Source organism: Acinetobacter sp. YH12108 (genome assembly GCF_013419055.1).
Taxonomy (GTDB): domain Bacteria; phylum Pseudomonadota; class Gammaproteobacteria; order Pseudomonadales; family Moraxellaceae; genus Acinetobacter.
In genome coordinates this window covers 1-110901 of the sequence record NZ_VPAW01000010.1, presented here as the reverse complement: position 1 = coordinate 110901, position 110901 = coordinate 1, and the positions used below count along the sequence as shown (strand labels likewise).

The window sequence follows — 110901 nt, the reverse complement described above, 5'->3', positions numbered from 1 at the left end:
GCAAGAGTGAACCACCTGATCCCTTCCCGAACTCAGAAGTGAAACCTCTTAGCGCTGATGGTAGTGTGGGGTCTCCCATGTGAGAGTAAGTCATCGCCAGCTCATTATTCCAAAAGCCCTCTGCTCATGCAGGGGGCTTTTTTTATGCGTGGGTTTTTAGGAAAAGAAGTAAATAACCTCCTAATCATGCCTAAATAATAATGTTATACTACTCGTGTAAATATTTTTTATTCTCTGAGTCATATGCAGCAGATTCTCATAAACACATTTGTGTTGATATGGCTCAGTTTGATTTCTCCACAGCTATACGCTGTAACAGAATTAAATTTTGATCATCATCAGTATGTCAAACTCGATGGAGAATGGGATTTCTACCCCAATCAGCTGATTGATCCCACTTCTGGGCAGTGACCATCTCAGTTAACTTCCTCTAATCAGACTCTTGCTGTTGAAAAAGTTCATTTACCTAATTCTTTCCTGACCTTAACAGGTCATAAAGACCATATTGGAACTTTTCAAAAAGCCTTCAGGCTGCCTGAATCAGTCATCAATCATGCGGTTTATATTTATGTGCCTTATCAGTATGGGGCTTATCGCATGTATGTCGATGATCATCTCCTGATAGAAGTAGGGCAGGTAGGCATACATGGTCAGCATCAGACCATGATGGCGCCAAAGTTGGCTTCTTTCTTTCCCTCACAGCGGGAAGTGACGATTACCATTCAGGCTTCAAGTTATCACCATATCCGTGGCGGGCTGGAAAACAGCATGTTTATTGGCTTTAACCAGCCTATTCTGGATAAGTTTTATGATCAGGTGATTCCTTTAAGTGTGATCAGTGGCGTTCTGCTGATGATTGGCTGCTTTATGGTGTTCTTTGCAGTATTTCGCAGCCTTAAAACGCAAGCAGGTAATTTGCTGCTGTTTCTAGGGTTATTTATTCTGTGCTTGAGCCTGCGTAGCTTCTTTGCAGTTCCATTTATTTATACTTTATTCACGAATATTTCCTGGGTATGGGGCACACGATTTGAGTATTTACTGACTGAATTAGCGACTCTGTTCTTCCTGATTTATATCTATTTATTACCTTATCGACTGTTAAATCCTTATTTATTAAAAGTCACAGCTTTGTTAATTAGTATCAATGTGGCTGTGACTCTGTTTACGCTGCCTTATATCTTCCAGAGCTTCTTTTTCCAGAGCTTTAGTATTGCAGTACTGGTCTTTATTAATCTGCTTTATGGCGCTTACCGCATGCACAAATCGCATGTGCGTTATTCCAAGATCAATTCTATTGCGGTGGTGCTGATCTGCCTGACCTTCCTGCATGACTATTTACTTGCTTTAAAGGTGATAGATTCAGTTGAAATTGCATTTTATACCTCCTGTGCCTATTTTATTTTAATTACCTTTCAGCTCAGCCGTGATTATGCGGTGCAAAGTATTAATACCGAGTTGTTAAATAAGCAGCTTTTGCGCCTGAATAAAGAACTTGATCAGAAGGTTCAGGACCGTACGCGTGATATCACCTTGCTCAATGAGAAACTCGCGCAGCAGGTGAGGCTGGATTCGTTGACAGGTGCCTATAATCGCTTTGCCTTAAATGAACAGCTTTAGCAGCAATATGAATATGCAATCGTAAATCAGACTTCGCTGGCTGTTTATATGATCGATGTAGATTATTTTAAAAACTATAATGACTATTATGGCCATCTCAAAGGTGACTATATTTTAAAAACACTGGTTCAAACTATTCAGCAAATATTGCCTGAAAATGGCTTTCTGGCACGTTATGGTGGTGAGGAATTTGCCGTTTTACTGGCAGATATTTCCTGGCAGGAAGCCAAAGCTTTTGCCGAGCAACTTTGTGAGGTCATTCGTCAGCTCAATTTGGAACATGCCAATCGTAGGGATGACAAGACCTGGATCAGTATCAGTGTTGGGGCAGCGATTATGGATGCTGAACATATCTATAGAAATGTTGCCCGTTTACTGAAAACAGCCGATCAGCAGTTGTATCAGGCGAAAATTCTTCGCGATTCAGCCTGTATTAAATAATAAAAAACTCAATCAATGCATCAGCTATCTTATTGAGATTATGTTATATCCGCTTACGATTCCTTTACTTTTTTATTATTTTAGCCGCTGTCTGGAATGCTAAATTGGTACTTATCTGAATGAAATTAGCATGAAGAATAACAATGAAACAGACTAAAATAGCAGCGATTTTATTATTAGGCTTGGGTTTCTATAGCCTGACTGCCTGTGCCCAAGACAAGACTTCATCACCGGCAGCTGGACAATCCGCTGCCAAAACCACACAGCAAGCCTATAAAGTTGAAGAATTTGCACAGTTGAATGAGCCATGGGCACTGACTGAGTTACCAGATCAGCGTTTACTGATTACCGAAAGATCAGGAAAATTGAAATTATTTAATCCAGCCAATCGCAGCACCCAAACTGTTCAGGGTATTCCTCAAGTGGCCTATGGCGGACAAGGTGGCTTAGGCGATATCGCACTCCATCCTGACTTTGCCAAGAATCAGTGGGTTTATCTCAGTTATGCCGAACAGGGACAGGGTGGTTATGGTGCAGTCGTGGTTCGTGGCAAGCTCGATCTCACCAAGAGCACGCCACAGCTTACTCAGATCAAAAAAATCTGGACTCAGGTACCGAAATTTTCTTCAGGACAGGGCCATTATGGGCACCGGATTATCTTTGGCTCGGATAACAAACTCTGGATCAGTTCGGGTGAACGTCAGCAATTCAATCCAGCTCAAGACATGAAATCCAATGCCGGCAAGATTATTCGTCTGAATGACGATGGTTCAATTCCTTCCGACAATCCATTCATGAACCAAGGTGAAATTGCTAAACAGGTCTGGAGTCTGGGACACCGTAATCCTCTCGGTTTGGCATTTGATCCACAAGGGCAACTTTGGGTGATTGAAATGGGTCCTAAAGGCGGTGATGAGCTGAATAAAGTGATGAAAGGCAAAAATTATGGCTATCCGATCGTCTCCAATGGGGATCATTATGATGGCAAGCCGATTCCGGATCACAGCACCCGACCAGAGTTCAAAGCACCAGCACTAGATTGGACTCCAGTAATTTCTCCTTCAGACTTGCTGTTCTATACTGGCAATAGCTTTCCTCAATGGAAAAATAAAGCTATAGCTACAGGTCTTTCTTCTCAGGCAATGATTGTAATTGATACTACTCAAAGCCCTGTTAAAGAAATACAGCGACTGGATATGAAAGAGCGGATTCGTGGTGCGATTCAGGCCAAAGATGGCTCACTCTGGGTGATTGAAGATGGTCCAAAAGCCAAGTTGCTTAATATGATCGCATCTCAGTAAAAAGCTAAATAGTTAATATCAGAATGAAAGAAAAAGGCCCCAACTCCTGTGAGGGCCTTTTCAAATTTAGCTCAGATACCTTTCCTCCGGTATCAATCAGCATCCTGCCGATGTTTTATTCTTGTTTTTGCAAGACTTCCTGTCTTGGTATGTACTCAATATAGCCTGAGTCAGAAAGACCGAGTAGAGGCATTGACCGCATCTGCTGTAGGCCAGAGGCGACAAGGTCACTTGAAAATATTTATCCGATTAAATCCTAAGTTATCAGGATAACTTTGCGATATGGTAGAGATAGAAGACCTTATTGAAGCTCATCTCTCTATTTAATAAAAAAATATTTAAAAGAATTCAATAAAATAATAAAAAGGAGAAGCACATGCCTACCGTTCAAATTGAAGTCCGGCAACAGTATTCTCAGGCTGATGAAAAGCAGTTACTCGACAGCGTATTTCAAGGTGTGAAAAATGCCTTTCAACTGCCTGACCATGACCGTAATATCCGGCTGGTGGTACATGAAGCCCATCGTTTTCAGTATATGACTCATCTGGCCCAGCCTGAATATTTTACCTAGATCAGTATTGACTGCTTCGCTGGCCGAAGTCTGGAGACCAAGCGCAAACTGTATCAACACAGTGTAGAAAGCTTGGGAAAACTGGGCATTCCGTCTGACCATATCCTGATTCATCTGCAGGAAAGTCCATTGGAAAACTGGGGAATCCGAGGCGGACAAGCAGCCTGTGATGTCAATTTAGGCTTTAATGTAGAGATCTGACCTTTTTAGAAAAATACCAGATTTTAAATACAAAAAAGCCCCAACATCCTGTTGAGGCTTTTCTGGATTTGCTTTTCAGATCTGACTCCTGTCTGACCTGTCAACGTCCTGTTACTCTGCGCTTTTTATTGTTGTTGTATCGCTTTGCAGACTTCCTGTCTGTCTATGAATGAAACTATAGCCTTGAACTGAAAGTGAGAATAGCCGACAAATTCTGCGCTGCCTGTAGGCTAAAGCGCACATCGCTGTCGTCCTCAGGCACTGACATACTGGATCAGCTTATCCACGACATCTCTGAGTGTTTTATTGTCGAATTCATTCCCTTCAAAGCTGTAGTCTTTATTGCGACTAAAAATGTCCCGCAGCTCTACAATCGCATTGGTATCCACCATACCGAGCTGAGTGCCGACCTGGCGGATCTGGTCAATGGAACGTGAGCCGTTGGTGACACCATAACCGATATAAGCTGCCGGTTTGCCTTGCCATTCCTTGGCCAGATAATCCAGGGCATTCTTTAATGCTGGGCTATAGCCATGGTTATATTCAGGACTGATAAAAATAAATGCATCCGCAAGAGCAATAAAGTCGGCCCATTCCTGCTGTTTCGGCTGATCATAAATACCGGTCAATGGGGGATGAGAACCAGCAAAAAGCGGAAGGTCCCATTCTTTTAAGTCGACAAGTTCGGTTTCAAGCGTGCTAAAACCATATTTTTTAATTTCCTGTAGTACCCAATGTGCGACCTTAATTGCTGTACGTCCTTCACGCACACTGCCAACCACAATATAAATTTTCATATCTTTCCCTTTCTTATCGTATTCTCATCAAATTAAATTAATCAGATTTATTAATAGAGACTAGAGAGGATTTGTATCCAGAAACTAAAAAAGCTCCCGAAGGAGCTCTTTTAAATCATGTGATTAGCCGATATTACATCAGCCTCACGCCTTGCTGGCCAGCCGGAGTGACTTTGAAGATTTCGACTTCAAAGGTGATATTTTTACCTGCAAGCGGATGATTAAAGTCCACTTCGGTAATATCATCATTTACGGATCTTACTACGCCATACAAAGTCGATTTGGCCTTGTCTTCAAACTCGATCATGTGACCTTCGATCGGACGTTCGCCAAATTTCACCGTATCAAATTTTTGAACATTTTCAGGATTCCACGGACCAAAAGCTTCTTCGGGTGGAAGGCTGACAGTACGACGGTCACCAGCACGCAAGCCCATTAAGGCTTTTTCAAAACCTGGTAATAGGTTGCCATCACCAATGGTCAGGCTTACCGGTTCTTCACGGCTACGGGTATTGTCAATTTCTACGCCACTTTCGATCGCGACAGAAAAATGAAGCTCGACTTTAGAGCCGTCTTCAACACGAGTTTCCTCGTTAGGATTAATAAAATCAGTCATGTTGCGCCTGTGCACGTTGAATTCGGTGTTTTTCCAGGAAAAACGTATCAATCAGCAGCAGAATCGTACCTAAAGTAATGGCACTATCCGCAATATTAAAAGCAGGGAAGTGGCTGTTCTGATAATAGACATGAATAAAGTCAACCACATAACCCAAAGAAATGCGATCAATCAGGTTACCAATAGCACCACCCAGAATCAGGGCAACCGCTAATGGTAATACTTTCATGCTCTTTGGCATACGCATCAGCCAGAACACGAAAACCACAGACACTAAGCCTGCAAGAGAGGTAAAGAAATAACGTTGCCAGCCACCGGCATCGGACAAGAAACTAAAGGCAGCGCCATAGTTATGTAACAGTGTCCAATTTAAAAAGGGCAGGACGGGCACCGGATCTGCATATTCCAGATGTGTTACCGCAATCCATTTGGTCCATTGATCTAGAATGATCGCCAGAATAGCCAGTCCGATCCACCACAAATTGTGAGGATAGAACTGGAACAGACCCTTTTTCTGCTGTGGGTTAGGCATATTTTCTCTCTTCACCTTGGCCGCTCGGGAGGTTAATAATACAACGACCGCATAGTCCTGGATGTGAGGCATGTGTATTCACATCAGGAAGTACATGCCAGCAGCGTACACATTTCTCGCCATCTGCCGCAGATACTTTCACGTGTAGGCCTTCAAGTTCAGCGTCATTGCCTTGAGCAGCATCAAATGGATTCACGATTACCTGAGAAGTGATCAAAACGAAACGCAGCTCATCACCCAGACGGTCTAGAACAGCTTTCAGTTCATCATTGGCCCACAGCTCAACTTTGGCAGACAGGTTTGAACCCACCAGTTTCTCGTTACGCGCATTTTCAATGTGCTTGTTCACCGCAGATTTCACTGTAATCAGGGTTTGCCAGTCTGCTTCAGACAACAGGTTTGCCTGTGCTGAAACTGGAATATCGTACCATTCAGCAGTGAACACATATTTCTCGCTTTGACCTGGAATTAGTGGCCATGCTTCTTGAGCGGTGAAGCTCAGGATTGGTGCCATCCAGCGAACAAAGGCTTGTACCAGATGATACAGCGCAGTTTGCGCAGAATGACGTGCCTGCGAGTCTGCTTTAGTGGTGTACTGACGGTCTTTGATGATGTCTAAGTAGAAACCACCGAGGTCGTTAATACAGAAATTGGTCAAGGCATTGGTCACGATATGGAAGTTCATATCTTCATATGCTTTCTTGATGGTTTCCTGTACATCATTGGCGCGTTGCAGGATGTATTGATCCAGTGCAATCAGTTGATCTACAGGTAGGGCATCAGTTGCCGGATTGAAGCCATTCAGGTTTGCCAGCAAGAAACGCAAAGTATTACGGATACGACGGTAACCATCTGATGCACGGTTAAAGATTTCTTTACCTGCGGTCATTTCATAACGGTAATCTGCTGAGGCGATCCAGAAACGCAGGCCGTCTGCACCCATGTTCTTGATAATGTCTTGCGGAGTAATAATATTACCCAGCGATTTCGACATCTTGCGACCTTTCTCATCAACCACGAAACCGTGAGTCAGCAGACCTTTATATGGCGCACGTTGATTGATTGCCATAGAGGTCAATAATGAAGACTGGAACCAGCCACGGTGTTGGTCAGAGCCTTCAAGATACAGATCAGCCGGATCGGTCAATTCTTCACGGTCACGCAGCACTGCATAGTGGGTTGTACCAGAGTCAAACCATACGTCTAAGGTATCGCGAACCGCGTTGTAATGCTCAGCATCATCACCAATGAAGTCTTTCGCTTCACGGTTATACCAGGCATCAATACCTTCCTGTTCGATCAGTTTAGCCACTTCTTCGATCAGTTCAGGTGTACGAGGATGCAGTTCATTGGTGTCTTTATGCACGAAGAATGGGATTGGCACACCCCAGGTACGTTGACGTGAGATACACCAGTCCGGACGGCCTTCAATCATCGCCTGAATACGGTTTTTACCCCAATCCGGTACGAAGCTGATGTCATTTTCAATGGCATTCAATGCGCCTTGACGCAGACCTTTTTCATCCATGCTGATGAACCATTGTGGGGTCGCACGGAAGATGATTGGAGTTTTATGACGCCAGCAGTGCGGGTAGCTATGCTTGATAGGCTTATGTGCCCATAGCTTGTTAGCTTCGCCAAGTGCCGCAATAATTTGGGGATTGGCCTTGTAGATGTGCTCGCCTGCAAATAGTGGTGAAGTCGGTAAATACACACCATTACCACCTACAGGATTATCTACTTTCAGGTTATACAGCAGACCAACTTTATAATCGTCCACACCGTGGCCAGGTGCAGTATGTACAGCACCAGTACCGCTGGTTGCAATAACGTGTTCACCCAGAATCACTGGCACTTGACGCTCAGCGATTAAAGGATGTTGTAGTACCAGATTCTCAAGTTTCGCACCGGCAAAATCGGCAATCACTTCAACCGCGTTAAAGCCATAACGTTCAGTCGCAGATTCAACCAGATCTTTGGCCAGGATAAAGTTTTGCGCCGCTTTATCTTCACCACGTGCAACAACCAATTGGTATTCAATTTCAGCGTGCAGAGCAACCGCCTGATTCGCAGGCAGGGTCCAAGGCGTAGTCGTCCAGATCACGATATCGGTTGAGTCTTTAACTTCAACACCTAAACGTGCAGACAGATCCGCCAGATCCACCACGGTGAAACCCACGTCAATCGCGTCTGACTTTTTATCTTCATATTCAACTTCAGCTTCAGCCAGTGCTGAACCACAGTCCAGACACCAGTTCACCGGTTTAAGACCTGGCTGGATATGGCCATTTTTCGCGATTTCACCGAGTGAACGCACGATGTTGGCTTCCTGCTTGAAGTTCATGGTGAGGTAAGGATTGCTCCAGTCACCAAACACGCCCATACGGATGAAGTCTTTTTTCTGTAGCTCCACCTGACTCAATGCATATTCGCGGCAAGCTTTACGGAAAGTAGGCGCATCCACTTTAACGCCGACCTTACCGACTTTTTCTTCAACTTTCAGTTCAATTGGAAGACCGTGACAATCCCAGCCTGGCACATAAGGCGCATCAAAGCCGTCCATGATGCGGCTTTTAATGATGATGTCTTTAAGTACCTTGTTGACTGCATGACCTAAGTGAATCTGGCCATTGGCATATGGAGGGCCATCATGAAGCACGTATTTTTTCTTGCCAATTCGCGATGCACGAATCTGCTGATAAATGTCATCGGCATACCACTCTTCTAACCATTTCGCTTCACGTACTGCCAGATTTGCTTTCATTGCAAAGTCAGTACCTGGGAGGTTCAGCGTGGCTTTATAATCCACTGCATTTTCAGGAGTTTGCTTATCGCTCATGCAAGTTGTCTTCCAATTTAATCAGTCATTAGACTGACACGTTTTACAATAAAAATACGGGACATTAAAAGGGAAATGTGGGGTGTTTTCGACGAAACTCAAGCAGTTTCTCAACATCATCATCAATTCCGGCCTTTAACGCTTCAAGCGAAGGATAATCTTTTTCGCCATGCAGATAATTCAAGAAGGTTACCCGCATTAACAGGCCATACAGATTAGCAGAAACATCAGGAAAATGTACTTCTAATCGCCATTCCGGATGAGTCTGTTTGATCGCAGGGCGGGTACCTACATGACCGGCACCAAACAGGCTGCCCTGATCATAGCCGGCAATACCCGGCTGTTCAGGATTTTCTTGCTGAACCTTGGCGCTGAGTGATCCGGTTTCACAGACGACTTCAACCCCATAAATACCCTGCAGACAGGGTCTATGCCGGTTTAACCGGACATTAATGGTCGGGAAATCAATGGTACGACCAATCTGGTCGCCGTATTGCACCCGGCCGGTAATACTATAAGGACGTCCCAGTAATTTGGCTGCCAGAGCCAGGTCACCCGCTTGCAGAGTCTGACGGATGCGGGTAGAACTGACCCGTTCACCATCCAAGGCAATGGTATGCAGGTTGGTAACCTTAAATCCGTAGTCTCGCAGGAATTCACTATTACCTTGACGGTTTTTACCAAAGTGAAAATCATCCCCCAAGACCAGATGCGCTGCATTCAGTTTATCTTTCAGAATGTCGGCAAAGGCTTCGGCACTCAGGCTACGAAAATGATGATCAAACTTGGCGACCGCAATATAGTCCACACCCAGTTCGCTTAAATATTCCACTTTTTCACGCAAAGAGGAAATACGCGGCGGTGCTTCATAACCTTTAAAAAATTCAAGCGGTTGTGGCTCGAAAATCATCACAACAGTTTTTAGTTGCTCAGCTTCTGCAACAGCTTTTAACTGTTTGATCATGGCCTGATGACCCAGATGCACGCCGTCAAAATTACCAATCGTAACGGCGGTTTTTGGCAATTCAGAATGTGACGCTAAAGCATTGAGACGGAGCAGCTGCATAGGCGAAATCAGGGAATTGAAAAATAGGAAAGGCTATATATTGCCATAATCTCAACGATTCGTCTTGTTGTTGTGTTTTTATGCAAAAAAATTATTGAAAAATCACGAAACCCATCAAGAAGAAAGTGTGCCATCCAAGAATCTTCTGCGGTTATTTAAGTGAAAGATCTGCAAAACAGAAATCTAAAAACCCGCTTTTCATTGCCTGGATTTTGCTTTCTAATGTCACGGTTTTCTCAGTATCGAGTAGTTTGCATGTCAGATTCGGCACTCATTATGGCATTGGCCAGTGAATCCAAAGGTTTGTTCGAAGCAGAAGGTGTAGAAGTCCACTATAGTGGCATCGGCAAGGTGAATGCTGCTTTTAAGGCTTTTGAAGTGATTCAGAAAACTCGCTGTAAGACCCTGATTAATCTGGGCACCGCAGGCAGTTCCCATTTCAAGGCGCATGAACTGGTCGAAGTTAAGCGTTTTGTGCAACGTGATATGGATGTTTCACCCTTGGGGTTTGACGTCGGCATTACCCCGATGGATAATCATTTGCCGGGTGCAATTGATCTGGAACCGTTCTTTGCCCATTTACCGAAAGGGGTTTGTGGAACAGGGGACAGCTTTGAAATAGACTTACCAAAAGTGGCTTGTCAGCTGGTGGATATGGAAGGCTATGCGCTGGCCAAGGTATGCAGAAAATTGGATGTGCGCCTGATTTCAGTCAAATATATTACTGACGGTGCAGATGATAGCGCTCACTTGGACTGGGAAGAGAATCTGCTGCTGGGTGCGCAGAAATTATTGAATTTATATCGAACGTTAAAATAATAATAAAGGGTGAGAGAAGGGGTCGGCGACCATAAAATTTATGGTCGTATGCCAAATAATTTTTGCGTTGACCTATTTTTCTTGTGTACGCGGAAGTACGCCGTACAGCATCATATGTACAGTATGCTGGATAATCCGTTGTTGCATGCTGCGGTTACGTAAGGTCTTGCCTGTTACCATTTCCATCTGAGTCGCGAAATCTGCATAGTTCTGGGTTACCGCCCAGATATTCAGAATCAGCAGTTCAGGATCGATATCTTTAGAAATCTTGCCTTGTTCCTGCCAGTTTGAAATCACTTTGGCTTTACGCTTGACCAGTTTTTTCAATGGACCTTTTAAGATTTCTAAAATGTGCGGCGCACCCTGAATCACTTCCAGAGCGAACAGGCGTGAAGCTTTAGGCTGGGTACGCGATACTTCAATTTTTTGCATCAAATAATTGGTAATCGCTTCTTCAGGCTCAAGATCAGCTTCTAGCATTTGTAAAGGTGCCAGCCATTTTTGTAGAACGGTCGTTAAAACCTCTACATAGAGCGCCTCTTTATTTTCGTAATAATAGAAAATATTCGACTTATGCATTTCTGCAATTTGCGCGATCTCATCTAAACTCGCCCCATTAAAACCGTATAGGGAAAAAACATCGAGTGCAGCATTCAGCAGCTGGTTGCGTTTTTGAGTACTCTTTTTTTGTTCCATCAGCAAATATTAAAAACAATTAAAAAGGGAATTTTTAATTGTACGTCAAATCATCAGATTTGTGCATCAAGTCAGGTGCTAATTTTATGAATAATGATGATTTATTCTTTAGATTAAAGATATAATTAGTATCGGTTTAAGGCGCAGGAATTAAAAACCAAGCTTTTGAAAAGGTTGATGATTTTTTAAGTACTAATTATTACCTTGAAGCATCATAAAGTTAAAATAAAATTAATGAATGAAGTTGAAATTTTGCCAATTGCTGAATAAATAATCAGTGAGACAGATATTCTCTTGATTCGAAATAAGGAATCCAGAATAAACAGTTATTCCAGATTCCCTCACATTTTAGGTTGCCAGAACGGCATTCAGAACCTGCTGTTCAAGTTCGGCGAATTTCACATTCTTTTGTCGTGGACGTGGAAGATCAACTTTGAACTCTTTGGCAATATGGCCTTTATCCAACAGGATAATCCGGTCTGCCAGTTGTACGGCTTCACTCACGTCGTGGGTGACCAGAATCGCGGTAAAGCCCTGTTCAGTCCATAATTTTTCAATTAGGTTCTGCATATCCAGACGGGTCAGGGCATCCAGCGCACCAAGTGGTTCATCTAGCAATAAAATACGTGGCTTATGTGACAAGGCACGTGCCAGAGCTGTACGCTGACGCTGACCACCAGATAATTGTGAAGGCCAAAGCCCAGCTTTTTCTTTTAAGCCGACTTTCTCCAGCATTTGTGAAGCATTGCCATGCTGATCTTTTGGTAAGCCAAGTTGTACGTTCTGTTCGATGCTGCGCCATGGCAATAGACGCGGATCCTGGAACATCACGCGGATATCATCAGCGGTAATACCTTCACGAATATGACGCGCAGACTTGAATTTAATTTCACCGTAACTCTGTTTTTCAAGATCGGCAATCAGACGGAGCAGGGTACTTTTACCACAGCCACTACGTCCAACAATCGCCAGAAATTCACCCGGCTGAATATGCAGGTCCAGATCTTCCAGTACCTTCACCGAACCATAGAACTTGTGCAGCTGTTCAATAATGATTTCGGCACCCGCAACGGCATTGGGATTGATGTCGGTTGCAGCAGGCTCCTGCACTGCAGTCGGATCATTGGCAAGACGCCCTAAGCTGAGATCAGTCATCACATGCTCCTCAATATTTTTTCAATTATTTTTGATAGCCAGCATGCCAGCGCAGCAGGAATCGTTCTAAGGCCACGGCTAGGACATCTGCCAGTTTACCGAGCAGGGCATACAGTAAAATACCCACCAGTACGACATCAGTTTGCAGGAATTCACGCGCGTTCATGGTCATATAACCGATACCGGACTGGGCAGAAATCGTTTCAGCCACAATCAGCAGTACCCAGACCAGACCAAGTGAAAAACGTAGGCCGACCAGAATTGAAGGCATTGCCCCTGGCAGGATGATTTCTTTATAAAGCTGCCAGCGAGTCAGGCCATAGCTTTTACCCATTTCAATCAGCTGGGGATCGACTGAACGAATCCCATGATAGGTATTGATGTAGATTGGGAAAAACACACCAATCGCGACCAGGAACAGCTTGGCTGATTCATCAATCCCGAACCATAAGATGACTAGGGGAATGAGTGCCAGTGCAGGAATATTGCGGATCATCTGCAAGGTGGTGTCGAGCAGGGTAGAGGCAGTTTTGGATGAACCATTTAACAGACCCAGCAATAGACCCAAACCACCACCTACCAATAATCCGCTGATGGCACGTCCTGCACTGACTTGCACATGCGTCCACAGTTCACCGCTGAGCAATAAATTCCAGAAGGCTAAAACCACGGCACTCGGTGCAGGCAGAATCCGGCTTTCCAGCAAACCGGTACTCGACGCGATTTGCCAGAGTAGAATTAATCCGACAGGAACTAACCAGGGCAGCAAACGCTGCCCAAGCTGTGTTCCACGTGAAACCTTCTTTTCTGCGAGGGTTTCAACTGAAACGACTTTCGACATTAAGCTGGCTCCTTAATACTCTCAGCCTTCTTGTTCTCATCTGGAGTGTAGTTATTTGCCACAATCTCACCGAATGGACCAGTCAGGTTTGGCTGAGCCAGTTTTTGCTGAGTTTCAAGCGGAAGTAATGGGAATACCAGTTCCGCAAAACGGATCGATTCTTCCAGATGTGGGTAGCCTGAGAAAATGAAGGTATCGATACCTAGATCAGCATATTCCTGAATACGTGCTGCGACAGTTTCTGGATCTCCTACAAGCGCTGTACCTGCACCGCCACGTACCAGACCTACACCTGCCCACAGGTTTGGAGACACTTCGAGTTTGCTACGGTCGCCATTGTGCAGCTCAGCCATACGACGTTGGCCGACAGAGTCCATTTGCTTGAATTTCGCTTGTGCAGCAGCAATGGTGGCATCATCCACATACTGGATGAGCTCGTCTGCTGCTCTCCATGCTTCTTCATTGGTTTCACGCACGATCACATGCAGACGGATACCGTAGCTCAGCTTGCGACCTTTCGCTTCCGCTTTGGCACGCACATTTTCAATTTTTTCTTTCACTGCTGCAGGTGGCTCACCCCAAGTCAGGTAAGTGTCAACCTGATCAGTGGCCAGTTCAACGGCTGCATCTGAAGAACCACCGAACCAGAGTGGTGGATATGGTTTTTGAACTGGTGGATAAAGCAGTTTGGCATCATCTACACTGAGACGTTCGCCATGGAAAGTGAAGCTTTCGCCGGTATGTGAACGGGTCAGAATTTCACGCCAGATTGTCGTATATTCAGCTGCAGTCTTGTAGCGTGTTGCATGATCTTCATAAACGCCGTCACCTTTTAGTTCTTGCTCATCACCACCCGTCACCAGGTTCAGCAATACACGGCCACCAGACAGACGGTCAAAGGTTGCAGCCATACGTGCAGTCAGAGCAGGCGTGGTAACACCTGGACGCAGCGCGACGAGGAATTTCAGTTTTTTAGTCGCATCAATCAGGCTGGCTGCGGTTAACCACGGATCTTCACATGAACGGCCAGTCGGGATTAACACGCCTTCATAACCAAGATTATCGACCGCAACCGCAATCTGCTTCATGTAGGCATGATCAACCTGGCGTGCACCTTTGCTGGTACCTAAGTAGCGGCTGTCGCCATGTGTCGGGATAAACCAGAAAATTTTCATGTCTTTGATCCTTAGATTATTTGCCTGCCCAAACGGCTTGCTGAATATTGATAGATTTCGGAATGATCTTGAGTTCGCTAAAACGGTTTGCGAGTTCCTGCTGATCGGCAATCACTTTCTTGGTAAGCGGTGCAGCACCAGACGGATTCGGACGACGCTGGATAAAGGTCTGGCTGACAATCGGTTTTAGACCGGTACTTTGTGCAAAGATGCTTGCAGTTTCAGCCTTATGGCTTTGTACCCATTTATCCGCAACATTGATCTGCTTGATAATGCCTTTTAAGGCTTGTGGATGATTTTTGATTAAATTTTCTGAAGCGAGGTAAAAGGTGTAATTGGGACTTAAGCCCTTACCTGAAGATAAGACTCTGGCTTTATCTTCTACTTGAGCCGCAGCATAGTACGGATCCCAAATCGCCCAGGCATCAATCGCACCTTTCTGAAAAGCTGCACGCGCATCAGCAGGGCTTAGCCAGACCGGTTGGATATCGGTCCATTGCAGACCCGCTTTGCGTACTGCCTGCACCAGTAAATAATGTGAGCTTGAACCGCGGTGTACGCCGACACGTTTACCTTTGAGCTGGCTCAGCTTGGTAATTTTGGAATTATGCTGGACCAGAATGGCAGAAGATAAAGGTTTTGCAGTTTCATAAGCAAAATAGTGCAATGGCTTATTGCCTGCCTGCGCATAGACAGGAGGAGTATCTCCAGTTGCACCTACATCAATAGAACCTACCGCCAATGCTTCTAAAATTTGCGGTCCGCCTGGGAATTCATTCCAGCTGATTTTTGCATTTGGAAATTCCTTTTCAAACAGCTTTTGCTGCTGTGCAATCACCAGGTTTACAGAGGCTTTTTGATAGCCCACACGAAGCTGTTTAACAAAAGGATCCACTGCCCAAGCGGCACTTGAACCCAACATCGCGCAAGCAACTAATGCAGCGTTCATCCCATGACTGGAGGTCTTGAACCATGTGATTGCTTTGTTGTGTAGCTGATGTTGAGTCATGATTAAATCCCCTAAATTGTTCTTTGGTTTACTTCGCGATAATTGCAGATTGAATATTCAGTTTGGCTGGAATCAGTTGCTGGCCATAAAAGGCATCAGCCACCTGTTGTTGTTTTTGCGCCACTTCGGGAGTGAGTGGTTTTACTCCAAAACCCATGCGTGAAATAGACGTTTTCAATACATCAAATGCCAGACCTGTTGGTTTTTCCAGAAGTTTGGCGGCTTCATCCTGATGAGCAGAGACCCACTCAGTGGTCAGATTGAGTTCATTCACGACAGTTTCAATAATCTGTGGGTTGGCTTCAGCAAACTTGCGATCTGCCAGATAGAACTGATGGTTACTGATGATGTTCTCACCCGTTGCGATGACACGGGCACCAATCTGATGTTCTGCTGCAGCGAAGAACGGGTCCCAGATCACCCAGGCATCGACAGCACCGCGTTCAAAAGCGGCACGGGCATCAGAAGGTGGCAGGTAAACCACTTCGATATCACTGAGTTTCAGATTGTTGGCTTCAAGGACTTTAAGTAGTAAGTAATGAACATTTGAGCCTTTATTTAAGGCAACACGTTTGCCTTTCAGATCCTGAACTGACTGGATATTCGAATCTTTTTGTACGATTAGCGCTTCAGCTTTCGGTGCTTCAGGCTGATTGGCCACATAGACCAGATTTGAATTCGCTGCTTGAGCAAAAATCGGTAGCGCTTCACCGGCTTCACCAAAAGATACGCTGCCGACATTCAAGCCTTCAAGCAACTGAGGACCAGCCGGGAATTCAACCCATTTCACATTCACGCCTTGTTCTTTTAATGACGTTTCTAAGGTGCCACGTTCTTTTAAGATCGGCAGTACGCCATATTTCTGGAAACCAATATTCAGGGTCACGGCTTCCTGTTTTTTGCCACAGCCAGAAAGCATCATCACGCCAGCCACCGCAGCACTAAGGACCGCAGTTTTTGTGAATAATTGAATGTGTGATTGGCGCATGAATCAGAACTCCTGAAAATTTAGAAATGTGAAATGAAGAACTTAGGCATACGCTAAAGCTTTTTACTTTTCTAAAAAAATAACTATTCAGGAATTTCTAATGAAGAAAAAAGATAAATAAAAAAGTGCAAAACTTATGCAGGAAAGTGATTTACACATTAATTTAGGAAGAAAGAATTATTTATATAAGGCAATGAAATATAAAATTATTTATTCTAAATAAAGTGGCCAGATATGCTTATTAGAAAATCAGCAATAAGATTTTTATGCTGAATGCAGGTTTTATGAATATCGTTATCTAAAATAAAGATATGAGAGCGCATAAAAAAGTCACTTTAAAGTGACTTTTTACAGACAATTGAATTGCGCTGATAATTATAAAAAGCCTGTCGGGCATCAGGCAAATCATCTACTGATGCCGGTTCAAAACCCTGTTCCAGAAACCAGTGTGCAGTACGGGTCGTTAAAATAAACAGTTGCTGAATACCCAGACTTTTGGCCTTATCTTCCAGATAATGCAGAATCTGGCTACCGCGGTTGGATTGACGGTAACTTGGATCTACTGCAACGCAGGCGATTTCTGCGGAACGCAGTTCATTGCCCGTAGTCGGAATCGGATACAGGGCAGCACAGGCCAGAATCATGCCGTCACGCTCAATTACCGCGAACTGGTCAATTTCATTTTCCAGACGTTCCCGCGAACGGTAAACCAGAATGCCTTCTTCTTCCAAGGGGCGAAGCAAGCGGATCAGGCCACCAACATCCTGAATGTCGGCCATACGCACTTCTTCATAATGCGCATCGGTGATCATGGTGCCGGAACCATCCCGGGTGAACAGTTCTTCCAGCAGGGCGCCGTCATAGGTATATGAAATCAGATGAACACGATTGACGCCATTTCGGGAAGCTTCCTGAGCGGCCTTGAGCTGGAGCCGAATTTCAATATCCTGTTCATCAGAAAGAATATAGTCATCCAGTTGCTGTGGGGTTACTTCCCGTTTTAACTGGCCCTTACTGTCGAGCAGACCATGCTGTCGACCCAAGATAATCAGTTTATCTGCTTTGAGGCGGGTCGCAGTTTTGGTGGCAACTTCCTCAGCTAGAAGGTTAAAAACTTCGCCTGTCGTTGAATAGCCGGTCGGACCGAGAATCACAATATTATGATTGTCCAGATGACGTTGAATCGCATCAGTATCAATCGCCCGAACTTCACCAGTTAACTGAAAATCGACCCCGTCACGGATGCCATAAGGTTTAGCTGTCACAAAATTTCCTGAAACGGCATCAATGCGCGCACCATACATGGGTGAATTGGCCAGCCCCATCGACAATAGCGCCTCAATCTGTAAACGGATCGATCCTACTGCATTCAGTACACAGCTTAAGGATTCACGAGTTGTGACCCGACGCTGCTGGTGGAAGGGGGTCTCGAAGCCACTCGCAGCCAGATTCTGGTTAATTTGCGGACGCGCGCCATGTACCAGAATCAGCCGGATTCCTAAAGAATTGAGCAGGGCAATATCATGAATGATGTGCTGAAAGTTGCCATGCAATACCGCTTCACCATCAAACATGATCACAAAGGTTTTATTGCGATGAGCATTGATATAAGGCGCAGAATGGCGAAACCAGTGCACATATTGCAAGGTGTTGCTCGGTGAGGTTTCTGCTGCAGTCATAGCTGTGCCTATTTCAATATTTAAAGATCTAGCTTTGATTCTAATGAAAAAATACTGAAGTGGAAGTACAGATATAAAAAAACACCTGAAGCGAGCTTCAGGTGTCTGCTAGAAGGGCAGAAAAGAGAATGATTAGTTGATGATTCGAACAATCTTGTCATTACGATCGTTGACTAGTACATAGTCACCATTGATTTTATACCATTGCTGGTTTTTACCTGCTTTCGGCAAACGGCGTGCTTCATAGCCACTGACTTCAAAGCGACGGTTGTCATACTGGTTTGGCAGTTTTTGACCTACACGCCAGTCACGGCTTGGGTTAACCCCACGGTTGTTGTAACGACGGTCATCCCATTTTTTCGCATCTTTATGATTCCAGTGCGGTGCTGGTTTATGCGGTGCATAACGTGGATCATGATGCTGCGGTGCTGCCATTGCAGAAGTAGCAACCAGCGCACTAAGAGATAAGGCAATTGTAGTTAAAACTTTTTTCATGGCTCTCACCTAAAAATCTGTACATGTTTTCGATGAGATTAAATTAGCGAATAAGTAGATAGAAAGCGTGAGGCCAGTTTAGTGGAATTGTTAAATTCATGAAGGAATTTAGGAGATTAGCCACGATTAAAAGGAAAGCTCTAAAATAAGAAAAAGCCTAAAAAGGCTCATCCGAAAAATCAAAAAGCCCAAACGAGGTTGGGCTTTGCATCAGGTTCTAAATCAGTCTCCGATAATCCGGACAATACTGTTATTTTCAGAGTTCACCAGAATGTAGTCATTGTTGACTTTGTACCATTGCTGCTTACGGTCTGGTTTAGGCAGTTTATGGTCCTTATATTCGACCTTGTAGCCATTACTGCGATAATGCTGCGGCATGACATAGCCAGGCTGCCAGCGTAACTGTTGCAGACGTTTAACACCACGTTCTTCACGCATACGACGTTTATCATACTGGTCTTGGTGATCGTCATGGAACTCACGCGATTTCTTGGCCTGATGATGACCCGGACCCCGTTCCATACGCTGTTCATCATTGAAATGAGGGGCAGCGTTTGCAACATTTGCCAGCATGAATGCACTGCAGGACATCGCCAATGCTACCAGAACCTTTTTCATGTTGAACCCTCATTCAATTGTTCATTTTCTACAGTAACTAATGTACGGAAAAATTGCAGAGAAACTGTGAAGAACTGGCTGAAGTTTTATATCAATTACAGAGAAATTATGATTATGCCATGATTTTACATAAGCTTAGGATGCACTTCAGTCAGTTGACCAGTTATGCCTAGCCCCATTGGCATTTCAGCAAAACCGGGATCAAGATGCAAGCGCAATGTCCTGAATTGTGTATCAAAACCGTCTCAAATTAGTGGAAAAATATTCTTTTTAAGCACCAGATCTTGATTCGGTCATTGCAATTTTTCAATTCCACTGTTCCGTTAAACCCTGTAAGGACTGAATGGCTTCAGCCACAGACTCTGCCTCGACTGCATCTTCTAAAGCCAAAATCAGGGCAGTTGATAACTGCAAGTTTTCAATACGACGAATAGTTTCAGTTTTACGTTTTTGGTCTGCCATTAAATTTTCCTTCGCTTTGATTTAACTTGAAAAGCATTATAAAAATTTTATATTAATTTGAGAAACCGAATAATTTTATATTATTGATTCGTTAAAACGATTTATGTCTGTTTTTTAAAGAATTTAAGGATAAAAAAAGAGCATCATCCGTAAATGTGCTCTTTCGGGATCTAATGAACGATCTTAATAGGCATAGTTCAGATCAGTATAGTCACTTAGGGATTTCTGTACATGTGCCTGAATAAAAGTACGCACATCTTCTGCTGTCATTGCTTTGCCCTGATTGCTGATCACATGTTCAATTTCAGGCTGACCTTCGATCTTGATGCGATAGACAAAGTGTTTCGCTACCTGATAACGATCGCCCAGCTTTTCGATACCCGTCACATAATGATAGGAATGTTCAAAATTCAGATCGGTATGGGAAAAGACAAACTGGTCAAACAGTTTCAGTTTTTGACCATTTTCGAGTGCCTGAATGTCATCGACAATGCTGGCATCAAACTTCATGCCGTATTTTTCAGAGATCGGCTGCTGATCGACCAGCAGAGAGACCATGCCATCTTCCAAAGTCGTCACGGTGATGTTGTTTAAGTCAGTCATGTTGCACTCAAATAAAAATCTGTTGGCGCTAGTATAGGGGAATTTGCAGCGAACTGAATAAAGACAGTATTGTAGAAATAAGAAAGGTCTGGCTGATTCAGTCTGAAATCTGGATGAATTGGGCAGAAGAATAAGCCAACTTTCAAATGGGTCTTATCTTTATAGAGTTTAAAAAAAACAAAAAGCCAATGCGGACATTGGCTTTTAAATAGGTGTCAATTAAAGATTAGTCCTGCGCATCAATACTTTGACCGTTCATATGCAAGCTATCTTCACCCATCAGGTACAGATAGGCTGGCATGATGGAATCCGGTGTCGGTAAGGTTTTCGGATCTTCATTCGGATAAGCCTTGGCACGCATTGCCGTACGTGTAGCGCCTGGATTGATACAGTTAAAACGGATATTCGAATTGACCCGTTCTTTGGCAAATAACTGGCTCACTGCTTCAATGGCAATTTTTGAAACTGAATAAGCGCCCCAGCATTCCCGGGCTTCACGACCTACGCCGGAACTGGCAAAGACCACAGAAGCATGTTTGGATTTTTCCAGCAGGGGTAACAGGGCTTGGGTAATCACAAAAGGCGCACGAAGGTTAACCGCCATGACATCATCCCAGACATTAACCGGATAATCTGCCAGTGGCACTCGCTCGCCTAAAATACCGGCATTATGCAAAATCCCGTCCAGACGGCCAAACTGACGATCGAGCGTGTCGAGCAATAATTCATAATCACGTTCAGAGGCGCTAGATAACTGCAATGGGAGAATGGCAGGTTGCGGCGCACCTAAGCTTTCAATCTCGTCATAAATGACTTCAAGCTTGTTTAAGGTACGCCCGTGCAGAACTACAGTTGCCCCATGCAGGGCATAGCTGATTGCTGCTGCACGACCAATGCCATCGCCCGCACCCGTGATCAGGATGATACGATCTTTTAACAGATCGGGGCGAGGTTGATATTCTGAATACTTCATTATCTACCTCCTCATTATTATTGTTAAGTGTCTTCAGTAGTTTCAGGAATCAAGACAGGACACTTGGCTCGCTCAAGACCAGTTTTTGAATGTGCTGGTGTAACTCGTTCACTGTATTCACTATATAGTCGGCTTGCCAGGCTGTTAAGTCATCTTTGTATTGCAGTGGTAAATAACCGTATGCTGCCAGTATGGTATACATTTTGGCATTGCGGCCAGCATCAATATCCCGTGGATGGTCACCGACATAGATACAGTCTTCTCCAGCCAGCTGTAACTGCTGGGCAGCCAGATACATTGGCTCCGGATCTGGCTTGGTTCGAGTTACATCTTCCGGACAGACCAGTACGGCACAGCGCTCGGTCAGGTTTAAAGCTTTGAGTAAAGCTTCGCTCAACCAGCGCGGTTTATTGGTCACAATTCCCCAAGGGATATCATTTTCCTCTAATTCTTTAAGTAGAGGATACATTCCGCTGAACAGGTCTGTATCCACAGCAATATCTGCACCATACATATCCAGAAAACGCTGGCGATGATCCAAGAAAACCGGGTCTTCCAGTTGCAGTTCCGGATAGACCAATTTGACCATAGCACGTGCACCTTCTGAAACCTGGGTACGGATCAGATCAGCTTCCACCACGTCACGGCCGGCTTCACGGCACATATGCTGGATAATCCGGATAAAGTCAGCTGCGGTATCAATTAAAGTACCATCGAGGTCGAATAGAACCGCCTTCATTGGGCAGCCTCTTGCGCACTTTCTTTAACGGTATACACCATATAGTTCACGTCAACATTCGGTGCCAGCCAGTAACGCTTGGTCAGCGGGTTATAATGCAGGCCAGTCATATCTTTCAGTTTTAAACCGGCATTACGGATGTCGTGCGCCAACTCAGAAGGCTTGATGAATTTGCTGTAATCATGTGTACCTTTGGCCAGCATACGCAGGATATATTCTGCACCAATGATCGCGAACAGATAAGATTTTGGATTACGGTTAATGGTCGAGAAGAAGACATGACCACCCGGTTTGGCCAGTTTATAACAGGCCTGAATAATAGAGGCTGGATCAGGTACATGTTCCAGCATTTCCATACAGGTAACCACATCGTATTGACCGGCTTGCTCTTCTGCCAGCTGTTCTACCGGAATCTGACGGTATTCAATATTGCTAACATCTTCCTGCTCAGCATGGATGCGTGCCACATTCAGTGGCGCTTCGCCCATATCAATGCCCAGCACCTGAGCGCCACGGCGCGCCATGCTTTCTGACAGGATGCCCCCGCCACAGCCCACATCCAGCACTTTCTTGCCGCTCAAGCCACCAGCATGTTCATCAATCCAGTTGAGACGTAGCGGATTGATCATATGCAATGGGCGGAACTCGGAATGCTGATCCCACCATATAGCTGCAAATGCTTCAAACTTGGCAATTTCTTGTGGATCAACATTCAATTGCGACATCGGTGTCACCTCAATCAGTCGTGATTATTTAAAATTTAAGTTCGCCCAGAGGCGGTATAAACAGATTTAACTTCTTGTAAATCAGTACACTTGTTTAGTGTAGCGATTCTGGAAAAAAAAGCGATAAAAGCTGTAAAAAAGTTCACAGAATAAAAACGAAACCGGCATAATTACTTTATAGTGAAGCCATAAATTAGACATAATGATTTAGAGGACGATAATCCCAATGAAAAAATTTATTTTAGGCACTGTAGCCGCATCTGTTTTGGCATTTTCTGGCAGTGCAATGGCCGCCAACTTTGTAGCAGGTCAAGACTATCAAGTCTTGGCGAATCCAGTAAAAGTTGAAAAGCCGGGGAAAATTGAAGTCCGTGAATTCTTCTGGTATGGCTGTGGTCACTGCTATTCACTTGAACCACACATGCAGAGCTGGTTAAAAAAATTGCCTAAAGATGTACGTTTCGTGCGTACCCCAGCCGCGATGAATCCGCTATGGGAACAGGCAGCACGCGCATACTATGTGTCTGAAGCTCTAGGTGTTCGTCAAAAAGCACATTTGCAGCTATTCCATGATATTCATGCGAAGAAACAGCCAATTCTGGAACAGGCTCAATTAGCCAAGTTCTATACCCGTTATGGTATTTCTGAAGCGAAATTTAATACCACTTATAAATCATTCCCGATTTCTTCAAAAATCGCACAGGCCAAAAATCTGGCTGCGACTTATCAGTTGAGCGGTGTACCAGCGGTAACCGTAAATGGTAAGTATGTGGTTCAGGGCGATGATGCCAAAGTGGTTCAAGTGGTAAATTATCTGGTTGAAAAAGAGCGTAAAGCTAAATAACACCAGATCTGCATGAATCTAAAAACCCGCTGCTATATGCGGGTTTTTTATGTCAGGATAAAATTGAATTGTAAAATAGATTTCACTCAGATGAGATCTCAGGCTTGAGATCAAATTCCACGAAATAACAGTTCTAACTGCTTTAGGCTTTGCGCTTTGAAGTCATTTATCTGAGTTTGTCGCAGTTCAGGATCAGGCTGTGCCTGAAGCTGAATCCAGCCCATAGCCCAGTTTAATGCGAGAGGAACCAGAATCTGTGCCAGTGCGGTTAATTCGGCTGGATAAGGAGATTGCTGGGCGGCTGGAATCTGTTCCAGAGTATGCCGCAAGTCTTGGGTCAGATAATGAATTTCCCGCTCAATCCCTTGTCTGAGAATGTTGGAACCGCCCCAACGTTCGGCACTGACAAATGTCCAGGCTTCGGGGTGGGCATCGACTGCCTGAAAAAACAGTTCGATTTTGGCTGAAAGCTCATCCAGAGAAAAATCTGCAGGTCCCAACTGACTCAGCACACCTTTGAGATGAATTGACACCTGATCCAGAAGTTCCAGCCCCAACTGATCCATATTCTGAAAGTGTCGATAAAACGCAGCAGGCACCAGCCCGACTTCATGAGTGATTTCGCGCAGGCTGATGCTGCTAAAGGCATGGCCACGGCTGCTCAATGCCAAGGTAGCATCGAGGAGGGCCTGGCGGCTTTGGTGCTTGCGTTCTTCACGTAAAGACATAGGGATCTTCCTTCGGCAGATTTGCAGTTTAGCAAAAAACATCTGTCCATCGCAGTAGCGCAGATGGACTGAAAAATCTATACAAGCAAAGCGTGTCCAGTGATTTTGTAAATGATCTGTCCTCTGTTCCAATCTTGGCGGAGGCTTCTGTTATACTGAGCCGCAATTATTTTTAGTCAACAGCAGGACCTATTATGCGTATCGACCAACGAGCATTAGATCAATTACGTGAAGTGAAAATTACCCGTAACTATACACGTTATGCGGAAGGTTCCGTATTGGTTGAATTTGGTCATACCAAAGTGCTGTGTACTGCCAGTGTGGACAGCTCTGTACCACGTTTCCTGAAAGGTCAGGGTCAAGGCTGGGTAACAGCAGAATACGGCATGCTGCCACGTTCAACACATACCCGTAGTGATCGTGAAGCTGCTCGCGGCAAACAAAGTGGCCGTACTCAGGAAATCCAGCGTCTGATCGGTCGTAGCCTACGTTCAATGGTCGACCTGAAAAAACTTGGTGAAAATACCATTACCATTGACTGTGACGTGATCCAGGCAGATGGTGGTACCCGTACTGCATCAATTACGGGTGCAGCCGTAGCATTGATTGATGCCATGAACGTATTGCTTGAGAAAAAGAAAATTAAACAGGACCCACTTAAAGGTCTGGTAGCAGCCATTTCTGTAGGTATTTTTAAAGATGAAGTCTTGCTGGATCTTTGCTATGAAGAAGATTCAAACTGTCAGACTGACTTGAATGTCGTGATGACTCAGGCAGGTGAATTTATTGAAATCCAAGGTACTGCTGAAGATAAGCCATTTACCCGTGAGCAATGCAATGACATGCTGGCCATGGCTGAAAAAGGGATTCAGGAACTGATCAAGAAACAGCAAGAAGCTTTGGGCTGGTAAGCTTTTCAAGTTGTAAAAAACGCATCTTCGGATGCGTTTTTTATTGTACCTACACATTGCCTGACAAAAAATGAACAGGATCTGTCTACTGTGTAACCTCTGTTTTAAGCGATGATCTTTTAACCAAATCTCATTCAGAGGGGTATAACATGAAAATATGGTTAATGGCATTTTCAGTATTTGCTGTGCTGGGTTTAACTGCCTGCGATTCGAATTCTCGTGATGAAAACCGCGATGGTGCAAATATGGAACGAGGAAGTGATACCAATTAACAGAGTAGAGGCCATTCAACCTCTATGATTTATATCCTTGAGAATAAGAAAAAGGGTGCTATGGCACCCTTTTTTAATAATAAGACTTTAACCATTAAAACGCATCGACAGGTCAATGGCTTTGACATCTTTGGTTAGTACGCCCATCGAAATATAATCTACGCCTGTACTCGCCACTTCACGTAAGTTATCAATGGTGATATTGCCTGAGGCTTCCAGTTTACAGCGACCAGCCACATGTTTGACCGCATCAATCATTTGCTGCTGACTGAAATTATCCAGCATCACGATATCAGCCTCGGCTTCTAGGGCCTGATTCAGTTCATCCCAGGTTTCAACTTCCACTTCAACTGGTTTACCCGGTGCAATCTGGTGGGCCATGGCAATCGCCTGGCGAATGCCGCCGGCTGCCATAATATGATTTTCTTTAATCAAAAAGGCATCGAATAGGCCCAGACGGTGATTCTGACCACCACCGACAGCAACAGCATATTTTTGGGCAATACGTAAGCCTGGCAGCGTTTTACGGGTATCTAAGAGCTTGGTATGCAGACCGTCCAACTCTTTGACATAGGTTGCTGTTTTGGTCGCAACTGCAGACAGCGTCTGTACAAAGTTCAGGGCAGGGCGTTCTACAGTCAGTAGGCTACGTGCAGAACCGGCCAGTTTTAGAAAAGCTTCATTGGCAGCGACATGATCGCCGTCATTTTTTAGCCAGATCACTTCTACACTCGGATCATAGGCCTGAATCAGGGCATTGACCCAAGGCTGACCAGCAAGAACCATTGCTTCACGGCTAATAATCGTGGCAGTCGCCTGTTCATCTTCAGGAGTCAGCAGGGCAGTAATGTCACCATCGCCAATATCTTCGGAGAGTGCCTGTTGAATATTGATCTGAATCGACTGTTCTAGCAAAGCCTGAGATATGCTCATGAGTATTTCCGTATCTTTTTTAGCCGTGAAAAATTGTGCGTTATCTTAACACCGTTACATTAAAATGAGCGATTTTTCATACAGCCTGCCGGGATGAATTGAGATTTGCCTATGAAAGTTTTAGCATTAAGCCGGCTGCAATCCTGATATTGCAGATTTTATTTTTGTACAGGACAGTTTTATGCAACAGGCAGCTGAGTTTCAAATCCGGGACGGGCAATTGCTCGGGGCGCGCCAGATCCCTTCTCCAAATTTTAATCAGCGGCCTGAACATACCGACATCCAGTTACTGGTGATCCATAACATCAGTCTGCCGCCGTCACAGTTTGGTGGTGGCTATATTGAACAGTTTTTTCAGAATCAGCTGGACTGGTCAGTGCATCCGTATTTTCGGACTATTGAAGGCATGCAGGTGTCGGCGCATCTGCTGATTTTGCGTTCTGGTGAAGTGCTGCAGTTTGTGAATTTCAATGACCGAGCCTGGCATGCAGGTCGTTCTAACTATCTGGCCAAAAGAGAATGTAATGATTATTCCATCGGGATTGAACTGGAAGGCAGTGATGACCTGCCGTTTGAACAGGCACAATATGATGCCTTGGTCAAAGTCACCGCCTGTTTACAAGACTATTATCCAAAAATGCAACAGCATATTGCCGGACATTCGGACATTGCACCGGGACGTAAAACCGATCCGGGACCATATTTTGACTGGTGTGCTTTTCGTGCCCAGTTACAACATTATAAGAACCCATGACCCTTCAGGAAGTCATGTGATTAAGCAATGAACTTCTTTTGCAAGTTTCATTACAATAGGCCCAAATTAATTATTAGGTGAATAGGATGGCGCTTTGGCGTTCGACCGTAATTGTCAGTGCGATGACCATGTTGTCGCGGGTTCTGGGATTGGTCCGGGATGTGGTTTTACTGAATGTATTCGGTGCCGGTAAAGATTTCGATACCTTCGTGGTGGCATTTCGTATTCCAAACTTTTTCAGACGGCTGTTTGCAGAAGGGGCATTCTCCCAAGCCTTTATTCCGGTACTGACTGAATATAAGACCAGTCGCACCCATGTAGAAGTGCAGATCCTGATCAGCCGGGTCTTTGGCTGTCTGGCCACTTTCATGACCACCCTGACCATGATTGCCATCATTGCCGCACCGGTGATCATGTATATCTATGCACCAGGGTTTCATGGCGATGAAGCAAAGTTTGCGCTGGCCACAGACATGTTCCGCCTGACCATTCCCTACCTGCTATTTATGTCACTGACGGCTTTTGCCAGCAGTATTCTGAACAGTTATGGCTCTTTTAGTACGCCAGCCTTTGCTCCGGTTTTATTGAATATTGCCATGATTGCCGGTGCGCTCTGGCTCACTCCTTTTATGGCAGAGCCGATTATGGCGCTAGGCTGGGCCGTCGTCATTGCCGGGATTTTGCAGCTGGCAATCCAGATTCCAGAGTTATGGCGTAAAAACCTGCTGATTCCACCGAAAGTGGACTTCAAGCATGAAGGGGTGGATCGCATCATGAAACTGATGCTACCCGCTTTATTTGGTGTATCCGTCACCCAGATCAACCTGTTACTGAATACGGTTTGGGCCTCTTTCATGCAGGACGGTTCAGTGTCGTGGCTGTATAGTGCTGAACGGATGACCGAGTTACCATTGGGTCTGATTGGCGTGGCAATTGGTACCGTGATTCTGCCGTCCTTATCCACACAGCATACAGAAAAGAATCCGGAAAAATTCCGCGACATGATGGATTGGGCAGCGAAAGTCATTGTGCTGGTGGGTCTACCAGCCAGTATTGCCTTGTTCATGCTGTCAACACCGATTATTCAGGCATTGTTTGAACGTGGACAGTTTACCTTTGAAGATACCCAGATGACGGCGCTGGCATTGCAATGTATGAGTGGCGGTGTGATTGCTTTTATGCTGATTAAAGTCTTTGCTCCCGGCTTCTATGCCCAGCAGGATACTCGTACACCGGTACGCGTCGGTTTAATGGCGGTAGCAGCCAATGCGATTCTGAACGTGATCTTTATTGGTTTCTTTAAGCTGATTCATTGGGAAGCGGAGCATATGGCACTGGCACTGGCTTCGACCGGTTCAGCCATGGTCAATGCAGGTCTGCTGTATTTCTATCTGCATCAACGCAATATTTTCCGTTTTGGCGCACACTGGAAAAAAATCTTTATGCAATTCATGTTTGCCAATGTGGTGATGATTGCAGCCTTGGCCTATGCACTGAGCTGGTACAATGGTGATGTATCACAGTGGATGCGTGTACTGGAAGTGCTGATTTTATGTGTGGTAGGAGTCGTGGCGTATTTGGCCGCATTGGTCGCTGCTGGTTTCAGACCACGCCATATCAAACCGTAATTCATTTTGGGCGCATAAAAAAACAAGAGCCAAATGGCTCTTGTTTTTTCTGTAGGAAACTTTTCCTTAAGCAGAACTCAGTCGCTAGACCTTGCCGCGAGAAAGGAAACCAACAATGGCAAGAATAACGGCAATCACCAATAAGATAATTGCGAAATCCTTAGATAAGCCTGCTACTCCACCGAAACCAAGTAGACTGGCAATCAAGGCAATCACAGCAAAAATAATAGCCCAGCGAAACATATCAATTCTCCATGTGTTTTTATTCTCAAATCCAGTATAGGAATATTCGATTTTGGGCACTGTTAGTGTTTTGTTGATGTACTGTCTCTGATTTAACAATAGTTTACGTGATATTAATAAGATTCATGTCCCTACATTTCCTTTGTTGAGACTTGGTATAATAAGCTGATTTTTACCATAGCCGTTTTGATTATGTCTGATGCCTTACGTCCATACTTCTGGAAAAAATATAGTCTCACTGAGCTGACGCCAGAAGAATGGGAAGCGCTTTGTGACGGTTGTGGGCTTTGCTGCCTGATCAAGCTGGAAGATGAAGACACCCACGAAGTCGCCTATACCAAAGTGGCTTGCAAATTACTGGACTGCAAAACTGCCCGCTGTTCGGATTATCCGAACCGGCTGCAATATGTGCCGGATTGTATCCAGCTGACACCTGAGAAACTGGACACTATTCACTGGTTACCCTCAAGCTGTGCTTATCGCCGAGTTGCTGAAGGGAAAAGCCTGCCATCCTGGCATTATCTAAAGACGGGTTCACGACAAAGCGTGATTCAGGCCAAAAAATCCGCTGCTGGTCGCTGCTTAAGTGAAGTCGATATTGATGAAGATGAAATTGATGAATATATCGTGCGCTGGGTGCGCTAATGATTAGCGCAATCCAACCCCGTCAAATGATTAAATAAAAAAATTAAGCTGCCTGTTGTAGCAGTTGCTGTGCTGAAGACCCGGACATAGGACGATAAAAATAAAAACCTTGTCCGATCTGGCAATCACAATTGATCAGCGTGTCCAGTTGTTCAGTATTTTCAATACCCTCGACCAATACATCCAGAGAAATACTGGAACCAATCTGGGTAATGGCTTTGACAATGGCCAGCGCAGACGGATCATTGTTCATGCGTTCTACAAAGTTGCGATCAATCTTGATGCAGTCGACCGGATATTCCTGCAAACGGGTCAGGGAAGAATGACCGGTACCGAAGTCATCCAGAGAAATATGAATTCCATGTTTTTTCAGCAGGTTCAGTGCCCGGATCACATAATTGGCTCCGCCTTCAGACAAGCTCTGCTCGGTAATTTCCAGCTCAACCTTATGCGCAGGAATATCGAATCGGGACAGACGAGCCAGAAATTTCTCAGCATAGTCATCGCGCAGGAATTCAACTGGAGCTGCATTGATTGAAATTGGCAGAATATCCAGACCTTCGGCCTGCCAGCGGCTCATATCCTCAAAGACTTTCAGCTGCATGGTTTCACTGATGCGCGAAGCCAGATCATAGTCCTGGAAAGCTGAAAAAATATGAGAGGGTAACTGGATCTGATGCTGCTGATCCTGCCAGCGCAGCAAGGCTTCGAAACCAATCACCTCACCATCGGAGAGGCGAACCTTAGGCTGATAATAAGGAATAATCTGATCCGCATGAATAATCTTGCGTGCCAGCGTCAGTTGTTTGGTCATGTTTTCCAGTGATCTGAACATCTCCTGATTAAACATGCGAATCCCGCCACGACCACTATTTTTCAGATCATTCAGGGCAATATCGGCACATTTCAGCAGGTTAGAGCTATTCTGGGCATCACGCGGATAAACGGTACAACCAATACTCATGCCGATACTCATACGATGGCCGACATAACTCACTGGTTGTTCTAGTTGAGCATAGGCCAGTTGTGCGGTATTAATCAGCTGGGCTTCGTTTTCCAAGTTTTTGACCAGAATGGCAAACTCATCTCCACCGAGACGGGCAACGACTATATTGTTGGAGCCAAAACAGGCCTGAAAACGCTTGCCCAAGACATGCAACAAATGATCTCCGGCAATATGACTCAGGGTGTCATTGATATGCCGGAAATAGTCCAGATCGATCAGGAGCAGGCCAACCATCATTTGCTGTTGCTTGGCTTTTAGCAGCACCTGTTTAAAGGTCTTATAAAAGGCATTGCGGTTATACAGTCCGGTCAGCTCATCACGCTGAATTACGGCTTTTAAACGGCTTTCGGCTATTTTTTGCTGACTGATATTGCGCGAAACACACAAGATATTTTGAGGAATATTATTTTCGTCCAATACCGGAGTCAGTAAATGATCCCAATATTCTGGGTACTGATCCTCTGTCTGAGCTTTTTCTACAAAACGGCTATTTAAACCTTGAGCAGCCTGTTTTAAAGCGCGTTGTCCAGTTTTTTTAACTTCAGCGGGTAACAGATTTAACCATGAATGCAGGGTAGGCTGCTGTTCAGGATCAATCCCTAACTTATGACAGGCTGACTGATTGATATGACGGATCTCGCCTTGTGGAGACATGACTTTAATACAGTCGACACTGGCATCCAGCATATTTTTCTGGGTAGAAATCACCTGAGACAGCTGTTGCTGAATCTCGAAATATTCGTGGATGTCTGTCAGGGATACCGACCATTGCAGCAGATGTTCCGCTGTATGCTGAAACTTGATGGCCAAGGCACACATACGGTAGCTGGAATCGGCCGATTTAATCCGGCACTGGGTATTAAAGCCTTGTTGCTGATTCAGGGCAGCATGCCATTGCTCAGAAAAGGCTGGTTGATCATCTGGATGAATCAGGCTTTGCCATTCTTTAGGACCATGTTCACTTAAATTAGTGCCTAAATAATCCGAAAGTGCCTGATTAAAATATTCAATATTATCCTTGCCCAGCACCCAGAGTGGATGTGGCACATCATTAATCAGATCCTGTAATAATCTGAATTTTGCATGTTGCTCATTAGAAGATTGTATCGAGGTTGAAATAAGCGACTCAGCGCATTCTGCAGTTGTTCGTCTAGATTTATTATGCTTCATGCATCCCCACCGATACCACCCAAAGAGCATCCAATCAGTTGCTCAAGTCCATTCTAATTAATATGAGACAATGTGAAATTTACAAGGTTATTCACCTGTAATTAATCATGTTCTATTTATCTACTTTTCATAAGATTAATCCATTCATTGTAAAAAAAATAGAGCTTTCATACATAAATTAAATTTTTCTCATAAATGTTTGAAATATTGGAATCAAAACTACCAGTGTTAGAATGAAAGCAGAATTTAATTTGAGCCAATAATAAGATGTCAGACAGTCATATCCCGCTTCCAGAACGCTTGCGGCCTCGCGACCTTGCAGAAATTATCGGGCAGGATCACTTGCTTGGAGAGAATGCACCTCTACGTCAGATGATTGACCAAGGGCATTTACCATCGATTATCTTCTGGGGGCCACCTGGAGTAGGTAAAACCACGATTGCCTTGCTACTTGCCCAAGCGGTGGACCGGCCATTTATCAGCCTGTCTGCACTCAACACTGGCGTGAAGGAATTGCGTGAAGTCATTGCAGAAAGTGGTGATCTGCTGACGCCTGTGGTGTTTATTGACGAGATTCATCGTTTTAATAAATCCCAGCAGGATGCACTGCTGAATGCCGTCGAAAAAGGCAAAATTACTCTGATTGGTGCAACCACAGAGAATCCATCTTTTGAAGTCAACAGTGCCTTGCTGTCACGTTGTCAGGTCTATACCTTGAATGCACTGAGTGATGAAGCGATTCAGACCTTACTGACTCAGGCGATTCAGACTGACAAATTTCTGCAGGAACGCTATATCCAGATTGAAGAATTTGACGCCTTATTGCAGTTTGCCGCAGGGGATGCGCGTAAGGCACTCAATTTGCTGGATCTGATTGCCAGCACTTTTGAGGCGGATCAGGAAAATATCATTACCAATGCGATTGTGGTCAAAGTCGCACAGCAGAATATTGCCCGTTATGACAAATCTGGCGAGCAGCACTATGATCTGGTCTCGGCCTTCATCAAGTCGATTCGTGGCAGTGATCCGGATGCTGCCCTGTACTGGATGGCACGTATGCTCAAAGGTGGTGAAGATCCGGTCTTTATTGCCCGCCGTATGCTAATTGCAGCATCAGAAGATATTGGCAATTCCAATCCGAATGCCTTGTTGCTGGCGGGCGAATGCTTCCGTTCGGTTCAAGCGATTGGCATGCCGGAATGCCGGATTATTCTGGGACAATGTGCGGTTTACCTGGCGACCAGTGCCAAAAGTAATAGTACCTATCTGGCGATTAACAAGGCGATGGATCTGGCTGAAAAAACGGCCAATTTGCCAGTGCCTTTACATCTACGTAATGCACCGACCAAAATGATGAAAGAGCAGGGCTATGGGGTAAATTATCTGTATCCGCACAACTATCCGGAACATTTTGTCCTGCAAGATTACCTGCCGCCTGAGCTGAAAGGCACCAAGCTGTACGAATCGGCACGTAATAAGCGTGAAGTAGAAGGCGAACGTCTGCAACAACGTCGCTGGCAGCAGGAACAACAGCAGCAATAAGCAAAAAAAAGCCCAATTCAAGGAGAATTGGGCTGAAATAGGATGTCTTGGGGGAGATACATCCTAGAGGGTAAGGGTATAAATCTGGTCAGCAACATCAGATGGATTGCATCTGCTGGGGATGTTGCTGGGATGCAGTAATATTAAGGCATGCATTGAATAATGTAAAAACGATCATTTTTATTAATAAAATTCATTTTTTCGATCATAAGATTAGACAATAAAAAACCGGGCTATTAACCCGGTTCTTTGAAGCACTATTAGTGCTTAGATATCTTCAAGATTGATACCTAAACGTGCTGCAACTTCTTCGTACGCTTCAACCACGCCGCCTAGGCCTTGACGGAAACGGTCTTTATCCAGTTTTTTCTTGGTGTCTTTATCCCATAGACGGCAACCGTCTGGAGAGAATTCGTCACCCAGTACGATACGGTCGTGGAACACACCAAATTCAAGTTTAAAGTCAACTAGAAGCATATTACCCGCTTCGAATAATGCTTTAAGCACATCGTTCACTTGGTAAGTCAGTTCTTTCATTTTTGCCAGTTGTTCAGCAGTCGCCCAACCTAAAGCAATCGCTTGAGATTCGTTCACCATTGGATCGCCTAGCGCGTCATCCTTGAAGAACAATTCGAATGTAGGAGGAGTTAATTCTTTACCTTCTTCTACACCCAGACGACGGCATAAAGAACCCGCAGCATAGTTACGTACCACACATTCTACTGGAATCATTTTAAGTTTTTTCACTAACACTTCAGTTGGTGTCAGCAGTTTCTCAAAATGAGTTTCAATACCAGCAGCAGCCAGCTTTTCCATGATGAAGGCGTTAAAACGGTTATTCACCTTACCTTTACGATCCAGTTGTTCGATTTTTTCGCCATTGAATGCGGACGCATCGTCACGAAAAACTAAAATCAGGTGGTCTTCACTGTCCGTGGTATAGACAGATTTCGCTTTACCAGTATAGAGCAAGGTTTGTTTTAACATGAGGGAACCTTCTACAAAAAAAAATGCCTAGAAAATGTCTAGGCTGGCCAATTTTGGTAAATCTGGTTTAACAGTTCTGCTGCTTTTTCGCGGTCGGCAAAACTGTTATCGGGATTAAACACAGCCAGGGTGTTACTCGAACCTGCGGGAGAGAGTCTTAAAACATAGGTTTGCTGATCAACCTGAATCGTTACTTCATAACGATCTTTATTTTGACCAACGATAGAATGGTTAAGGCTGCTAAGCGTGGCAAGAGTGTATTGCCATATTGTAGCAGCATTTCCATCAATTTTGAGCAGTGGATTTTGATTTCCGTCAGTGACTAATTGCGGCTTTCCTGAAAAATTTTCTTGAGTTTCATCTGCTTGAGTTGAATTTACTGGCTGTGCAGTAGGGCGTGGCATCGCAAAGCGGTTACCACGCTGATTTTCAAGCTTTGGTGCATTTTCCAGGGCAAGCGGATCCACTGTTGGAGCAGGGTACAAAGGCGTTGCAGGACGAACCATTGACCCTTCAGGATATTGCAATGGTTGCAGCGTGGTTGTTTCTTTATAGTCCAAGGTACCGTTTTTAAAGGCCATTGAACTACAACCTGCTAAACTGAATACTGAAAGTGCCAGGGTAAGTCCTAAACGTAATTGCATAATCGTTGCTCTTTATTTAATGACGCTCGCTTCTACAAGTGCCTCATGAAGCGGAGCGCGATATTGTTCTGCAAGTGGTGTTAATGGAAGGCGAATACCTGTACCAATTAAGCCCATATCATGGAGAGCCCATTTCACAGGAATTGGGTTTGATTCGCAAAATAGAATATTGTGTAAATTTGCAACCTGAGCATTGAGCTCTTCAGCACATGCAGCATCGCCTGCAATGGCTGCAGCACATACTTCACTCATGACTTTAGGTGCAACGTTGGCAGTCACAGAGATATTACCTTTGGCACCATGACCCATTAACTCATAGGCAGTTGCATCATCACCTGAGTAAACGGTCATGTTTTTACCTGCCAGACCTTCAATCAGGGCAGCACCACGGGCTACATCACCTGTTGCATCTTTAATGCCTACGATCTGTGGAATATCTGCCAGACGGATCACGGTTTCATTAGCCATATCCACGCCAGTACGGCCTGGAACGTTATAAAGAATTTGAGGTAGGTCAACCGCTTCAGCAATGGCTTTATAATGCTGGTATAAACCTTCCTGAGTCGGTTTGTTGTAGTAAGGAGTAACCAGCAGGGCAGCATCAGCGCCAAGTTCTTTGGCTTCCTGAGTCAGCTCGATTGCTTCACGAGTCGAGTTTGCGCCTGTACCGGCAATGATAGGAATACGTTTGTTGGCAACACGAATGATTTCTTTGATCACTTGAGTGTGCTCGCTCATGCTGAGCGTTGATGCTTCACCAGTAGTACCAACCGCGACGATACTGTTGGTGCCTTCTGCAATATGCCACTCAACCAGCTTCTCGAGACCCTTCCAATCTACGCTGCCATCTTCAAACATGGGGGTGACGATTGCGACAATGGAACCCTGAATGGTCTGTGCTTGCTGAGTCATTTTAAAAAACTATCCTATTTGTCCATCCGAAGAGAATGAGAAAACATATTTGGGATGGGTTTGTATTTTGATTTGTAGCAAATTCAATAGATTTGCACTGAATTGAATATTGCTTATGCAAATTATGACTGATCAAACGCATAAGAACAATATGCTTTAGTAAAAGCCACTGAATTCTTTATACAAAGCCTCTAGGCAACAATCAAGTTTTAATCGTTATGATTTTTTGCTGCCCAAATCATCCTTTATCCTCCAGCAGTATGAAAGCTAATGAATTCATTTTTTCAGGAAAAAATACACAGAATAAGTCACTTAAGTGAATTAAATAGATTTAGAAAACATTCTTTTATGGCGTTTTAGGGGAGTATTAATATTTATATTCGATGAATTAAGAGCTAAAATATATCGAACAATAAACCTCATTTATGAGGAATAAAAAGCAAAAATGCCTGAACTAATCTTTTTTTCGTATTAGTGATCGGCCCCGAATTTTTCTCACTGTTGAATTTCCGAGTTTGATGTATAAGTCTAAATCCAAAAATACTGGGATTTTAATACTTCTCATTAATTGCTTTTTTGACTTTATCGAACAGCATCTTAAAGTCATCAATTTTCTGGATTTTTCAGTATATCCGAGCAAATTGTTCAACTTATTGGTAGTTAATTCTCTTTAGCGGCTCATAGATGATGGCCTCTCTTTTGAACGCTGATTGAACAAGGATATTCCAATGGAAAAATCAGACAATAAGCACGCGATCATCACGGTAGGGATCTGCTTTCTGATCGCTGTGATTGAAGGCCTGGATATTCAGGCTGCCGGGATTGCCGCTGCTGGTATTCGTGAGCACTTTGGTCTTGATAGCTCACAATTGGGTGTGTTTTTTAGTGCAGGGATTCTGGGCTTATTGCCTGGTGCACTGGTCGGTGGTCGATTCGCGGACCGTATTGGTCGTAAGAAAGTTTTAATCTGGTCAACCGCAATTTTTGCACTATTTACCTTATGTACCGTGTGGGTGAACAGTTTCCACAGTTTGCTGGCAGTTCGTTTTCTGGCGGGTGCGGGTCTTGGCGGTGCAATGCCAATCTTAATCACGCTGGCTTCTGAAGCCGTGGCTCCACAAAACCGTGGACGTGCCGTGGGCCTGATGTACTGTGGTATGCCAGTCGGTGCAGCAATCTTGTCTTTAATCGCAGCAACTGAATTCGGTGCAAACTGGAAAAATGTTTTTTACTTAGGTGGTTTATTACCCATCATCGTGATTCCACTGATGATGTTGTGTCTGCCTGAATCTAAAGAATACTTAAAGACACAAAACAAGACAGCCGCGGAACGTGCAGCATCTCCTCAGGGTTCATTCAAGGATCTGTTTAACTCTGACAACTTGCTTCGTACGCTTTGCATCTGGGTGAGCTACTTCTTCACCCTGATGGTGGTGTACATTATGTTGAGCTGGTTGCCATCATTGTTCATGGAACTGGGCTTCACCCGTAAAGATGGTTCAACTGCACAGTTCTACTTTATGGTGACTGCAACGATTGGTACCGTGATTTTGGGTATGCTGACGGATCGCCTGAAAAAAGCGTATGTCATTCTATTGATGTACGGCGGTATCCTGGCGGGTCTATTAGCGTTGAACGGTGCAAGCTCACTTGAGCAAATGTACATGGCCGCAGCACTGGCAGGTGCCTTTGTGATTGGCTGTCAGGGTGTACTCTATGCCTTCGGTAGTATCGTTTACCCAACTGAAGTACGTGGTACAGGGGTAGGTGTTGCTTCCGCAGTTGGCCGTATCGGCGCCATGCTTGGCCCTGCAATTGCGGGTCAGCTACTGACAGCAGGCTTCGGTGCAGCAGGGGTGATCTCGGCAGCGATTCCATGTATCGTAATCTCTGCGGTATGTATGCTACTCCTGGTCAGCCGTACCAAGGTTTAAAAATAAAAAGATGAATATCCGAAAAGCCTGCACTGATGCAGGCTTTTTATTTTCCAGTATCAGTTCAGCTTAAGACAAATTCTTTCTATGTTTTGGAGAGCAATAGCTTTTACAGTTAACTCATCATGCGTTTTATCAGAATGCAGAGTCATTCTATTTTTACCTAAAGGGCTAAAAATTTTCTTTAGTTTTAAGCTATGCTTGGATGCAAACTCAGATTTCAAGGGATGAAAATGATGCAAAATGCGGCGCTGATTGTGGTGGATGTACAAAAAGGATTTACCCCGGGTGGAAATCTGGCTGTTACCAATGCCGATCAGATTATTCCGAATATCAACCGATTGGGGCAGTACTTTCAGAATATTGTGCTGACTCAGGATTGGCATCCGGCAGAACATATCTCCTTTGCAGACAATCATCCTGCTCAAGCAGCCTATGACACGATTCAGCTGGATTATGGTTCTCAGGTCCTTTGGCCGAGTCATTGTGTACAAGGGACTGAGGATGCTGAATTCCATCCGGAGCTGAACCTTCCGCAAGCTCAACTGATTATCCGCAAAGGCTTTCATCAAAATATCGACAGTTACTCCGCCTTTATGGAAGCTGATCAAAAAACCAGTACCGGTCTGGCCGGCTATTTACGTGAGCGCGGTATTGATACCGTATTCATCGTGGGTATCGCGACTGATTTTTGTGTGGCCTGGACTGCGATGGATGCCTGCAAACTCGGCTTTAAGGCCTATGTCATTGCGGATGCCACCAAAGGCATAGACCTGAACGGTTCGCTACAACATGCCTGGCAGGACATGCTGGCACAGGGTGTAAAACGGATTTATCTGAAAGATATTATTAATGCCGCCTAAGTGCTAACTTAAGGCGTTTAGGGCCATTTGCCATTATGCAATGGTTTGTTTACTTTGAGGCATCCACAGATGCCTTGATTTCTTTTTCATGACACTTGGATTTTCCCATGTCAGCACTTCTTCAATTTAGCCAGTTTGTCCAAAAGACCTTTGCTCTATGGGTCATTCTGTTTTCAGCCATTGCCTTGATGCTGCCGGATCTTTTTGTCTGGTTACGCGCCTATATTCCCTGGATGCTGGGTCTGATCATGTTCGGCATGGGCATGACCATGACGCCAGGTGATTTTAAAAGTATCTTGCAAAGTCCCAAGGCCGTTGCGATTGGGGTCGTGGCTCAGTTTATGGTGATGCCAGGGTTAGCCTTTTTGCTCTGTCAGCTATTCCAGCTTCCGGCTGAAATTGCGATTGGTGTGATTCTGGTGGGCTGCTGTCCAGGTGGCACGGCATCTAATGTGATTACCTATATGGCCAAAGGCAATACGGCCTTGTCTGTGGCGTGTACTTCGGTATCAACTTTATTGGCACCGCTTTTGACTCCGGCAATTTTTTATCTGCTGGCCAGCCAATGGATTGAAATTAATGCCTTATCTATGCTGATTTCGATTCTACAAGTGGTGCTGTTTCCAATCATTTTAGGTTTGATTGTCCGTGCCCTTCTAAAAACCAAGGTAGAAGGCTATATCCAAGTAATGCCAGTAATTTCGGTGATTGCCATTGTCGCAATTGTGGCGGCCATTATTGCTGGCAGTAAAACCCAGATTCTGGAATCCGGGTTAATGATTTTGGGTCTTGTGGCTTTACACAATGGAATGGGCTACTTGTTGGGTTATTGGGCAAGCCGAATATTGAAACTGGCAGAAATCGATTGTCGCGCGGTTTCGATTGAAGTGGGAATGCAGAATTCTGGTTTAGGGGTAGCGTTGGCTGCGACCCATTTTGCCGCGTCTCCCATCACTGCGGTTCCAAGTGCTATTTTCAGCCTATGGCATAACATTTCTGGACCCGCCTTGGCGACGTACTGGGCCGCCAAAAGTAAGACAATTGAATCTGCATCAGCACAAGATACTTCCGCAGATAGATAACATCCTGACTGCTGAAGATTTTATTTCTCTCATATAAAAAGCCCGATATTCAATCGGGCTTTTTGCTTTCTGTGACTTAGGACGCTTTAGACTGTTTCGATTTGAGAATCTCGGTTCTGAAGCTTTGCGCTAGTTCAGCACTTTCCGCATCCATCCCATTGACCACAAAGGCATGACGGGTCAGAACATTGGTCGGATTTGGCATGCTGACCAGCTCAAAGTGGTCCGCGATTTGTTTCAACAGGGCATTAGGAACATGCAGTGCACTTTCCTTAGCGACTAGTTGCTGAACCAGACGTTCTGCAGCCTGAACGGAATTAAGCTGCATTTCTTCAACGGCTGAAGAAATTGCGCTACGTGTCTGCAGGACAAAACGTTTTTCTTCGCGATAACGCTTATACAGGACTTCTGAAAGCAACTGGAATACTGAACTGATCATGGTCAGACAGGCGAGGGCATCTGGCTTCTCTGCCGCAATACTGATACTGGCACCTTTTTCATCAAACTTGTGTACGGTACAAATATCCGTGCTGTTCAGTTTGTAGTGCTGGATGCACAGTTCAGTAGCTTTGTTCAGGAAAATCTGGCACAGATTGAAATAAGGAACCGATACCGTCTTATTCACACTATCTAGCAACTGTTTTGGATCATAGAACTGAATGTTCAAGCTCAGGCTATCGGTATCTAGGACCACAGGTTTACTGTCTTTTTCTTTCGGTTTGTTTTTCAGGGCTTGCTGTGCCTGGGCAATGGCGAGGGCAGCATTATGCTTTTCCTGTTCTAATGCCTGAGTTAAAGTCTGAATCTCGAATTTCAGTCGCGATTCATTATTGATACGTGCCAGATACTCGGTACGGCTTGGACGCGCTACCGCACGATAACCGACCCAAAGCAAACCATGAATAATGAAAGAGAACAGAATGGCAAGCCATTGAGTCCGGAGAATTTCACCAATACTTGGCTCAATCAGGGTGATTTCAATCACACCGACTTTTTTCTCGTTTTGCAGGGCATCACGGACAAAAACTTCCCCATCACGGGTCTTGGTCAGCCCACCAGTGGCTAAAACCTGACCATTCGCATCCAGGATACGAATTGAAGCAACGCTTGGGTTAGTCGCATAACGGTTGGCCAGAAGTGCCAGAGAAACGCGGTTCGCCGGTTCAAGCTCCGCCAGGCTGTCTGTGACCAGTTGGCTCGTCATGAGCTGTCCCTGGTTGGCACGGTTATCATTCAGTTGGTGAGTCGTTGCCAATACCAGTAAAAAGGTATGCAGAGCAAAACTTACAATCAGTAGGCTAGCAAATAGCCCTTGTCTAGGCGCATTCAACGTAAACTTCCAAGGCAATTCTGTTCAATTTCGATTATGATTCTAACAATAGTTGTAGCTCAGACCCGAGTCAATTCATGCGAGAAATCATTCTTATATCATTCTTAGGACCCGACCAGCCTAATCAATTTACACGATTAATGCAGGTTTTGTCCGCTCATTCCTTACAGATTCTAGATGTGGGGCAAGCGGTCATTCATAATCAACTGACCTTAGGTATTGTTGTATCGTCTGATGACCAAACTGCAACAGCATTAGCCATGAAGGAAATCCTGATTCTAGCACATGATATCGGGTTAACAGTGCGCTTTAAACCAATCTCTGCTGCTGAATATGAACAGTGGGTAAGAGAGGGTGGCCGCACGCGTTATATCGTAACGGCATTGGCCCCGGAATTAAATGCCTCTCATCTGCAAGCCGTGACCAAAATCGTGTCGAGTCAGGGCTTCAATATTGAAACCGTGACCCGTCTTTCTGGCCGTCCTGAGCTGGATGGTTCCAATACTGGCCCTAAACGTGCCTGTGTACAGTTTGGTCTGAAAGGCCAGATGCTGGATGCAGCAGCCATGCGTGCAGCCTGCTTAAGCCTGTCGAATAACCTGAATGTCGATGTGGCAGTACAGGAAGATAATGCTTACCGCCGTAACCGTCGTCTGGTCTGCTTTGACATGGACTCGACCCTGATCGAGCAGGAAGTCATTGATGAGCTGGCGATCGAAGCTGGTGTCGGTATCCAAGTCTCTGAAATCACTGAACGCGCGATGCAGGGCGAGCTGGACTTCCAGCAAAGTTTCCGTGCCCGTGTTGCTTTATTAAAAGGCATGGATGCATCGGTATTGCCAAAAATTGCTGAGCGTCTGACCGTGACTGAAGGTGCAGAACGCCTGATTTCAACCCTGAAAGCACTGGGCTACCGTACCGCAATTCTGTCTGGTGGATTCCAGTATTTTGCAGAATATCTGCAAGCCAAACTGGGAATTGATGAAGTTCATGCCAACGTTCTGGATGTGCAGGATGGCGTGGTGACGGGTGAAGTCAAAGGCCATATCGTAGATGGCGCACGTAAGGCTTTATTGCTCCGTGAAATTGCCGACAATATGGGAATTTCTCTGGAACAGACCATTGCTGTAGGTGATGGTGCCAACGACCTGCCAATGCTTTCAATTGCGGGCCTAGGTGTGGCTTTCCGTGCCAAGCCTTTGGTTCGTCAGAATGCCAATCAGGCCATTTCCAGCGTGGGTCTGGATGGTGTGCTCTACCTGCTCGGTGTACATGATAAAGATCTGAGCCGCGCGTAACACATAGCTTTTCGGTGAAATCCAACGCGGCCTTAGGGTCGCGTTTTTTTATATTTTTAGCTTAACTTTTATCGAGGGACGGCGCAGCTTGTCTATAAATACCCCGATCATCTTAAACGGAAAATATTTTTTTTTAAGTCGATGAAAGGGCATATGATTTTGTAATGACACGCCAACATCGGCGCAGCAATTGATCCACAAATACTGTGAAAATAAAAAATGTAATGACAAAATAATATCGCGACAGAGTATGTCGTAAGGGGAGAAAACAGGACTTTTTTTATGCAAAAAACTCAGCATAATGCATGCATAGAGATACAAATCAACACATTCCATTTTATTGATTTAACGAAATTCAATAGGTAGGACGGTTGCAATATCAAGCATACACACTATCCTTTTGGATGGAGGGGTTTATATGGTAACAGCGAATCTAGCAACTCTCGTAGGCTTTAGTTTAGTCGCCGCGGCTGTGCTTGCTGTTTTCTTCTCGCCTTATCGTCGCTGGTTAAGTTTTATGGCTGCGGGAATGCTGGCCTGGGGCCTGATCGAAGTAATTCGAGTAGGTACTCAAGCCTTGTTTGAGCTCCCGATGACATATAGCTATCTGACAGCTTTAACGGCCGTGATGGTCGTAGTGACCTTACTGTTATTGCGTGAAGATCGACGTGCAGAGCGTGCTTTGGCTAAACGCCGTTATATCGAACATACACCAGTGTATGAAGATGACCAGCAGCAGCTATCTAGCCGTTAAGTTCTCTAATATCAGCGAAATAATGCATCTGCGGGTGCATTTTTCGTTTAGAAATATGATACAAAGTCCTGCATCTGCCTGGCTTTGATCTATGCTAGGATATTTGTCAATTTTCGTACAATTAGAATAGGCATAATTCCATGAAACTGTCCTCCATTCCTGTGCTCAAACTTCCTCTGGTTGACCTCAGTACCGATCCACTTGATTTACTGGTCGCAGGTCTTGCATTACGTATGAAGCAGTTAGCGCGTACCAGTCCGAAATTTATTGAATTGGTACATGAACGCCAGTTCCGTATCCAGATCGGAACAGATGAAGGAATGGCACGTCAGATCGTTGTGAATAATGGTCATATCGATACCGTTTCAGGTGATGCAGAAAAAGCTGATTTTGTACTGCAATTTGCTGACAGTGAACAGGGCGTAAAAACGTTGCTCAAAGGTGATCCGACTGCATTCATGACCGGTATGCAAAGTGGCACGATTAAAATGGAAGGTGATTTTGGTCTGCTGGTCTGGTTTAACCAGGTTGCGAAAATGATTCCACCTAAACTGCCAAAACCAGTTAAAGAAAAAGTGAAAATGGCACGTCAGTTTATTAAAGAAAAAACTGGTAAATAACTCCTAATCCCCCTGCTTTAATTAAAGGAGGGGCTAGGGAAGGATTATCATAAAAAAGCCCTCATCAAGAGGGCTTTTTTCATTTTGGAACAATGACGGTTTATTCAACTTCCAGATTAAACGTTACCGGCCCATCATTGACCAGATGCACTTTCATATCGGCCGCAAAAATACCGGTTTGTACATTTTCGAACTGGCTCTGCGCATATTCAACCAGCTGTTCATACAAGACCTTGGCATCGCTTGGCGGCATGGCGGGACCAAAATCCGGACGTAAGCCTTTTTGAGTTTGCGCCATCAAGGTAAATTGGGACACTAGCAGTAAACCACCACCGGCCTGACTGACATTCCAGCCCATCTTGCCCTGCTCATCATCAAAGAAACGGTATTTCAATATCTTATCAATCAGTTTTTTGCCTTTTTCCAGATTGTCTTCTTTACCTAAACCTAGAAAAACCAGAATACCTTTGCCAATTTCTCCGGTGGTTTCACCATCGACCACGACTTTGGCTTCCAGTACCCGTTGTAATAATGCACGCATAATCAATTTTAGTCAGATTCAAAATTGCCGCCATTGTAGCAAGATCAGACTCATCTGTTATTAAGTTAATGTCTAAAAAATGGGCTTAATTGATTGATTAGCATTGATAATATTTTAAACTATCTAAAAACACGATCATAATCATAAAAATTATCTGTTTTATCTATTTTTTGCTCTCAAGTATCTTAGCTGCATGCAGGAAAGGTATTAAATTGAGAGATTTAGAAATGTTTAAGCGTTCATTACTTGTTGCAATGCTTGCAACGGTGACAGCTGCACAAGCTGCACCATTAACCAAAGATAACGGGGCACCAGTCGGTGATAACCAGAACTCGATCACTGCGGGTCCACAAGGTCCAACTTTGCTGCAGGATGTACAACTGGTTCAAAAACTGCAACGTTTTGGCCGTGAGCGCATTCCTGAACGTGTCGTACACGCACGTGGTACGGGTGCTTATGGTGAATTCGTTACGACGAAAGATCTGTCTGATTTAACAATTGCTTCTTTATTCAAGGCCGGTACTAAAACTCCAGTTTTTGTGCGCATGTCTACTGTCATTCATGGTAAAGGTTCACCAGAAACCCTACGTGATCCGCACGGTTTTGCCATCAAATTCTATACTCAGGAAGGTAACTGGGATTTGGTCGGTAACCAGACACCAGTCTTCTTTATCCGTGATGCGATCAAATTCCCGGACTTCATCCACGCGATGAAACCAAGCCCCGTCACCAACGTACAAGATGCCAACCGTGTGTTTGACTTTCTGTCTAGCCAGCCTTGGGCAACCAACATGCTGACTTATGTTTATGGCAAGCAAGGTGTCCCAACCAGCTACCGCGAACAGGACGGTTTTGGTGTACATGCCTACAAACTGTATAACGACAAAGGCGAATACAAGTACGTGAAATTCAACTTCCGCTCTAAACAGGGCGTGAAGGGCTTAAATGTCAAAGAAGCGGCTGCGCAACAAGGTAAAGATTTCAATCACTTGACCAATGATCTTTATAACAACATCTATGCAGGTAATTTCCCGAAATGGGATCTGTATATTCAGGTGCTTGATCCTAAAGATCTGAACAGCTTTGATTTCGATCCGCTAGATCCAACCAAAATCTGGCCAACCAATCTGGTTCCAGAAGTAAAAGTCGGTACATTGACGCTGAACCGTATGCCGAAGAACTTCTTCAATGAAACTGAACAGGCTGCATTTGCACCAGGTAATCTGGTACCAGGTATCGAACCCTCTGAAGACCGTTTGCTTCAAGGCCGTATCTTCTCTTATTCAGATACACAAATGTACCGTCTAGGTGTGAACCATCAGCAAATTCCGGTAAACCGTCCTGTGGTGAATGTGAACAACAATAACCAGGAAGGTCACATGAATGTGTCTGAACGTGATTCTGATGTGAACTACGAGCCAAGCCGTAAAGAGCCAAAACCGGCGACTGAAAAAGCGCGTGCAGTTGAAACGCCATTGACTGGTCATGTGCAACAGATCGCTACTAAAGAGCAAAACTTCAAGCAAGCAGGTGACTTGTACCGTTCATATACTGCCAAAGAGAAAGATGACCTGATCATGAACCTGGCGGCTGATCTGGGCAATGTCAAAGATTCAGAAACCAAGCACATCATGTTGTCTTACTTCTATAAGGCAGATGCTGACTACGGTATGCGCATGACTAAAGCTGTAAATGGTGACATCGCCATCGTTAAAGCCAAAGCTGCAAAATTAAAAGACTAATCCCGATTGGTCTTGAAGAACTGGTGACTAGGGCCTAGCGCATCACCTCCAAAAAGTCCTGTAATACTCCAAACCTTTCCTGCACCCTAGGGGGAGTTTTACAGGCACTCCGTTTTTTATTCCATCTCAGGTCAATTGAGTCTTTCAAGACTTAAATTTTCCTTTCGATTTCTGTTGGAGTTCATCATGAAAGTTCTGCCACACGCATTTTTAGCCAGTATTCTTGCCTTTAGCTCCGCATTCGCAACTGCTGCTGAAGTGAAGAATGTCTCCCCTGCAAAAGCTGCGGCTAACGTTCAGATGACCTCACAACAGGAATTGATCGATCTGTTTTTTGCTGCTGCTAAAATCGGCAATAGCGAAGTGATCAATGAATTTTTAAAACACGGCTTTCCAGTCGATGTACGCAATAAAGACGGCTATACCCCGTTGATGATGGCGACCTATTATGGCCATCAGGATATCGTGACTACCTTACTGGCCAAAGGGGCAGACCGCTGCGCCCGGGACAACCGTGGCAATACCGCCTTGATGGGTGCCTTGTTCAAAATGGAATTCTCCATTGCCAAACAGCTGCGTCAGGTCGACTGTGATGCCCAAGCCAAGAAAACCGGGCAAAAAACCACAGCTGAATTTGCCAAGGTGATCGGTCAGGAAAAGCAGCTACAGAAAATTATCAAGGAACAGGAAAACGGGCTGAAAGCAGTCAAATAACCGAGCAGGAAGCAGTTTATTTTCTTGAACTTTTGTCGATAATTCAGCTAGCTGTACGTAAATCCTGCAATATTGCCTAAACTTTTATGCTTTAATGCGGGATAAGCACAGCGATATTTCCCTTAGTTATGGCTCCAATTATCCACTCTTTGTTAGATACTGACTTGTATAAATTCACCATGCTACAAGTGGTATTACACAAGTTTCCACAAACGCATAGTGTCTATCATTTCCGTTGTCGTAACCTGGAAGATACGGAATATCCGCTGACGGATATTCTGGATGATTTGAATCATCAACTGGATTTGCTGTGTCAGCTCCAATTTAAAGAAGACGAATTACAATATTTACGCAGCCTGCGTTTTATCAAAAGCGATTTTGTGGATTATCTGGAACTATTCCAGCTCAAACGCCGTTTTATTAAGGCCACCGTCGACAATGAAGGCCGCCTGGATATTACTATTGAAGGCCCCATGGTTCAGGCAATGATGTTTGAAATTTTTGTACTGGCCATTGTGAATGAACTGTATTTCAGTCGTATCCGTACACCTGAAGTACTGGCTGAAGGTGAGCGTCGACTTAAGGCTAAAATCGAATTGCTGAAACAATATGATGCATCACAAGATCCGAATGATCCGCCATTCCTAGTCTCGGACTTTGGTACCCGCCGCCGTTATAGTTTTGACTGGCAAAAGCATGTCGTCGAAGAATTTAATAAAGCTGCACCGCACGTGTTCCGTGGGACCAGTAATGTGTACTTAGCCAAAGAATTGGGTATTACTCCGATTGGCACCATGGCACATGAATTTCTGCAAGCCTTTCAGGCCTTGGATGTGCGTTTGCGTAATTTCCAGAAAGCCGCCCTGGAAACCTGGGTACAGGAATACCGTGGTGATCTTGGAATTGCCTTGACCGATGTAGTCGGTATGGATGCTTTCCTGCGTGACTTTGACCTGTACTTTGCCAAACTGTTTGATGGCTTGCGTCATGATAGTGGCGATCCCTATGAATGGGGTGACAAGGCTTATGCTCACTATAAAAAGCTGAAAATTGACAGCAAAACCAAAATGCTGACTTTTAGTGATGGCCTGAATCTGGAAAAAGCCTGGAAATTGCATCAATACTTTAAAGATCGCTTTCAGGTCAGCTTCGGGATCGGCACCAATCTGACCAATGACATGGGGCAGACGCCGCTAAATATCGTATTGAAACTGGTGGAATGCAACCGTCAGTCGGTAGCGAAAATCTCCGATAGCCCAGGAAAAACCATGACGGATAATGATACTTTCCTGGCATATTTGCGTCAGGTGTTCAATATCTCAGAACCTGCCTAAAAATCTCTGCTTGATTCAAAAAACCGCTTCAATCATGAGGCGGTTTTTTCTTGGATGATGGTCTTTCTTAAATCAGCTTTAGCTAAAATTATGCTAAGGATCTAGATAAAAACAACATAATTGAAAAAATGAGCTGTGCTAAGATCAAAAGGATTTGACCGCAATGACAACTACTAAGATGACAGCTTCCGCCTTTGACTTTGGTCTGCTGATTGAAGCAGAAGATTTGGTTCCACATTTGGGAAATGAAAAACTTCGAATTGTTGATTTAAGCCGGGCGTCGGTTTATGAACAATTGCATATTCCACATGCCTTACATCTGCAACCCAAGCTGCTGGTTCGTCAGGAAGAAACAGCCATGGGCCTGTTACCGGATGCAGAAGGGCTGGAAGCTTTAATTCGTTACCTGAATATTTCTCCTGAACATCATGTCGTAGCTTATGATGATGAAGGCGGTGCGTGGGCAGGGCGTCTGCTCTGGAACCTGCATTGCATGGGCTTTGAAAATACCAGTTTACTCAATGGCGGCATTCATGCCTGGCTGGGTGCGGGACTACCGACTTCATCAGATCAGGAAACGTTTATACCTGTCGATCATCTGGTTCCAGTCAATCTTGAAAGAAAGGCTGAGTTTCAGATTGATTATGATGAATTAAAACAACTCATTGAAAATGAAAAAATTCAGGTATGGGATTGTCGTACAGAAGATGAATACACTGGCCTGCGTCTGGCTGCGCGACGCGGTGGTCACATCCCGGGCGCACGTCATTTTGAGTGGAGTACTGCCCTTAACCGGCAAAATCATTTAAAATTACATCCTTTACCACGTACTCAGCAGCGTCTGGAACAACTGGGATTTGATCTGGATCAGCCGGTTGTGGTGTATTGTCAGTCCCATCACCGTTCAGGTCTGGCTTATATTCTGGGTCGCTTATTCGGCTGGAATATTCGAGCCTATGATGGTGCGTGGAGTGAATGGGGCAACCGCCTCGATAGTCCAATCGCTACAGGAGAGGTGCCATCTTGAGCATCACATCGCGTCTAAAACAACAACTGTTTATCCAGGCCCAAAAAGTGGTGCCACAGCATCGCCTGTCCCGTGTGGTGGGAAAAATTGCAGCCAGCGAAAATCCGCTGGTAAAAACAGCCGTGATTGCAGCGTTCAAGACCAAATACGGAATTGATATGTCGATTGCTGAGCAAACCAATGCCCTGAAATTCAAATCATTTAATGATTTCTTTACCCGTGGACTAAGAACCGGGGTGCGTGCGGTCGATGCTGATTCAACTGCGATCGTATCTCCGGCAGATGGCGCGATTTCCCAACTGGGTAAAATTGAAAATGGCGATGTGTTTCAGGCCAAAGGTCAGAAGTTTACGGTTGAAAACCTGATTGCTGATCCGCAACTGGCAGAACCATTCAAGAATGGTGAGTTTGCGACCGTGTATCTGTCACCACGTGACTATCACCGTGTTCACATGCCATTTGCCGGGACTCTGACTGAAACTTTATATGTGCCGGGTGAACTGTTCTCGGTCAACCAGACCACAGCCGAAAATATTCCAGGTCTGTTTGCCCGTAATGAACGTATGGTATGTCTGTTTGATACCGAACTTGGTCGTATGGCCGTGGTTCTAGTTGGTGCGATGATTGTGGCTGGTATTGAAACTGTGGCGACTGGCAAGGTAAAACCATCTGGTCGTATCGAGCTGAATCAACATAATCTTTTCTTAGAAAAAGGTGCCGAACTGGGCCGTTTCTACCTGGGCTCTACTGCTGTGATCCTGTTTGAAGAAAACAAGATGCAATGGGATGAGAAATTTAAAGCCAATTCAACCGTGCTGATGGGCGAGGCGCTAGGTCACACTATCTAAGTGCCCAAAGCCTCCCTTTTTAAAGGGAGGTTGGAGGGATTAAATATTTGCTAACTTAGAATAAGTAAATCCCCCTTATTCCCCCTTTAATAAAGGGGGAGATTTTCTCTTCTTTTAGGAGAAGGAACAAAAAAGCGCCATTTGGCGCTTTTCTATATTTAAACCTTATCGTTTGACAACGATCGAATCGATACCACTGTGCTGTAAGGTTTGCTGTGCAATAATCGCAGATTCTGCTGAATCATAAGGTCCAGACACGACACGATACCAAACCTTGCCATTTTCCACACTGCGGACTACATCTGCAGATAAACCGTTGAGAATGATTTCTGCACGGCGGGCATCTGCCTGATCCGGGTCATCAAAACTACGGACTTGTAGAATATAGCTTGCAGAAGCAGGAGTTGGGGCTTCGGTTGCATCCAGACCTGGCTCAGTTGCTGTTTCTGATTCATCAACTTCAGGTCTTGGTGCCTCTACAATCACCACTGCTTCCTGATTTTTTGCTTCAGGAACCGCCTCTTCAGGAATCGGTGTCACTTGCTGCTGTGGCAACAGATCATAAAAACGGTAGTCTTTATTGGTATCTTCTTCTTGAGAATGCTCAGCCGTAGCCTGGTTTTTAGGTTTAACAGGTTCCCATGGCTTCCACAGCATGAGTGCCATTAAAAAACTTAACACGATTAAAATGATCACGAGTGTGCCGAGCCAGGTAGGAATAAGTGGCTTTTTGGGCTTATTCGGTCTTTCAGATACACCGCGCTGCGTTTTTCCAAACACTTGGGATTTCCTCTTATTTATCGGGGCAAATAGAAAAGGCATAACAGCAGTTATGCCCCTACTATGACTTCATCCTATGTGATCGTGATAGAAAAGTCATTATCTAGATCACAAATCACACAGAATTTTAATTTATCTGCATCTTCAAACACATAGCTAAAGTTACAAAATATTTATTCAGCAGATAAACGGCAATGACTAGCATGCTGACTTCGAGCAGAGCTCTCCGTCTTGCGTCAATGTAAAAGCAGTGCTTTACATTTTCGCTTCGAGCTTAGCTCTCGCCTTGCGAGCATGCAAAACAGTGTTTTGCTTACATGCTCTCAGGCGCAGATACACCAAGCAGTTCCAGACCGTTACGCAGCACCTGGCGAACATTTACAGATAACAGTAAACGTGCCTGAGTTAATTCTGCATCATCGCCCAGAACCTTGTTGTCGTTGTACCAGCCATGGAACAGCGCAGCCAGCTCTTTCAGGTAGTTACCAATCTGATGCGGTTCATAGCTGTTTGCAGCACGAACGACAATCTCTGGATAAGCTGCCAGCTTTGCCAGAATTTCAGTCTCCGCTTCCAGCTCAAGTTTGGCTGCCAGACCACGTGCAGTGGCTGCATCAAAGTTCACACCTGTAGAGGCTGCCTTTTCTAACATACGGCAGATCCGCGCATGCGCATACTGGATGTAATACACGGCATTGTCCTTGCTTTGAGATACGGCAAGGTCAAGGTCGAAGTCAATGTGCTGTTCAGATTTACGCATGACATAGTAGAAACGCGCTGCATCATTACCGACTTCTTTACGCAGGTCACGTAAAGTCACGAACTGGCCTGAACGAGAGGACATCTGTACCATCTCTCCACCACGCCACAGGCTGACAAACTGAACCAGAAGTACAGTCAGTTTTTTCGAGTCATAGCCCAGAGCATCAATCGCTGCTTTTACACGTGCGATATAACCGTGGTGGTCTGAACCCCAGATATCTATAATATCGGTATAGCCACGTTGTAATTTGTTTAGGTGATACGCAATATCAGACGCGAAATAAGTGGTTTGACCATTACGGCGTTTCACTACGCGGTCTTTTTCATCACCAAATTCAGTTGACTTGAACCAGATGTTGCCATCTTTTTCATACAGGAAGCCTCGCTGATCTAGAGTTTGTAGCGCTTCACCAATTTTTTCAGTCAAAGTTGCTTCGCTAAACCATTGATTGAAAGTCACTCCGAATTCACCGAGGTCATCTTTAATATCATCAAGAATGGCTTTTAATGCAGCCTGATGGAAGACGCGGTAACCTTCATTTAATAAGGTTTGTGAGTTGAAGATCAGGCCATCAATGTGTTTTTCTTTATCGCCTGAAACAACTACTTTATTGCCTTCAGCATCCGGTTCGGCAGCATACTGTACGTCTTCAGGGACATCTTTATAAACGTCTGCAACAGGGCGAACATAGATATCGCCGTCTTGATCAATAATGCTTTGTGCGATTTCTTTAACGTAATCACCTTGATAGGCATTTTTCGGGAACACCAGTTCCTGACCCGTCAATTCTAAATAACGCAGATAAGTTGAAGTCGCCAGAATATCCATCTGACGGCCAGCATCGTTAACATAATATTCACGGTCAACTTTGGCACCTGTCGCTTCAAGCAGATTTGCAACAGTCATACCATAAGCAGCGCCACGACCATGACCTACGTGCAGGCTAGAAGTCGGGTTCGCAGACACAAATTCAACCTGAACGCGTTTTTCCGCATTGGCCTGGGTACGACCATACGTTGCCTGTTGAGCCTGAATCTGATCCAGCACAGCAAAACGCTGGTCTGCATTTAAAAAGAAGTTAATAAAGCCTGGGCCTGCAATTTCTGCCTTGCTGATATCCGCCACTTCAGGCAGGGCAGCAAGGATTTTTTCTGCTAAATCACGCGGTTTCATCCCCGCAGCTTTAGACGCGATCATGGCAATATTTGATGCAAAGTCACCGTGGCTGCGGTCTTTGGTACGCGTCAAATTACTTGTATTGTTCCAGTCAGATGGGAGTACGTTTTGTGCCTGTAAAGTTTGCACTGCATGATCGAGAGCTGCTTGGATTGCCGTATTCATAATCAGTCGAAAATAGATATCGCAGAAAAACAGCAAATATAGCAAATTTCCGACTCTTTAGGTAAAACCATTTATGGGGAATAAAAAATATACGATTAGCAGCCTATGGTTTCTATCCCTCGGTCGGTCATCAATGAAGGATCACATGAGAAAGAGGAGAATAAATAAGTTGCAAATTTTGCTATAAAAAATGAATCATCCAGCAATCAAAATAGCCTATATTAGCCTGATTGAAACTATAAAAAGATCAGCATGGATTCAAAACAGCGCCCGACCATTATCGGCAATATTCCCAAACTTCCAGCCAAATGGGCCTTGGCCATTGTGCCTTTTATCTTGTCCTGCCTGATGAGTGGAATTATTTCCATGATTAACATGCTGCGCAATCTGGGCTGGATTGAGGGCTTTATGGCCCTCTGGTTTCATAACTGGATGATTTCCTGGGCGATTGCTTTTCCGATTGTGGTGACGCTTTTACCTTTTGTACGCAAATTTGCCGGCTTGCTGGTCGATATGTCAGGAAATCAGCCACCCAAATAATTGTTTTCTATCAATGAGAATTAAGAAAGAAGTTCTAGAAGGTAAAAAGCATTCACTAACAGATGGGCTCTCTAACTAAAAATCAATTAAATCAGATGCTCGACTGCAGCACGGATGATTCCAAGGATCAGACCAATACAGGCCCCGACCACGACACCATTGACCCGGATCATATGCAGGTCACCACCGACTTCGTTTTCAATCTTGTCGATCATCTCAGTCGAATCCCATTCATGAATACGTTCACTGATAAAACGGATCACTTTCTCACTGTACTGGTCACTCAAATCGACAGCGATACCACTGAGACGGTTATTCAGCAACTCACGCACTGAAGTATTTGAAATAATATTTTCACCGACTTGCTGAATGGCGACTCGCAGATTCTCCGCAATCCCCGAATCCGACTTTTGCAAATCTGCTTTGATGGCATCGCATAAAATGACCACTGCACCACTGATAAAATTTAGCACTTGCGGACTGTCAAGCAGGGCATCTTTAGTTTCATTCAGTCGCTGGCTGGCGATACTTTCAGAGTCTGCCAATTGCTGCATTAGCTCTTGAGCAGTTTCTTCAATTTTAAGCCGCCAAGGATGGTCGGGATCTGCCAGCATGGCTTCCACTCGCTGAATCACTGAATCGATACTGCGTTGCTGCACATCAATGCCGATCCAGCTGGCGCCTTTGGCCAGACGCCAGACGCCCATTTCCTTGAATAAAGTGCGGGTCAGCTCACGGGTTTGTTCCGGATGTGAAGTCATCCAGGCATGTACTACATCCAGGCCACGTTGCAGCACATCCTGATGGAAATCATTTTCCAAAACAGCACGTAGCATTTCGCTGGCCAAGGTATTGATCTGGGTATTTTTGACCCATTGCACACTGTTGCTCTGAATAAATCCGGCGATCTGTTCCTGCCCGACAAATTCAAATACTTTGGGTACGGTCTGCTGAATCACTTGTGTGACTTGAGCATTATTCTGCGGATTGGCCAGCCAGCGGCCAGCAGCCAGACTTAAATCGGTACTGGCCAGACTGCGCTGCACAATTTGCGGGGAAAGGAAATTTTCCTGCACAAAGCGCCCCATAGATTCGGCAATCCGGGCTTTATTGCGTGGAATAATTTCAGTATGGTCACGTAAAAATTTTGGAATCGGTAGCCGGCCAAAAGGATTGCGGAACAGCACGGTAATTGCATACCAGTCCGCCAGACCACCGACTACACCTGCTTCGGCAGAGAGCATCAGAATATGAATCAGCCAGACATATTCAGGCAGCAGTTTGGCAGTAATCATCAGCGCCAGCCAAGCCAGTACTGCGACGACCAGTGCAATAGTCGCAAAACGTTTACTGCGTTGTAAGCTCGGTGACGGCTGCTCTTTCTGCATAAATCATCCTGTTATTAGGGCGTGGCCGGCTGCGGTTGGAGTACTTGGCCGGATGGACTTACTCCATATTTAGCGCCAAGTGATTGTAAAATCAAGCGGGCATCAAAGGCATCTTTCGGCTCCTGACCGGCTTTAAAGCACTCAATGGTATAAGCCACTTGAGCAGGATCTAAAGTGACAGTATAGGGCTGGTCATAGAATGGATCGGGCCAGAATCCCGGATAGCGACGGGAATAACCATAAGGACGATAATAGCCGTATGGATAGACGCTAGGCGCCGGATAGACAATCGCCTGACGCGGTGGTTGCTGGGTACGGTTGCTTGGATCGTTCAGTACCCGGAAAAACTGGAAACCGTTCTGAACTGTGGTCTGCGCGGCTTTCAGCAGGGTAATTTCTTCGGCTGTACCGAAACTCATATTAGGTCGCGCCTGAAAACTGATGCGATAAGTGTTGGCATTCAGTGGAGTAGTGCTGTACTGGCCGAGCTGGTCAAAGGTAAGCGGCTTGGACGGTGTCGTTGCACAGCCGGAAAGCAGGGCGGTCGTCGCAAGGGTCAGGGCAATGACGGTCTTTTTCATCTTCGTTCTCCTGATAGGATGATCCAGCGAGTTACAGACCTCTAGAAGCTGCTATCTGGCTGGGTCAGGAAACTCAATTCTTCCTCGGTGGATTCACGGCCCAGAATCTGGTTGCGATGTGGGTAGCGTCCGAAACGATCAATAATGATTTTATGCTTGATTTCATATTCGAGGTTTTCTGGATTGCCGAGGCGCTGAAATAATTTTAGCGCAAATTCATGGATTAATTGAGACTCGCTATGCATGAAAGGCATATAAAGAAAGGAACGTTGCTCCGGACTCAGCTGTTTGTCCAGATCCTGGCTGATGGCTTCCTGAGCCAGTGCCAAAGCCAGACTGTCCTGAGCAAAAGCACGCGGCGTATCCCGAAAAATATTACGTGAAAACTGGTCCAGAACAAGGATTTCTGCTAATCGACCATCAGCATTCTTACGCCATGACCACAGTTCAGCTCTACTCGCCTGTTCCAGAATATCGCCAAATTTTTCCTTCAAACTTTGGTCGAACTGGTCACTTTTGGTAAACCAGTTGGGTTGAGTCTCAGGACTAAACCAAAAGTCTAAAATATCTTGATAATTCATAATGTTTACAATTTATTAGCATTTATTTGTCAATAAAATCACAAATTTCACATGTCTTATAGAGAAACTTTGTGTTAAAAATTTGCCCAACTAAAAATCAATGGTTTGCTTGAAAACTAGGCAGGGCAGCATGTGCTGTCTGGAAATCGCGGTATACTAAGCTAAACCGATGATTCTATTTTAATAGTTACCCCCATTAAGCGAGATTGTAATGAGTCAACCTGAATCGACTGCCCATGATGTATTACCGGAATGGGTAGATTCGTCGCTCATCAAAGGAATGCTGCGCGGTATCGAGCGTGAGAGCTTGCGTATGCAAAGCAATGGTTTCCTGTCGCAGGAACCGCATCATCATGCCTTAGGTTCAGCTCTGACACATCCGCATATTACGACCGATTATTCTGAAGCCTTGATGGAGTTTATTACTCCACCGAAAGAGAGTATTACTGAGGCATTAAACTATCTGACCGACATTCATGCCTTTGTACATCGTCATCTGAAAAATGATGAAAAGCTCTGGCCGATGTCTATGCCGTGCATGCTCGACAGTAAGGATGAAAATATCCCGCTGGCGCAATATGGCAGCTCCAATATTGGCTTATTTAAAACGCTGTATCGTCATGGTTTAGGCGTGCGTTATGGTCGCCGTATGCAGACCATTTCCGGGGTTCACTATAATCTGTCTTTCCCGGATCATTTCTTTATAGCACTTCAGGAACAGGAAACTGATGAAGAGCTACGCGCTTTAAGCCTGCAGGATTATCGCAGCCATCGCTATATGGGGCTGATCCGTAACTTTATTCGTTTAACGCCACTGGTAATTTTCCTGGTTGGTGCCAGTCCAGCAGTGTGCCAGTGTTTTATGACTGGACGTGATCACCATTTATTTCCGCTGGTACGCGGTACTTTATATACGCCTTATTCGACTGCATTACGGATGGGACGCTTTGGCTACCAGAATTCAGCGCAGAAACAGCTCGGTATTCACTACAATAATCTGCAGGATTATCTGGAAGGTCTGCAAAAAGCGGTCAGAACACCGTACAAACAGTTTACCCGTCTGGGTCTGGATGATGCCAATGGTCAGCCAATTCAGATCAATGACCATGTGCTACAGATTGAAAATGAATACTACAGTCTGGTGCGTCCAAAGCAGGTACCTCAAGAAGGTGAAACTCCATCGCAAGCCTTGCAAAATCGCGGGATCGGCTATGTTGAGCTGCGTGCTGTAGATGTCAATCCGTATAGCGCGATCGGGATCAATGAAGATACTGCCGGCTTCCTGGAAGTAGTGGCACTGTACTGCTTATTGCAAGACAGCCCGGCATTGCTGGATGCCGAACAGGAAATCATTGACCAGAATCAGGCTGAAGTGGTCAATCGTGGCCGCGCCTATAACGCTGCGATTATGGAAAATGGCCAGCGTTATATGATTGAAGACTGGTGTAATCTGCATTTGCAACGTATGCAGCCACTGGCTCAATTGCTCGATCAGGCTTATGAAACTGATCTATATAGCAATGCTATGCAAGCCATGCAGATCCGTGTCGATGAAGTTGATGCGACCTTGTCAGCCCTGATTGTCGGAGATATTCGTAGCCACAGCAGCATGTGGCAGTTTGGTCAGCATTTGGCCCATCAGCATAGCAATCTCTATGAATCACATCGATTAAGCAAAGAAACACTTAAATATTTCAATGAATTGTCACAAAAGTCATTGCAGCAACAACAGCAGCTCGAGCAAGATAACACGATCAGTTTTACTGAATATTTAGCCCAATATCGATAATAAATAAGAGGATTAACCATGCAATGGGGTTATCGCTTCGTGAGTGGTGTGTTGTTTTTGGCATCTGTTGCCGGGATGGCATTTGCTTTATATCTTGAGCATGGACAGGGCCTGAACCCTTGCCCATTGTGTGTGTTTCAACGAATCGGATTGATCGGACTAGGGATTATTTCCCTGATTGCCTTGCTGCATAATCCGAAATCCAATGCCATGAAGCGTGGTTATGCTTTCTTAGGCTCGCTGAGTATCTTATGGTCAGTCGGTGTCGCTGCACGGCATGTCTGGCTACAGAACCTGCCCCCAGATCAAGTGCCGAGCTGTGGCCCAGGTCTGGATTACTGGCTGGAAACTTTGCCGATGAAATCGGTATTACAGCAGGTATTAAACGGTTCAGGTGAATGTGCCGCAATTGACTGGACGTTCCTGGGGCAATCTTTACCGGTCTGGTCATTGGTGTTCTTCAGTATTTTATTGCTGATCAGCCTGTGGCAGTTATTTCGCAAATATCAGACTGCGCCCGTCAAACGTCTAAGAGATAAATACTGATTTTCAAAATTGGAATCAAAAAAGCCAGTCTACAGACTGGCTTTTTTTTATCACTCTCTTAGAGGCGAACCAAATTTTTTACCTTCAATCAGGTTAGGGCAATGCCTTCAATACTGTCCAGATCGGTCACGTATTCATGAATTTGCGTATAGGTTTCATCTTCCACACTTGGATAGAACCAGCGCACAATCTGTTCGGCCACCAGTGGATGATACTGAATTTCAAAATGATTCAGTCCATAGAAAATCGCCTTATGTGCGTCGGGTACTTTCAGATCAAAACGCGGATGGGGATGTTCGCCCAAGGCACTTTTGACACTGACCAGATAATCACCGATCACATTAAGCGTTTTGTTGGTATGGTGTTCAAACTCGATCGTACCTGCCACCAGATAGGCATCAATATGCGCAGGAATCGGGGCTGGTTTACGGTTGTCGTCCATAAAGCCAATCCGTACCGGATTATGTTCCCAGTCATCATCCCGGACGCTGCCATGACGTAAGTCTAGAATTCCGTTACTGCGAATATTCACCACATGTCCCACAATTTTCACTAAAGGAAAATGTCCGAGCTTTTCCTGCAAACTAAAACCAAAACGTTCCAGTACCGCACCATGATGCGGTGAGCCCAGACAGACCAGATTTTCTACCATCGGAATCCAGTCATAGACATTTTGTTTGCCATAGAACAAGGCGCTGCGTGACACCAGACCGCCCATACTGTGTCCGATCAGATCAATACTGGTAATTCCTGGATTACGTTTGACCAGATCCTGCAAGACATTGGCCAGACTGCGGCCATTGGCTGAAATGCGGCGTCCGGTATTGTAGTTCAGGTACAGCATGGTGTTATGGTCACGCTGTGCCAGTAATTTTTCTCCAATGCCCGGATATTTGCGGGTTGACCAGTCCAGATGGTTCATGCACAGACCATGCACAAATAGGGTAATGCGTCCGGTTAGCTCACCTTGTTGCAGAGAACCATAATGATCGTAAATGAGCATCGGCAGGGCGAGAGGATTCTGATATTTCAGCAGATAATCGCCAATAATCCCGTTCAGGGCACTGACCATAAAATGCATGGTCGGGGTCAGAGGTTTATTATGTAATTTTGGAAATCTTTCAATAATACGGCGCAGTCCAGGCGCAATCAGGGTATTGCCATAATGAAAGATCATGTCATAAGACATTTGATACAGACGTACGATATAAGGAATATTCTGGAAAGTTTTGGAATTTTTTTCACTCAGCCCGAATACGCTCATTAAAATTTCACGCTGAATCGATTTAATCAGCTCCTGTACTACATCACTAAAGCGCATGGTGACCAATTGTGCCAGGCCTTCCAGGACATCTGCCTGGCTAAGCGGAGTTCGATCCCATCGACAATAGGTTTCATGCAATGGCGTTAAACTTGGCATTTGATCCTATCCTTTATATGAGCCGTAGACATCTTTCTTTTTTGAGCACTTCGCGGTATAAATTCTTTTTTTCAGTATTCTTGATTCTCAATTTATTCGGAATACTCTTAAAATAGCGAGAATTGCATAACATTAAAGGCTTTTTTGTCAGACAATTTAAGCAATTAAGTGGTTATAAAATGAAGTGTATTTCACACTTTTAAATTAAATTTTGACATTTTGTTTGTTTTTTATTGATTGCCGATGAATATCATTTACCTGCATGGGTTCAAGAGTAGTAGCAGCTCAATTAAAGGCCAGTTATTGGAACAATACTGTGCAAAGTACCCGGATATTCAGGTGCATTTACCCGATTTGAACATGCCGCCCATAGCTGCAATTCAGAAGATTTCTAAATTGATCCAGTCGATGGATCAGGTGGCATTGGTCGGCAGTAGTCTCGGGGGATTCTATGCGACATATCTGGTCGCTCAAGCACATGTGCCGGCTGTACTGATCAATCCGGCAATGCGACCATGGCAGCTGTTTCGTGAACTGTTTGATGATGAATTGCCCCTGCAGGTTCATCCGAACTGGTGCCTGAATGACGCAGATCTTGGCCAGCTCGAAGCCATGGCGCTACCAACTGCACAAGATGCAGACAAAATGTTAGTGCTGTTACAACAAGGCGATGAAGTTTTGGATTATCGTGAAGCACATCGCTATTATAGTTCAGCTCGTCCACCTGCACTGCTGATGACCGAGGCCAATGGCAGCCATGGCATGGATGATTTTGCGGAGAAAATTCCGCTGCTCTTACAGTTTTTATCCGACTGCATAAAAAAGGAAACCGAATAACGTGTCTCAATATACGGCTCAATCTCTTGAAGTTTTATCTGGTCTAGATCCGGTGCGTCGTCGTCCGGGCATGTATACCGATACCTCTCGTCCAAACCACTTGGCGCAGGAAGTGATTGATAACGCGGTCGATGAGGCACTGGCGGGACATGCCAATAAAGTCACGGTCACGGTGTATAAGGATGGTTCATTATCGGTTGAAGATAATGGCCGTGGTATGCCCGTCGATATTCATCCGGAATATGGTCAGAGCGGGATTGAAATTATCCTGACCAAACTGCATGCCGGTGGTAAGTTCAGTACTGATAACTATCAATTTTCTGGCGGTCTGCACGGGGTGGGGATCTCGGTCGTCAACGCGCTTTCTAGCCGCGTAGAAGTTGAAGTTCAGCGTCACGGCAACCTGTATAAAATGGCCTTTGAAAATGGTGAACCGACTGCACCACTAGAAGTGCTGGAAGGCAAGGCACCGAAACGTGCCACAGGGACAACTGTTCATTTCTGGCCGGAAACCAAATATTTTGATTCTCCAAAATTCGCGCTTAAAGCCTTAAAACATAACTTAAAAGCCAAAGCGGTATTGGCTGCTGGTCTGCAAATTAACTATATCGACCAGATCAATGATGAAAAGATCACCTGGCAGTTTGAAAATGGTTTGGTCGACTATTTGATGGATGAGCTGGAAGACCGTGAAATCATTCCGGCCCCTGCTTTTGTGGCGACAGGTGATGCTGAGCGTGCCAGTGCAGAATTTGCCATCTGCTGGAATGTGGAAGGTGGAGAAAGTATTCAGGAATCATACGTCAACCTGATTCCAACCGCACAGGGTGGTACTCACGTGAATGGCTTACGTTCAGGCGTGACCGATGCCATGCGTGAGTTCTGTGAGCTGCGTAACCTGTTGCCACGGAATATGAAATTGTCTGCAGAAGATGTCTGGGATGGGGTGAATTATATCCTGTCGCTGAAATTTCAGGAGCCACAGTTTTCTGGCCAGACCAAGGAACGTTTATCTAGCCGTGAAGCCTCCGGCATTGTGCAGAATATTGCCAAAGATGCGTTTGCGCTATGGTTAAACCAGAATTCAGACATCGCTATGCAACTGGCAGAAATGGCGATTTCCAAAGCGGGTCGCCGTCTGAAAGCGGCCAAAAAAGTTGAGCGTAAGAAAATTGTCGCTGGTCCGACTTTACCTGGGAAACTGTCAGATTGCGTTGGACATGATCTGGATCAGTCTGAACTGTTTATTGTGGAAGGGGACTCTGCGGGTGGCTCGGCCAAGCAGGCACGTGACAAGAATTTCCAGGCGATCATGCCGATTCGTGGGAAAATTTTAAATACTTGGGAAGTCTCTTCGGATGAAGTGCTGGCCTCTCAGGAAGTGCATAACATTGCAATCGCGATTGGGGTCGATCCAGGTTCAGATGACCTGTCTGAACTGCGTTATGGCAAGATCTGTATTCTTGCCGATGCCGACTCGGATGGTTTGCATATTGCGACTTTGTTATGTGCGCTGTTCGTAAAACACTTCCCGATTCTGGTCGAAGAAGGACATTTATTTGTGGCGATGCCACCCCTATTCCGTATCGATGATGCTAAAGATGTGCACTATGCGCTGGATGAAGATGAACTGGAAGGCATCCTGAAAAAATGTAAAACCAAGAACCCGCAGATCACCCGATTCAAAGGTTTAGGTGAGATGAATGCCAGCCAGCTCCGTGAGACTACTTTGGATCCAAATACTCGCCGTCTGGTGCAACTGGATCTGGATGATGTGCACCTGACTTCAGGTTTACTGGATAAACTTTTGGCCAAAAAACGTGCTAGTGACCGTAAAGACTGGCTGGAACAGAAAGGTAATCTGGCAGATATCGTTGTTTAAAATGACTTGCTGCTAATATCTATTAAAAAGCCCGCAATCGCGGGCTTTTTTAACAACTCAATTTAGGACTCAACTTTTAAATAGTGTCCATCTGCATAGACATTATGTCCAAAGCCACAACCTGAACTGCCACTGTCCTGTTTTAAAATTACCTGCTGCCCCTGTTTAGGATCAAAAGCAAAATTGAGATTAATTTTGCAGTCATCTGATCGATAGGTCGTTTGGGTTTTATTAACAGGCATTGTGGTTTCAAATTCACCTATATTTGGACCATAAATCATGCTATTTAGTCCCATATAGAGGCCATTAAAATGAATCTGATAAGAATTTTTAATCCGTTTGACTTGAATGGTATTCCAGTGACCGAAGCCAGCATGCTGTATATAGATGCCAGCCAAGTTTTGAGTTTTTTGCGGGGAAGGAAGCTGTTTTAAATTAAATTGACTGCTTTTGGCTTGAGGAAAGACTGAGAACCAGGCCCGTGCCCATTGTGGCTTTCCTGATTTAAAATAGCTTAAGCCAACATTATTAAAAGCAGTGGCAATGGCATTTTCGGAAAAAGATACACCACTGTTTTCACTATGCATCTCACAAAAAGCAGACCAGGAAGCTTGCTGTTGAAATTGTCCTAGCGCATTTTGATACTGTTTCTGATCATAAAATTTTCTTCCCGAGTTGGCATAGCTTTTCACCTTGGCACATTCGGATCGGAGTTCAGTTTCAAAGTCTGAATTGGCGAAACTGAAACTACTCAGAGGGAGAATACTGATAAAGATAAGCCACTTATTCATAATTTTACTCAACTGACATTATTCTGGTTTTAATAGAAAATTTTATCTATCAGTAATTTTTCTAACAGATTATTGATCCAATTAGATTAAGTTTTACATAAAAAATAAAATATTTTGGTTTAATTCAGGTTGAGTTGCATCAATACCAGATCGCGCCATTGTCCAAATTTCTGTCCAACTTCCGGCATATAACCGGTTTGTTTAAAGCCTAATTTCTCATGTAAGGCAATTGATGCCTGATTTTCATGGTCAATGGCACCAACCATAACATGGATAGCATTTTGTCGGGCATGTTCAATCAGCTTGAGCATCAAAGCTTTACCCAGACCTTGCCCAATAAAGTCTGCATGAAGAAAGACAGAATGTTCAACAGTGTGTTTAAAGCCCTGAATGGGTCGAAAAGTAGAATAATCCGCATAACCTGCAATTTGCTTGGACGCTGAATGCTCAGCCACCAATAAAGGAAATCCCTGAGCATTTAATTCACTTAGCATGTTCTGAAAATCCTGGATCGTTTTTGGCGTGCTATTCCAGGTTGAGGTTCCGTATAAGATTTCAGCATTGTAGATCGGGAGTATCTGTTCCAGATCTTGAATTTGAGCAGGACGAATAACAAAGCTCATAAGCAGATGCCAAAAAAGAAAGAGAATATCTAACCATAACTTGAATTTAGGCAATAAAAAAGCAGAACCGAAGTTCTGCTTTATTCATTCTAAAAACTTAGAAATGGTATTTCACCAATGCGCTAACATTATGTTCGTCTAAGCCTTTGATTGCATATTTATTGTTCCAAACTGAATGCTCGATACCGAAGTATAATTTGGTTTCAGGAGAGATATGTTTACCAGCATTCCATTTGTATTGAGACGTCCAGTTCAATTCACTTGCATGATCGTTTTTCTCAGCTGTTGACCAGTCCAGGAAAGCATCTGCCAGGAATTCTTCACTACCAATTTTAAATGGAACCGCATAAGTAATGGTCATCTGATAGTCATCTTCAGAACCTTTTTCATTATCAACTTTATAGAAGTTGATGTTTGCATAACTGGTATAAGGAACATCTAGAGCAAATCCAATACCATATAGGTAATTATTAAAGCCTTCACCACCTTCCCAAGTAGTAGAAATAAGTACGTCTTTAATTGGACCAGCTTCAAGTTTTTGGCCAGTGACCGCACCTAAGCTTAAACGTGGTGAAACTTCAAAGTAAGTTTCATTACCACTGAGATCATTATTAGTACGGTCAGCAAAGGCGAAGATATCACCATATTTTAAACCAGCTGCATATTCAGCCGTAATGGTTGACTGTTCTAAATCATCAACCATACCTACAGGATGTGCATAATTTTCGCCATATAGGCCTGTCAAACTAAAATCCTGCCAAACTGCTGCCTGAGTGAAAGCTGCTGTTGAAGCCAATGCACAAAGTGCCGCGATTTGTGTAAATTTCATTTAAATATCTCCCCCGAGAAAGCAGCTTAAGGATACAGATTAATAAGTAAAAATAAAGTCAAAATTGATCACTGACAGAAATATTTCATCGTCCTGAGCTGATGATAATTTGAGATATTGGGAGAAGAAGGTTTATAGGATATTTGAAGCGAGTTAAATTTTTATATTTAAATTAATTTTAAGAATTGAGACTCAATTTTGAAGCTGATTAAAGTAATTACATAGATCTTTTATGAACAGGGCAAAGACTGCTTTAATTTTGGGAAGGTCATGTGAATAGTATTTCGATTGTTCCAAATCTGGAAGGTCAATCACGATCCGGTAAGCAGTTGTCACGATTGGTTGTCCTTTTGCTAAAAAAATCAAAATATCACTTGCATATTTTCAAGAGAGGACCGATATTCGAAGTATAGGAACACGGTTCTGCAGACTCAAAAATGTGTTCATCATTCAATCTGGAGGGTTTTATCCAAAGCGATTTGAAGATTTGAAATGCAATATAAAACAGCAAGCTATACACGTGTCAAGATAAAAATTCTGCACTAAAAAGTTAAAATGATTTGAGGATGGTATTTTATGAACATTGAACTCCGTACCGATAAAAACATTCGCAATAGTGATCGTCTAATTACTTACGTTCGTACCGAATTAAATCAGGAATTTCAGCGCCACAGTGAGCGTATTACCCATTTCTCAGTGCATCTTAGCGATGAAAATGCCGCCAAAGGAGGCGATGATGATATTCGCTGCATGATCGAAGCACGTCCTGCCGGCTTGAAGCCAATTGTCGTGAACCATCATGGTCATAATGTTGATACTGCCATTCATGGTGCCATCGACCGTTTAAAACGCAGTCTGGAACATGTGATTGAGAAAAAAGATAACGTACGTAGCACTCCGCTAAAACTTGCGGAAGAAGATACGGGTACAGATCTAGAACAATAAATAATTCGCAGATGAAAAAGGCCCCTACGGGGCTTTTTTCAATTTTAGATAAAATAAACGAATGAGAACAAAACAAATCCCGCTTTATTCGGCATAATAGTGAAAAACGAATTTGAAGTGAGCTCCATCATGTTAACTGCGCAACAACAGCTTTTTGTGCAAGCACTCGAAGAACTCAATCTGGGTCAGGTCAAACAGCTTTTGGCAGATGGACTTAACCCGAATTTTATTGATCTGGAAAAAGGCCCAGTTATTTCCATCTGGTCAGATGGCCTGTTCAAATGGTGGGAAGAAGTCTGCGAAGCTTATGAAGCGGGCAGTCCCTTAACTGCTGAAGAAAAACAGCAACGTCTGGATGTACATTTACAGATTCTGGAAGCGCTGATCCAGGCTAAAGTCAATTTGCATCTCTGGGATGCTGAAGAAGTTTATGGCCCGCTTTGGGATGCGGCCAGTGCAGCCTGTGTACCTGCAGTGCAGCGCCTATTAGAAGAAAAAGTCAATCCGAATAGCAAGGATGAAGAAGGATTAACCATTCTGTCATCGATTAGTGATTTATTCTTTGATTGTGATTTTGATGAAATTAACTGGGCAGAAGCACTGGAAGAAGAAAAACAGACCCTAGAATTATTGCGTAGTCATGGCGCAAAAATGACCAAGGAATTACATTAAATTTTAAGAAAGAGCTCCAGCAAGATGAAGACAACTTTAAGAATATTGGGTTTGATGGCACTGACGGGTGTCAGTGCACAGCTTTGTGCAGCGGTAGAGTTTGACCGACCAGGTGAAGGTCTGGGCACTAGTACAGTTCCAGTGGGTCAGTTAGCTTGGGAACAGGGTTTACCGAGTTTCTCTTATAGCGAAGCGACTGTGGATGGAAGCAAGCTGAAACAAACCACTTTAAATGCCGACGTCTTGTTGCGTACCGGTTTGACTGATGATCTGGAATTACGTTTAGGCTGGGCCGGTCCGGCCTGGTCACAAACCAAGTTCAATAGCCAGACTGAAGAGGATGATGGTCTAGGCGATGTCAGTATTGGCCTGAAAAAAGCCATTGATCTGGATGATGAAAAACTCAGTATGGCGCTGATGGCTGAAGCCATTATTGCCACAGGTAATGCTAATTTTAGCAATGAAGAAGATATTTACAGTCTGAGCTCAGCAGTTGCTTATCAATATAATGATTTGGTGAATACTGCACTGACCATGCGTTATGAATGGCAGGATAGCAACTGGGCGATTACTGCGATTCCGACTTTAGGCTATCAGATTACTAAGCGCTGGTCAGGTTATTCGGAACTGATTTATCGTAAAGCCGAAAGTCAGAATAATGAATATGCACTAGGGACTGGTGTCATGTATGCATTGAATGATCAGGTACAACTTGATGCCAGTATCGGGGTGGATCTGGAAGGCCAGAATAAAGGTTACTTCTCAGGCTTGGGCGTATCGTTCCTATTCTAAGCTGCTCTTATTTCGATATGACCAAAGCACTTCAGTTTAAGATCGGGAGAAAAGTATTTTCTCCAGTCTTATTGGGCACAGTGTTGCTTAGCAATATTGCTCAGGCAGAAGCGCCCTTATTGTCGCCTGAGCAGGCTTTTCCTCTGAGTATCAGTTCAGTCACTCAGCAACAGACTGAACTTAGCTGGGAAATTCCACAAAACTATTATCTTTATCAGCATAAGGTAGAGCTAAAGCAGGGAAGTCAGCCGATGACCTTGCAACTACCACCCGCTGAAGATCTATATGATGAAAACTATGGTCATACCCAGGTTTATTATCAGCAATTAAAAGTTCAGATTCCGACACAGGCGGGTCAAACTTATCAGGTCAGCTGGCAAGGCTGTGCCAAAGACCGGCTTTGTTACCCACCCCAAACCATTGAATTTAAGACTGACTTATCCGGTCTGGTGCAATATGAATCTACTGGCTCGGGTAATAAAAGGTTACTGGATCTAAGCAGCTCTTCCTCGCAACACAACCGGATTATGGCAAATTCTGCTGATGATCTAGAATCAGGAAATACAGACAGCAAAATCGTCGAAGTCATTTCTACACGATCCAGCAGCGACTCGGCACAAGATCAGCAATGGTCTGCACGTCTGGCTGAAAGTTCGCTGGCTTATGGATTGCTGTTATTTTTCGGCTTGGGCATTTTGCTGGCATTTACGCCATGCTCTTTGCCGATGCTGCCAATTCTGACTTCATTAATTGTTCGTGATAGCAAAGGCATCAAGGCCTGGATGATTGCCCTAAGCTTTGTAAGCAGTATGGCCGCAGTCTATGCGGTATTAGGCTTGATCGCGTCTTCAGCCGGACTCAACTTTCAGCGCTGGTTACAGCAACCTGCCACCCTGATGGCATTTAGTGCATTATTTGTGGTATTTGCCCTCAACTTGTTTGGCCTGTTTGAAATTAAAATGCCACAGCGTCTGACGCAACGTCTGGACCGGGTTCAGGCGATGCAGCAAGGGGGAACTCTGGTTAGCGCTGCGATCATGGGATCTGTTTCTGCCTTGCTGGTTGGGCCTTGTATGACGGCACCATTAGCCGGTGCTTTATTATTTATTTCCCAGACTCAGAACCAATGGCAAGGCGCAGTGCTGTTGTTTACGTTGGGTTTCGGTATGGGCACCCCGTTGCTGCTGGCCAGTATTATGGGGGCACGTATTCTACCTCGAGCCGGGCACTGGATGAATCAGGTGAAAGTGCTCTTTGCTTTCATTATGCTAGCTTTGGCCTTGTATTTTATTCGTCCGCTGATTTCAGAAGCGGCATTGCAGTGGCTGTCGCTAGGGCTGGGCTTAAGCTTTGTTGTTTATGTTCTGGCACGATTATTCTGGAAAAATACCGGACTGCGCTGGCTCTATATCATCTGTTTGGCTATTGCAGTGCCTTATATTACATATAGTCAGTATCAGCATAGTCAGCGTTTTTTTGTTGAAACTGCCCAACAACAGGCGAGTTGGCATATAGCAAAAACGGCCACTGAATTTGAACAGTTATTGGCTACAGTACCGCAAGGGCAGAAGGTCATTATTGATGTCTATGCTGATTGGTGTGTGGCCTGTCAGCCGATTGAACATAAAGTATTAAAGGCAGTTGCTGTCCAGCAGGCCTTAGCCCCTTATTTTCTGATCAAGCTTGATCTTAGTCAGTATGATGCTACGCATCAGGCTTTACTTAACCGATGGGAAATTCTGGGACCACCGACCTATTTATTTCTTGATAATAAGCAGCAGGAGATTCGCAGCTTACGTTTGACTGGCGCATTTAGTAAAGCAGAATTATTGGCACAGCTACAGCTTTTAGAACAGCTCTAGCATTCACTTTAAAGCTTTTCTGGTACATGCTTTAAAGTGAATAAGGCCGATAAAAATATCAGGCTGGTTGAACTTTCAAAGGTTCCAGATAAGATTTCACCTGATTCCGTCCACCGGCTTTGGCCTGATAAAGGGCCTGATCGGCTTGGCTTAAAAGTTGCTGTGGGCGTAATTCTGGTTTTGAAATAGCAATGCCAAAGCTGGCCGTCACCGGGATCAATTGTCCTTCATCACTAAAAATCTGTAGTTGCTGGATCGCGCTTCGGCAACGCTCTGCAACCTGCTGGGCTTTTTCCAGGCTGGAATTATTCAGGACCAGAATAAATTCTTCACCACCGAACCGTCCGACGACATCGCTTTCACGCAATTGCTGGTTTAGTACCGCACTGACTTGTACCAGTGTTTCATCGCCCTTGTGATGTCCATAGTAATCATTGATCTTTTTGAAATGATCCAGATCTAGCAGCACCAGGGCATAGTTAAAAGTCGCAGTACTATTTAACTGATCCAGACATTGATTGATACTACGGCGATTAAACAGATTGGTCAGAGGATCAATCTGGCTGAGATGGTTAATCAGCTGTTCGCGATAACGCCATTGACTGAGTAAAATCTCAAATAAAATCATGCAGACAGCAAGAATTGGCAGGATAAAATACAGCATTGATAATAGCCAGAAGCTATTATGGAAAAACTGATCCTGAATATTGAAGAGTGGCGAATAAGGCAGTTGCTGGGTAAAGCTTAGATAGGCACAAGTCACCAGAAACAGGGAGGCGGGAATCAGCATGCTATAGACCAGTCTCCGGTGAAACAGGACCAGTCCTACCGTCATCAGGCAAACATAGGCAATCGTGGCTACCGGGCTGATCACGCCCACGATATAGGCGTCGCGACATAAGGAAACGACGAAGATACCCACTGCCAGATAAGGAAAATATCGTTCTATCAGTGCATTGCCTTGAAATTTATAACAGGGATAAATCAAAAGAACCAGCGCCAGTAAAAACAGGCCATTCATGTGAATCTCTGAACGAACGACATCAATATGGACATGCTGCCAGTATTGCGGATGTAACAGGACAAACAGGTCCCAGCTTAGCCAGCTGATATGTATGCCACAGCCAAGTGCCAGCATCAGGATACACTTTTTCAAAATCCCCCAGTTCATCACTACTTCATCTTCGATCAGATATTTCTTGAGTCGATGATTCTGGAATTTTTGTAATACTGCTGACATTCGCTTCATACAACAGGTCTGACCTTTATTGTTATTGCTAAGTTTTTAAAAGATGGAAAAATATTGCTTTAATTATTTACAGAAATATAACATAAAATTAATTCATTGATAATCAGTAATATTTATCAAAAATTAAAAAAAAGGAGAAAAATTAAGCTGGAAATTTATTGTTCTAAATACGCAATGAAGTGTTTTATTTAAACCCATTATTTCATTATTTAAAGTTTATTAAGCTATGTCCATTCCCGAACAATGAACGGACCAGATTAAGCAATGAAAATTTTACAGATTGATTCCAGTATTTTAGGTGATGCCTCTATTTCCCGTCAGTTGACTCAAGCTATTGTGGGACAGCTTCAACAGAAACATGGTGAGGCTGTTGAGCTTGAATATCTGGACTTGGCTGCACAGCCGATTCCACATTTAACTGCCGAAATTTTGATGGGTCAAAATCTTGAGCAGGCGGCTTTAGGTGAACAGATTTTACAGCAGTACTTACAGGCGGATATCGTGGTGGTTGGGGCTGCTATGTATAACTTTGGCCTACCTTCTACTTTAAAAGCCTGGATTGACCGCATTAGTGTGGCGGGACGTACCTTTAAATATACAGAAAATGGCCCAGTTGGTCTGGCAGGTGAAAAGAAAGTCTATATTGCCAGTAGCCGCGGTGGTGTTTATGGCGAACAAAGCCCAGTCGATTTCCAGGAAGCTTTCCTGAAAACTGTATTTAACTTTACTGGCGTAACTGATGTGCACGTAATTCGCGCTGAAGGCGTCAATATGGGTGATGTAGCGAAACAGCAGGCAATTGAAACTGCGATGGCGCAGGTCAGCCAGATCTAAAATTCGATAGAAAATGAATGAACAAAAAAAGGTCAGCAATCGCTGACCTTTTTTATGGCTTCTTTTAAATTTCTAGTCTTGATCCAGACGATGAGCAAATTCTGAAAGATCCGCCAGCGCTTGTCGAGCCTCTTCAAACCAGGCACTAAACATCTGAAAGTTATGCCACATCCCGGTATATAACTTGAATTCAACCTCGACACCAGCCTGTTCCGCTTTTTCCTTGAAGCGTGTGGCATCATCCAGCAGAATTTCTTTAGATCCCACCTGTATATGCATCGGTGGCAAACCACTGAGATCGGCAAAAAATGGGGAAATTTCCGGATCGCCACGATCCATTGTACTCGGTACATAATACTGAATCCCGGTTTTCAGGGTTTCAATCGACAGTAGGGCATCATGTTTCTGATTATAGCGTAGTGATTCACTGGTCAGGGTCAGATCAAGGAAAGGGGAAAGTAGAATCAGTCCACTCACCTGTGGCAGGCCTTCCTGCTGTAATTTGAGTGCCAACGCCAACGCCAGATTAGCGCCACATGAATCTCCGGACAGAACAATGTCCTTAGCCTGAATGCCCTGATCTAATAACAGGTTATAGACATCAAGCACAGCTTCCAAAGGTTCAGGATAAGCAGATTCAGGAGCCAGAGGATAATCAATATGCAGTACCTGCATCTGGGTGCGAGCGGCAATCTGGGTCATAAAGGCACGATGGGTATTTAAGGAACCGAGATAAAAAGCACCACCATGAATATGGAAAATCAGCTGGCTGGATTCCTGCTGTGGTTTGACTTCCTCGGCATGTACACCTGCCAGCCGGAGCGAACGGATTTGTACGGACTTATCTTGCGGAAAAATCTTGCACATCTGCTCCAGTGCGACCCGTAAGGAGCTTGGAGGAAGATTGAACCGACTAGGCGCGCGGATGGTCGCTTTTAAAAGACTTTCTGTAATTAATTGTTTCGTCACGGGGCTCATCTTCATCTTCTTTCCATCTTTTTCTGCTTTTATTGATTATGTAGATTATTTACCAACAATATTTACAAGGTTACACTAAATAGTCACAGGTAAAAATTGCAAAAATGTTGTGACTTTTTAATACTACATCGGTCTATCTCAGACTAGGGAAATGAAGAAAAATGAAAAAAATTACGCTAATGTTAGGACTACTCGGCTTATCTGCGCTGGCCAATGCTGCAGATCCTTTAAATGGTACCGTTTGGAAAACGATTGACGACGAAACCAAACAACCAAAGGCTATAGTAAAATTTACTGAGCAAAAAAATGGGACATTATCTGCAAGCATCCAATCGGTATTAACACCGGGTGAAGAAAATGCTTGTACAAAATGTGAAGGTCCGTATCACAATAAATCGCTGAAAGGTTTAACGATTGTGAAAGGCCTGAAAAATACAGGCGGAACCAGCTATGACAGTGGTTCGATCCTAGATCCAAAATCTGGTAAAACTTATAAGCTGAAAGGCAACCTGACAGATGGTGGCAAGAAGCTTGAGCTGCGCGGTTATATCGGCGTGTCTGCTTTAGGTCGTAACCAAACCTGGATTCGTGCCAAATAATAGATCATGACCGTTCTCTAAAAACTACCATAAAAAAGCCTGACAGAAGTCAGGCTTTTTTTATTCTTCCAGCTCATCTGGGATGATTAGTCTTTTAGCTTTTGATAAGCGGCTTCATCAAAACCAGCGATAAAACCAGTTGCAGTCTGTAATACCGGACGTTTGATTAAGCTGGTATGAGTAGTTAAGGCGGTAATCAGATTATCTTCACTGGCAAGCGCATTTTCCTGTTCTTCTGCAGTGAGTTTACGCCAGGTAGTGCCTTTCTTGTTCAGTACCACATCTTGGCCTAAAGCATCCAGCCAGGTTTTAACCGTATCCGCGTCAATTCCCTGTTTTTTATAATCATGAAATTCGTAAGCCAATCCCAGTTCATCAAGTAAATCAAAAGCTTTTTTCATCGAATTGCAGTTTTTAATGCCATAAATCTTGAGCATGCTCGCTGTATCCCAAACAGTTTATTTATTGATGGCTTAGCTTAGCTGAATTTATGCCGATCGCCTATGTGCTTCCAAGAAGCTTGTTTTTAAGCAATATTTAAAAGACATGTCATTCGATTGACATCGTTTAAGAGCAGAATGGGTATTAAAAAGTAAATGGTAAAGTTTAAGAATAAGAAAAAAATGAAGGTACTGAAATGAGAAAACCCGCATCTAATCATCCTGATTATGCGGGTCTCAATACAACGTCCGTTGTCACATCCATGAAAAACAAGCTAAATCTGATAGTTTGTTTTATTTTCTTCCTACGGCGTCCTGTCCTTATAGTGTCATCCTGACATATCCCTGTGCCGTGTGAGTATCATGCGCTGTTAGGGTCTGAAGATAAACCTGAAAATACGTCATGTAGTGTAGGTAATAAACCTTAATTGAGTGAACGAATGTTCACTCAATCTTTCGGTCAGTTTTAGATTTTATAGTCAATAATCACGGGTGCATGGTCACTAAACCATTCATCTTTATAGACCCAGGCATTTACAGTACGGTCTTTCCAGTCCGGTGAGCAGGCCTGATAGTCAATCCGCCAGCCCACGTTCTTGGCGCGGGCTTGACCACGATTCGACCACCAGGAATATAGCTCGGCTTCTTTACGGACTTCGCGGAACGTATCGACATAACCCAGTTCATCATAGATATGATCCAACCATGCACGTTCATGCGGCAAGCAGCCCGATGCTTTCTGGTTACCGGACCAGTTTTTAATATCGATACGTTTATGCACGATATTGTAATCACCACAGACAATGATGGATTTGTCTTCATCGCGCCATTGTTTCAGGATCTTTTTATACTCTTCCAGAAAGTGATCTTTACGTGCCTGCGCTTCATCGCCCGAAGAACCTGAAGGTAAATACAGCGAACAGATATGTGCTGTTTTTTCTAGACCCAAGTCAAATTCTGCCGAGATAAAGCGACCTTGAGAATCGGCCAGTTCAAAACCCAAACCATCGGTAATCGAAACGAAAGGCAGACGGCTGTAAATCGCTGTACCCGCGTAACCTGGACGCTCGGCAGGGAACAGGTGGGTATACCAGCCTTCAGGCTTAAATTTATCAGTCCACTGCGCATGGGTAATCCGGCTTTCCTGCATGCAGATCACATCGGCATCAGACTGTTCGATCCACTCTAGCAAGCCCTTGCTGACAGAGGAACGTAAACCGTTGACATTAATTGAAACGACACGAAGAATTTTTTGATCACCTGGATAGCTACTCTTTGGTATCATGCGCAAGTCTTACCCTTAATTAATGGATTTAGGAGCACCTCATGTCAACGCCAGCTCAGTTTAACCCGCAAGCTTTTATCGAACTCGCATTATCACGTGGTGTGCTTAAATTTGGTGAGTTTACTTTAAAATCAGGACGTGTGAGTCCTTATTTTTTTAATGCTGGCTTGCTCAATGATGGTGAAGCCTTGTCACTACTGGCTTCTGGCTATGCTGCAAAATTAACTGAATGTGACAATGTTGAAGTGATTTTTGGACCAGCATACAAAGGCATTCCTTTTGTAGCGGCTACAGCAGTGGCATTGTCTCAAAATCATGGCGTCAGCGTGCCATGGGGCTTTAACCGCAAAGAAGCCAAAGATCACGGTGAAGGTGGTGTGCTGGTCGGTGCTTCAGTGGAAGGGAAAAAAGTCTGGATCATTGATGATGTGATTACAGCCGGTACTGCGATTCGTGAAGTGGTCACTATCCTGAAAAATGCCGGTGCGCAAATTGCTGGTGTACTGGTTGCTCTTGACCGTCAGGAAAAAGGCCAAGGTGAATTATCTGCTATTCAGGAAGTACAAAAAGAGCTGGAAATTCCAGTACATGCACTGATTACTATGAAAGATTTAATGAATTACCTAGATGCAAAAGGCGATAGCGAAGCATTGGCGAAAATGGAAGCTTATCGTGTGAAATACGGAATCTAAAATCCAATTCACCACATGAAGATGTATAAGCCCTAGTAATCTAGGGCTTTACTTTTTATGGGAAGAGAAGTTCTGTTCAGGCGATTGTATTTAAAAGAAATATAAATAATAAGATAGAAATTTTGATCTAAATAAACCTTGAATTCGATAAATTATATTATCTTCTTCAAAATTAAATTCTATCTAAATATTCTTCTCAATATATAAATCTTGATCAAAATTTTTCTATCAAAAAAGAACAATATTTTTTAAAGAAACTCATTAAAGAATGAATTACCCCCCCATAAAGTCCCTTTACAAATAAAATGAATAAGGTAGTTATGGTCATTGTTTACAAATTGTAATCTGCCTATATTAAAATAAACATTACGTAATTAATTATAAGAATTTCATAATTTTAATTGATTTAAAATAAGAGTACTAGGAATGGATTACTGGAACAGTGTTTTATTTATATCGATTATAACGGTGGTAGGTTTAGCCATTATTGTCATGCTGGTAGGCTACAAGATGTGGAAAAACTTGGTGGTGACTTTACTGATCTCTACAACGATTGGCTTTCTGATTATATGTACTATTAACTTTATCTTTGGGGAAAATCTGAATTTGCCCTGGATTCCTGATCAGAGCTGGCATCATAAGATCACTTTGGAAATTGCTCTGATGAGCTTACTGATTGGCGGGGTCAGTACCTTTATTATTATGCTGGGAACCATGATTTCGAAAAATAATCGTTAAATCATAAAATTAGATGTATTTAGTTGAAAGATAATGCATTTATAAGCAAGGTATTATTATTTTTATTCAGGTTTTAATCAATTTTCTAAACGAGATAAAATACTCAGGGTGAGTATATATACTGATTTGATTTAGAAGATATTAATCCTCGTGTATTTCACATTTTTTGCAGTCCAATAAGACGCCCAGTTTTTCTTTACGGCCTTGTTCGGTCATGACCCAAGGACGGTTTTGCCAAGGTGGATCATGCCGCACATGCTGACCATGACCACAGGCCAGTTCAGCGACCCAATGATTTTCTTCATCCAGATGAAAGCCGACAATTGCCTGCTGCATGATAAATGCTCTTGTTGATTAAAGTATTTAAGCATTTATACAAAATTAGTCATGCAAAATCACCATAAACAAAAGAAACTGCACAGGCTATACTCCTTGCTAATGTATTTTTAAGAAAGAGCACAGAGACATGCGCGTACTTGTTGTGATGGATCCCATCGAAAATGTAAACCTGAAAAAAGATTCAACCATGGCCATGTTATGGGCAGCTGCACGCCGTGGACATGAACTGGGTTATGCATTACAGCAAGATTTATATATCGACCAAGGTAAGGCCTTTGGTCTGATCTCGCCTTTGCAGGTATTTGAAGACTATAACCATTACTACGAACTGGGTGAAAAGAAAAAAGAATCGATTGCGGCTTATGATGTGGTGCTGATGCGTAAAGATCCGCCATTCGACATGAACTTTGTCTATACCACTTATATTCTGGAACAGGCAGAACGTGAAGGAGCATGGATTATCAACAAACCGCAAAGCCTGCGTGACTGCAATGAAAAGCTGTTTGCTACTCAGTTCCCGCACCTGCAAGTTCCGACTTTGGTAACGTCGCAACAAAGCCTGATCCGTGAATTTTTAAAAGAGCATGTTGATGTGATTGTAAAACCATTGGATGGTATGGGCGGCACCGGAATTTTCCGTCTCTATCAGGATGGTATCAATATTGGCTCAACCATTGAGATTCTGACCAACAATGGTAACCAGCCGATTATGGCACAGCGTTATATTCCTGAAATTGTAGAAGGGGATAAGCGTATCCTGATGATCAATGGCGAACCAGTACCGTATTGTCTGGCCCGTATTCCGCAAAATGGTGAAGTGCGTGGCAATCTGGCAGCAGGTGGTTTAGGTCAAGCACGTCCATTAACTGAGAATGATAGAGCCATTGCAGCGCAAGTGGGGCCTTATCTCAGAGAAAAAGGTTTGGTATTTGTCGGTCTGGATGTGATTGGCAATTATGTCACTGAAATTAACGTCACCAGTCCAACCTGTATCCGTGAAATTGATACTCAGTTTGGTACCTCCATTGCAGATGACCTGTTTGATGTACTGGAAGCCGGTCTGGGTCAAGCCTAAGCTTTCAATAATAAAAAAGAGCCTCGTCTGAGGCTCTTTTTATTGGGCATAATGCTTGAATAAAAGCAGGGTCATTAAGATTCCTAATATAGAGAGGCTGGCGGTAACTGCCGCGATATAAGCCCAATTCTGTGTAGTCGAAACCAGTGCTGCGCTCAAAGGCGGCACAAAAAATTGAGCACAGGCTGAAAGCTGTAAAACCAGACCCACACTGGCTGCTGCGGCATTGGCACGCGGGGCATGCTGCAAAGTAATGGCAAAAACAGTGGTCGGGATAATTCCACCAATCAGTGAAAACAGTACAGCACTTATAAACTGTAAGTCGAACATGAGCCATGAACTGGCTGCAAAAGCCAGAAAGCTGCTGCACAGCATGGCTGTAAATCCGGTACTGAATAGCGTCTTGGGTTTCCAGCCACGTTGTAACAACATACCTGCACCAAAAGTGCCGCCCAGATTGGCAAGTACCACGATTGAAACCAGAACGCCTGCAACTTTTAAATCAATACCATGTTCGACGTACATGCTGGGCAGGAACCCGGTCACGGTAATCCACTGACTGGTATAACAGGCAAAAATAATAGCTAAACACAGAATGGGTGGATGGGTAAGGGTAACTTTGACAATCTGCCAGAATGAAGTATTTGACGGTACTGGTTGAGGAATTGTGTTAGATGCAAATGCCATTGAATCTATTCGCAGGTATCGTTTAATGATGCCTGCAATAATCAAGCATAGACTGCCGAGAATAGCCCAAATATTCTGCCAGTTCAGGTATTCGAGTAAAACAGGAATACTAAAAACAGCAAGACTGACACCGACACCCATATAGGAACTCCAGAGCCCCATTTTAAAATTCAGTGTTTCAGGCCGACTGATCCGTTTTAAAATTGCAGGCGCGCACAAGGAAATAGTTAAAAATCCAATCCCTTCGGTAAAGCGGAAGAAATATAAGGCTGTGGCATGCTGAATCCAAAGGCCAGCGATACTGCTCAGTCCTAAAATGATTAACGCCAAAATCATGCAGCGCTTTAAACCCACTTTTTCCGAAAAAGCACCAATACAAAGGGCGAATAGCATCCCGGCCCCTTGTACTAAAGATAGGGAAAACCCGGCTTGCGTAAAACTTAAGCCTAAATCCTGTTGCAGAATAGGAATAATAGCAGACAGTTTGCCGACATGCATGGCCGCCAGATAACCGGCTAAAATAATCCATAGATCACGAATTGATATTTTTGACATCTATAATGCTTGAGTCCAGTTAAGGAATAGGCGGATCAATTTAAAAAAATTTATATAGAGATAGGGATAACATAAAATTTTATTCAGATTTATATGATTTAGGCATAAGTTAATAGGATGAATTAAATGGAAAAATAGCAGTAATTAGTGAAAAATGTATAGATTTAGGAAATGACTATAAAAAGATTAAATGAAAAATATTTAAAAATTATGCTTATATTTCACTTAAGTCTAAGGAAAAATGCAGACCTTATAATAAAACTAGTTTAAACTTCAAATTAGTATGAAAAAAACAATGAAACGCTTGTTGAAATAAGGTAAATAAACTTTCAAGGGCAAGCGTTTGTGATTACAATTGATGACTTAAATTAGACCTCCTGTTTCATTTTTTAATTGAAGAATTAGACCGTGACCGACGCTCAGCAAAAACAGCCTAAACATGTCATGATGATGGCCGCAGGTACGGGTGGACATGTGTTTCCAGCGTTAGCCGTTGCAAAAGATCTACAACAACAAGGAATTGAAGTGTCCTGGTTGGCAACACCAGCGGGCATGGAAAACCGATTATTAAAAAACCATAATATTCCAATTTATCAAATCGATATTCAAGGTGTGCGTGGCAATGGTTTTGTGCGTAAAGTCTTGGCCCCGTTTAAAATTTTAAAAGCCACTCTTAGTGCTATGAAGCATATGAAACAGCTCAAAGTCGAAGCTGTTGCAGGCTTTGGCGGTTATGTGGCAGGACCGGGTGGTCTGGCAGCGCGGATCCTGGGTATTCCTGTGATTATTCACGAGCAAAATGCAGTCGCGGGTTTTACCAATACCCAGTTGTCACGGGTCGCTAAAATGGTATGTCAGGCTTTTCCTGATACTTTCCCGGCACAAGACAAAGTAGTAACCACCGGTAATCCGGTACGTAAAGAAATTACAGAAATTTTAAATCCGTCCTGGCGTTATCAGGAGCGGGAAAAAGCTGGCCAGCCGCTACGAATTCTGATTGTTGGTGGTTCACTTGGGGCACAAGCCTTAAATGAACGTGTGCCGGAAGCCTTGAAACAGTTGAATGTGCCGTTAAATGTCTATCATCAGTGTGGTCAAAATCATGCTGAAGCAACGCGCGCACGTTATGCAGACAAACCCGCCTCCTTGCAGGTTGAAGTTCAGCCGTTTATTGAAGATATGGCCCAAGCTTATAGCGACGCCGATCTGGTCATTTGCCGTGCCGGTGCACTGACAGTTACTGAAATTGCAACTGCTGGTGTAGCTGCGATTTTTGTACCGCTACCAAGTGCGGTTGATGATCACCAAACTGCGAATGCCAAATTCCTGGCCAATCAGCAGGCAGCCAAAATCTGCCCGCAGGCTACTTTGACGCCAGACAGTTTAAAAACCTTATTAGAGCCGATGCTTGACCGTCAGGTATTGATGGAAATGGCGATCAAAGCACGCCGTCAGGCTCAACCCGATGCGACCCAGCATGTGGTCCGTTTAATTCAAGAATTGTAATCCGAGTAAATTATGTCTCCAGTAACCCCAGCAGACCAAGCAAAGAAATTAATTAAAGTCCCGGAAATGCGCCGGATCAAGCATATCCATTTTGTAGGGATTGGTGGTGCAGGGATGTGCGGGATCGCGGAAGTACTGAAAAACCAGGGGTATAAAGTTTCTGGTTCAGACATCAAGGCCTCTAAAACTACGGCTCAATTAGAAGAAAATGGTATCAAGGTCTATATCGGCCATGCAGCCAGCAATATTAAGGGTGCCAATGTCATCGTGGTATCTACCGCGATTGATAAGGAAAACCCGGAGATCAAGGCAGCTCTTGAAACCCGTACACCGGTAGTCCGTCGTGCAGAAATGCTGGGTGAGCTGATGCGTTACCGTCACGGGATCGCGGTTGCAGGCACTCACGGTAAAACCACAACCACCAGCCTGATCACCTGTATGCTGGCAGAAGAAAATCTGGATCCAACTTATGTGATCGGCGGTTTGCTAAACCGTACCGGTGTGAATGCCGCTTTGGGTGCAAGTCGTTATATCGTGGCAGAAGCCGATGAATCAGATGCCTCATTCCTGTATCTAGAACCAATGGCTGCCGTGGTGACCAATATCGATGCTGACCATATGGATACTTATGGCGGTAGCTTCGATGTTTTAAAAGATACCTTTATCCAGTTTCTGCAAAAACTGCCATTCTATGGTTTAGCGGTTGTGTGTGGTGACGATGCCAATATCCGTGAAATCATGCCACGTATTGGTCGTCCATTACTGACTTATGGTTTTAATGAAGATAATGACATTCGTGCCGTCGATGTCGTACAGGAAGGTATGCGCAGCCACTTTACCGTATTACGTAAAGATCGTGAGCCGCTACGCGTGACTGTGAATCAGCCGGGTCTGCACAATGTACTCAATGCCTTGGCTGCAATTGGGATTGCAACGGATGAAGGCGTATCCGATGCAGCTATTTGCCGTGCACTGGAAGGCTTCAGTGGTGTAGGTCGTCGCTTCCAAGTACAAGGTCAATTCGAACTTGAAGGCGGCGATGTGAAACTGGTCGATGACTATGGTCACCATCCAAAAGAAGTAGAAGCCACTATTAAAGCGGCTCGTGCCAGCCATCCAGATCGCCGTCTGGTGATGATGTTCCAGCCGCACCGTTTCAGCCGTACCCGTGACTGTTTTGATGACTTCGTAGAAGTGCTTTCACAAGTTGATCAGCTGCTCTTACTTGAAGTGTATCCGGCAGGGGAAAAGCCAATTGTAGGTGCAGATAGCCGCGCATTGGCACGTAGTATCCGTTTACGTGGGGAAGTTGAACCAATCCTGATTGATCCGGTTGAGGGGAACCTGAGCCAGGTGATGAAAAAGGTATTGCAAGCAAATGACTTGTTATTAACCCAAGGCGCAGGTAATGTTGGAGCAATCTCAATCGAACTTGCTCAAAATCATTTATATGTAAAGTAAAATAGTCATGTTATGACTGATTGAACAGATTCAAAAAGTTTAAGGATATAAACGTGTCAAATGCTTCAAAATTCGGAAAAGTTGCCGTATTGCTGGGTGGTAAATCTGCAGAGCGTGAGGTTTCGCTAGATAGTGGAACCGCCGTACTTGAGGCATTAATGCGTTCTGGGGTCAATGCAGAAGCGTTTGATCCACAAGAGCGTAGTGTTACCGAGCTGGTAAATTATGATCGTGCGTTTGTGGTATTGCATGGTCGTGGCGGTGAAGACGGTCAGATTCAGGGTGCGCTGGAATGGTTGAATATTCCATATACCGGTACAGGCGTACAGGGTTCTGCCATTGGTATGGATAAAGTCAAAACCAAACAGGTTTGGCAGGGTTCAGAATTACCTACTGCGCCATATCGTATCGTGACCAAGAACTCGAATGCGCAAGAAATTGTATCTGCTCTAGATTTGCCGCTGATCATTAAGCCTGTACACGAAGGTTCGAGTATTGGCATGAGTAAAGTTGAAAAAGTAGAAGACTTTGCTGATGCGATTGCCAAAGCCACTGAACATGATGCCGTGGTTATGGCAGAGAAATGGATCACAGGCCGTGAATTTACCATTGTAATTCTGAATGGTCAGGCCCTACCTGTCATTCGTCTGCAACCGCCAGAAGATGTGGCTTTCTATGACTATGAAGCTAAATATCAGCGTAATGATGTGGAATATGGCATTCCATGTGGCTTAAGCGAGTCTGAAGAGAAAGAATTGCAAGCTTTGGCTCTACGTGCCTTCCAGGCGGTGGGTGCAAGTGGCTGGGGCCGTATTGATGCAATGCAGGATGAACAGGGTAAGTTCTGGTTACTGGAAGTGAATACTGTTCCGGGGATGACCAGTCACTCTCTGGTACCAAAAGCGGCAGCAGCCGTCGGCTATAGTTTTGATGCGCTCTGTGTAGCGATTCTGGAACAAACATTAAACGGTGCGGCACACTAAGTTATGGCTCAACTCCCAGCAACCATGCGCCGTAAACGTGCTGCGATTACCTCAATTCACGACAAGCCGCCGACACGCAAAGAGAAACTAACCAACCTGGGTGGTTGGGCCTTGTTGTGTGTCGCGCTGGTGGTGCTGGCTTTTGGGATTTTTGGCCTGTATAAGGTGATGACTGATGCTCAGGTAGCAGAGCTGAAAGTGGCAGGAACGCGTACAACAGCTGAAGAGCGCCAGGTCATGCAGTACGTATCACCGATTGTGACTGAAAACTATTTCACTTCGGACCTGGAATCGATTCGTGACCGCGCACTGGAATTGTCCTGGGTGGACCGTGTGGTGGTATCTCGTGCCTGGCCAGACAAGATTCATGTCCGGGTAATGCCGCATCATGCTATTGCCCGATGGGGTACAGGACGACTGCTGAGTGATAGTGGCATTATTTTCACTGAAGTCAGCCCTAAAGATTATTCAGCTTTACCGTTGCTGCATGGACCATCTACTCATGCAAATACCATGATGCGACGTTATAATGAAATCAACCAGTTATTTTTACCACAAGGTATTCGTTTAAAAGAATTATATTTAACTGAACGAATGACCTGGTTTATGCAGTTTGATTCAGGTTTGCGTGTGATTGTCGATAAAGACCAGACCATGAGCAAGTTGCAACGTTTGAGTCATCTGTCCTATAGCGAACTAAAACCGGTATGGTCAAAAATTTCAGCGATTGACCTGCGTTATCGTAATGGATTGGCGATTCAATGGAAAAATTCAATTCCGCCTAAAATTGTAAATGGTCAATTTATTGTAACCATTAATGACACGGGCGTTGAGAATAATGTAACAGTAAAGCCATAATGACCGGCTTTAAAAACTAGAGGCCTTATAAAGCCATAAATCTAACAAACACGTAATGGTAGTAGTTAATAATGAGTGAAGCTGTTCCCTCGGTTGTGGCGATTGACATTGGGACACACAAAGTTTCAGTTTTGATTGGTAAGGTACACGCGCCAGACAATATCCAAGTGATTGGGATGGCGACCGCTCGTAACCGAGGCATGAATAAAGGAAAAATTGTCAGTCTCGATAAAGTCATTACCGCCATTAAAAACGCCGTACAAGAAGCGGAAGATATGGCTGAATGTCGTGTGCATTCTGCGTGGATTTCGATCCCAAGTGCTGAACTAAAAAGCTTTTATGCCTCGGGTCGTACCACCATTGATAATAGTGAACATTCAATTACGACCAGTGAAGTGGTGCGGGCACTTGAGCTGGCCAAAGCCAGTCATGTCACCTCAGATCATTATCTGGTCAGTGCGGTGCCTTTAGGCTTCGAGCTGGATGATGCACCGGAATGGGTACTTAACCCGATTCGTATGTCAGCACATAGTATGACAGGGCATTATCACTTGATGATGTTACCGATCAGCACCATGCAGAATATTGACCGCGCTTTAAAAGGGGCCAATATTGGTGTGGAGAAAATGGTGGTGTCCTGTCTGGCTACTGCTGAAGCCAGCCTGCTCAAAGATGAAAAAGAATATGGCGTGTGTCTGGTGGATATCGGTGCGGGAACGACCAATGTCGCTGTTTATCTGGATGGCCGTTTGGCGTTAACCCATACCATTCAGCGTGGCGGTGAACATGTGACCCGTGATATTGCAGCAGTTTTACAGACCACGACAGAAGAAGCAGAACGTCTGAAATTGCTCTATGGCTGTGTGGATCTAAAAGTGGTTAAACCAGAGCATATGATTCAGTTCCAGGGCATTGATGGACCACAAACCATTAGCCGGATTGAACTGACTGAAATTATCATGGCGCGTTATGAAGAAATCATGGGTCTGGTGCGTGATGAACTGGTGAACCATGGCGCGATGCAGGGACTGTATCATGGTGTGGTGCTGACTGGTGATGCCAGTCAGATTGAAGGTATGGTCAGCTTTGTACGCCGTACCTTGGGTGTATCTGCACATCTGGGCAATCCGCCGGTACAGGTCTATGCAGATGAACAGCACCAGGCGGCTTTACGTCGTTCCCAGTACGCAACAGTGGCTGGTTTGCTGATGTTTAGCCAGAGTGATACCCAGGAAACCCTCGTTGAGACCGAAGACGGGGACAAGTTATCAGTAACACAGCGCATTAAACGGGCATGGTCAGGTTTTAACGAAACGTTAAAAGCGATCTTTTAAGCGATTTTTATTGTGAATATTGTTGGGAAGTTGTAGTTAATCGGGCTTGTACTTGACAAGTGCTTGCTTGAGCAGCATTCTTAAAAACAATTTTTATCAAGATTAAGGCAGTATACGGGCTTAGTGACTGCCAATTATGAATTAGGAATTTTATAGGTCATGGCCTCATTTGAATTTTTCGAAGAAGATCATAGCGATAGCAATGGTCAAGCCCGTTTCACTGTATTTGGTGTAGGTGGTGCGGGTGGTAATGCTGTACAGCATATGTTGCAGTCCGATATCCAGGGCGTAAAGTTCGTCTGTGCCAATACAGACAAACAGGCATTGGATCGCATGGAAGCCGAATTTAAAATTCAGCTGGGTGAGCAAAGTACACGTGGTCTGGGTGCTGGAGCAAATCCACAGGTCGGTCAAGCGGCAGCAGAAGAAAGCCGTGAACTGATCCGCCAGCAGCTTGAAGGTACCGATATGGTATTTGTCACCGCCGGTATGGGTGGTGGTACAGGTACCGGTGCTGCGCCAGTCGTTGCTGAAATTGCCAAAGAAATGGGTATCCTCACTGTTGGTGTCGTAACTACGCCATTCAACTTTGAAGGTAAACGCCGTCTGCAATCTGCTGAGAAGGGGATTGAAGCGTTAGAACAGCATGTAGATTCTCTGATCATCATTCCAAACCAGCGTCTATTGAAAGTCTTCCGTGATATTTCAATGAAGGATGCGTATAAAAAAGCGGATGATGTGCTGTTGAATGCGGTACGTAGTATCTTTGATCTGGTGGTACGTCCTGGTCACATTAACCTTGACTTCGCCGATCTGAAAACTGCAATGAGTACGCGTGGTTATGCCATGATGGGTGTAGGCTTGGGTCGTGGTGAAAACCGTGCACGTCAGGCAGCAGAGCAGGCGATTCGCAGTCCATTACTGGATAACGTTACCATCATGAATGCCAAAGGTATTCTGATTAACGTAACTGGTGGTGATGACGTAACCTTCGGTGAAATTGAAGAAATTACTGATGTTGTAAATCAGATCGTGGATCTGGATGAAGGTCAGGTCTTCTACGGTACAGTATTTGACCCTGATGCTCGTGATGAAATCAGTGTAACGGTGATTGCGACTGGTTTGACTCGCCATGCTGCAGATTCGGTTGAGCCAACTAAACGCGCGAATGTACAGGCAGCACGTCCATCATCATCACAGGCAGTAGTTGAAGATGATGATGTACCGGCAATTCAGCGTCAGCAAAATGAAGCAGGTGCAGTAGCTAATCCTGCAGCTTCAGTTTCTAGCCCGCGTCCAACGCCTATGAGCATCCAGGATTACCTTAAAAATCAACAGCGTAAGTAATATGTAACAGCATGTGTTTACGATGATTGCACAGAAAAGGTGGCTTTAGAGCCACCTTTTGTTTTTTATCAATGGCCAAATATGCTAACGTATAGCGGTTTTATTGGTGAACAGATGATAAAAAGCATGTTGAAACAACGTACCCTGCAACGTATCGTGAAAGCGAGCGGAATCGGTCTTCATAGTGGGCAGAAGGTTATGATTAACTTTGTGCCGCACCACGCCGATGGGGGCATTGTGTTTCGTCGTATTGATCTGGAGCCACCTGTCGATATTCCTGCGGATGCCTTATTGATTCAGGAAGCTTTTATGTGTTCGAATCTGGTTCAGTCAAATGCTAAGGTTGGTACGATTGAGCATGTGATGAGCGCCATTGCGGGACTGGGCATTGATAACCTGATTATTGAAGTGTCAGCTTCAGAAGTTCCCATTATGGATGGCAGTGCCGGACCTTTCATTTATCTGCTCATGCAAGGCGGTTTGCAAGAACTAGATGCACCAAAGAAATTTATTAAAATTATTAAACCTGTTGAAGCTCTGATCGATGATAAACGGGCAATTTTTAGCCCACATGATGGCTTTCAGCTAAATTTCACTATTGATTTTGATCATCCTGCCTTTAAAAAAGAACATCAGTCTGCCAGCATCGATTTTTCTACAGAAACCTTCGTTTATGAAGTCAGTGAAGCGCGTACATTCGGCTTTATGAAAGACCTTGACTACTTGAAAGCCAATAATCTGGCTTTGGGTGCAAGCTTGGAAAATGCCATCGGTGTAGATGAAACTGGTGTGGTCAATGAAGAAGGTTTGCGTTTCTCGGATGAGTTTGTACGTCACAAGATTCTGGACGCAGTAGGTGATTTATACCTGCTAGGCCACCAGATCATTGCCAAATTTGATGGTTACAAATCAGGGCATGCTTTGAATAATCAACTATTGCGTAACGTGAAAAGTGACCCAAGCAGCTATGAAATTGTAACATTTGATGACGTAACTCAATGTCCAATTAGTTATGTAACTGTGACATAAGTCCTTGTCTTTGTGTCTTTGTGTTATAACTTAGCTGCATCTAATGTGACACCTGTCACATAAAAATAACATTGGAATTTATTACATCTCATTGCAATGTTACTTTTTATTGCTTGCCAAACGTAGTAAAGCTTGGCTAAGCTTAGGGTCGCTTATAAAGTCAGCAGCACCGCGAAGTAATTCCTGTGTTTCTGGACTCAAGGCTCTTTCAGATTTTTCTGGAACCGGTTGAACAGGGGATGGATTCCTTAAGCAAACCTGGATTTTAGTGAGATCTTTTAATTCGTTTATTTGAGAGAGTTGTGAGATGTATTGCTTTTGAAGATAGGCCAATTGAGAAATCATGGCTTGGTTTTCACCAGTAATCGTTAACACACCATTTTGATAGCAGGCAACTTGCCATTGTTCGGGTTGAGGCAATAGCGGTTGTACGAGTTTCGTAAGCTTCTGCCATGCAGAAACTTGTGATGAGAGAAACGAAAAGTTTCCTGTTTTTATCTGTTTTCTTGTTTTTTGAAAGACGTTGACAGGTTCCGACATACATAATTCCTACATGTTTATGTCTTAATCTTATGCGCTTCTTAAAGTGGATATCAAGGAAGAGATCTTCAAGAAACTCGATTAGCAGTTTAGAGAGGTTTTTTATGCATATGCCTATGCGACGTATCCTATTGGCATTTTCTATTTCGGTTTCAGCTGCTTCAGTAGCTTTTGCAGATTTAGTGGATCTGAATCAACAAGATGCTACACCTGACCGTCTTGAGCAGTTAACACGTACTTTATCGCAGGGTTCTTATACCCATCCTGAAGATATTGATATTCCCGCACAAACTAAATTAAATGTTCAGCTACGTGAAAAACCGGTTGAACTGAATAATCAGACCATTGCTCAAAAATATGGCAATTCTTCATCCAGTAAAGTTGCATCTTCAAATAATCCTTATTCGTGGTTAGTGGCTCATCCATTACCCGACATGAAACGTGTCAGCTCAAATTTTGGCGGCCGTACCATGGGTGGTCGTGCTGAAAATCACTCAGGTCTAGATCTGGCTGCTGCAAGCGGTACACCGATCTATGCAACTGGTCCTGGTATCGTAACCAAATCGGGTTGGGGTACAGGTTATGGTCAGTATGTCGAAATTAACCATGGTAATGGATACCTTACTCGTTATGCCCATGCTTCACGCTTGATTGCACGTGTGGGAGATCAGGTGCAAGCCGGTGATCATATTGCGAATGTAGGTTGTACAGGTCGTTGTACTGGTCCTCATCTACACTATGAAGTAGTAAAAGACGGTCAACGTAAAAATCCTTCAACTTATTTAGCAATGTTGCCTTAAGCGTAGCTTTGCTCAAAATAACTGAAATACTTTAATACGTCTGATACTTGATACTCATAAAAAATCAATCAAACCGCTTTTAAGGCAATTAGACTGAACATTTCTTCCAGGGAGTAGAGGAGGAGTTCGGTCTAATTGCTTTTAGATATTATATTATCACCGAGAATTATAACTGTCGTATAAAAAATCGCCATTATTGACTTCTTTTTGTTACTTTGTGTAATAAAGTGTCAATGGATATTTAGATAATAAATAGTACTCCAGAACCGCATTCAGCCAGAGCCATACCTGCATAAGCCGTAAATATGATACATATAAGTGATCAATTTGGCTTTCAGGAACTGTAGATTATGGCGTTTTATGGAGATACCGACGCTCAAGAAACCCAAGAATGGCAAGACGCTTTTGACTCCGTTTTGCAGCACATGGGAACCGAGCGCGCCGCCTTTTTACTTGAAAAACTTTATCAACGCGCAATTGCCAAACATGTTCCTATTCAGCGTTTAAATACTCCCTACTTAAACACTATTTCTGTAGAAGAACAACCTGCGATGCCGGGCGACCAGGATATGGAGCGCCGTATTCGCGCGCTGATCCGCTGGAATGCTTTGGCAATGGTGCTTCGCGCAAATAAATCCGGTGATGACCTGGGTGGTCATTTGGCCAGCTTTGCTTCATCTGCCACTTTATACGATGTGGGTTTTAACCATTTCTTCCGTGCCAATAACGACAGCTTCGGTGGCGACCTGATTTACTATCAAGGTCACTGTGCACCGGGGATTTATGCCCGCTCATTTCTAGAAGGTCGCTTAACTGAAGAGCATCTGAATAATTTCCGTCGTGAAGTCGGCGGTAAAGGCTTACCCTCTTATCCTCATCCTTACTTGATGCCAGACTATTGGCAGTTCCCGACGGTATCGATGGGTCTCGGTCCAATCATGTCGATCTATCAGGCGCATATTCAAAAGTATTTGATGAACCGTGGCTTGATTAAGGAAGAAGACCGTAAAGTCTGGGCGTACCTGGGTGATGGCGAAATGGATGAGCCGGAAAGCTTGGGTGCGATCTCACTGGCGGGTCGTGAGAAGCTGGACAACCTGATCTGGGTAGTGAACTGTAACTTGCAGCGTCTGGATGGTCCGGTACGTGGTAATGGCAAGATCATTCAGGAACTTGAGTCATTATTCCGTGGTGCTGGCTGGCGCGTGATTAAAGTTGTCTGGGGTCGTCACTGGGATCCGCTACTGGATAAAGACAAATCTGGTGCACTCAAAGCGATTATGGAAGAAGCAGTGGATGGTGATTACCAGCGCTATCAGGTGAAAGGTGGTGCCTACGCACGCGCACATTTCTTTGGTAAATATCCAGAAGCAGAAGCTTTGGTCAAAGACCTGAGCGATGAAGATATCGATAATCTGAACCGTGGTGGTCATGACCCGTACAAAGTCTTTGCTGCCTATGCAGAAGCGACCAAGGCCAAAGGTCAACCAACGGTCATTCTGGCGAAAACCGTAAAAGGTTATGGTCTGTCTGATGAAATTGAAGCGGTGAACAAGACGCACCAAATCAAGAAAATGCAGCTGGAATCATTGAAATATGTACGTAACCGTTTCAACTTGCCATTTACTGATGAACAACTGGAAGAAATTCCATTCTACCGCCCAAGTGAAAATTCGCCTGAAATTAAATATATGAAGGCACGCCGTGAAGCACTGGGTGGTTATCTGCCAGCACGTCGCAAAGAAAGCGAATCTTTACCAATTCCTGAGCTCTCTGTTTTTGATGCTGTGCTCAAAGGTTCAAACGGTAAAGAACAGTCCACCACCATGGTCATGGTTCGTCTCATCTCTGCCTTATTAAAAGAGAAAGCAATCAAGGACCGTGTGGTACCGATCGTGCCAGATGAAGCGCGTACCTTTGGTCTGGAAGGGATGTTCCGTCAATTGGGGATCTATGCAGCGCATGGTCAACAATATACCCCTGAAGATCAGGAACAGTTGATGCATTACCGTGAAGCCAAAGACGGTCATATGCTACAGGAAGGGATTAACGAAGCCGGTGCAATGAGTGCATGGGCGGCGTTGGCGACCAGTTATTCAACCAATAACCTGCCAATGATCCCAATGTACATGTACTACTCAATGTTCGGCTTCCAGCGTATCGGCGATATTGCCTGGGCAGCAGGTGATGCACAGGCGCAAGGGTTCTTGCTGGGTGCAACCGCTGGCCGTACGACCTTAAATGGTGAGGGCTTGCAGCATCAGGATGGTCATTCGCATATTCTGGCCAACACCATTCCAAACTGTGTCTCTTATGACCCGTGCTTTGGCTATGAGCTTGCCGTGATCGTGCATGATGGTCTGCAACGTATGTATGTGAATCAGGAGCGTGTGTTCTATTATCTGACCCTGATGAATGAAAACTACGAACATCCGCCAATGCCGCAAGGTGCAGAAGAAGGCATCAAGCGTGGTATGTATCTGCTGGAAGAAGACGAAAAAGCGACGGTTCAGTTGATGGGTTCAGGCGTGATTCTGCGTGAAGTGATCAAGGCCGCAAAAGTCCTGCGTGAGGAATATCAGATTCATGCCAATGTCTGGAGCGTGACCAGCTTTAACGAACTCGCTCGCGATGGTATGGCATGTGAAGAATATAACCGCCTGCATCCACTAGCTGAAGAAGCGAAAGAGCCATGGGTGTCTCAGCAGTTACGTGACAAGGACGGTATTGTGGTATCGGCTACCGATCACATGCGTGCCTATAGCGAACAGATCCGTGCCTATCTTCCAGATAGCCGTCCATTCGTAGCCTTGGGTACCGATGGTTATGGCCGTTCAGATACCCGTGGCAACCTGCGTAGCTACTTTGGTGTCGATGCTGCACATATTGTCGTAGCAACCTTGAAGAAGCTGGCAGATGAAGGCGAAGTCGATGCACGTTTAGTGAAAGATGCGATCTCTAGCTTTGAGTTAGATACTGATCGTCCGGTGGCTTGGGCGCCACAGGCGACCCCGGAACTGCATGCTGTTGCTGACTACAAAGAGGAGAACTAATCATGCAAATTACGACTCCAGATATTGGTGTAGATAAGGCAACTGTGGCAGAAATCCTGGTGAAGGTGGGCGATACCATTTCTGTAGATGAGAGTATTGTGCTGCTGGAATCGGATAAAGCCTCTGTTGAAGTGCCAAGCACTTCAGCAGGTGTGGTCAAAAATATTCTGATTAATCAGGGTGATGAAGTATCTGAAGGTACTGTCCTGATTGAACTGCAGGCTGAAGATGATGCCAGTACGGTAGAAAGTCAGGAAGCTGATGCTGCTGACAAAACTTCGGAAAATACTCCAACTGAATTGCCTGATGAGGAAATCCTGCAGGAAGTGGCGGCACATCAGCCTAAAGCCTCTAGCCAAAGTGAACAGGCCTCTCAATCGGCTTCTACATCTACTGTAGAAGTGAAATTGCCGGATATTGGCGTAGAAAAGGCCCTGGTGGGTGAAATTCTGGTTCAGGTTGGCGATGAAGTTGAGGTGGATCAAAGCCTGGTCGTGGTTGAATCGGATAAAGCAACAGTTGAAGTACCAAGTACAGTTGCAGGTACTGTAGAAGCGATTCATATTCAGGAAGGTGATTCAGTCAAAGAGGGGGTGCTGATTCTGACAGTGAAAACTGCAGATTCAGCACCAGCTGCTGAGCAAGCAGCGCCTCAAGCAGAAGAAAAGCCAAAAGCTCAAGCAACACCTGAAGCCAAAACTGAAACAGCACCACAACAGGTGGCATCCCCTGCAGGCGATATTGAAGTAAAAGTACCTGACTTGGGTATAGACAAGGCTGCTGTAGCAGAAATTCTGGTACAGGTCGGTGATACGGTGGAGAAAGACCAGAGCATCATCGTGGTCGAATCGGATAAAGCGACAGTAGAAGTGCCGAGCACGACTGCCGGAGTGATTAAGGCGATTCATGTTGAGCTGGGCCAGAGTGTTTCTGAAGGTGTGGCACTGATTACGATTAAAGCTGAAGGACAAGCATCACCTGCTGCAGCTCCAGCGGAAAAATCAGAAGCACCTGCAGTCAAAGCTACGCCTGCACCAGCCACAGCTCCAAAAGCTGAACCTGCTGCGACACCTGAAACGCATAGTGCAGACAAGCTCACCAAAGAGCAGAACGCTGCCAATGCCAAAGTTTATGCTGGTCCTGCTGTGCGTAAACTGGCTCGTGAACTGGGTGTGGTATTGGCAGAAGTGAAGGCTTCTGGTCCGCATGAACGATTAATGAAAGAAGACCTGTTTGCGTATGTGAAAAATCGTCTGACTGCACCGCAAACAACAGCCGCACCTGCGGCAGTTACAGCTCCTGCTGGTTTGCCAAAACTGCCTGATTTCAGTGCTTTTGGTGGGGTAGAAGAGAAAGCCTTGACGCGTCTGCAACAGGTTTCGATTCCGCAGTTATCGTTAAATAACTACATCCCACAAGTGACCCAGTTTGATGCAGCCGATATCACTGAGCTGGAAGCTTGGCGTAATGAGCTGAAAGGCAACTTCAAAAAAGAAGGTATTGGCCTGACCATCATGGCTTTCATTATCAAGGCTGTAGCTTATCTGCTCAAAGAAGAGCGTGAGTTTGCCGGTCACCTGTCTGATGACGGTAAATCGGTATTGCTACGGAATGAGATCCATATGGGCATTGCGGTTGCGACGCCAGATGGTCTGACTGTTCCTGTATTACGTAACCCGGACCAGAAGTCGATCAAGAAGATCGCTATTGAGCTCGGTGAGTTAAGCCAGAAAGCGCGTGATAAGAAATTATCACCTAAAGATCTGCAAGGTGCGAACTTTACCATCACCAGCTTGGGCTCAATTGGCGGTACAGCATTTACGCCGTTGGTGAACTGGCCGCAAGTGGCGATCTTGGGTATTTCTCCTGCGACCATGCAACCGGTATGGAATGGGGAGGGCTTTGATCCACGTTTGATGCTGCCACTGTCACTGTCTTATGACCATCGCGTGATTAATGGTGCCGATGCTGCACGCTTTACCAATAAGCTGACCAAGCTGTTAAAGGATATCCGTACGCTCTTGATCTGATTCATGAATCTATGAAAATAAAAACCCTGCTCCGGCAGGGTTTTTTTATATGACAATTTGTAAATATAAACACGGTTGGCTATAATGGGCGCACTTCATTGGGGAGTAGCCGCCTTTTGCGCAAAGCAGAAGGGTGATGGTCAACATATTTGCTCAACAGGGCATGGTCATCATAGCAAAGAACCAAATGAGCTTCTCGAAGCTTTCTTTTGTTGGCAAGACCTTTGATTTACCATTCTGCAGATTTTGGCTGGCGGGAAGGGTGAATCATCGGTAGAAAATGCCAGCCAGAGAAAGACCGCATGTACGAATTCCTGCTTTCCACGGCCATCGTTGCACTTGCCGAAATGGGTGATAAGACCCAGTTACTGGCTTTGCTTCTTGCAGCACGTTTCCGCAAACCGACACCGATTTTAATTGCAATTTTACTGGCAACCCTGATTAACCATGGTCTTTCAGCAGCCCTGGGGCAATGGGTCACCACCGTTATTGGGCCAGAAATTTTGCTGTGGATCGTGTCAGTCGGTTTTATCGGGATGGCGATCTGGATGCTGATTCCGGATGAATTAGGGGATGAAAACGACAGTATCAATAAATGGCAAAAGTACGGCGTGTTTGGTGCGACTTTTGTGCTGTTCTTCCTGGCTGAAATTGGTGATAAAACCCAGATTGCGACAGTGGCACTGGCAGCACGTTTTGACAGTGTGCTTTGGGTGATGATGGGTACTACCGTCGGAATGATGATTGCCAACGCACCTGCGGTATTTATCGGTGATAAACTGGCGAATAAACTTCCAATCGGCCTGATTCATAAAATTGGCGCCAGTATTTTCTTGATCATCGGTGTCGGCACCTTGGCACAACATTATTTATTTTAAAAATAAAAATCAATTTCGTATAAATCCTGAGCTAAAAACTCGGGATTTTTTATTGTGAAATTGTGCTCAATTTACTGATAAATAAAGTGATATATCCAGTTTTATTGATTGTAAGTTCATTTAATTCCCTATATGTTATATGCCTATAGAAAAACCATCCTAAACGAAAAAAATTGGGGATTACTGATGGCCTTCGAGCGCACCACATCGCAAGTCTTGTTTGATAATGGGACACATAAATGTATTAGTTTTACCAGTCTCGTTAAAGGTGAAGGTGTCCAGGCAAACCAATTTCTGATTTTAGACAATGAGCGTGCTGCAGTACTTGATCCGGGCGGTGATTTAACTTATGTACCGTTGACCATGGAACTGAACCGCTATACCCGGTTAAGCAATCTGGATTATGTGATGGCATCGCATCAGGATCCGGACATTATTACGTCCATGCCGCGCTGGCTGGTCTATACCGAAGCCAAAGTCGTAGCTTCCAAGCTCTGGGCGCGTTTCTTGCCGCATCTGAATTCAGCCTTTATGAGTGACCGTATGAAAGGTAACTGGCTGGATCGTCTGGTTGAATTGCCGGATCATGGTCAGATCATTCCACTCGGTCAATCCAGCATTATTGCTATTCCAGCGCACTTTTTACATTCAGTCGGTAATTTCCAGTTTTATGACCCGATTGCCAAGATCCTGTTTTCTGGTGATATGGGGGCGTCAATGGTCGAGGATGCTTCAAAGCCACTGGAAAATTTTGCAGCGCACATTCCAAAAATGAAGGGATTTCACCAGCGCTACATGTGCAATAACAAGGTGATTCGTTTATGGGTACAGATGGTACGTACCATGGATGTAGACATGATTGTGCCACAACATGGAACACCATTTGTGGGTAAAGAACAGATTAACCAGTTTCTGGACTGGATTGAAACACTGGAATGTGGCACTGATTTAATGGATGAAACTGTTTTTACTTGTCCTGAATAGTTCAAGAAAATTTTAAATTTTTTCTTGAGTAGAAAAACAACATTTTTTATATTTTCCGCCGGCAAAAAAACTGTTTTTGATGACGAGAATTTATAAGAAATGTTGTCTCAAGTTCCTACACAAGATGCATGTTTAAGTTGTGGCGCATGTTGCGCCTATTTCAGGGTTTCATTTTATTGGGCAGAGGGGATTCCCATGCCTGAGCACTATACTGAGCCTGTCACCTCGGTCTATTCATGCATGGCGGGAACCAATCAGAAAAATCCGCGCTGTGTTGCGCTAGAAGGCAAGATTGGCGAGCAGGTGAGTTGCGGCATGTACGAGCTACGTAGCTCATCCTGTAAAGAAGTGCAGATCGCTGATGCCCAGTGCAATAAAGCACGGATGGCACACAATATGATTCCATTCATCCAGATTGAGCCGGATGAAGCCGAAAATGATGATAATTTCGAACGGGTGAGCTAAATTCAAACTCAAGATTTAAAAAGCAGGGTATGGACTCTGCTTTTTTTATGGGAGAAAAAATTAGTAAGGGATTTTGTAAAGCAAATAAATATGATGACTACTCTGGCATATTTAAATTGTTGATTGAATAGTCAAATTTACAGGTTTAGATATTCGGATTAAATCTAAGTCCAGATTTAGACAAAATAAATTTTGCAATTGCAATGAAATTTAGAGCTAAATTTGTTTATAATAGCGCACGGAAATTACCAGTGAGACTGTTATGTTGACCATCGTTCAAGACGCGTTAACCTTCGATGATGTCCTATTACTCCCTGCCTACTCTACTGTTCTCCCAAAAGATGTCTCTCTAAAGACACGCCTGACTCGCGGCATTAACCTGAATATCCCACTTGTTTCAGCAGCTATGGATACTGTGACTGAGTCACGTATGGCAATTGCGATGGCACAAAATGGCGGTATCGGTATTCTGCACAAGAACATGGATATTGCTGCCCAGGCCGCAGAAGTACGCCGTGTGAAAAAATTTGAAGCCGGTATGGTGAAAGATCCGATCACAGTTACCCCAGAAACTACAGTACGTGAACTGATCGCTGTAACTCAAGCGAATAACATCAGTGGCGTACCCGTGGTTAAAGACGGTAAAGTGGTTGGTATCGTGACAGGTCGTGATACACGTTTTGAAACCAATCTGGAACAGCCGGTTAGCAATATCATGACTGGCCAAGACCGTCTGGTGACTGTGCGTGAAGGCGAATCGAAAGAAAACATTCAGGCCTTATTGCAAAAAAACCGTATTGAAAAAGTGATCGTTGTCGGCGAAAACAACGAATTAAAAGGCTTGATCACGGTAACTGATTTCCGTAAAGCGGAACTTTATCCAAATAGCTGTAAAGATGATTTAGGTCGTCTACGTGTAGGTGCAGCAGTCGGTACGGGTGCTGAAACACCAAGCCGTGTAGAAGCACTGGTTGATGCTGGTGTAGATGTGATCGTTGTGGACACTGCACATGGTCACTCTGCGGGTGTGATCGAGCGTGTACGCTGGGTCAAACAGAACTACCCGCAAGTTCAAGTGATTGGCGGTAACATCGCCACTGGTGATGCTGCGCTTGCATTGCTTGATGCGGGTGCGGACGCAGTAAAAGTAGGGATCGGTCCTGGCTCAATCTGTACAACTCGTATTGTGGCTGGTATTGGTATGCCACAAATCTCTGCAATTGATTCTGTTGCACGTGCATTGAAAGAACAGATTCCATTGATTGCTGATGGTGGTATCCGTTTCTCTGGAGATATGGCAAAAGCGATTGGCGCTGGTGCAAGTACCATCATGGTGGGTTCACTGATGGCCGGTACTGAAGAAGCACCGGGCGAAGTTGAATTCTTCCAGGGCCGTTACTACAAGGCTTACCGTGGTATGGGTTCTTTGGGTGCGATGGCCGGTGCAACTGGTTCTGCTGACCGTTACTTTCAGGATTCTAAAGCCGGTGCTGAAAAACTGGTTCCTGAAGGTATTGAAGGTCGCGTACCGTACAAAGGCCCAATGGGCAATATCGTGCATCAGATGATGGGCGGTCTGCGTTCTTCTATGGGCTATACTGGTTCTGCAACGATTGATGATCTTCGTCAAAATGCCAAGTTTGTGAAAATCACATCTGCCGGTATGTCTGAGTCTCACGTGCATGATGTAACCATCACCAAAGAAGCGCCAAACTACCGTATGGGTTAACTTTCGCTGATTGTTTACTCTAAAAAAGCCGTCATCCTCATGACGGCTTTTTTGTTTTGGTGTACAGTGTTGCACAATGAAAAAGGATGATGTAAATCACCCGCTAAGAAGTGAGACAAAGCATGAGTTATTTTGGTACCGATGGTATTCGTGGAAAATTTGGTGAGTTACCGATTACACCTGAATTTGCCCTGAAATTAGGTTTTGCGGCAGGAAAAGTATTAAAACGAAATAGCAAAAAAAGCAAACCATTGGTGGTACTGGGTAAAGATACCCGTTTATCTGGTTATATTCTGGAATCTGCGCTACAGGCAGGACTCAATGCGGCAGGTGTTTATGTGCATCTGCTTGGACCTTTGCCAACCCCGGCCATTGCCCATTTGACCCGTGCTTTGCATGCCAGCCTCGGTATTGTCATTTCTGCATCACACAATCCGTATTTCGATAACGGCATTAAGTTTTTCTCGAGTGAAGGTAAAAAACTGCCTGATGCTTTGCAGGATCAGATCAACCAGGAACTGGAAAAAGAACTAGTAATTGAAGATAACGCGAACTTGGGTAAAAGTTTCCGTGTGAAAGATGCTAATGGTCGTTATATCGAATTCTGTAAGTCGACTTTCCCATACCATTTAGACCTGAATGATTTAACCATTGTCGTTGACTGTGCCAATGGTGCAGCTTATAGCGTTGGCCCTGCGGTTTTCCGTGAACTGGGTGCTAAGGTTATTTCCATCTATGATGAACCGACCGGTCTGAATATCAATGAGAACTGTGGTTCAACTCATCCGGAAAATCTGCAAAAAGCAGTGGTTGAGCATGGTGCTGATTTAGGCATAGCCTTCGATGGTGATGCTGACCGCGTGATTATGGTCGATAAAAACGGTGAGCAAATTACCGGTGATCATATTCTGTATATTCTTGCGACTCAGGCAAAAAATAAGCCAGCTGGGATTGTTGGTACCTTGATGAGCAATATGGCGCTGGAACTGGCACTGGAAAAAGCCGGAGTAGAACTGTTGCGTGCCAAAGTCGGTGATCGTTATGTACTGCAAGGTCTGGAAGAAAAAGGCTGGTCGATTGGTGGCGAGCCATCAGGTCATATCCTGACTTTAGACAAGAGCACCACAGGCGATGCGATTATTGCTGCACTACAAGTCTTAACCGTGATGGTCGAGCAGAAGAAAGCGCTACATGAGTTAGTGGCTGACTTTAAATTATTGCCGAATGTCTTGGTGAATGTACGTCTGAATACCATGTTTGACCCGTACTCAGTGCCTGCTTTGACTGCAGAGTTTAGCAAAGCTGAAGAGCAGCTCAAAGGCCGTGGCCGTTTACTGATCCGTAAGTCAGGGACTGAACCGGTGATCCGTGTCATGGTGGAAGGCGAGGATCTTGCAGAGGTGACCACCCTGGCAAATTCATTGGCTGATGCGGTACGTGCCAACGCCGCTTAAATGGGGGAAGAGTGAATGAGCGATCTGATTAAGGATCTAAGTGAACTGCGTCTGAACTACCAAAAAGGCGAGCTACATGAAGATCAGGTCAATCCCAATCCGCATATGCAGTTTTTGCAGTGGTTTAACCATGCACTTGCTGCACAGCTGCATGAACCTTATGCCATGTCATTGGCAACTGCAAATGCACAGGGTCGTCCGCATGTGCGCACAGTGTTGCTGCGTGGTGCGACTGAAGCGGGTTATGATTTCTATACCAATTATGATAGTCAGAAAGGTCTGGATCTGGCCGAAAACCCGTATGCAGAATTGCTGTTTTACTGGCAGGAACAGGAACGTCAGATCCGGATTAGCGGTAAGGTAGTTAAAATTTCGGAAGAAGAATCGACTGATTATTATCATAAACGTCCACGTGAAAGTCAGATCGCTGCTCATATCAGTACTCCGCAAAGTGGTGTGGTTGCGAGTCGTGAAGAACTACAGCAACGTTTCTGGAATCTGCATCAGCAGGTTGCCAATCAGGAAGAGCTGGATAAACCGGTATTCTGGGGCGGCTATCGTTTGCAGCCGGACTATTATGAATTCTGGCAGGGGCGCCCCAACCGTTTACATGACCGCCTGAGTTATGAAAAAATCGATGGGGCGTGGAAACTACAACGATTGATGCCATAACAATGCCTAAACTTGAAATCAAGCAAAGACCTTTACTGACACGCCCTGAATCTTTTCAGGGCGTGCCTTCATTTGTAGCTAACATTCTGGCACGCCGTGGCGTGGAATCTGAACAGGAGCTGGAGCTGAAACTCAAGCATCTGCTGGCTCCGACCATGAAAGGTTTAACGGAAGCGGTCCAGCTGATTGATCAGGCTATAGATGCCGGCCAGAAAATCGTAATTGTCGGTGACTATGATGCTGATGGGGCGACCAGTACCACACTGATGGTCCTGGCTTTACGTGATATGGGTGCCCATGTTGAGTATCTGGTTCCTGACCGGTTTAAGTATGGTTATGGCCTGACACCTGCGATTGCGGATCTGGCTTTTGCTAATTTTACGCCGGATCTTTTAATCACAGTGGATAACGGGATTTCCAGTCATGAAGGCGTGAAACAGGCGCAAGATCATGGTATGCAGGTGATTATTACCGATCACCACTTAACTACCAAGCCTACACCTGCAGCAGAGGCTGTGGTCAATCCCAATCAGCTGGGTTGTGATTTTCCAAGTAAGGCTTTGGCAGGTGTAGGGGTAGCTTTTTATGTTCTGGCAAATCTATCGACTCATCGTAAAAAGTTGGGTAAATCTTCAACGGTTATTACCAATTATCTGGATCTGGTCGCTTTAGGTACTTATGCAGATGTCGCAAGTCTGGACTATAACAACCGTATTCTGGTGGATGCCGGCTTAAAACGGATTCAACATCATCTTTGCCGACCTGGCATCAGTGCCTTGCTAGAGATTGCTGGTCGTGATGCAGCTACGCTCAAAGCGCAGGATCTGGGTTTTGTGCTTGGCCCACGCATTAATGCAGCGGGTCGTATGGAAACCATGGATATCGGGATCGAGTGTTTGCTTGCTCCGGATCTGGCAACCGCTTATCCACTCGCAGAACAGCTGAATAAACTCAATGTCGAACGTCGTCAGGTAGAAGGCAAAATCAAGCAAGAAGCTTTGACTGAACTGGAAAAAATCCAGCTGGATGAGAATACTTTGCCAGCCGCGCTGATCATGTTTGAACAGCACTGGCATCAGGGTGTGATCGGGATTGTGGCGGGGCGTTTAAAAGAACAGTTTCATCGTCCAAGTATTGTGTTCGCAGCAGATGAAGATGGGATTCATATCAAAGGTTCAGCACGTTCCATTGAAGGGATTCATATCCGGGATAGTATTGAACGGATAGCAGAGCAGTATCCGCATCTGGTCAGCCATTTTGGTGGGCACGCGGCCGCAGCGGGACTAACCATTAAAAAACAGCATTTTGCTGAATTTAAACAGGTCTTTGAACAGCTGATTGCAGAGATGGATGAAAGCCTATTTACCGCTACGCTGTGGACTGATGGGGAACTACCGGCATCAGCTTTCCAAATTGAAACGGTCGATTTACTGCAAAACTTAAGTCCATGGGGACAAAAGTTTCCTCAACCGATTTTTGAAGGCATCTTTAAGATTCTGGATTACAGCTGGCTCAAGGATGTACATCTGAAATTACGTGTTGCCTTAGAGAATGGACAGGTTGTGGATGCGATTGCCTTTAGTGCCATCGATAAATACAAGTTTGATCCGATGAAGCAGCATGTACGTCTGGTCTATGAACTGGATAAAAATGTCTTTAATGGCAATGTTAGCCTGCAAATGCGAATTGCTCATCTGGAACAATAAATTATTCAAATAAAAAACCGCTCAATTGAGCGGTTTTTTTTTTTGGGACTTTTAATCTTGGAGATTAGAAGCGGTATGCACCACGTACGCCAAAGATATTGCCTTCGTCAGCAAAATCAATTGAACCTTCTAGGCTAACTTGTTGATTGAAGAATTTCTTCGCGCGAATAGTGAAAACATCACTATTATCAATATCGGAATCAGAATAGCCCAGACCAACACTGAAAGTTTTGTCTAAATATAAATCTGCACCGAGGCTATAAGCATCAAGATCACCGAAGCTTGCGCCACCTTCAAAGTTCATGTCGTATTGACCGACTTGAGTGACATATTTGGCACGTAAGGTTGGATCAACATCATCGCCTGCGTCATTGTCATAACCAGCTAAGCCAACAGCCACTAATAGACCAGGAACCGGTAAATAACCTAATTCTGCTGAGTATATAGTTGTGTCATCATCACCAATTGGTGTATCAGTAGATGATTGACCAATATTACCACTTACATAAAAATCTGAATTTGGAACAAAATATTCAACACCTACATTAAATGTAGTCACATCAAATAAATCGTAATCAATATAAGAAACCGCTGCATTGATATTGCTTGCACGATTTAAAAATGCTGCTTCATTAAGAGGCGAGTTTTTAACTTGGACTGGATTGAAGTAGTAAGTTCCATCAATTGCGAAACCAGTAGAAGTATCCCCATTGTCTGGATCAACCAGAGCAATCGTACCGCCCACTTCAGCTTGATAAGCGTGAGCAGTTCCTAGGCTAGCAATAAGTACTGTAGCAAGAGTAAGTTTCTTAAGCATTTAGAGTTCTCTCTTTGTTATAAAATATGGCTGTTTTATTAACAGTTGTAACAAATTGTACAGATAATAATCGCCCCGTCAATGTGCAAAAACTACCTAAATGCTTGTTTAAAGTGCAATAAAAAACCCATCCGAAGATGGGTTTTTTATAATGAAATTTCTTAGTTTGGATTAGAAGCGGTATTTCGCAGCTAGACCAAATTTGTTGTAGTCTTGGTTACCAATTTCACCAAAACCTACACGACCTTCCAAGCTCACTTGTTCATTAAAGAATTTACGTGCACTTACACCAAATTCATTTGAGTCATATGGGCCATTGTCTTTGCTTTGATAATCAGCACCAACACTTAAAGTTTTGTCGATGAAGTAGTCAGCTTTTAAGTTGTACTCATCCAGGTCGCCAAAGGCAGCGCCAGCTTCAAGGTTAATGTCTTTACCATTGCTTAAAGTGGTCACATATTTAGCACGTAAAGTTGGATCTACACCGTCATCATAGTCATTGTCATAACCTTTTACACCTGCTGCAATTAACAGACCTGGTGCAGGTAAATAACCGACTTCGGCACTATAAACGGTTTCGTCAAAATCAGGTGCATAGTCGTATTTAGAATCATCACGACCTACGCTACCACTCAAATAAAAATCTGAGTTTGGTACGAAGTATTCAGCACCTACACCATAACGGTGACGTTCTGAAGAGTCGTAATCATCATATTGATATTGAGCTTTCACATTACTTGCACGATCAAGGAAAGCTGCTTCGGCTAATGGTGCATTACGTGTTTCAACTGGATTAAAGTAGTATGTGCCATCAACACCAAAAGAGCCGCTTGAGCTACCATTATCCGGGTCTGTTAGGCCTGCAGATGCACCCACTTCTACTTGATAAGCATGAGCTGCTGTACCTGTAAGAGCTACGGCTGAAAGTAATGCTGAAGCGATTGCTAGTTTTTTCATGCGGATACTCCCCTCTGAAAAATATGGCTAAAATTAATACACTTTTTGTTACAACTTTAAGTCTAGACCAATTCCAATAATCGTCAATCAAAGGAAAGTTACTACATTGTGAGTAAGGTAATATTATGTAATTTTCATTTAATAACTAATTGAATTTAAAAACTAAAAATAAAATGTTTTGTTTTATTAAAAGTGTGTAGATATTGTGGAATGTATTGAAAATGCTATTTTTTATCTTATTTTGTAGGGGTTTTAGGGTTTTAAAATGAATCAAAAACTGAGTATAAAAATATAGCGAAATATATTTAAGAATAGAATGAGAAAGTATTAAAAATAATATTTAGCTATTTTATCGGGCTGACAAATTTTGTAATTAAAAAATGTGCTAGTGACATTTTCTTGCTTAGCTTTAAAGATGGATTTATCGCTATAAATTGGTGAAATAGACTGTGATATAATATTGACCTAAGAATTTATACCTAATTTTGATTGAGAGTAATTCACGTGGAAATTAATCCGTATCTAAACCAATTAAAAGACTTAAACGAACGTGGTCAAACACTACGGGGGTATCTTTGACTACGATCTGAAAAAAGAGCGTTTAGAAGAAGTCCTGCGTGAATTAGAAGACCCGGCGATCTGGAATGACCAGAGTCGTGCTCAGGCCATGGCCAAAGAAAAAGGCGAGCTTGAAAATGTACTTAATGTACTGGACGGCTTAACGACCCAGCTTGAAGATGCCCAAGCGATGCTTGATCTTGCGGTTGAAGCAGATGAAGAAGCGATGCTGGAAGATGTGCAGGCTGAGCTGAATGCAGCTGAAGAAGAACTGGCGAAGCTTGAATTCCGTCGTATGTTCAGTAATCCGATGGATCCAAACCCATGCTATGTGGAAATTCAGGCAGGTTCAGGTGGTACAGAAGCACAAGACTGGGCATCGATGCTGCTGCGTATGTACATGCGCTGGATTGAACGTCATGGTTTTAAAGCAGAAGTGATGGAAGAGTCTGACGGTGATGTAGCCGGGATAAAGTCTGCTACGATCCGTGTAGATGGTGAGTATGCCTATGGCTGGTTACGTACCGAATCAGGTGTACACCGTCTAGTACGTAAATCACCATTCGACTCGGGTAACCGCCGTCATACCTCATTCTCTGCAGTATTTGTATCGCCTGAAGTGGATGACAATATTGAAATTGAAATCAATCCTTCAGATGTCCGTACCGATACTTACCGTGCCTCGGGTGCCGGTGGTCAGCACATTAACAAAACTGACTCTGCGGTACGTTTGACTCATATTCCAACCGGTATTGTGGTGGCCTGTCAAAACCAGCGTTCACAACATGCCAACCGTGACCATGCCTGGAAACAGTTACGTGCAAAACTCTATGAACTGGAAATGAGCAAACGTAATGAAGCGGCTCAAGCATTAGAAGACTCGAAGTCTGACATTGGTTGGGGTAGCCAGATCCGTTCTTATGTACTGGATGACTCACGTATCAAAGACTTGCGTACCAGTGTGGAAAGCTCGAACACCGGTGCAGTGCTGGATGGTGACCTGGATAAATTTATTGAAGCCAGCTTGAAAATGGGTCTTTAAGGTTCATAATTTGATTTCCTTATATAGGAATATGTAAGGAAATCAATACTATTTATTCTCTTTAAAAACATAAAAATAATAAAATCTTCTCAATTAAAATCTTATTGATGGTATTTATAAAAGATAAAAATCAAAGCCTCTTGAAAATTATAAATAAAAGGAAATGAGCATGTCCGGCAAAATTAAATATAGATATTCAAAAATTTTAATTTTATTGCCCTGTTTTTTTCTAGCATCTTGTTTGACGCCTTATAGCAAACCAAATGCGTTATATACTTTTAATGCTGTTACAGATAGTCCAGAAGGTGTTATATTTTTTAATAAAAATAAAAGCAGTCAAGCCATGCTGTTCTACAAGACGTCATTACTAACTCTATATAAGGCTAGATTGTTTAATAGACTGAATTTAGAGATTAAAAATTGTGCAGAGTTTGTTAAAATAACCAGCTGCATTTGGTATGCAGATATTGTGTTAAATCATGCAGAAGCTGAACAATACGGTGAGATTTTGTTGAATGATTATTGGGATGTAGAAGATCAAGAAGGAAAATTTTATATACGTTCTATCGATAGTGAACAAAGATTTAAACGTCTATTAAATTCTAAGCAAAGTCATTTTCATTTTTCTTTGGCTACGGCTGAGGGCAATAGTGAAAATGCGGGTAAGTATTTATCTGGTCTACGGATAAAAAATAACTATATAGAAATTAAACCAAATCATGTTGAAATTTTCAAAAAACCATCTCGAATTAGTCGAATGATGTGGATCCATACACAATAAATTAATGATGAATCTCTTAAAGCTGTTTAAAATAATGTCTTTAAAGTTAAAAAAACAGAGGACCAGCCTCTGTTTTTTTAACTTTAAAATTTGCCGATGCGCATGCATAAAAACAGCTTGATCAGACAATGCTAGAATGATCTGAGGTTGTACAAAATTACAGCAATTTACAAAATGAACATAAATATCGATAATTTTCGATATTAATATCGAATAAATTCGATATAATGATTTTTGCTAAGGTGCTGATCATCAATATGAGTGAAATGAGATGGACACAGAAGCGATTTATAAAGCCTTGGCCAACCCGATTAGACGCCAGATTCTACAGTGTTTGAAAGAACCTGAGCGTTTCATTTCCGCCGAAGAATGCGGACATGATTTTAGTCGTGGCGTATGTGCGGGGCAGATCGAAAAAATCGCGGACATTTCTCAATCGACCATGTCGAATCATTTGTCGGTGTTGCAACAGGCAGGACTGATTCAGGTGACCAAATATGGGCAATGGTCTTATTTTTCTCGTAATGAGGCACTGATTCAGGAATTTTTACAACATTTACAGCATGCGCTTTAGACTGAAATCAGTTGGCAAGCTGTGAGAGGATGGCTTGATGACAGATTTTTCAACCCCAGTTCAATTCGGTGAACTTAAACTTAAAAACCGCGTGGTGATGGCACCCCTGACCCGTAGCCGTGCCACAGCAGACCGTGTTCCGACCGCCATGATGGCCGAATATTATGCACAACGTGCCAGCGCAGGGTTAATCATTTCCGAAGCGACTGTGATTTCAGAAGAAGCTAATGGTTACCGCAATACACCTGGGCTATTTACAGATGCACAGGTCGAAGGCTGGAAACTGGTAACCAATGCTGTACATGAGAAGGGTGGTTTAATCGTTGCCCAACTATGGCATGTGGGACGTGTTTCTGATCCAGAGCTGTTAAATGGTGAAACACCAGTGTCTGCAAGTGCAGTACAACAGGCGGGTCATGTCAGCTTATTACGTCCAAAGCGTCCATACGTTACGCCACGCCCCTTGGAAGTTTCTGAAATTCACGCGATTACCGAGCAATACAAGCAAGCCGCGATTCGTGCCAAAGACGCCGGTTTTGACGGTGTTGAATTACATGCTGCCAATGGTTATCTGATTGACCAGTTCCTGCAAAGCAAAACCAATCAGCGTGAGGATGAATACGGCGGTTCAGTCGAAAACCGTACACGTTTCCTGCTAGAGGCAACTGATGCACTGATTGAAGTATGGGGTGCGGATCGAGTAGGGGTACATTTTGCGCCGCGTGGTGATGACCATGACATGGGCGACAATGATCCACGTGAAACATTTGGCTATGCCATGGAGCAACTGGGCAAGCGCAAGATTGCCTTCTTCTTTACCCGTGAATATCTGGCTGAAGACAGTATTTCCGAATATATGAAAGAGCGTTCTGGTGGAGTGCCTTATATTGCCAATATGCAACTGAGTCGTGAAGATGCGATTGAGCTACTGGCAGCTGAAAAGGCAGATGCAGTCGCATTTGGTAAAGCCTACATTGCAAATCCTGATCTATACGAACGTCTGCTTGATAATGCACCGCTTAATGAGCTGAAAATGGAAAATATGATCGGCAGTCAGGTGGCTGAAGGTTATATTGATTATCCAACTTTGGCAGAAGTTAGAGTATTAAGCACCATAGAATAATTCGAAATAAGAGCCACATCGATTAACATGTTGATGTGGCTCTGTTATATTTTGCCGATTGAATCTGTTTTGGGGCGCAATGTGGCTACTCCATTCTGGTATAACGCAGCCTTGGCGCTAGCGAAACCGCTTTATCAATCCCGTATACGTAAACGTGCAACCAGTCCGGAACAATTAGAACAAGAACTGCTGGAACGTTTTGGTCCTTTCCAGTCCCCTAAAAACCTACAGGCGATCTGGTTTCATGTGGTATCCGTAGGGGAAACCAATGCCGCTCAACCTTTAATTGAACATTACTTAAAACTTGGGCATCCGGTTCTAGTGACCAATACCACCAAGACCGGGCAGGCACGTGCTAAATCACTTTTCTTGAAAGAACCTTATTTAGACTTATTCCAGGCTGTATATTTGCCAGCTGACCAGAAAACCCTGATTCGTGATTTTTATCAAAAATATCAGCCTAAATTGCTGTTATTGATGGAGACTGAGCTCTGGCCAAATCTGATTGACCAGGCACCGAATTTTAATGTGCGTTGCCTATTATTGAATGCCCGTCTTTCTGAAAAATCTGCCAAAGGCTATGGCAAAGTCAAAGGCCTAACCCGTGGCATGCTTAAGAATTTAACCGGCCTTTTGGCTCAGGATACAGCAACCCAGCAGCGTTATATTGATCTAGGTATAGCTTCAGAAAAAACTCAGGTCTTGGGCAATATCAAGTTTGATATCACGGCACCGCAGCAATTTATTAATCATGCGGCTCAATTGAAACAGGAATGGTCTCTGCAAGGCCGGAAGATCATTACTCTCGCCAGTACACATGCCCCAGAAGAGCAGCAATTGATGGCTGAGCTTAAAGCTGCGTTAGATGCAACTCCAGCATTGGTTTGTATCGTGGTGCCACGCCATCCGGAACGTTTTGATGAGGTGTTCCAAGCTGCACAGTCCTTAGGTTTAAGAACCCAACGTCGTAGTCTGGGGCAACGTATCGAAGAAGATACTCAGGTTTATCTGGCAGATTCCATGGGCGAGATGTGGCTGTGGTATGCCTTGAGCCAAGCCTGTTATGTTGGTGGTTCCCTGAATGAACCGGGTGGTGGACATAATATTCTGGAGCCGGTTGCGCTGAATGTTCCAACGATTCTGGGTAAAAACTATTTTAACTTTCAGACGATTGTCGATGAGTTTGTCCAGGCGCATGCCGTAGAAGTGGTGCAGGATGCTAAGCAGGCTGCTGAGACTTTGCTAGAAATTCTGAATAATTCAGCTAAAGCTGAAAGCTTGAATACTGCTGCACAAAAGATTATGCAGCAAAATCAGGGTTCACTTGAAAGGCATATTCAGGCGATTGATCAATATCTTTGATTATATTCTGATTTGTGAAGAAGCCGATTTTCATGGATTGACTGTATAAGGTTAAAACTAGGCTTTATCTTTATAGATTTAATGCTAGGAACTCTTCTTTCTTTTACTTTTGTTTCGGCAAAAGTAACAAAACCATTTGTCATCCACAAAACTCGTCATATACCATCTTTTTGCAGAGATATCGCAGAACCTATATCAGGCAAAAAGAGTCCTGCCTCGGACAATTGTGGATGAAGTTTCCGCGTATCCAGTGATGGATTTGTTGAGTTAATTTTTTATGAATATCGTCCTGCTTGATCCCCGCCAAACCGAATCTGAACTATGGCCGATTAGCTCAAAGCGACAACTGGAGCATTTGCAACAGCATCTTGAGATTCAGGTTGGTGACACATTAAAAGTTGGGATTCGGGAAGGGAAACGGTATTTAACTGAAGTTGTCGAAATTTCTGAAAAAGCAGTTTTATTGAAACCGATTCAAGAAGAATCAGTCCCTGCAAAGCTGCCTGTTACCTTGATTGTGGCCTTGCCACGCCCTAAAGTTTTGCGCCGTCTGATCATGGATGCTGTCACCATGGGCGTAGAGAAAATCATTTTATTGCATAGCTATCGGGTGGATAAAAGCTATTGGCAGACCCCATTTTTGCAGCAGCTGAATCATTATATCGATCTTGGGCTAGAACAGGCAGGAGATACGCTTGCTCCGAAAATTGAGCTGTATAAACGCTTTAAACCTTTTGTTGAAGATATTTTGCCGGGACTCATTACAGCAGACTGTCCAGCCTTTGTTGCACATCCTTATGCGGAACAGCCGATGCCATATGCACTTCAGCATCCTTGCACGATTGTCATTGGCCCCGAAGGTGGCTTTATTCCGTATGAAGTTGATTTGCTCATAAAAAACGGCTGCCAAGCAGTGAGCCTTGGCAACCGTATTCTCCGTACTGAAACGGCGATTTCATATGTTTTAGGTCGACTGTTTAGCGCGAGCTGAGGCATCTTCATGGCCATCGCCACGATAGACTTTCACTTCCTGCACCGGATATGGAATCGAAATATTATGTTCAGCAAAGGCTTGTATCACCCGTTCCTGAACTGCACTGATTGAGGTGCCTATGCCTGTTTCAGTGGTATTGACCCACCATAAGGCTTTGAGAGTAATCGAGAAGTCTGCCAGTGCAATCACATTGACGCTAAATGCAGGTTGACTCAGGATGGTCGGATCTTTATCCAGAATTGCAGTAATAATATCCTTGGCTTTCTGGATATCATCTTCATAACCGATCCCGACCGAAAATTCACAGCGGCGACGGGTATAAGCAGTATTCACCGTGACTGCACTGGTATAGACCGTAGCATTTGGAATTACGATACGACGACCATCTGGCGAGCGTAAAAAAGTTGCACGAATCTGGATATCTTCCACGGTACCCTCCAGACCATTCACGATAATGTCATCGCCAATCTTGAAAGGTTCACCCAGCAAAATCAGTACACCTGAGAGCAGATTCTGGAAAATATCCTTAAATGCGAAACCGATCGCCACCGAACCAATCCCAAGCGCACTCATCAGCTGACCTGGGGTGAAACCTGGAATTGCAATCACCAGCCCGATTAATACGCCAAAGAAAACAATCACCGTACTACCGACACGGTTCAGCACCAGTACCAGATTCTGTCGGGTATAAGTACGGTTTTCTAAAGTCTTACGGACAAAAAACTTAAACAGTTTTGACAGTAACCAGAAAATGACAATGACTGTCAGTGCGATGCAGAAATAAGGCACACGCTCCCAGAAACCCTCCATGATCTTGTCAATGGTGCTATAGGCATCATTGTACTTGGAGGTATGTTCGATCACGGTTTGGGCAGTTTTTTCAGTCGCCTGATGCAGGAGCTCAGTCGTCCCTTCAGTTACCTGGCTTAAAGTATTCTCTTGCTCAGCCACAAAAACTCCACAATTTAAATTTCGCTTATTTTGCCTCAACTACAGCAAAAAATTAACAACAGCGAAATTTATACACAATATATTTAGGATCTGTTGACACTTACTGTTCATAATTAACCCTATAACGGTAGCCATAAAAATATACAGGCTAAGGCAACAGAACTTTGATAATTTCTTTTGAGCTTGTCATATCGAGTAGCTATTCCTCTAAATTGC

The 110901-nt window shown here is 44.2% G+C and carries 107 protein-coding genes, 1 rRNA gene, 2 pseudogenes and 1 riboswitch; of the genes and pseudogenes, 61 read left to right on the top strand and 49 right to left on the bottom strand.

Translation table 11 applies throughout. The features are described 5' to 3' along the window. The 5 genes and pseudogenes from rrf to FTU46_RS16835 all read left to right on the top strand — a co-directional run. Positions 1-102 (top strand): 5S ribosomal RNA (gene rrf / locus FTU46_RS08585); the annotation flags it as partial. 495 nt (positions 103-597) lie between these two features. Next, on the top strand, positions 598-1617 hold the full coding sequence (locus FTU46_RS08580) for a hypothetical protein (RefSeq protein ID WP_180104745.1): 1020 nt from the start codon (positions 598-600) through the stop codon (positions 1615-1617). An 18-nt stretch (positions 1618-1635) separates the two neighbouring features. Beyond that, entirely contained in the window at positions 1636-2058 is a 423-nt protein-coding gene (locus tag FTU46_RS08575; protein WP_373683615.1) for a GGDEF domain-containing protein, read from the top strand. A 143-nt stretch (positions 2059-2201) separates the two neighbouring features. Then, positions 2202-3359, top strand: a complete 1158-nt coding sequence (locus FTU46_RS08570; protein ID WP_180104744.1) for a PQQ-dependent sugar dehydrogenase — start codon at positions 2202-2204, stop codon at positions 3357-3359. 376 nt (positions 3360-3735) lie between these two features. Continuing rightward, positions 3736-4131, top strand: a pseudogene (locus FTU46_RS16835) (tautomerase family protein). A 254-nt stretch (positions 4132-4385) separates the two neighbouring features. On the opposite strand, the gene FTU46_RS08560 reads toward FTU46_RS16835, so the two are convergent. The 5 genes from FTU46_RS08560 to ribF form a co-directional block, all read right to left on the bottom strand. After that, entirely contained in the window at positions 4386-4928 is a 543-nt protein-coding gene (locus tag FTU46_RS08560) for an NADPH-dependent FMN reductase (RefSeq protein ID WP_005232867.1), read from the bottom strand. A 133-nt stretch (positions 4929-5061) separates the two neighbouring features. Continuing rightward, positions 5062-5544: a peptidylprolyl isomerase gene (locus FTU46_RS08555; protein WP_180104743.1), complete on the bottom strand. Its 483-nt coding sequence runs from the start codon at positions 5542-5544 to the stop codon at positions 5062-5064. Next, on the bottom strand, positions 5537-6076 hold the full coding sequence (lspA, locus tag FTU46_RS08550; protein ID WP_004781354.1) for a signal peptidase II: 540 nt from the start codon (positions 6074-6076) through the stop codon (positions 5537-5539). Before lspA ends, FTU46_RS08555 begins: the two co-directional genes overlap by 8 nt. Continuing rightward, on the bottom strand, positions 6069-8915 hold the full coding sequence (ileS, locus tag FTU46_RS08545; protein WP_180104742.1) for an isoleucine--tRNA ligase: 2847 nt from the start codon (positions 8913-8915) through the stop codon (positions 6069-6071). Before ileS ends, lspA begins: the two co-directional genes overlap by 8 nt. Before the next feature lie 64 nt (positions 8916-8979). After that, positions 8980-9981: a bifunctional riboflavin kinase/FAD synthetase gene (gene ribF, locus FTU46_RS08540; protein WP_034705207.1), complete on the bottom strand. Its 1002-nt coding sequence runs from the start codon at positions 9979-9981 to the stop codon at positions 8980-8982. 255 nt (positions 9982-10236) lie between these two features. Here ribF and FTU46_RS08535 point away from each other — a divergent pair, with 255 nt between their 5' ends. Continuing rightward, positions 10237-10800, top strand: coding sequence for a 5'-nucleosidase (locus FTU46_RS08535; protein ID WP_180011126.1), 564 nt, complete (start codon positions 10237-10239; stop codon positions 10798-10800). 72 nt (positions 10801-10872) lie between these two features. Here FTU46_RS08535 and FTU46_RS08530 read toward each other — a convergent pair whose 3' ends face one another. The 14 genes from FTU46_RS08530 to ubiG all read right to left on the bottom strand — a co-directional run bounded on the left by FTU46_RS08530 (position 10873) and on the right by ubiG (position 22958). Continuing rightward, the gene (locus FTU46_RS08530) at positions 10873-11496 is read right to left on the bottom strand and encodes a TetR/AcrR family transcriptional regulator (RefSeq protein ID WP_005232857.1); all 624 of its coding nucleotides are present in this window, start codon (positions 11494-11496) and stop codon (positions 10873-10875) included. Between the two features lie 348 nt (positions 11497-11844). Beyond that, the gene (locus FTU46_RS08525) at positions 11845-12651 is read right to left on the bottom strand and encodes an ABC transporter ATP-binding protein (protein ID WP_180011124.1); all 807 of its coding nucleotides are present in this window, start codon (positions 12649-12651) and stop codon (positions 11845-11847) included. Between the two features lie 25 nt (positions 12652-12676). Further along, on the bottom strand, positions 12677-13492 hold the full coding sequence (gene ssuC, locus FTU46_RS08520) for an aliphatic sulfonate ABC transporter permease SsuC (RefSeq protein WP_180104741.1): 816 nt from the start codon (positions 13490-13492) through the stop codon (positions 12677-12679). Further along, on the bottom strand, positions 13492-14667 hold the full coding sequence (gene ssuD / locus FTU46_RS08515) for an FMNH2-dependent alkanesulfonate monooxygenase (protein ID WP_180104740.1): 1176 nt from the start codon (positions 14665-14667) through the stop codon (positions 13492-13494). The genes ssuC and ssuD overlap by 1 nt, the downstream gene beginning before the upstream one ends. A 16-nt stretch (positions 14668-14683) precedes the next feature. Beyond that, positions 14684-15616 (bottom strand): sulfonate ABC transporter substrate-binding protein, encoded by a 933-nt coding sequence (locus FTU46_RS08510; protein WP_257224626.1) that lies wholly within the window; start codon positions 15614-15616, stop codon positions 14684-14686. Between the two features lie 88 nt (positions 15617-15704). Next, a complete protein-coding gene (locus tag FTU46_RS08505; protein WP_180104738.1) occupies positions 15705-16664 on the bottom strand; it encodes a sulfonate ABC transporter substrate-binding protein in 960 nt (319 codons plus the stop codon). Between the two features lie 335 nt (positions 16665-16999). Further along, on the bottom strand, positions 17000-18343 hold the full coding sequence (gene argA / locus FTU46_RS08500; protein ID WP_180015462.1) for an amino-acid N-acetyltransferase: 1344 nt from the start codon (positions 18341-18343) through the stop codon (positions 17000-17002). A gap of 132 nt (positions 18344-18475) precedes the next feature. Next, a complete protein-coding gene (locus FTU46_RS08495) occupies positions 18476-18838 on the bottom strand; it encodes an RcnB family protein (protein WP_159124174.1) in 363 nt (120 codons plus the stop codon). A gap of 222 nt (positions 18839-19060) precedes the next feature. After that, positions 19061-19456: an RcnB family protein gene (locus tag FTU46_RS08490; protein WP_034704024.1), complete on the bottom strand. Its 396-nt coding sequence runs from the start codon at positions 19454-19456 to the stop codon at positions 19061-19063. 306 nt (positions 19457-19762) lie between these two features. Next, positions 19763-19918: a hypothetical protein gene (locus FTU46_RS08485; protein ID WP_004781372.1), complete on the bottom strand. Its 156-nt coding sequence runs from the start codon at positions 19916-19918 to the stop codon at positions 19763-19765. Positions 19919-20101: 183 nt separating this feature from the next. Beyond that, positions 20102-20521: a hypothetical protein gene (locus tag FTU46_RS08480; protein ID WP_180002558.1), complete on the bottom strand. Its 420-nt coding sequence runs from the start codon at positions 20519-20521 to the stop codon at positions 20102-20104. 226 nt (positions 20522-20747) lie between these two features. Continuing rightward, entirely contained in the window at positions 20748-21494 is a 747-nt protein-coding gene (locus FTU46_RS08475) for a YciK family oxidoreductase (RefSeq protein ID WP_004781375.1), read from the bottom strand. Between the two features lie 49 nt (positions 21495-21543). Next, complete coding sequence (locus FTU46_RS08470) at positions 21544-22233, bottom strand: HAD family hydrolase (protein ID WP_180104737.1); 690 nt, start codon at positions 22231-22233, stop codon at positions 21544-21546. Next, on the bottom strand, positions 22230-22958 hold the full coding sequence (ubiG, locus tag FTU46_RS08465; RefSeq protein ID WP_034704015.1) for a bifunctional 2-polyprenyl-6-hydroxyphenol methylase/3-demethylubiquinol 3-O-methyltransferase UbiG: 729 nt from the start codon (positions 22956-22958) through the stop codon (positions 22230-22232). The genes FTU46_RS08470 and ubiG overlap by 4 nt, the downstream gene beginning before the upstream one ends. 226 nt (positions 22959-23184) lie before the next feature. Here ubiG and FTU46_RS08460 point away from each other — a divergent pair, with 226 nt between their 5' ends. Then, positions 23185-23802 (top strand): thiol:disulfide interchange protein DsbA/DsbL, encoded by a 618-nt coding sequence (locus FTU46_RS08460; protein ID WP_004781380.1) that lies wholly within the window; start codon positions 23185-23187, stop codon positions 23800-23802. 110 nt (positions 23803-23912) lie between these two features. Here the strand turns inward: FTU46_RS08460 and FTU46_RS08455 are convergent, their stop codons facing one another. Next, on the bottom strand, positions 23913-24530 hold the full coding sequence (locus tag FTU46_RS08455) for a TetR family transcriptional regulator (RefSeq protein WP_180104736.1): 618 nt from the start codon (positions 24528-24530) through the stop codon (positions 23913-23915). 194 nt (positions 24531-24724) lie between these two features. On the opposite strand from FTU46_RS08455, the gene rph reads away from it, so the two are divergent. Together rph and FTU46_RS16710 are read left to right on the top strand one after the other, a co-directional pair. Further along, the gene (gene rph / locus FTU46_RS08450; protein WP_004781384.1) at positions 24725-25441 is read left to right on the top strand and encodes a ribonuclease PH; all 717 of its coding nucleotides are present in this window, start codon (positions 24725-24727) and stop codon (positions 25439-25441) included. A 149-nt stretch (positions 25442-25590) separates the two neighbouring features. Continuing rightward, the gene (locus FTU46_RS16710; RefSeq protein ID WP_005232802.1) at positions 25591-25713 is read left to right on the top strand and encodes a hypothetical protein; all 123 of its coding nucleotides are present in this window, start codon (positions 25591-25593) and stop codon (positions 25711-25713) included. An 87-nt stretch (positions 25714-25800) separates the two neighbouring features. On the opposite strand, the gene nadC is transcribed toward FTU46_RS16710, so the two are convergent. Beyond that, complete coding sequence (gene nadC, locus FTU46_RS08445; RefSeq protein ID WP_034704010.1) at positions 25801-26646, bottom strand: carboxylating nicotinate-nucleotide diphosphorylase; 846 nt, start codon at positions 26644-26646, stop codon at positions 25801-25803. Positions 26647-26827: 181 nt separating this feature from the next. Here nadC and ampD point away from each other — a divergent pair, with 181 nt between their 5' ends. Together ampD and murJ are read left to right on the top strand one after the other, a co-directional pair. Next, positions 26828-27400 carry a 1,6-anhydro-N-acetylmuramyl-L-alanine amidase AmpD gene (ampD, locus tag FTU46_RS08440; RefSeq protein WP_180104735.1) on the top strand — a complete coding sequence of 191 codons (573 nt, stop codon included), beginning with the start codon at positions 26828-26830 and terminating at the stop codon, positions 27398-27400. 77 nt (positions 27401-27477) lie between these two features. Then, the gene (murJ, locus tag FTU46_RS08435; protein ID WP_180104734.1) at positions 27478-29028 is read left to right on the top strand and encodes a murein biosynthesis integral membrane protein MurJ; all 1551 of its coding nucleotides are present in this window, start codon (positions 27478-27480) and stop codon (positions 29026-29028) included. An 84-nt stretch (positions 29029-29112) separates the two neighbouring features. Here the strand turns inward: murJ and FTU46_RS08430 are convergent, their stop codons facing one another. Beyond that, the gene (locus FTU46_RS08430) at positions 29113-29271 is read right to left on the bottom strand and encodes a DUF1328 domain-containing protein (RefSeq protein WP_004647174.1); all 159 of its coding nucleotides are present in this window, start codon (positions 29269-29271) and stop codon (positions 29113-29115) included. A gap of 192 nt (positions 29272-29463) precedes the next feature. On the opposite strand from FTU46_RS08430, the gene FTU46_RS08425 reads away from it, so the two are divergent. Next, complete coding sequence (locus tag FTU46_RS08425) at positions 29464-29916, top strand: YcgN family cysteine cluster protein (RefSeq protein WP_004781392.1); 453 nt, start codon at positions 29464-29466, stop codon at positions 29914-29916. Positions 29917-29959: 43 nt separating this feature from the next. Here FTU46_RS08425 and FTU46_RS08420 read toward each other — a convergent pair whose 3' ends face one another. Further along, the gene (locus FTU46_RS08420; RefSeq protein ID WP_180104733.1) at positions 29960-32092 is read right to left on the bottom strand and encodes a bifunctional diguanylate cyclase/phosphodiesterase; all 2133 of its coding nucleotides are present in this window, start codon (positions 32090-32092) and stop codon (positions 29960-29962) included. A 267-nt stretch (positions 32093-32359) separates the two neighbouring features. On the opposite strand from FTU46_RS08420, the gene FTU46_RS08415 reads away from it, so the two are divergent. After that, on the top strand, positions 32360-33634 hold the full coding sequence (locus tag FTU46_RS08415; protein ID WP_034704000.1) for a replication-associated recombination protein A: 1275 nt from the start codon (positions 32360-32362) through the stop codon (positions 33632-33634). A 267-nt stretch (positions 33635-33901) separates the two neighbouring features. On the opposite strand, the gene purC is transcribed toward FTU46_RS08415, so the two are convergent. From purC to dapA, 3 genes are read right to left on the bottom strand one after another with little or no spacing between them, the layout of a single operon-like run. Next, complete coding sequence (gene purC / locus FTU46_RS08410) at positions 33902-34621, bottom strand: phosphoribosylaminoimidazolesuccinocarboxamide synthase (RefSeq protein WP_004781395.1); 720 nt, start codon at positions 34619-34621, stop codon at positions 33902-33904. A 38-nt stretch (positions 34622-34659) separates the two neighbouring features. Then, positions 34660-35265: a lipoprotein-34 precursor (NlpB) gene (locus FTU46_RS08405; RefSeq protein ID WP_034703997.1), complete on the bottom strand. Its 606-nt coding sequence runs from the start codon at positions 35263-35265 to the stop codon at positions 34660-34662. 12 nt (positions 35266-35277) lie between these two features. Further along, a complete protein-coding gene (gene dapA, locus FTU46_RS08400) occupies positions 35278-36177 on the bottom strand; it encodes a 4-hydroxy-tetrahydrodipicolinate synthase (RefSeq protein WP_180104732.1) in 900 nt (299 codons plus the stop codon). 728 nt (positions 36178-36905) lie between these two features. Between dapA and mhpT the strand changes: the two genes are divergently transcribed. From mhpT to FTU46_RS08385, 3 genes are all read left to right on the top strand, one after another. Beyond that, a complete protein-coding gene (mhpT, locus tag FTU46_RS08395; RefSeq protein ID WP_179991897.1) occupies positions 36906-38111 on the top strand; it encodes a 3-(3-hydroxy-phenyl)propionate transporter MhpT in 1206 nt (401 codons plus the stop codon). A 233-nt stretch (positions 38112-38344) separates the two neighbouring features. Then, positions 38345-38974 (top strand): bifunctional nicotinamidase/pyrazinamidase, encoded by a 630-nt coding sequence (pncA, locus tag FTU46_RS08390; protein WP_159124185.1) that lies wholly within the window; start codon positions 38345-38347, stop codon positions 38972-38974. A gap of 107 nt (positions 38975-39081) precedes the next feature. Further along, complete coding sequence (locus FTU46_RS08385) at positions 39082-40056, top strand: bile acid:sodium symporter family protein (protein WP_166137546.1); 975 nt, start codon at positions 39082-39084, stop codon at positions 40054-40056. A 76-nt stretch (positions 40057-40132) separates the two neighbouring features. On the opposite strand, the gene FTU46_RS08380 is transcribed toward FTU46_RS08385, so the two are convergent. Next, complete coding sequence (locus FTU46_RS08380; protein WP_159124187.1) at positions 40133-41386, bottom strand: hypothetical protein; 1254 nt, start codon at positions 41384-41386, stop codon at positions 40133-40135. Between the two features lie 77 nt (positions 41387-41463). Here FTU46_RS08380 and serB point away from each other — a divergent pair, with 77 nt between their 5' ends. From serB to FTU46_RS08365, 3 genes are all read left to right on the top strand, one after another. Beyond that, complete coding sequence (gene serB / locus FTU46_RS08375) at positions 41464-42684, top strand: phosphoserine phosphatase SerB (RefSeq protein WP_166137537.1); 1221 nt, start codon at positions 41464-41466, stop codon at positions 42682-42684. Between the two features lie 418 nt (positions 42685-43102). After that, complete coding sequence (aciT, locus tag FTU46_RS08370) at positions 43103-43438, top strand: ciprofloxacin tolerance protein AciT (protein ID WP_034703185.1); 336 nt, start codon at positions 43103-43105, stop codon at positions 43436-43438. A 140-nt stretch (positions 43439-43578) separates the two neighbouring features. Continuing rightward, on the top strand, positions 43579-44058 hold the full coding sequence (locus FTU46_RS08365) for an SCP2 sterol-binding domain-containing protein (protein ID WP_004281258.1): 480 nt from the start codon (positions 43579-43581) through the stop codon (positions 44056-44058). Positions 44059-44158: 100 nt separating this feature from the next. Here FTU46_RS08365 and dtd read toward each other — a convergent pair whose 3' ends face one another. Next, on the bottom strand, positions 44159-44599 hold the full coding sequence (dtd, locus tag FTU46_RS08360; RefSeq protein ID WP_004281259.1) for a D-aminoacyl-tRNA deacylase: 441 nt from the start codon (positions 44597-44599) through the stop codon (positions 44159-44161). 227 nt (positions 44600-44826) lie between these two features. Here dtd and FTU46_RS08355 point away from each other — a divergent pair, with 227 nt between their 5' ends. The 5 genes from FTU46_RS08355 to asd all read left to right on the top strand — a co-directional run bounded on the left by FTU46_RS08355 (position 44827) and on the right by asd (position 50264). After that, entirely contained in the window at positions 44827-46341 is a 1515-nt protein-coding gene (locus FTU46_RS08355; protein WP_180104731.1) for a catalase, read from the top strand. Between the two features lie 186 nt (positions 46342-46527). Next, entirely contained in the window at positions 46528-47055 is a 528-nt protein-coding gene (locus FTU46_RS08350) for an ankyrin repeat domain-containing protein (protein ID WP_180104730.1), read from the top strand. A 128-nt stretch (positions 47056-47183) separates the two neighbouring features. Continuing rightward, entirely contained in the window at positions 47184-48389 is a 1206-nt protein-coding gene (pncB, locus tag FTU46_RS08345) for a nicotinate phosphoribosyltransferase (RefSeq protein WP_180104729.1), read from the top strand. 178 nt (positions 48390-48567) lie between these two features. Continuing rightward, positions 48568-49416 (top strand): sulfurtransferase, encoded by an 849-nt coding sequence (locus FTU46_RS08340; RefSeq protein WP_179991991.1) that lies wholly within the window; start codon positions 48568-48570, stop codon positions 49414-49416. Further along, positions 49413-50264, top strand: coding sequence for an archaetidylserine decarboxylase (gene asd / locus FTU46_RS08335; protein ID WP_159124213.1), 852 nt, complete (start codon positions 49413-49415; stop codon positions 50262-50264). Before FTU46_RS08340 ends, asd begins: the two co-directional genes overlap by 4 nt. A gap of 165 nt (positions 50265-50429) precedes the next feature. Here the strand turns inward: asd and FTU46_RS08330 are convergent, their stop codons facing one another. Both FTU46_RS08330 and argS read right to left on the bottom strand, forming a co-directional pair. Next, entirely contained in the window at positions 50430-51044 is a 615-nt protein-coding gene (locus tag FTU46_RS08330) for an SPOR domain-containing protein (RefSeq protein ID WP_159124212.1), read from the bottom strand. A gap of 313 nt (positions 51045-51357) precedes the next feature. After that, positions 51358-53148 carry an arginine--tRNA ligase gene (gene argS, locus FTU46_RS08325; protein WP_166137525.1) on the bottom strand — a complete coding sequence of 597 codons (1791 nt, stop codon included), beginning with the start codon at positions 53146-53148 and terminating at the stop codon, positions 51358-51360. A 252-nt stretch (positions 53149-53400) separates the two neighbouring features. Here argS and FTU46_RS08320 point away from each other — a divergent pair, with 252 nt between their 5' ends. Next, complete coding sequence (locus FTU46_RS08320; protein WP_180104728.1) at positions 53401-53688, top strand: DUF2798 domain-containing protein; 288 nt, start codon at positions 53401-53403, stop codon at positions 53686-53688. 86 nt (positions 53689-53774) lie between these two features. Here the strand turns inward: FTU46_RS08320 and FTU46_RS08315 are convergent, their stop codons facing one another. The 3 genes from FTU46_RS08315 to FTU46_RS08305 are packed head-to-tail and all read right to left on the bottom strand — an operon-like array spanning position 53775 to position 56238. Continuing rightward, positions 53775-55076, bottom strand: coding sequence for a DUF445 domain-containing protein (locus tag FTU46_RS08315; RefSeq protein ID WP_180104727.1), 1302 nt, complete (start codon positions 55074-55076; stop codon positions 53775-53777). A 14-nt stretch (positions 55077-55090) separates the two neighbouring features. After that, positions 55091-55657, bottom strand: a complete 567-nt coding sequence (locus FTU46_RS08310) for a hypothetical protein (RefSeq protein WP_159124209.1) — start codon at positions 55655-55657, stop codon at positions 55091-55093. A gap of 41 nt (positions 55658-55698) precedes the next feature. Then, entirely contained in the window at positions 55699-56238 is a 540-nt protein-coding gene (locus FTU46_RS08305) for a DUF924 family protein (RefSeq protein ID WP_180104726.1), read from the bottom strand. Positions 56239-56449: 211 nt separating this feature from the next. On the opposite strand from FTU46_RS08305, the gene gshA reads away from it, so the two are divergent. Both gshA and FTU46_RS08295 read left to right on the top strand, forming a co-directional pair. Next, positions 56450-58027 (top strand): glutamate--cysteine ligase, encoded by a 1578-nt coding sequence (gshA, locus tag FTU46_RS08300; RefSeq protein ID WP_180104725.1) that lies wholly within the window; start codon positions 56450-56452, stop codon positions 58025-58027. 18 nt (positions 58028-58045) lie between these two features. Beyond that, on the top strand, positions 58046-58573 hold the full coding sequence (locus tag FTU46_RS08295) for a disulfide bond formation protein B (RefSeq protein ID WP_159124206.1): 528 nt from the start codon (positions 58046-58048) through the stop codon (positions 58571-58573). A gap of 88 nt (positions 58574-58661) precedes the next feature. Here FTU46_RS08295 and FTU46_RS08290 read toward each other — a convergent pair whose 3' ends face one another. After that, positions 58662-59993, bottom strand: coding sequence for an alpha/beta hydrolase (locus FTU46_RS08290; RefSeq protein ID WP_034703167.1), 1332 nt, complete (start codon positions 59991-59993; stop codon positions 58662-58664). A gap of 243 nt (positions 59994-60236) precedes the next feature. On the opposite strand from FTU46_RS08290, the gene FTU46_RS08285 reads away from it, so the two are divergent. Both FTU46_RS08285 and parE read left to right on the top strand, forming a co-directional pair. After that, positions 60237-60830 (top strand): YqiA/YcfP family alpha/beta fold hydrolase, encoded by a 594-nt coding sequence (locus tag FTU46_RS08285; protein WP_180104724.1) that lies wholly within the window; start codon positions 60237-60239, stop codon positions 60828-60830. A gap of 1 nt (position 60831) precedes the next feature. Beyond that, entirely contained in the window at positions 60832-62712 is a 1881-nt protein-coding gene (gene parE, locus FTU46_RS08280; protein ID WP_166137506.1) for a DNA topoisomerase IV subunit B, read from the top strand. 62 nt (positions 62713-62774) lie between these two features. On the opposite strand, the gene FTU46_RS08275 is transcribed toward parE, so the two are convergent. The 4 genes from FTU46_RS08275 to FTU46_RS08260 all read right to left on the bottom strand — a co-directional run bounded on the left by FTU46_RS08275 (position 62775) and on the right by FTU46_RS08260 (position 65291). Then, positions 62775-63503, bottom strand: a complete 729-nt coding sequence (locus tag FTU46_RS08275) for a hypothetical protein (RefSeq protein ID WP_166137503.1) — start codon at positions 63501-63503, stop codon at positions 62775-62777. A 119-nt stretch (positions 63504-63622) separates the two neighbouring features. Further along, positions 63623-64126, bottom strand: coding sequence for a GNAT family N-acetyltransferase (locus FTU46_RS08270; protein ID WP_179991909.1), 504 nt, complete (start codon positions 64124-64126; stop codon positions 63623-63625). A 97-nt stretch (positions 64127-64223) separates the two neighbouring features. Further along, positions 64224-64955: an outer membrane protein OmpK gene (locus tag FTU46_RS08265; RefSeq protein ID WP_180104723.1), complete on the bottom strand. Its 732-nt coding sequence runs from the start codon at positions 64953-64955 to the stop codon at positions 64224-64226. Positions 64956-65147: 192 nt separating this feature from the next. Continuing rightward, positions 65148-65291, bottom strand: a complete 144-nt coding sequence (locus FTU46_RS08260) for a hypothetical protein (RefSeq protein ID WP_159124199.1) — start codon at positions 65289-65291, stop codon at positions 65148-65150. A gap of 240 nt (positions 65292-65531) precedes the next feature. On the opposite strand from FTU46_RS08260, the gene FTU46_RS08255 reads away from it, so the two are divergent. The 4 genes from FTU46_RS08255 to dsbD all read left to right on the top strand — a co-directional run bounded on the left by FTU46_RS08255 (position 65532) and on the right by dsbD (position 69226). After that, positions 65532-65900: an HPF/RaiA family ribosome-associated protein gene (locus tag FTU46_RS08255; RefSeq protein ID WP_005232722.1), complete on the top strand. Its 369-nt coding sequence runs from the start codon at positions 65532-65534 to the stop codon at positions 65898-65900. A gap of 129 nt (positions 65901-66029) precedes the next feature. Then, the gene (locus FTU46_RS08250; RefSeq protein WP_004781453.1) at positions 66030-66572 is read left to right on the top strand and encodes an ankyrin repeat domain-containing protein; all 543 of its coding nucleotides are present in this window, start codon (positions 66030-66032) and stop codon (positions 66570-66572) included. 24 nt (positions 66573-66596) lie between these two features. After that, entirely contained in the window at positions 66597-67364 is a 768-nt protein-coding gene (locus tag FTU46_RS08245) for a transporter (protein ID WP_180104722.1), read from the top strand. A gap of 17 nt (positions 67365-67381) precedes the next feature. Continuing rightward, on the top strand, positions 67382-69226 hold the full coding sequence (gene dsbD / locus FTU46_RS08240) for a protein-disulfide reductase DsbD (protein WP_180104721.1): 1845 nt from the start codon (positions 67382-67384) through the stop codon (positions 69224-69226). Positions 69227-69284: 58 nt separating this feature from the next. Here dsbD and FTU46_RS08235 read toward each other — a convergent pair whose 3' ends face one another. Then, positions 69285-70475: a GGDEF domain-containing protein gene (locus tag FTU46_RS08235; protein WP_180104720.1), complete on the bottom strand. Its 1191-nt coding sequence runs from the start codon at positions 70473-70475 to the stop codon at positions 69285-69287. Positions 70476-70739: 264 nt separating this feature from the next. Here FTU46_RS08235 and FTU46_RS08230 point away from each other — a divergent pair, with 264 nt between their 5' ends. Beyond that, entirely contained in the window at positions 70740-71309 is a 570-nt protein-coding gene (locus FTU46_RS08230) for an FMN-dependent NADH-azoreductase (RefSeq protein ID WP_159124195.1), read from the top strand. Positions 71310-71381: 72 nt separating this feature from the next. On the opposite strand, the gene FTU46_RS08225 is transcribed toward FTU46_RS08230, so the two are convergent. Beyond that, positions 71382-72293: an alpha/beta hydrolase gene (locus tag FTU46_RS08225; protein WP_180104719.1), complete on the bottom strand. Its 912-nt coding sequence runs from the start codon at positions 72291-72293 to the stop codon at positions 71382-71384. A gap of 155 nt (positions 72294-72448) precedes the next feature. Here FTU46_RS08225 and FTU46_RS08220 point away from each other — a divergent pair, with 155 nt between their 5' ends. Continuing rightward, the gene (locus FTU46_RS08220; RefSeq protein ID WP_004781465.1) at positions 72449-72886 is read left to right on the top strand and encodes a DUF2147 domain-containing protein; all 438 of its coding nucleotides are present in this window, start codon (positions 72449-72451) and stop codon (positions 72884-72886) included. Between the two features lie 86 nt (positions 72887-72972). On the opposite strand, the gene FTU46_RS08215 is transcribed toward FTU46_RS08220, so the two are convergent. Further along, complete coding sequence (locus tag FTU46_RS08215) at positions 72973-73323, bottom strand: Spx/MgsR family RNA polymerase-binding regulatory protein (protein ID WP_180011101.1); 351 nt, start codon at positions 73321-73323, stop codon at positions 72973-72975. A gap of 469 nt (positions 73324-73792) precedes the next feature. Then, on the bottom strand, positions 73793-74611 hold the full coding sequence (locus FTU46_RS08210) for an exodeoxyribonuclease III (RefSeq protein ID WP_159124217.1): 819 nt from the start codon (positions 74609-74611) through the stop codon (positions 73793-73795). A gap of 41 nt (positions 74612-74652) precedes the next feature. On the opposite strand from FTU46_RS08210, the gene pyrE reads away from it, so the two are divergent. Then, positions 74653-75303, top strand: coding sequence for an orotate phosphoribosyltransferase (gene pyrE / locus FTU46_RS08205; protein ID WP_125279724.1), 651 nt, complete (start codon positions 74653-74655; stop codon positions 75301-75303). A gap of 426 nt (positions 75304-75729) precedes the next feature. Further along, complete coding sequence (locus FTU46_RS08200; RefSeq protein ID WP_159124191.1) at positions 75730-76041, top strand: hypothetical protein; 312 nt, start codon at positions 75730-75732, stop codon at positions 76039-76041. Positions 76042-76182: 141 nt separating this feature from the next. Here the strand turns inward: FTU46_RS08200 and FTU46_RS08195 are convergent, their stop codons facing one another. Continuing rightward, a complete protein-coding gene (locus FTU46_RS08195) occupies positions 76183-76377 on the bottom strand; it encodes a DUF3565 domain-containing protein (protein ID WP_004781474.1) in 195 nt (64 codons plus the stop codon). Between the two features lie 130 nt (positions 76378-76507). Here FTU46_RS08195 and gshB point away from each other — a divergent pair, with 130 nt between their 5' ends. Next, positions 76508-77455 carry a glutathione synthase gene (gene gshB, locus FTU46_RS08190; protein WP_159124190.1) on the top strand — a complete coding sequence of 316 codons (948 nt, stop codon included), beginning with the start codon at positions 76508-76510 and terminating at the stop codon, positions 77453-77455. A 39-nt stretch (positions 77456-77494) separates the two neighbouring features. On the opposite strand, the gene FTU46_RS08185 is transcribed toward gshB, so the two are convergent. Next, positions 77495-78697: a CynX/NimT family MFS transporter gene (locus tag FTU46_RS08185; RefSeq protein ID WP_180104718.1), complete on the bottom strand. Its 1203-nt coding sequence runs from the start codon at positions 78695-78697 to the stop codon at positions 77495-77497. A 408-nt stretch (positions 78698-79105) separates the two neighbouring features. On the opposite strand from FTU46_RS08185, the gene murG reads away from it, so the two are divergent. The 7 genes from murG (at position 79106) to lpxC (ending at position 87215) form a co-directional block, all read left to right on the top strand. After that, positions 79106-80203, top strand: coding sequence for an undecaprenyldiphospho-muramoylpentapeptide beta-N-acetylglucosaminyltransferase (murG, locus tag FTU46_RS08180; RefSeq protein ID WP_180104717.1), 1098 nt, complete (start codon positions 79106-79108; stop codon positions 80201-80203). A gap of 12 nt (positions 80204-80215) precedes the next feature. After that, positions 80216-81664, top strand: coding sequence for a UDP-N-acetylmuramate--L-alanine ligase (gene murC / locus FTU46_RS08175; protein ID WP_005232692.1), 1449 nt, complete (start codon positions 80216-80218; stop codon positions 81662-81664). Between the two features lie 53 nt (positions 81665-81717). Next, on the top strand, positions 81718-82647 hold the full coding sequence (locus FTU46_RS08170; protein ID WP_159123788.1) for a D-alanine--D-alanine ligase: 930 nt from the start codon (positions 81718-81720) through the stop codon (positions 82645-82647). Positions 82648-82650: 3 nt separating this feature from the next. Next, positions 82651-83505 carry a cell division protein FtsQ/DivIB gene (locus FTU46_RS08165; RefSeq protein ID WP_034170250.1) on the top strand — a complete coding sequence of 285 codons (855 nt, stop codon included), beginning with the start codon at positions 82651-82653 and terminating at the stop codon, positions 83503-83505. 71 nt (positions 83506-83576) lie between these two features. Next, a complete protein-coding gene (gene ftsA / locus FTU46_RS08160) occupies positions 83577-84839 on the top strand; it encodes a cell division protein FtsA (RefSeq protein WP_034170249.1) in 1263 nt (420 codons plus the stop codon). A 159-nt stretch (positions 84840-84998) separates the two neighbouring features. Next, positions 84999-86186 carry a cell division protein FtsZ gene (ftsZ, locus tag FTU46_RS08155; protein WP_180104716.1) on the top strand — a complete coding sequence of 396 codons (1188 nt, stop codon included), beginning with the start codon at positions 84999-85001 and terminating at the stop codon, positions 86184-86186. A 126-nt stretch (positions 86187-86312) separates the two neighbouring features. Beyond that, a complete protein-coding gene (gene lpxC, locus FTU46_RS08150; protein WP_180104715.1) occupies positions 86313-87215 on the top strand; it encodes a UDP-3-O-acyl-N-acetylglucosamine deacetylase in 903 nt (300 codons plus the stop codon). Positions 87216-87314: 99 nt separating this feature from the next. On the opposite strand, the gene FTU46_RS08145 is transcribed toward lpxC, so the two are convergent. Next, the gene (locus FTU46_RS08145; protein WP_004781492.1) at positions 87315-87755 is read right to left on the bottom strand and encodes a DciA family protein; all 441 of its coding nucleotides are present in this window, start codon (positions 87753-87755) and stop codon (positions 87315-87317) included. 110 nt (positions 87756-87865) lie between these two features. Between FTU46_RS08145 and FTU46_RS08140 the strand changes: the two genes are divergently transcribed. From FTU46_RS08140 to recJ, 10 genes are all read left to right on the top strand, one after another. Continuing rightward, positions 87866-88555, top strand: coding sequence for a M23 family metallopeptidase (locus FTU46_RS08140; protein WP_034170247.1), 690 nt, complete (start codon positions 87866-87868; stop codon positions 88553-88555). Positions 88556-88905: 350 nt separating this feature from the next. After that, a complete protein-coding gene (gene aceE, locus FTU46_RS08135) occupies positions 88906-91608 on the top strand; it encodes a pyruvate dehydrogenase (acetyl-transferring), homodimeric type (protein ID WP_180104714.1) in 2703 nt (900 codons plus the stop codon). A 2-nt stretch (positions 91609-91610) separates the two neighbouring features. Further along, positions 91611-93638 (top strand): 2-oxo acid dehydrogenase subunit E2, encoded by a 2028-nt coding sequence (locus FTU46_RS08130; protein ID WP_180104713.1) that lies wholly within the window; start codon positions 91611-91613, stop codon positions 93636-93638. Positions 93639-93726: 88 nt separating this feature from the next. Further along, a riboswitch (yybP-ykoY riboswitch) is annotated at positions 93727-93867 on the top strand. A gap of 73 nt (positions 93868-93940) precedes the next feature. Further along, positions 93941-94516 carry a TMEM165/GDT1 family protein gene (locus tag FTU46_RS08125; protein ID WP_159123792.1) on the top strand — a complete coding sequence of 192 codons (576 nt, stop codon included), beginning with the start codon at positions 93941-93943 and terminating at the stop codon, positions 94514-94516. A 186-nt stretch (positions 94517-94702) separates the two neighbouring features. Further along, positions 94703-95500, top strand: coding sequence for an MBL fold metallo-hydrolase (locus tag FTU46_RS08120; protein ID WP_159123793.1), 798 nt, complete (start codon positions 94703-94705; stop codon positions 95498-95500). Between the two features lie 99 nt (positions 95501-95599). Next, positions 95600-95965, top strand: a complete 366-nt coding sequence (locus tag FTU46_RS08115; RefSeq protein ID WP_166137458.1) for a YkgJ family cysteine cluster protein — start codon at positions 95600-95602, stop codon at positions 95963-95965. Positions 95966-96227: 262 nt separating this feature from the next. Further along, complete coding sequence (gene guaB / locus FTU46_RS08110; RefSeq protein ID WP_034170242.1) at positions 96228-97694, top strand: IMP dehydrogenase; 1467 nt, start codon at positions 96228-96230, stop codon at positions 97692-97694. Positions 97695-97816: 122 nt separating this feature from the next. Continuing rightward, positions 97817-99148 carry a phosphoglucosamine mutase gene (gene glmM, locus FTU46_RS08105; protein ID WP_180104712.1) on the top strand — a complete coding sequence of 444 codons (1332 nt, stop codon included), beginning with the start codon at positions 97817-97819 and terminating at the stop codon, positions 99146-99148. A gap of 15 nt (positions 99149-99163) precedes the next feature. Next, positions 99164-99820, top strand: a complete 657-nt coding sequence (gene pdxH, locus FTU46_RS08100) for a pyridoxamine 5'-phosphate oxidase (protein ID WP_159123794.1) — start codon at positions 99164-99166, stop codon at positions 99818-99820. A gap of 2 nt (positions 99821-99822) precedes the next feature. Further along, complete coding sequence (gene recJ, locus FTU46_RS08095) at positions 99823-101526, top strand: single-stranded-DNA-specific exonuclease RecJ (protein WP_180104711.1); 1704 nt, start codon at positions 99823-99825, stop codon at positions 101524-101526. A 64-nt stretch (positions 101527-101590) separates the two neighbouring features. On the opposite strand, the gene FTU46_RS08090 is transcribed toward recJ, so the two are convergent. Both FTU46_RS08090 and FTU46_RS08085 read right to left on the bottom strand, forming a co-directional pair. Further along, positions 101591-102343, bottom strand: coding sequence for a putative porin (locus FTU46_RS08090; RefSeq protein ID WP_180104710.1), 753 nt, complete (start codon positions 102341-102343; stop codon positions 101591-101593). Between the two features lie 171 nt (positions 102344-102514). Further along, on the bottom strand, positions 102515-103300 hold the full coding sequence (locus FTU46_RS08085) for a putative porin (RefSeq protein ID WP_034703585.1): 786 nt from the start codon (positions 103298-103300) through the stop codon (positions 102515-102517). A gap of 504 nt (positions 103301-103804) precedes the next feature. On the opposite strand from FTU46_RS08085, the gene prfB reads away from it, so the two are divergent. The 6 genes from prfB (at position 103805) to FTU46_RS08055 (ending at position 109731) form a co-directional block, all read left to right on the top strand. Next, a protein-coding gene (gene prfB, locus FTU46_RS08080) for a peptide chain release factor 2 (protein WP_180025269.1) occupies positions 103805-104900 on the top strand; the annotation gives its coding sequence in 2 pieces (ribosomal slippage) (positions 103805-103876 and positions 103878-104900; 1095 coding nt in all). A 169-nt stretch (positions 104901-105069) separates the two neighbouring features. Beyond that, positions 105070-105681 carry a hypothetical protein gene (locus FTU46_RS08075; RefSeq protein ID WP_180025268.1) on the top strand — a complete coding sequence of 204 codons (612 nt, stop codon included), beginning with the start codon at positions 105070-105072 and terminating at the stop codon, positions 105679-105681. A gap of 271 nt (positions 105682-105952) precedes the next feature. Next, positions 105953-106255 carry a helix-turn-helix transcriptional regulator gene (locus tag FTU46_RS08070; RefSeq protein WP_180025267.1) on the top strand — a complete coding sequence of 101 codons (303 nt, stop codon included), beginning with the start codon at positions 105953-105955 and terminating at the stop codon, positions 106253-106255. A gap of 37 nt (positions 106256-106292) precedes the next feature. After that, positions 106293-107378, top strand: a complete 1086-nt coding sequence (locus FTU46_RS08065) for an alkene reductase (protein WP_180104709.1) — start codon at positions 106293-106295, stop codon at positions 107376-107378. Between the two features lie 81 nt (positions 107379-107459). Beyond that, entirely contained in the window at positions 107460-108740 is a 1281-nt protein-coding gene (locus tag FTU46_RS08060; RefSeq protein WP_180104746.1) for a 3-deoxy-D-manno-octulosonic acid transferase, read from the top strand. A 277-nt stretch (positions 108741-109017) separates the two neighbouring features. Then, positions 109018-109731: a 16S rRNA (uracil(1498)-N(3))-methyltransferase gene (locus FTU46_RS08055; RefSeq protein ID WP_179991928.1), complete on the top strand. Its 714-nt coding sequence runs from the start codon at positions 109018-109020 to the stop codon at positions 109729-109731. On the opposite strand, the gene FTU46_RS08050 is transcribed toward FTU46_RS08055, so the two are convergent. Together FTU46_RS08050 and FTU46_RS08045 are read right to left on the bottom strand one after the other, a co-directional pair. Then, positions 109705-110685 (bottom strand): mechanosensitive ion channel family protein, encoded by a 981-nt coding sequence (locus FTU46_RS08050; RefSeq protein ID WP_159123798.1) that lies wholly within the window; start codon positions 110683-110685, stop codon positions 109705-109707. The genes FTU46_RS08055 and FTU46_RS08050 overlap by 27 nt on opposite strands. A gap of 119 nt (positions 110686-110804) precedes the next feature. Next, positions 110805-110901: pseudogene (locus FTU46_RS08045) on the bottom strand (IS5/IS1182 family transposase); the annotation flags it as partial.

Excerpts from the sequence above, each read along its gene's own strand:
- dapA (WP_180104732.1), bottom strand. The coding sequence starts at position 36,177 with ATGACTCAGCAAGCACAGACCATTCAGGGTTCCATTGTCGCAATCGTC.
- FTU46_RS08075 (WP_180025268.1), top strand. The coding sequence starts at position 105,070 with ATGTCCGGCAAAATTAAATATAGATATTCAAAAATTTTAATTTTATTG.
- glmM (WP_180104712.1), top strand. The coding sequence starts at position 97,817 with ATGAGTTATTTTGGTACCGATGGTATTCGTGGAAAATTTGGTGAGTTA.
- FTU46_RS08365 (WP_004281258.1), top strand. The coding sequence starts at position 43,579 with ATGAAACTGTCCTCCATTCCTGTGCTCAAACTTCCTCTGGTTGACCTC.
- aciT (WP_034703185.1), top strand. The coding sequence starts at position 43,103 with ATGGTAACAGCGAATCTAGCAACTCTCGTAGGCTTTAGTTTAGTCGCC.
- FTU46_RS08290 (WP_034703167.1), bottom strand. The coding sequence starts at position 59,993 with ATGCCAAGTTTAACGCCATTGCATGAAACCTATTGTCGATGGGATCGA.
- FTU46_RS08185 (WP_180104718.1), bottom strand. The coding sequence starts at position 78,697 with ATGTCAAAAATATCAATTCGTGATCTATGGATTATTTTAGCCGGTTAT.
- FTU46_RS08470 (WP_180104737.1), bottom strand. The coding sequence starts at position 22,233 with ATGAAGGCGGTTCTATTCGACCTCGATGGTACTTTAATTGATACCGCA.
- ssuD (WP_180104740.1), bottom strand. The coding sequence starts at position 14,667 with ATGAAAATTTTCTGGTTTATCCCGACACATGGCGACAGCCGCTACTTA.
- rph (WP_004781384.1), top strand. The coding sequence starts at position 24,725 with ATGCGTATCGACCAACGAGCATTAGATCAATTACGTGAAGTGAAAATT.
- FTU46_RS08385 (WP_166137546.1), top strand. The coding sequence starts at position 39,082 with ATGTCAGCACTTCTTCAATTTAGCCAGTTTGTCCAAAAGACCTTTGCT.
- FTU46_RS08140 (WP_034170247.1), top strand. The coding sequence starts at position 87,866 with ATGCCTATGCGACGTATCCTATTGGCATTTTCTATTTCGGTTTCAGCT.
- FTU46_RS08315 (WP_180104727.1), bottom strand. The coding sequence starts at position 55,076 with ATGCAGAAAGAGCAGCCGTCACCGAGCTTACAACGCAGTAAACGTTTT.
- FTU46_RS08210 (WP_159124217.1), bottom strand. The coding sequence starts at position 74,611 with ATGATACCAAAGAGTAGCTATCCAGGTGATCAAAAAATTCTTCGTGTC.
- aceE (WP_180104714.1), top strand. The coding sequence starts at position 88,906 with ATGGCGTTTTATGGAGATACCGACGCTCAAGAAACCCAAGAATGGCAA.
- FTU46_RS08125 (WP_159123792.1), top strand. The coding sequence starts at position 93,941 with ATGTACGAATTCCTGCTTTCCACGGCCATCGTTGCACTTGCCGAAATG.
- FTU46_RS08355 (WP_180104731.1), top strand. The coding sequence starts at position 44,827 with ATGTTTAAGCGTTCATTACTTGTTGCAATGCTTGCAACGGTGACAGCT.
- ubiG (WP_034704015.1), bottom strand. The coding sequence starts at position 22,958 with ATGTCGCAATTGAATGTTGATCCACAAGAAATTGCCAAGTTTGAAGCA.
- FTU46_RS08430 (WP_004647174.1), bottom strand. The coding sequence starts at position 29,271 with ATGTTTCGCTGGGCTATTATTTTTGCTGTGATTGCCTTGATTGCCAGT.
- FTU46_RS08220 (WP_004781465.1), top strand. The coding sequence starts at position 72,449 with ATGAAAAAAATTACGCTAATGTTAGGACTACTCGGCTTATCTGCGCTG.
- pncA (WP_159124185.1), top strand. The coding sequence starts at position 38,345 with ATGATGCAAAATGCGGCGCTGATTGTGGTGGATGTACAAAAAGGATTT.
- FTU46_RS08460 (WP_004781380.1), top strand. The coding sequence starts at position 23,185 with ATGAAAAAATTTATTTTAGGCACTGTAGCCGCATCTGTTTTGGCATTT.
- FTU46_RS08480 (WP_180002558.1), bottom strand. The coding sequence starts at position 20,521 with ATGACTGACTTAAACAACATCACCGTGACGACTTTGGAAGATGGCATG.
- gshB (WP_159124190.1), top strand. The coding sequence starts at position 76,508 with ATGCGCGTACTTGTTGTGATGGATCCCATCGAAAATGTAAACCTGAAA.
- FTU46_RS08485 (WP_004781372.1), bottom strand. The coding sequence starts at position 19,918 with ATGGCAGACCAAAAACGTAAAACTGAAACTATTCGTCGTATTGAAAAC.
- FTU46_RS08495 (WP_159124174.1), bottom strand. The coding sequence starts at position 18,838 with ATGAAAAAAGTTTTAACTACAATTGCCTTATCTCTTAGTGCGCTGGTT.
- FTU46_RS08145 (WP_004781492.1), bottom strand. The coding sequence starts at position 87,755 with ATGTCGGAACCTGTCAACGTCTTTCAAAAAACAAGAAAACAGATAAAA.
- FTU46_RS08580 (WP_180104745.1), top strand. The coding sequence starts at position 598 with ATGTATGTCGATGATCATCTCCTGATAGAAGTAGGGCAGGTAGGCATA.
- pyrE (WP_125279724.1), top strand. The coding sequence starts at position 74,653 with ATGTCAACGCCAGCTCAGTTTAACCCGCAAGCTTTTATCGAACTCGCA.
- FTU46_RS08425 (WP_004781392.1), top strand. The coding sequence starts at position 29,464 with ATGTCTGATGCCTTACGTCCATACTTCTGGAAAAAATATAGTCTCACT.
- FTU46_RS08215 (WP_180011101.1), bottom strand. The coding sequence starts at position 73,323 with ATGCTCAAGATTTATGGCATTAAAAACTGCAATTCGATGAAAAAAGCT.
- dtd (WP_004281259.1), bottom strand. The coding sequence starts at position 44,599 with ATGCGTGCATTATTACAACGGGTACTGGAAGCCAAAGTCGTGGTCGAT.
- FTU46_RS08265 (WP_180104723.1), bottom strand. The coding sequence starts at position 64,955 with ATGAAATTTACACAAATCGCGGCACTTTGTGCATTGGCTTCAACAGCA.
- FTU46_RS08275 (WP_166137503.1), bottom strand. The coding sequence starts at position 63,503 with ATGAATAAGTGGCTTATCTTTATCAGTATTCTCCCTCTGAGTAGTTTC.
- FTU46_RS08070 (WP_180025267.1), top strand. The coding sequence starts at position 105,953 with ATGGACACAGAAGCGATTTATAAAGCCTTGGCCAACCCGATTAGACGC.
- FTU46_RS08415 (WP_034704000.1), top strand. The coding sequence starts at position 32,360 with ATGTCAGACAGTCATATCCCGCTTCCAGAACGCTTGCGGCCTCGCGAC.
- FTU46_RS08555 (WP_180104743.1), bottom strand. The coding sequence starts at position 5,544 with ATGACTGATTTTATTAATCCTAACGAGGAAACTCGTGTTGAAGACGGC.
- FTU46_RS08475 (WP_004781375.1), bottom strand. The coding sequence starts at position 21,494 with ATGAAGTATTCAGAATATCAACCTCGCCCCGATCTGTTAAAAGATCGT.
- FTU46_RS08530 (WP_005232857.1), bottom strand. The coding sequence starts at position 11,496 with ATGGAACAAAAAAAGAGTACTCAAAAACGCAACCAGCTGCTGAATGCT.
- gshA (WP_180104725.1), top strand. The coding sequence starts at position 56,450 with ATGAGTCAACCTGAATCGACTGCCCATGATGTATTACCGGAATGGGTA.
- FTU46_RS08350 (WP_180104730.1), top strand. The coding sequence starts at position 46,528 with ATGAAAGTTCTGCCACACGCATTTTTAGCCAGTATTCTTGCCTTTAGC.
- ftsA (WP_034170249.1), top strand. The coding sequence starts at position 83,577 with ATGAGTGAAGCTGTTCCCTCGGTTGTGGCGATTGACATTGGGACACAC.
- FTU46_RS08420 (WP_180104733.1), bottom strand. The coding sequence starts at position 32,092 with ATGAAGCATAATAAATCTAGACGAACAACTGCAGAATGCGCTGAGTCG.
- FTU46_RS08405 (WP_034703997.1), bottom strand. The coding sequence starts at position 35,265 with ATGCAATTACGTTTAGGACTTACCCTGGCACTTTCAGTATTCAGTTTA.
- FTU46_RS08570 (WP_180104744.1), top strand. The coding sequence starts at position 2,202 with ATGAAACAGACTAAAATAGCAGCGATTTTATTATTAGGCTTGGGTTTC.
- nadC (WP_034704010.1), bottom strand. The coding sequence starts at position 26,646 with ATGAGCATATCTCAGGCTTTGCTAGAACAGTCGATTCAGATCAATATT.
- FTU46_RS08235 (WP_180104720.1), bottom strand. The coding sequence starts at position 70,475 with ATGAAGCGAATGTCAGCAGTATTACAAAAATTCCAGAATCATCGACTC.
- FTU46_RS08120 (WP_159123793.1), top strand. The coding sequence starts at position 94,703 with ATGGCCTTCGAGCGCACCACATCGCAAGTCTTGTTTGATAATGGGACA.
- FTU46_RS08320 (WP_180104728.1), top strand. The coding sequence starts at position 53,401 with ATGGATTCAAAACAGCGCCCGACCATTATCGGCAATATTCCCAAACTT.
- pncB (WP_180104729.1), top strand. The coding sequence starts at position 47,184 with ATGGCTCCAATTATCCACTCTTTGTTAGATACTGACTTGTATAAATTC.
- FTU46_RS08305 (WP_180104726.1), bottom strand. The coding sequence starts at position 56,238 with ATGAATTATCAAGATATTTTAGACTTTTGGTTTAGTCCTGAGACTCAA.
- FTU46_RS08165 (WP_034170250.1), top strand. The coding sequence starts at position 82,651 with ATGGCTCAACTCCCAGCAACCATGCGCCGTAAACGTGCTGCGATTACC.
- FTU46_RS08285 (WP_180104724.1), top strand. The coding sequence starts at position 60,237 with ATGAATATCATTTACCTGCATGGGTTCAAGAGTAGTAGCAGCTCAATT.
- FTU46_RS08535 (WP_180011126.1), top strand. The coding sequence starts at position 10,237 with ATGTCAGATTCGGCACTCATTATGGCATTGGCCAGTGAATCCAAAGGT.
- ileS (WP_180104742.1), bottom strand. The coding sequence starts at position 8,915 with ATGAGCGATAAGCAAACTCCTGAAAATGCAGTGGATTATAAAGCCACG.
- FTU46_RS08085 (WP_034703585.1), bottom strand. The coding sequence starts at position 103,300 with ATGAAAAAACTAGCAATCGCTTCAGCATTACTTTCAGCCGTAGCTCTT.
- FTU46_RS08200 (WP_159124191.1), top strand. The coding sequence starts at position 75,730 with ATGGATTACTGGAACAGTGTTTTATTTATATCGATTATAACGGTGGTA.
- FTU46_RS08505 (WP_180104738.1), bottom strand. The coding sequence starts at position 16,664 with ATGCGCCAATCACACATTCAATTATTCACAAAAACTGCGGTCCTTAGT.
- dsbD (WP_180104721.1), top strand. The coding sequence starts at position 67,382 with ATGACCAAAGCACTTCAGTTTAAGATCGGGAGAAAAGTATTTTCTCCA.
- ftsZ (WP_180104716.1), top strand. The coding sequence starts at position 84,999 with ATGGCCTCATTTGAATTTTTCGAAGAAGATCATAGCGATAGCAATGGT.
- FTU46_RS08195 (WP_004781474.1), bottom strand. The coding sequence starts at position 76,377 with ATGCAGCAGGCAATTGTCGGCTTTCATCTGGATGAAGAAAATCATTGG.
- FTU46_RS08340 (WP_179991991.1), top strand. The coding sequence starts at position 48,568 with ATGACAGCTTCCGCCTTTGACTTTGGTCTGCTGATTGAAGCAGAAGAT.
- FTU46_RS08490 (WP_034704024.1), bottom strand. The coding sequence starts at position 19,456 with ATGAAAAAGGTTCTGGTAGCATTGGCGATGTCCTGCAGTGCATTCATG.
- argA (WP_180015462.1), bottom strand. The coding sequence starts at position 18,343 with ATGACTGCAGCAGAAACCTCACCGAGCAACACCTTGCAATATGTGCAC.
- ampD (WP_180104735.1), top strand. The coding sequence starts at position 26,828 with ATGCAACAGGCAGCTGAGTTTCAAATCCGGGACGGGCAATTGCTCGGG.
- FTU46_RS08065 (WP_180104709.1), top strand. The coding sequence starts at position 106,293 with ATGACAGATTTTTCAACCCCAGTTCAATTCGGTGAACTTAAACTTAAA.
- FTU46_RS08310 (WP_159124209.1), bottom strand. The coding sequence starts at position 55,657 with ATGAAAAAGACCGTCATTGCCCTGACCCTTGCGACGACCGCCCTGCTT.
- FTU46_RS08295 (WP_159124206.1), top strand. The coding sequence starts at position 58,046 with ATGCAATGGGGTTATCGCTTCGTGAGTGGTGTGTTGTTTTTGGCATCT.
- FTU46_RS08090 (WP_180104710.1), bottom strand. The coding sequence starts at position 102,343 with ATGCTTAAGAAACTTACTCTTGCTACAGTACTTATTGCTAGCCTAGGA.
- FTU46_RS08130 (WP_180104713.1), top strand. The coding sequence starts at position 91,611 with ATGCAAATTACGACTCCAGATATTGGTGTAGATAAGGCAACTGTGGCA.
- FTU46_RS08455 (WP_180104736.1), bottom strand. The coding sequence starts at position 24,530 with ATGTCTTTACGTGAAGAACGCAAGCACCAAAGCCGCCAGGCCCTCCTC.
- FTU46_RS08255 (WP_005232722.1), top strand. The coding sequence starts at position 65,532 with ATGAACATTGAACTCCGTACCGATAAAAACATTCGCAATAGTGATCGT.
- FTU46_RS08230 (WP_159124195.1), top strand. The coding sequence starts at position 70,740 with ATGAAAATTTTACAGATTGATTCCAGTATTTTAGGTGATGCCTCTATT.
- serB (WP_166137537.1), top strand. The coding sequence starts at position 41,464 with ATGCGAGAAATCATTCTTATATCATTCTTAGGACCCGACCAGCCTAAT.
- FTU46_RS08225 (WP_180104719.1), bottom strand. The coding sequence starts at position 72,293 with ATGAAGATGAGCCCCGTGACGAAACAATTAATTACAGAAAGTCTTTTA.
- lspA (WP_004781354.1), bottom strand. The coding sequence starts at position 6,076 with ATGCCTAACCCACAGCAGAAAAAGGGTCTGTTCCAGTTCTATCCTCAC.
- FTU46_RS08115 (WP_166137458.1), top strand. The coding sequence starts at position 95,600 with ATGTTGTCTCAAGTTCCTACACAAGATGCATGTTTAAGTTGTGGCGCA.
- pdxH (WP_159123794.1), top strand. The coding sequence starts at position 99,164 with ATGAGCGATCTGATTAAGGATCTAAGTGAACTGCGTCTGAACTACCAA.
- guaB (WP_034170242.1), top strand. The coding sequence starts at position 96,228 with ATGTTGACCATCGTTCAAGACGCGTTAACCTTCGATGATGTCCTATTA.
- ssuC (WP_180104741.1), bottom strand. The coding sequence starts at position 13,492 with ATGTCGAAAGTCGTTTCAGTTGAAACCCTCGCAGAAAAGAAGGTTTCA.
- argS (WP_166137525.1), bottom strand. The coding sequence starts at position 53,148 with ATGAATACGGCAATCCAAGCAGCTCTCGATCATGCAGTGCAAACTTTA.
- FTU46_RS08560 (WP_005232867.1), bottom strand. The coding sequence starts at position 4,928 with ATGAAAATTTATATTGTGGTTGGCAGTGTGCGTGAAGGACGTACAGCA.
- FTU46_RS08245 (WP_180104722.1), top strand. The coding sequence starts at position 66,597 with ATGAAGACAACTTTAAGAATATTGGGTTTGATGGCACTGACGGGTGTC.
- FTU46_RS08055 (WP_179991928.1), top strand. The coding sequence starts at position 109,018 with ATGAATATCGTCCTGCTTGATCCCCGCCAAACCGAATCTGAACTATGG.
- purC (WP_004781395.1), bottom strand. The coding sequence starts at position 34,621 with ATGTTAAAACAAACCTTGCTCTATACTGGTAAAGCGAAATCTGTCTAT.
- FTU46_RS08250 (WP_004781453.1), top strand. The coding sequence starts at position 66,030 with ATGTTAACTGCGCAACAACAGCTTTTTGTGCAAGCACTCGAAGAACTC.
- murC (WP_005232692.1), top strand. The coding sequence starts at position 80,216 with ATGTCTCCAGTAACCCCAGCAGACCAAGCAAAGAAATTAATTAAAGTC.
- FTU46_RS08270 (WP_179991909.1), bottom strand. The coding sequence starts at position 64,126 with ATGAGCTTTGTTATTCGTCCTGCTCAAATTCAAGATCTGGAACAGATA.
- FTU46_RS08510 (WP_257224626.1), bottom strand. The coding sequence starts at position 15,616 with ATGAACGCTGCATTAGTTGCTTGCGCGATGTTGGGTTCAAGTGCCGCT.
- recJ (WP_180104711.1), top strand. The coding sequence starts at position 99,823 with ATGCCTAAACTTGAAATCAAGCAAAGACCTTTACTGACACGCCCTGAA.
- FTU46_RS08525 (WP_180011124.1), bottom strand. The coding sequence starts at position 12,651 with ATGACTGATCTCAGCTTAGGGCGTCTTGCCAATGATCCGACTGCAGTG.
- mhpT (WP_179991897.1), top strand. The coding sequence starts at position 36,906 with ATGGAAAAATCAGACAATAAGCACGCGATCATCACGGTAGGGATCTGC.
- lpxC (WP_180104715.1), top strand. The coding sequence starts at position 86,313 with ATGTTGAAACAACGTACCCTGCAACGTATCGTGAAAGCGAGCGGAATC.
- FTU46_RS16710 (WP_005232802.1), top strand. The coding sequence starts at position 25,591 with ATGAAAATATGGTTAATGGCATTTTCAGTATTTGCTGTGCTGGGTTTA.
- ribF (WP_034705207.1), bottom strand. The coding sequence starts at position 9,981 with ATGCAGCTGCTCCGTCTCAATGCTTTAGCGTCACATTCTGAATTGCCA.